Here is a 115,343-nt window from a genome sequence, read left to right as displayed (position 1 = left end):
GTGCCATTGAACAGGAAAATAGAGAACTGCGGAGTTTACTTGGTTATCAAAACCGAAGCGATTTTGATCTTCAGCCTGTACTCATTGTCAGTAAACAGCTGAATGGAAAAAATAATACTTTTACGGTGGATTCAGGTACAGAAGATGGCTTAAAGAAAAATATGCCTCTCGTTTCCTCTGATGGCTTGGTCGGAAAGATCGTTCTGACCGGTAAATATTATTCACAGGTAATGCCCTATTACAATTCCCTGTTCCGGGTAAGTGCCCGTATTCAGGAAAATCAGGCAAATGGAATAGTAAGCTGGACCGGAGAACGTTATGGTGAGCTGGTGATGGAGTTTGTACCGAAAACAGTCTCGGTTGATTCAGGTTACGTAATTGAAACATCCGGCAGCAGCAACCAATTTCCACCCGGTATTCCGATTGGGCGTGTTATTCGAGCTGAGCCCGAACAAGGACAGCAGACTCAACGCATATATCTGGAACCCTATTCAAGCCTGTCAGATCTTGCACAGGGATTCATCATCAAGTTTGAACCCGACTCAAGTATCATCATTCTGAAAGAAATGTATAATCAGTTGTTTGAATGAACAAAGAAATCGTAAAAGATCTTATAATTGGCTTGAGCTTCGTCATCGTAGAAGTTTTGATATTTCAGCATCTGAGCTTTTTTGGTGCCACACCTGATCCGCTGCTTATCTTTTTACTATGGATTGCCATGAAATATGATAGAGTACAGCTCGTGATCATCACTGCTGTACTGGCCTTTTTTCAGGATGCCCTATTCGATTTCTGGGGGCTTAACATGTTCTCAAAAGTACTGCTAATGTTCTTCGCCCATAATTTCCTGAGCCGGCAGAGAGAAAGCCGTTTATTGGTCTGGCAAATTTTTTTAGTGATCCTTATGTGTGCTTTTTTCCACAACTTGATCTTTTTAGGACTCAGTAGTTTTATTGATGCCTATAGTTCAGGATTTTCACCCATAATTTTTCTCCTGCTTAACAGTTTATACACTGCCACCCTGGGTGCTATGTTATTTATATTTAAAGGCAATTAATAAAGGATGTCAATCTCTCAAACAAACAGAACAAGGACTTCCATCCGTGCTCTACAGGTCATCATTATCGGCCTGACGCTGGTTGTATTGGGAAGAGTTTTTTATCTGCAGATCGTAGAATATGAAGTTTATGCTGCTCTCGGTCAGGAAAACTCAGTCAGACAGGAATACGTTGATGCCGCAAGGGGCTTGATCTACGACCGAAACGGAAGGCTCATTGTAGATAACGAACCGATCTATTCCATCACTATCACCCCCTCCCTGTTTGACAAGGATAAACTGCCACTGCTGGCCGATATTCTGAATGTATCTGACTCATTGTTGACGGCACGCGTTCAGGAAGCACAACGTTATTCATGGTATCGTACATCAAGACTGATAACAGAAATTGATTTTGCTCGCTTTTCAGCCATACAGGAAAACCTTTGGCAATTGCCCGGAATCGGACACCAAATTGAAAGTAAACGGCATTACCCAACTGATTTCAACGGGTCGCACCTTTTTGGATATCTGAGAGAAGCCAGTGAAAGCGAATATCGCAACACCAGCAGGCTTAAGCTTGGGGATAAAGTTGGTAAGAGTGGACTCGAAATGACCTATGAAGATACTTTGAGGGGAGATGATGGAATAAAATACCTGAGAGTGAATGCGCTTGGACAGACCCTGAGTGATTTTGAAGATTCTACATTAGTCCAACATCCTGTGCAGGGCTCTGATATCTATACTACGATCGATACTGATCTTCAGGTTCTGGCAGAGGAATTGATGGCAGGAAAAAAAGGCGCTTTGGTAGCTATGGATCCTAAGACCGGTGGAATACTTGCAATGGTAAGCTCTCCTGACTATGACCTGAAAAAGCTTGCCGGCCGTTTAGATATGGATTATTGGCAATCCATTAATGCCGATACGCTTACACCACTTTATAACCGAGCTATTTCAGGCAGGCAGCCTCCCGGTTCAACCTTCAAACCTATCATGGGACTAATTGGCCTGCACCTTGGATTTATAGATACAACCACAACGGTGTACAATAGCGGTGCCTATATGAGAGGCCGACCTTACAGAGATACGGCTCCAATTGGCGAATACAAACTTGAGTCTGCCATAGCCAATTCAAGTAACACCTACTTTTTCTCACTGATGGATCAGATCGCAACGGACGGATATTTGAATCAGTGGAGTGAAATGCTGAACGATCTTGGTCTTGGCGTTTCAAACCCGATCGATCTTCCATTTGCTTCGAATGGTATTGTACCTGATAGTTCATATATGAACAGAACATTTGGTGAAAACAGGTGGGGAGTTGGTGATATACTAAGCATGGGAATCGGTCAAGGATTGTTATCCTTATCACCCCTTCAAGTAGCACAAATGACAAGCGTAATTGCTAACGGTGGTTACCGTGTTGATCCTCATATTGTTAGGGATACCAGAACGCCTGATGGTAAGATCATAGAAAATGCGCCAAATTTGGATAAGATCGAATGGGTAACTGAAGAAAATTTAGGGGTTGTCAGATCCGGCATGAGAAAAGTAGTTTCAGAGGGTCCAAGCCGCTATTACACCAATAATTCAGAGGTACCCACTGCCGGTAAAACAGGGACTGCGCAAAATCCTCATGGCAGGGATCATGGCTGGTTTACCTCTTTTGCACCCTTCGACGACCCTCAGATCGTTGTCAGTGTACTTATTGAAAACGGTGGTTACGGGTCAATTTCAGCAGCTCCGGTAGCAGCTGTTTTGATCGAAAAATATATAGAAGGCGAGATATCGAGAAACTATGTGTATAATTACGTGCTTAACTTTGTGTCGCGCCCTACAGATTCGGAGTTGTTAGAGAATGAATAATGTAAGAGAATTCAGCTGGTCGGTGTTTTTTACCTGGATCATCCTGGCTGTTATCGGTCTGATTGCGATCTACAGTGCCACACAAGGCCCAGTTTCTCAATATCTTGAGACTTATATCCAAAACAACTTTTTTAAGCAGGTTATATGGGTGATCATATCTTTGTTTGCCCTGATCTCCATTCAGTTCATCTCACCAAGGGCTTTTATAGAGTTGTCTTATTTGGCGTATGGGGTTGGCATCCTGCTCATGATCCTTACTCTCATATTTGGAACTGAAATTAATGGGGCTAAGAGCTGGCTGCGAATAGGCCCTGCAAATCTACAGCCGAGTGAGTTAATGAAAATAGCCACTATACTTGCTACGGCTAATTATCTCACAAGCCGCCGGGATATTTCTGCCGAGAATGTTCGCTATGCCCTTACTGCCGTAGGTCTCATCATGATCCCTACGATACTGGTATTTATGCAGAACGACCTTGGAACTGCCCTGATCTTTTTATCTCTCATCCCCGTGATGTTGTTTTGGTCGGGATTACCTTATGGAGTCTCTCTGTTTATAATTTCTCCGGCTGTTATTGCTTATCTGACGGTAATACAATGGTATTATGGACTGGCAGCCGCCATTCTTTTAACCGCCTTTATCTTTTTCATACAACGCAGCGTTTGGTTGACTGTGACAGCTTTTATCAGCGGTTTTCTTACGGTGTCAGGAGTTCAAGTGGCATTAAATCAATTACTGCAACCGCATCAGATCGCAAGGATCGCTGCCTTCACCAATCCAAACTATGACCCCACCGGAGCCGGTTGGAATGTCATTCAGGCTAAAACAGCTATTGGTTCGGGTGGCTTGACCGGTAAAGGGTTTCTGGAAGGAACACAAACTCAACTTAAGTTCCTGCCCGAACAGTGGACTGATTTTATCTTCTGTGTAATTGGAGAGGAGTTCGGCTTTATAGGCTCAACAATTGTGATAGTAATGTTTATATTTCTATTTGTCAGACTGCTGAACATGGCCGGTAATCACAAACACCCTTTTGCTCAGTTAGTTACGGTCAGTATCACATCAGTATTCTTCATTCACTTTTTTATAAATGTTGGAAGTGCATCTGCCTTGCTGCCTGTTATCGGGTTACCACTTCCCTTTATCAGTTACGGCGGATCAGCCTTTTTGACCAACACCATCATGCTGGCCATTTGCCTTAACATGGATTTTCACAAGCGGGAGTTCAGTATATACCGTTAGCTTTAATGATCTTGTTTATTTCTGATCTTTTTGGTTCCCAGCCTGAAGCTTGTTCTATGATATTCCGTATATCCATGGGTTTTTAAAGCCTTTTTATGGGTAGCTGTTGGATAACCCACATTGGTATTCCATCCGTATTCAGGATACTTATCATGTAGCCTTTTCATCAAATCGTCACGATATACCTTAGCCAGAATTGAGGCAGCAGCTATACTCATTGAACGATCGTCACCCTTGATCAGGCAAGTAAATGGGATCATTGAGGCAATATACCTGTTCCCATCCACCAATATATAATCAGGAGCCGGATCAATTGCATTCACACATTTTTGCATGGTATTCAGGGAAGCCCAAAGTATGTTCAGGTCACTGATCTCATCAATACTACCTTCCTGAACCGACCAATATAACGCCTCTTGTTTAATCTTTATACTCAGTTCAACCCGTTCTTTTTCTCCTATATCTTTACTGTCTCTTATCTGAGGAATATCTGTACCTTCCTCAAACACTACCCCTGCTGCCACTACAGGACCTGCAAGGCAACCTCTGCCCACCTCATCAAGACCAATGATCCTTTCGTAACCCTCGCTCCATAGTTGTCGCTCAAATTTTAGTCTTTTACTCATTTATTTTTTCATAATGATATTGCTATCCCGCTGCAGATTTCTACAATCTAATGGAACTCATTTGGCGGTGGAAGTATTTGATTAAGAAAAGGAAAGATATGCATTTTAAATATTTCGAGTGGGACGAACGTTTCGCCAAGAGAGCCGGTAAATCTCCTTTCGACACTTTATGGGATCTTTTCCAACAGTTACTTACCATATCGAGTGGAGATGTTAAACAAGGTCTCAGCTGGCTAACAGACTTGGATAACGAATACAACATCACGGATCAGTTTGAGGATGGCTACTCTTTGGGCGATTTCATCGAAGAAATGCAGGAGCGTGGCTACATTGACAATGAAGGCCAGGGACAGGGTTTCAAAATGACGAAGAAGACGGAGCGAAGCCTGCGTAAACGTTCATTGGAAGAGATATTTAAGAATCTGGAGAAAGGTGGTTTTGGAAGCCATAAATCGCCGCACACGGGCAGAGGACTTGAAAGACAACCTGAGACACGAAAATGGACGCAAGGGGACGACATAGGCCAAATAAACAGTGTAGGCACGATGATGAACATGCTAAACCACAGTTCAATCGATGCCTTTAACCTGCAGGAAGATGATCTTGAGGTTTATGAAACGGATCATTACACATCGGTTGCCACTGTTTTGCTCATCGATCTGAGTCACTCTATGATCCTATATGGCGAGGACCGGATCACCCCTGCCAAAAAAGTGGCGATGGCATTGTCTGAGCTGATCATGAATAATTATGCAAAAGATTCACTCGATATCGTTGCCTTTGGAAATAAAGCCTGGCAAATTTCAGTGGATGATCTGCCCTATTTAAAAGTTGGTCCTTATCACACCAACACCAAACAAGGTTTGGAGCTGGCACGTCACATCCTTCAGCGTAAAAAATATGCAAACAAACAGATCTTCATGATCACGGATGGAAAGCCTTCGTGCATGATAGAGAATGGTAAATTTTATAAGAACAGTTTTGGTCTGGACCGCAAGATAGTTAACAAAGTGCTGGATGAAGCTGTTAAGTGTCGAAGAGATCAGATAACGATAACAACCTTTATGATAGCACAGGATCCATATCTGCAAAGTTTTGTACGTGAGATGACTGAAGCTAATAAAGGTAAAGCCTATTTTGCTTCACTTGACGATCTGGGTGGCTATATATTTGAAGATTACATTCAAAACCGAAAAAAGAATGTAAAATAAAAAAGGCCACTCAAATTGAGTAGCCTTATAATAGTATTTTGAATATGCGAACTAATTATTATTCAAACACACCCAATTCCTGCATTACCGCATCTGTAATATCGTAACGGTTTTGATATTCTTGAGAAGCATAAAGTATGATCTGATCACCGTTTGAAGTAGTGGTATTCAGCACATAAGTAAGCCCCATCTGTTCAGCAACAGCATCAATAGCGGTACCGATCTGATTGAACATAGGACCAAGTAATTCCTGTCTTCTCTGTTGAATTTCCTGCTGTGCCTGTTGTTGAGCAATTTGAAGTTCCTCTTGTAAGCCCATAAGTCTTTCTTGTTCTCTTTGGCTTGCCTCCTCAGAGATCACACCCACCTTTTGCTCAAATTCCTGAACAGCCAACTGATATTCCTGCTGTTTTTGAGTGAGTTCTTCCTGCTTTCTTTCAGTGAAATTTTGCAAACGCTGCTGAATAGCTCTCATTTCAGGCATTTTAGCTAAGACAGCTTGAGGGTTTACATATCCAATTTTAGTTTCCTGCTGTGCTTTTGCGGTATCAACTGCTGAAAAAGCAATAAATACAGATAGTATAAGTAAACTTAATTTCTTCATTAGAGTGTTTGGTTTGTCTGTTATTATTGAATTTTTTCAATGATGTTATTGGTAATATTCAGCTGATCGCTATTAGCATAGAATACGATCAGATCCCCAGATGAAGTTCCTTCATTCAGGATCAGTTCAAGCCCCATTTCCTGTGCAACTTCTTCCATAGCAACATTCATTTTTTCAATGATGGGCTGCATAAGTTCACTTCTGCGCTGACGGATGCGGTTCATCATAGTTTCGCGCTCCTGCTCGAATTGCTGATTCAATTCCATCAATTCTTCCTCACGTGAGCCTCTTTCCTGCTTAGACATTGAATTCATGTTTTCCTCATAATTGGTGAAGATCTGCTGAAGCTCATTGGCCTTCTGTGCAAGTTCCTGATCGCTTTCTGTGATCATGGCTTCGATCTGCTGATCCACCTGTTCTACTTCAGGTAATGCACTAAGAATTTGGCCTGGATTGGCATAACCGATTTTTACCTGAGCTATAGCTTCCTGCATGCCAAATAGCATAGCGAAAGTGAAGAGCATCAGAGATAATTTTTTAATCTTGTTCATGTTAGTCGTTTATTTGTAATGATTTTTTATTAGTTAAAATAGTCATTCAGTATCAGTCTCAATACCGAGTTCTTCCAGTATCAGATCGTTTAAATTGTAAGCGTCATTGGCATAAACCATATAAATGTCACCCGATCTGTCGAACACAAAATCGTAATTCTGACGTTGTGCTATTGTTCTGACAGCAGCAAAAACTTGTCGCTGTATCGGTTCTAAAAGTTCTTTTTGTCTGCTGAAATATTCTCCTTCTGGTCCAAACTTCTGTGCAACGTATGCCTCCTTTGCCTGGATCTTATTTTCTATTTCCTGCTTTCTTTGATTACGTATCTCATCGGTATATAGTATTTCCTTTGCCTCATAATCTTCCTGAAGCCGTTCGATCTGCGATTCCATTTGCTGGATCTCAGCTTCCCACTGGCTGCTTATCATGTTCAGTTGCTGTTGAATGCTGTTATATTCAGGAATATTCTCCAAAATCAGATCAGACTCAAAATAACCTAGCCGCTGATCCTGTCCCACTACATCCGGGGATAGGATCAGAAATAAAGCCAGAATAAAAGTGACTCTGATATTGCTCATTAGAACGGTGATCCGATGTTAAACAGGAATTCCCAATTACCAGGCAGTACGTTAGCAGAAGATCCCGGAACACTGACACCATCCAATCTGTAACCATAACTCAGGTCAACAAGACCAAGTACCGGCAGATACAGACGGGCCCCAAAGCCTACAGAACGTTTTACAGTAAACGGATCGAAGTTCTCAAAGTCCAGATATGAATTACCGGCATCGATAAATGTATATGGAATGACCTGGATCTGCTCGTTAGCAATGGCAGGGTATCTCATTTCAAGCGAATATTTACTGAACATGGTACCACCTACTTTGGCACCGTTAACTACAGGAGCAATACTTTCACGCGTTCCACCGGGGTAACCTCTCAGGTCAATATTGTCGTATAAGAAACTCTGCCGTTGCTGTAACTGTGTACCACCTACAAGGAATTTCTTCAATTCACTTCGTTTATCCTCTGTAAAATATCCTATGTAACCATAGTTAACCTGACTGGTCATGACCAGTTTTCCAACCACAGGCACGTGATACTGATAATCTGTTCTGAATTTATAATATTCAGCAAATCCGGGCAGAGGTGGTGCAAACTCACCTGATAAGGTGAACTTAGATCCTGAACTGGGTGAGATCGGATTGTTCAACGTATTTCTTTCCAGGACCTGTTCGAATGTCAGTAAACTTGAAGTACCTTCCGCAAAAAAGGACTGATTACCAACTATATCATATAACTGATATCCTACTATAGTCCGGGTCGAAAAATAATCATCAGGCCACTTAAGTCTTCGTCCTATGGATACAGAACTTGAGAAAAGTTCATTTCTTTCATTGCTTCCGCGATAATTCAAAAGGTTGTAGGATACATTAAATCCAAGAGAAGTCGGTTCCCCTCTGAACCAGGGTTCCTGAAATCCAAAGCTGTAACTCTGATATCCGGTACCTGTTACCTGTACACCAAGAGACAGCTGCTGACCATCACCCGATGGTATAGGTTTCCACCCTTCCTTCTCAAAAGCTCTTTGAATAGAGAAGTTATTAAAGTTAACGCGGGCTGACAGGATCACACCAATACCGGAGCCCCCGTAACCACCTGAAAATTCAAAGTTTGAAGTACTTTGTGTGTCATCCAGCTGATATACAATATCTACCGTTTTATTTTCACGATCCGGAATAGGTTGCGGTTGAATATTTTGTGGATCAAAATAACCGAGCTGACCAAGTTCACGTATCGTACGGATGATTGCCTGACGGCTATACTTGTTACCGGGCACCGTTCTAAGTGTTCGTCTCACAACATCATCGTGGGTTCGGGTATTACCCGTGAAATTCACCTCCCGAATAGTCGCGATCTCATCTTCGTAGATATTGAAATGAATATCCAAAGAATCTTCTGCCACCTTTTCTATCTCGGGCTGAACCGTAAAGAACAAATACCCAATATTCTGATAAAGAGAGGTAATATCAGTGTTTGACTTATTGATATTTACGTTTTCATCAAATTTCACTTCATTGAATACGTCACCTTTTCGAAAACCGAGTGACTCAGTCAGTGTTTCATCAGTGTACACAGTATTACCTTCCCAGGTAATGTTACGAACTTTGTACTGGGGCCCTTCACTAACAGTAACGTCAACTTTCAGCCCAACTTTCCCATCTTTATATTCGTATACATAAACAGAATCGGAAAGTATGCGAGCGTCACTGAATCCGTTCTCACGGTAAAAACTCAATACCTTCTCTTTACCTTCTAGAAAGTCTTCCTCTTTGAAAACTTTTTTTCCAAAGATCTTCCACCATGCATCTTCTTTCAGGGGCTTGATCTTCTTGCGGAGTTTTCGGTCTGAAAATTCCTCATTTCCAAAGAAATCAATATCCTTCACCTCAAGTTTCTCACCCGGTATGATATTAAAGATCAGGCGCACACGATCTTCAACTTCTTCAACATCTTCAGTGCTTGTTTCTATTTCTGTAAACCAATATCCTTTTTCTTTGTAAAATCGTCGGATGGTATTCTTAGCCTGACCAATAGCAGCTTCAGTAATAACTGTTCCGGGTGTCAATACGATTAGGTCTTCAAGATCCCTCCGTTGCGAACGTTTAATATTTTCAAGCCGATAGTCGAATATCCTTGGCTGTTCTTTTACTTCGATTAGGAACCGAATACCATTCGTCGTTCTCTCAGTAACGTAAATTTTAATGTCGGAAAACAACCCTGAACGATATAATCGCCCAATAGCACTATTCAGTGCATCACCGGGATAAACAATCGAATTCCCTTCATTCAATGAGGCAGCATTAATAATAAACTGCTCTCGTGTATTCTCGTTTCCTTCAATTGTAACACCAAGGATCTCATATTCACGAGGGGTTAATTCGGTAGGATCGGTTAATTCAATATCCTGAGCTTGTGCGAGAATAGAAGTAAAACCAAATAGAAGTAAAAGTGCAAAAAGTGATCTTTTCAAAAGTATCAACACGCCTTTTGTTTAAATGCTTATGATTTTTTGTTAAATAAACGGGATGAACCTGTTTTTTCGTCTTCAGAACCTGGGATTTTCCCAAATCTACGATCTCGACCCTGATAGGAACGAATGGCCTCATACAATTCATCTCTGCGAAAATCGGGCCAGTAAGTTTCAGTAATATACAATTCGGAATAAGCCAGCTGCCACAAAAGGAAGTTACTGATCCTGTATTCACCGCTTGTTCGTATTATAAGGTCCGGATCAGGCACATCTGCTGTTGACAAATGGTCGCCTATCATCTGATCATTGATCAGTTCAGGGTCAAGTCGTCCTTCTTTTACGTGAGTGGCGATCTTTTTAACAGCTTCAGTGATATCCCAACGTCCTGAATAGCTCAGAGCAAGGCAAAGTTCAAGTCTCTTATTATCTTTGGTAAGATCTATGGCTTCTCTCAGCTCGGTCTGGCAGCTTTGTGGAAATCTGTCGAGTTGACCGATCGTTGAAAGCCTGATGTCATTTTTATTGAGGTTTTCAGCTTCTTTTCTCAATGAAGATACAAGAAGCTTCATTAGTCCTCTTACTTCTGTAGAGGGCCGGCCCCAATTCTCAGTAGAAAACGCATAGAGAGTCAGGTATTTGACTCCCAACTGCGCACAGGATTCTGTAATGTCCCGTACAGAATCTACGCCAACTTTATGACCGTGAAGGCGAATACTTCCTTTATTTTTCGCCCACCTGCCATTACCATCCATGATAATAGCAATATGCAAAGGAACCTCACCGGAATTCTTAAGAATTTCCTGGTTCCTTTTGTCTTCTTCAGTCTGTATTTGTTTTGTTATTGTAAGCTCTTTCAAAGGTTTTCCAAGCTGGTTTTGAAGCTTTGAAAATTAGAGCTTTGAGCGTCCTTTATCAAGGTTTATTAATTTAATCAGTTAGATAGTTTTTGTTCAACAGATATCATTTCAAGCAGGGCCAAAGCAGCTTCACCACCTTTATTGCCCTTCTCGCCGGCTCGTTCAAGAGCTTGCGTAACATCGTTTGTTGTTAGAACTCCAAAGGCTATCGGTTTATTATGTTTTAATATGAGATCAGTTATGCCCCTGTTCACAGCATCGCATACATACTCAAAGTGTGGTGTCCCTCCTCTGATGACCACGCCAAGAGCGATCACACCATCCGGATCTCTGTTTTGGATCAGTTGTTGAACTGCAAGTGGAATCTCATACGAACCGGGACATTTCACAACACTTATATCCTCATCCTGTATACCATTAGATCTAAGTGCTTTTAAGGCACCGTCCAGCATTTTATCCGTTATCATGGAGTTCCATTTGGATACAACAATGCCAATTTTTGCTTTTCCGGGTTTAGTTGAACTTTCTATCATTTCCATTATTCTAATCTTTTAATTCTACAATATTCTTTCGCTGGGTTGTCATCCTTTTAACCTTTTCAACATGTTTATAGGCTATGGTTACGACCCCTAAATTCGTGTATCCCGCATCCTTGCCTTCATGTGTATCGCTTCCCCCTGTCATTAGTAATCCATGTTCATCGCAAAGCTCAGTATATTTTTTTTGCAATGGATAATTATGACTTGGATGAATACACTCAAGCCCATCAATTCCGGCATCAATGAATTTCTTAACTTCATCGGCCGAATACAACCTGCCGGGATGCGCCAATACACAGGCCCCGCCCACATTTTTAACGATCTCGATCACCTCCCGATAATCCGGATAAGTGTTCTCAATAGTACCCAGCTTCTGATTACTTAAATACCTGATGAAAGCCTCCTTGGGACTGCTCACGTATCCTTTTTGAGTGAGAACACGCGCCAGGTGTGGCCGGCCGATATTGGCTCCATTTGCTTCTGCCCACACCTCATCATAATCGACATCCACACCTGCTTTTTGTACGGTTTTGATAATGCCTTTGATACGCCTGCTTCTTGCCTTCCTTTGTTCACTGAGAAATTTCTCCAGATAATCCGTATCAGGATCAAAATAATATGCTAAAATATGCGCTTCTTTAGCGTCGATCGTAGAAGTGATCTCACAACCGGAAATAAGCTCCATACCACATTCATCAGCTTTATCTTTTGCGGAATGATATCCTTTATAAGTATCGTGGTCTGTTATTGAAACGGCACTGAGCTTTTTTTCTTTAGCAAGCTCAATCACCTCAGCAGGTTTTAACTTACCGTCAGAGCAGGTAGTGTGAATGTGCAGATCGGCTTTAGGAAGCATGTATCATTCCCCTGACAGTATGTTAGCATACCGGGTTCGATCGCGTATGATATTCAAAGCTTCAATTACTTCTTCGTCTGTAGTTAGTCCCGCTTTCACCTTCCCTGACTGTCCATCATATCGGGATTTTATCTCAAGAAACAATTGGTTTTTGATATCAGGAGCGTCGCTCTGAAACATTTCCTGCTTCTCTCGCTCGATGGCATTTTTGAGCTCTGTGAGTTGTGACCGGGTATTATCAACATCACGCAGTTGTTCAGACAAGCGTTCCAATAGTTTTTCGGAGTCGGTCGTAAAACTGAAATTGCGTTCCTCCAAAAAAGCTCTAAAATCATCAAAGACCGGTTCAGGCAACTCACTATATCCAAAATCCTGATTCTGTGCTTCGTATTCTGTAGCAAAATCAAAATAAGAGCCTGTTTGCAGCAAAGCTACCTCAAGGATACTTGGCTTCTCATCAGCTGTCTCAAGGTCCGGTTCTATTCCTCGACCTTCATAGACAATGCGACCGTTTCTTGTTTTAAACTCACGCCGGGAACTATCGGCATTCATAACCACAGCATTTCTGCCCTGATGAGTGTACTGTACAGCCTGAATACTTCTTCCGCTTGGAATGTAATAGCGGGAAATGGTGATCTTGAGAGAGGTGTTATAAGGCAATGGTTTTACCACCTGTACCAGTCCTTTTCCGAAACTTTGTTCACCCAATATTATAGCACGATCCAAATCTTGCAAAGCGCCGGCAACCACTTCTGAAGCACTGGCACTGCCACCGTTCATCAATACAACAATTGGTTTATCAAACATGACCGGCTCCTCGGTGGAAAAGGTTTGGTTGTACTCAGATACCCTTCCTCTTATATCAACTACAGTCAAACCCGGTTCCACAAACTTGTCTATGATGGCAACAGCTTCCTGAAGTATTCCTCCGGGGTTATCACGAAGATCCAAAACGAGACCATCAAGATCTGCCTGACCTGAAAGCTCTTCGATCGATCTACGGATCTCTTCAGCTGAATTTATTCCAAACTGACTTAAACGGATATAACCGGCCTCCTCACCTTCACCGATCAAGCCGGCGTAAGATATATTGGTCACTTCGATTCTTTCGCGTGTTATGGTAAAATCAAGGGTTTGCTCAAGACCAAATCTTTTGATACTGAGTGTTACATCAGAACCCACTTCTCCACTGGTAAGAGTATTAACTTCTTCCGGCTGCAGTCCTTCAGTAGTAACACCATCAACAGCAACGATCACATCACCTGCACGAATACCAACTTCATCTGCAGGGCCACCGTCCACCGGTGCCACAACAACTACTTCACCATCTCTGTAGCCTGCTTCAATCCCAATTCCGGCATAATTTCCACGGGACATGATCTCAGATTGTTCATTCTGTGACTCATTGAACATCACAGTATATGGATCCAGTGTTTCGAGCATAGCATCAATACCATTTCGCATAAGTATCTCAGGATCCACTTCGTCCACATACTCCAATGCTACATTCTCGTAGGCCTTACTGAAAATGCTGAAGTTCTTTTTTATCAGAAAATAGATGTCTGTTTGTTGCGCAAGTATTCCCATTGACGCAACAGCGATAACTATTCCGGTAATAAAAAGCCGTGATTTGATATTGGTTAATGCCATATAATTTAGTTGGCTGAAATACGTAGTGTCTGACCTACATAAATTTGGTTTCCGCTAATATTGTTCAGCCTTCTGAGCTCACTGAGACCCATACCAAAGCTTTCAGCGATCTCACTCAGAGTATCATTCCTGCGAACTGTGTAGGTTGTATAATTCCCATCAGTCCCTGTTGATGCTGATGCAATGAAGATATTTTCACCTCTACGCTGTTTTCTTTCTATTTCCTGCTTCTCGGCGTAGCTCATATCATCAATTTTTGAATAGTGTGATAATCTGCTGTCAGGAACATGGATCGTTAGGCCTTGCCCAACGCGGATCGTATTTCCTATCCCATTCCAACTTCTTACATTCCAGGCGCGTACGTCAAACCACTCTGCAATATGACCGACCGTATCACCGGTTTTAACTTTATATGTGACCGGAGTTGTATTGGCAGGTGCAGATGCTGTTCTGGATGTTCTTCTGCTGGTGTTAACACTGCGTTGCTGATTGGTAGGCTGATTAGCTGAGATCTGTGAAGCACTTCCCCTTGGCAAAGGCACAACAAGCTTCTGACCCGGATAAATGGTACTGGACAGACTTTCATTCGATCCATAAAGACCGGCAACCGTAGTTCCATATTTTCTGGCAATTATACCTAACGACTCGCCGCGTCGAACAGTATGCATGGTGATATTTTGACTGCGATTATCTTTAGGGATCTCATTGTAAGCTGCTAAAAACTTCTGCTTATTTACATTACTTGGAATCTTCAGAGGATATTTGTTACCCGGAGGTGTTGCCCAACGTAACAGCTCAGGATTATAATCTTTCAATTCTTCAACGGTAATTCCGGCAGCATTTGCCAGATCTGTCAACTCCATCAGTCCTTCAACTTCAACTACCTCATAAGAGTAAGCTTCGCCCGCATATGACTTCTGAAAACCAAATTCTTCAGGATTCATACCGATCATGGTAGTTGCAATAAACCCTGGTACATATCCACGAGTTTCTCTTGGCAGATATGGATAGGCAGCCCAGTAATCCTCTACCCCACCTGCTCTGCGAATCGCACGTTTTAGTCCGCGAGGGCTAATGTTATAGTTAGCCATGGCTAAATGCCAGTCGCCCCATATGTTATAAAGATCTTTTAAGTGTCGTGCAGCGGCTCGTGTTGCTTTTTCGGGATCCCGGCGTTCATCAACCCACCAATTTACTTCAAGCCCATATACAGATCCGGTAGCACGGATAAACTGCCACATACCCACAGCAGCAGCCCAGCTTTGTGCTTTGGGATTCAAACCACTCTCTATAAATGCAAGATAGGTAAGTTCTTCAGGAGTGCCCTCTTCCCGGAAAATCCTGCGCATCATTGGTTGGTATTTAACCGCACGTGTTAACCATGTTTCCATAACTTCAGGTCGGCGTAATGTGTAATAAACCAAGTGGCGATTGACCTTATCGTTCTGAATAAGTGGAACATCGGTTTTGTTGAAGTTTACGTCATCGGGAAAATCATAGTTATCGACCATCCAGCTATCGTCTTCCGAGAAGAGTTCTTGCTGAACCGTAAAGATCTCTCCTTGTGCCTCATTGCCGGTCTCATTGATGCCGTAAAACTCGCGATATTCTGAAATTACAGACCTATAGAGCTCATTATATCTTCTGTCGCCACTTATTTCCGGATACTCATCCAACAAACTCTGAGTAGCAGCCAAGGCATTGTTGATCTGATTCTCAGCTTCCAGCGGATCATTTACCACCTGAGCTTCCAACGCTTTCACATGGATCTTGTAGATATCAGCAATACGACCCATAATATCCTTTTGAAATCCATCCAATTCCTGCATGGCCGGTTGTTTTTTCAGCCCTTCTTCAGCTCCTAAACCCTGCATTGGATTCTGATAATCCAACAACCGCAGAGGCATTTGATCAATATCTATTGTGATAGTTGAATCCTGTTGTGCTTTCAATCCCGTAGAGAGAAAAACACACACGACTATTACGAGCATGGATTTTGGTAACAAATTTTGCATGTAGATGAGTGTAGTGTTATTAATTATGCTTTAAAGTACTAATAAATGAACTGAATTGGGAACATTACTCATGAAATGGAAAACGACATCATTCGAATTTATTAACCATTGACAGACTTATTCATGTTTTCCGTAAGTTTCTTTTCCTGCCCCGTCCATTGCTGAGCCAAAGGCCATCTCCGTCCTGTTCCAAAAGCCTTAACTGACATCTTTAATCCGGGAGGTGCCTGAAATCTCTTATGCTCGTTGAGATCGACCAATCTGATCACTTTATCAACCAATTCGCCGGGAAATCCGGTTCTAATGATCTCCTCTCTTGAAGATTGATGTTCTATGTAATATCTAAGAATACTATCTAAAGTTCCATAATCCGGCAAAGAATCTGAATCTTTTTGATCCGGTCGCAACTCTGCACTTGGCGGCTTATTGATAATATTCTCCGGAATGACCTCTTTTTCATAATACTCTTCATTCAACCATCTACAGATATCGTATACTTCGGTTTTATAAATATCTGAGATCACTGAGAGTCCACCGGCCATATCACCGTAAAGAGTACAATAGCCAACTGCCATTTCTGATTTATTACCGGTATTCAGAACCATGTACCCAAATTTATTGGCTAGTGCCATAAGAATAACACCCCTTGAACGGCTTTGAAGGTTTTCCTCTGCTACACCAAAACCTGTTCCTTCAAATTGTGATTGCAGGGCATTCGTAAACGATCCATATATATCTTTGATAGGGATCTCGAGCAGCTCAATTCCCAGGTTTTTTGCCAGACGTTCAGAATCGCTTACACTTCCCTCGGATGAAAACTCTGATGGCATTGTAACTGCTTTCACATTTTCTGCACCAAGTGCCTCGGTCGCTATAACACAGGTGAGTGAAGAGTCAATTCCACCGCTTAATCCCAATATAACAGTATCAGCAGCTTTTGACTTTTTTAGATAGTCTTTAACACCCAACACCAAGCCCTCAAACATCACTTGCTCTTTTGGGGGATTCACTATATTAGCCTCCACATCGGTGATCGCTTCTACCTCGTAATTCTGAGGATTGAAATCAATGTCCACCTTATCCGTATCAAATCGTCTGGATCGGGCTTTAATGGTTCCGGTCTTGTCAAAAGCGAGGGAATCTCCATCAAAAATCAATTCCGTTTGTGCCCCTACCTGATTTACATAAAATAGCGGGATTTCAAGCTGCCCGACATGATTCTGCAACATATTTGTGCGGGTTTCAGGCTTGTTTTTATTGAAAGGAGAAGCGGAAACGTTAACGATCGCCTTCGCTCCGTTTTCGGCTAGGATCTTAGCTGGATTCTTGTCATAAATATGATACTGTATATCGTTATCGTTGAACCAAATATCTTCACAGATGGTGATACCAAACGGAAAGCCCTTAATAAAAACCGGCTCAAATTCATTGCCCGGCTCAAAATACCGAAGGTCATCAAAGACGTCATAGGTGGGTAGTAACGCTTTATGAATGCGTTGCTTTTCTTCCCCATGTTCTGCGACAATAGCTGAATTGTAGCAAGGGCGCCCTGTTTCTGATAAATTCTGTGTTACTGTACCAAATATGACCGTCGTTTTCTTGCTGGCCTCAATGATTTTTCGATTCATGTTATAGATCAGTTCCCGAAAAACATCCCTCTCCAGAAGGTCCATCGGAGGGTATCCTGTTGTCACAAGCTCCGGTAAAATCAAGAGTTCTATGTCATCCTCTTCAGCTTTTTGCATAGCGGATAGAACCAGCTCTGTGTTTCCTGTTAAATCTCCTATCGTAGGATTCAGCTGTTGAAGTCTTATGCGCACTTTTTTGTTTGGTTAAATTAGAATTTCAAGATAAGGAGAGTATGTGATAAAATAAGAATCAACGAACTAGGTTTTTACCCGATAATTTGCGGAGTATTCTGTAATAGAACCCACATAATCATTCATTAATTAACATAGACCGTCTTAGTGTTCACGAATTCCCGAATACCATAAAGGCTGAGTTCTCGGCCATATCCCGATTGCTTAATGCCCCCAAATGGAAGTCTTGGGTCGGATTTCACAAATTCATTCACAAAGCAGCATCCGGCTTCCAATTCATAGGCAGCGATGTGTTCTGCTCTTTCTTCATCTTGAGAAAAAACAGCAGCTCCAAGACCAAAGATGGTATCATTGGCCACTCTAATAGCCTCAGATTCATCCTTCACTTTAATAATTGCAGCCACAGGACCAAATAATTCTTCTTCGTAAGCAGGCATACCAGGCCCAACATCTTCAAGAATGGTTATAGGATAGTAAGCTCCATCACTTTCGGGCTTTTGCCCGCCTAGAGTGATCTTGGCTCCATTTTCCACGCTTTTTTGAACTTGTTCATGCAATTCATCCCTAAGATCAACTCTGGCCTGCGGGCCAACATCTGTGTCTTCCTCAAACGGATCGCCTACTTTTTTAGACTTCATTATCTGGGTGAATTCCTCTACAAATTTATTATAAACTTTTTCAGTAACTATGAACCGTTTCGCTGCAATGCAACTCTGTCCACTATTTATTAGCCGTGACGTCGCACAAGTTTCTGCCGCTCTACTGATATCGGCATCTTCAAGAATTATATATGGATCACTGCCCCCAAGTTCGAGCACGGTTTTCTTTAGGGTTTCTCCGGCCTGGGCTGCAACGGCCTTTCCTGCCCTGGTACTTCCGGTAAGTGTTACAGCTGCAACTCCCTTATGCTGTATTACTTCTTTCATTCCGCTCTTACCACGAATTATTGTCCTGAAAAGGTCTTTTGGAACCCCCGCTTCGTGTATGATACTTTCAATCTCCAAAGCGCATCCCGTACTGTTTTGGGAGTGTTTCAGAATTGCTCCGTTACCTGCCATCAGTGCCGGTGCAGCAAAGCGAAAAAGCTGCCAGAAGGGAAAATTCCATGGCATGATCGCTAATACCACTCCAAGCGGATTAAATGTGACAAAGCTTTTTTTAGCATCCGTTTCAATTACATCATCATCGAGAAAAGCTTCGGCATTTTCAGCATAATACTCACAGACCCAGGCACATTTTTCAGCTTCACTTACACCTTGTGCCAATGGTTTACCCATTTCTTTGGCCATCAATTCAGCCAGTTCATGTTTTCGCTGCTTCAGAATGTCGGCAATCTTCTTCAGGTAACCAGCTCTAACATTGAAACTTTTTTTCTTCCATTCCCTCTGCTCCTCATTCGCTCCTTGAATAATGGAATCGATATCCTCCATATTCATTTCTTCGTATTCTTTAAGAGTTTGTCCGGTGGCGGGATTTATGGTTTTCATGGCATACCTTTTCTTTTGACTTCTTTATCTCTCAAACGGTTAGTGGAGTGTAGGAATTCCATATCTTTATTGCTGTAAAACACTAAAAGAAATCATACTTCGCTTCTTTTAATTTACGAATTTTCATTGCCAGATCTCTGCAGCTGGCTTTCTATTCAGAGTTCCTTTCAACAGCATTCAAAATGGTCTCCAGCACTGCTTCCAATAACTCATTATCTATGATTAAAGGTGGGGCAAGGCGAATTAAGGTATTAGAATGAAGTGTCCATCCAAGTAAAATGTCTTTTTCGAAGCAATCTTCTACAACCTTTCTGGTCAGCTCCCGGCTTTTCAGCTGCAACCCAAGCATAGCTCCTTTTCCGCGAACTTCAATTATACCGTGGCCTTGTAATTTCGACTTGATCTTCTTTTCGATCTCCAATGCACGATCCAGATAATTACCATTCAGTAACTCTTTGAGATTAGCATAAGCCGCAGCGGAAGAAACCGGATGTCCTCCAAATGTAGTAACGTGGTTTAGTGGCGGGTCATATTTGAAACTTTGGAAGATCTGTTTAGATGACAAAAATCCACCAATGGGCATGCCGCCCCCCATGGCTTTGGCAATACAGAGAATATCCGGTACAACTCCATAATCTTGAAAAGCAAAAAGCTTACCTGTTCGGCCAAATCCACTTTGGATCTCATCAAATATGAGCAAAGCGCCGGTTTCATTGCATCTTTTTCGGATCTCTCCCAGCCAGCTGTTTTGAGCAGGGATAATTCCGCCTTCTCCCTGAATGGGTTCCATTATTACTGCAGCCGTTTCACTATCGATCAGATCTAAATTATCGAAAGAGTTAAAATCCAAAAAATAGACATCAGGTAGCAAAGGCAGGTAAGGATCACGATAGACATCTCTGCCTGTAACACTCAATGAGCCATGAGTATCTCCATGGTAACTATTCTTAAAGCCGATCAGCTTAGTACGCCCAGTAAATTTTTTAGCTAGTTTTAGAGCGCCTTCTATAGCTTCGGTCCCGGAATTTACCAAGTAGATCTGTTCTAACTGGCTAGGTAAACATGAAGTTAAGAGCTCCGCAAAATCAACCTGTGGTTTTTGTACAAATTCACCATATACCATCACATGCAGATGTTTGTCTACCTGTTCATGAATAGCTTCCACTACCTTGGGATGCCTGTGTCCCAAACTGCTGACTGCTATGCCAGAAATGAAATCAATAAATCTTCTGCCATCAGTGGTATCGATATAAGGACCTTCAGCATGACTGACTTCCAATCCCAAAGGCGCATCACTGGTTTGTGCAATATGGCGAAGAAATTTATCTAACATGTTTATTCGGAGAAGGGTGATTTAAAATACTTAGATTACCCAAAATAGCAGATTTAAAGTTTACTTATCGAATGCATCAAGCAATTCGATAAATTCTTTTTGAATGGATCTGCCCTTGTCTTTGGCATACCAAAGGTGAAGGCTTTCAACAGCACGTTTATTTGGAATATCAGGATCATTCTTAGCATGCCAATACAGCTCATTGGCTTCATATGGTCGGGGACCCCAAGTGCCCAATACTCTTTTTGTATGCTTATCAATTGCGATCAATTTCGGAACCGACCTGGCTCCGTTAGTCAAAAACTGATCCATGACCTCTAGATTTTGGTCTCTGAGAATAATCTTAAGTTCAATAAGTTCACTTTCTTCAGCCATTTTAGCTATAAAAGGAAGGGTTTGAGCCCCATCACCACACCAGCCTTCATTGATAACCAGCCACACCATATCTCTGGATATGTCTTTCAGTTTATTTTTAAGCTCTTTAGAAAGTTTTCCATGCTTATCCCAACGGTTAGAACGCTGTATGTACATTTTAGTGTAATCCAGCATATTCTGACGGTTATCTTCATTAGTCGTTCTCTTCTGACCATATAGTTCTTCTATGTGTTCATTGAACTCCTGATAGTTAAAAGCGGTATCTAACAGGTCACCAGTAATTAATGTTTTTGTAACATCTTTCATTTTCATAACTCTTTTTATCAGACAGAAAGGTAAAGAAACCACATTTTAATAGTTATCGATTGTTTAAATAACACCGATCTGTAGAAAGCATCATTCCATTGATAAGTATTCAAACACAGTGATTAGTTGTAACAAAATCAGGAGTACCATGAAAAGATTAAAATCGTGTTTAGTGATGAGTAAAGATGTGATCACCCAACATGAGATTGCACAAATGCTATCTGATCTGGGAATCGAAATCATCTACTATGCTGAATCCCTGGAAGAGACATTAGAAATAACAGAAGAGCAACAACCAACACACGCTTTTTTGGATCTGGAATTTGAAACATCCTTTTCCGGTTCATTCATTACTCAAATGAATCAGGTTTCAAGAACCAGGGTCACCTTAATCAAAAAACGAGGTACTAAGAACTCCGGTGATATAAAACTGAATATCAAAGGCAATGTTACTGTCCTTGAAAAGCCCGTAACTATAACATTGCTGAATGATATTGTGCACCCACAATTCAGTTTTGGAGCCTTATTGGCAGAAGCTGAGTCTCAACTTAAAGAAGAAGGTCACTGGCAATCCATGTCAGCATAAAAAGTACAAAAGAGAGTGACGCCAAAAATTTGATCCGCATGACCAACGGATATTCACTCTTCTTACCTTCTAACTGCAAAACCAGATAAAGAACTGCTAAGTAAGCAAGGCTTCCGACCCCACCAAAGACATATCCAGCCGTACCTTTACTAATCACCAGTGTAACTGATAATATTACAGTTCCTAAAGGGAATAAAACAGCAAACAACCATTTAATGCCTTTTAAACCATATTTAGCAGCAAAGGTCTCATCACCTCTATTCATATCGTCTTCCGTTTGAAATACCTGAGATACGGGATATAAACTCAGAACAAGACAGGCTACTCCTAAGGCTATCAAATCTTCATATAATGTAATTGGATAGCCGCCCGCTGCGAGATATCCAAGAAAAAATGAATTTGTACCGGTACTGACCCCAATAGCGATCAGACTTAATATCGGTTTACCCTTCCAGCGTACCAAAGGTGAGGAATAGAGCCAGAATAAAACCATACTAATCGCATAGATTAATGCGAAATTCCACCCGACATATATAGCCCAATACAAGCCTAAATACTGAATCACCAAAGAAACCGGCCACATCCAGCGTTGCATTTTTGGAGGTGATTCTAATCCACCGACTGGACCCTCATCTTTATCCCACCAGGAATTATAAACCGTGGCCCCACCAAATAACAAAACATGAACATTCAAAAACTGAAGACCGTATTGTGGCCAGTTGACTTCATCAACAAATAAAGCTGCCAATAAATATCCCCCGGAGAGTATGAAAAACTGGTAGTGTAAGCGAAGGTGAATAAAAAAGTTTAGAACCTGACTCAACATTAACCTGATCAATTCACATGAAAATTTGTAATTATAAATATAGCCTGAATCTAATCTTTAATTCTAGAAATTGAATTTTTAAATCCACGGTTTTCATTCCGTATCTTTAGAGTATGCATACTGAAACAATAAATATATATAACAGAGAAACAATACCCGAAGCAAAATGGAAAGCTGAAAAAGCGGCACATGAACAGCGTGTAGATGAACTTTTGAATGATTACCTGGAGGCACGTTCCCGTCAGGAAAAAAATCCCGTGATGGATTTTTTGTTTGAGTATTATGCTTTTCGTCCGGCCAACTTGCGAAAATGGTCGCCGGGAATTGGGGTAACCCTTTTCTTTTCTAAGTTAGAAGAATTGCCTGAAATTTCAGAAATCATTACCTATGATAAAGTAGCTTTTGTAGACCCAAGACTCTTCCCCCAAAAAAGGATCTCTTCTTTGAAGTGGATGCTGAAGATGCTGATCAATACACAACAATCTCGCCCGTCTTTTGGCTGTTTTGGAATGCATGAATGGGCAATGGTTTATAAATCTGATAATCCGCGACATGATCAGTTACCAATGCGCATGGAGCCCGAAGAATTGGCTGGTTTTGTGGAATCACGCCCTTTGTTATGCACCCATTTTGATGCTTTTCGTTTTTTCACAAAGCCTGCAAAGCCAATGAATAAGTTTAAATTATCCCGTGAAAAATTTCATGAAACTGAACAACCGGGTTGTATTCACTCTAATATGGACCTCTATAAATGGGCTTTTAAGATGCATCCCTGGATACCAAGCTCATTGATACTTGAAGCTTTTGAATTAGCTGTGGAAGCTCGTTACATCGACATGCAGGCAAGTCCTTATGATCTGCGCGAACAGGGAATGGAACCCATTAAAATTGAGACCGAAGAAGGGCGAAAAGAATACAAACTGAAACAAGAGATGATCTTTGAAAAGGGAGTTCCGGTTCGGGAAAAAATTATTTCATTTATGAAAATATTGCTAAATGATAGAATTAAATAACAAGATCCTGCTTACATGGGAATTCCAGCCCAAAAAATCTTACCTAAGACTTCCACATCTGTAAAATCCTTCTCATTTAGAATAACAGAATTATACTTTTTATTAATAGTTGACAGCTCAACCTTAGAATTAGGTAATTTTTGAACCAGCTTCATTCTTATTACATTATCAAACTTAAGAATGAATATACCATCTGCAGTAATATTTTTTTGGGCCTCATTGACTAATACAATGCTACCGGGCTTGATAGTAGGGTACATAGCATCACACTCGACTGATAACGAAAATATTGAATCATAGTCTTTATGATCAATAATATCTAAAAGTGCATTACAGATCGGCATACTTTCCGTGCTACTTTTCCAGTCTGAAACTTTAATTGATCCTTCACCATTGTTAGTTATCTGTTTCATCTTATAAAAAGGAACAAGAATTTCAGGAAAAGTATTTTTCTTGGATGAGTCTTTGAGCGAGCCAAGAACAGCTCCTGTCCCCTTCATTAGCCAGTCTGAATTTATATTTTTCTCACTATTGAGAATTTTACTGAGAAATGTATAATCGGGAGATGAAGTCCCGCTTCTATATCTATAATATGTTGATACACTGCAATCACCTATCTTAGCTATTTCCTGGGGTGAATAACCGGTAATTTTTTCTAATTCTTTAAGCTTTTCAGCTATTGTCGGTACTTCTTCTTTCACAATATTTTTCATTATCATATTTGATATTAATAATCGCCCTGTATATTATCATATATGATAAATACTTAACGCTTTCTCTATATAGCCGCACAAAAATGTTAGATGAAAGTTAAACAGTATATTAAACTAATCTATTAATGGATATGATAAATAAACTATCAGAAGATTCTGAGATATTTAAATTATTATTCTATGACAGCCCTACCCCCCAATTAGTGATTAATAGCGATTTTAAAGTTGAGCAAGCTAATAGTGCTTTTAAAGTAATTTTTAAGAATAATAAAATAAAAGATATTCAATTTTATGATATATTTAAGAATCTAATTTCTGATAAATCGTCAATACTATCAGATGGAATTTATTGGTCTGATAGTATTGAGAATAATAACCACTTATTCAAAATTATATTTAACGAATATCAAGAAAATAATACTGAATTATATCTTGCCTGGATCTTTCCAATCAGATCTACCAAGCCTTTTATTGACTCCAAATTAACAGGTCAAACCTATATGGCAGTTGATAACAACGCAAAGATATTGTTCTTGCATGACCCTGAAAACATATTCGCACAAGAGACTAATAAACAGACATCTACCTTAAACGATTTGTTTATTTCGCAATCTTACATTGAAAATCCATGGATTTGTTTTGTTCAAGATGGGTTAAGAAAAGGTATTCTTAAATTCAAAAATACACTTGATCAAACATATCATTTGAAATTTAATATTGTCAGCTTCGACAAATTTGGTATCCATTTTTTCTTGCTTGAAAATGAAACAAAATTGAGAAGCATTGAAAAGGGGCATGAAATAATGTCCATTACTTTTGATACGATGGACACACCGATTGTGTGCATGGATGACAATTTCAACATCTCCTACATTAATAGAGCAGGATTAGAGCTTTGGCAGATCAGGTCTTTTGAAGAAGCTATTAAAACAAATATTGAAACTTACTTTACACAAAAAAAACGTTTTAAAATAATTCGAAAGCATCTGAGTAAAGAACATAATTGGCAGGGCAGACTCAATGGTATTTCATTCAATAACAGCCAATTTGATGTTTTATTGAATATTAAAAAGATACCTGTTTCACCTTCTTTTAAATATAAATGGCTTGTTACCCTTAGAAGAATTGACAATGAATTAAAACGAGAACAAAAATTAAAAAAATTCAAAAATAGATATCACCAATTCTTTAATTCTAGCCCGGATGCCATTTTTATTGTTAATAAAAATGGCATTATTGAAAAAATGAATCCCAGTGCTGAAAAAATGTTTGGTTATAAGCCCTTTGAACTTATCGGAGAACCTGTAGAAATTTTAGTTCCTGACAGGTTTAAGCACTCTCATATATCAAATCGAATGGCATATTATAAAAACCCTACTCAGCGACCAATGGGCAGTAAAATGAATTTTAAAGCAAAAAGGAAAGATGATACATGTATTCCAGTTGATATCATGTTAGGTCCTCTAGAGGAAGACAATCAAACTAAAACATATGTTGCAATCCGTGACACAACAAAATTTTTAAATGCAAAAAATAAGATTAAAGATTCTCTTGCAGAAAAAGAGAACCTACTTAAAGAGATGCATCATCGTGTGAAAAACAACCTTGCCGTGGTATCAGGTTTGTTAGAGCTTCAGTTATATCAGGAAGATGATGAAAAATTAGTTGAAACCCTTAGGAATGGAATTAACAGAATAAAGTCTATTGCTCTAGTACATGAACAACTCTATCAATTAGAAGAATTCGCCTCATTAAAATTTGATAGCTATTTACAGGATTTTTGTAAAAACCTACATCAAGCGCATATTTATAATCAGGATATAGATATAGAAACTGATTTAGACCCCATCGAACTGTCTATGGAATATGCAATACCGTGTGCCTTAATTCTTAATGAAATAATTACAAACTCTCTTAAACATGCCTTCGATAAAAATAGATCCGGCAAAATTAAAGTGGAACTTAAAAAAATTAACCCTACAGAGACTAACATATCATTAAAAGTATCAGATGATGGGGTTGGTATTCCAAGAAAATATATCTCCGGCAGTGAAGAATCACTTGGTATGACTTTAATACATATACTGACAAAACAAATTGATGGAGATATAACCATCACAAATGCTGATGGAACAGTACACACAATTTATTTTAATCCAGATAATCCTTTATAATGAATTTTTTAATTATTTTTATGCTTTAGTTTAACTCAGATTCAGTTTATTCAATCGATTTTTTATCACTAAATACTGATCTACAGTTTGCTCGTTATCAAATATTATATCTGAAAGTTTATCCAACTTATCTTGGGCATCATCTACCTCTTGAATAAGATCTTCAAAGGTAGTAACAAAGGTTTTAGCATTTTCTCCCATCTTTGCAATTTCGATCTTTCCTGTCGTTTTAATGTATCTAAGTACGTGGAGAAACCTCTCAATTTTAATAATCTGCGTTCGAAGACCCCGTAAATTTTTAGGGAGCTCAGCAATACCTTCAATTATAGAATCCATTCTGTCTTTATAGCCATTTACAAGTATTTTTTCTGCTTCTTCTATTCCTAATAGTTGATTTGTTATAAACGCATCACCTTCATCATCAGATGACATCTCGAGTAAAAAATTATTGGTCATTTCAACTTGAAGCTTTGATGATATAATGTCAAAATTAAGACCAATCAATAGTTTGTTAAGATCTTTAACAATATCTTGTATTTGATTTAATTCAACTTCCCCTTTTTGCGATTGTTTACCCATATTTTGAGCAATAGTTGATATAGAATAATCATTGCTAAGCTTTGAAGCGCCAATCTGAGCATTTAGAGATAATTTAAAAATTGATCTTGCCAGTTCAAGCATATAATTGGAGTTTTCGATCAAAACCTCTTGTAACCTTTCTATACTCTCTAACCTGGTAAATAAATTTCCGAGTAAATTTTGTAATTCAATTTGTGCCGGCGGAACATCTCCATCTAATAAAACGGACTGGATTTTTTCTTTGTCTAGTTCCTTTTCACGATTTCTCATTTCTGTTTCTAGAGCTTTCCACATGAAATCATCATAAGAGTCAAAACCATGTTCATTCAAAATTGAATTGAGGTATTCTTCAGCTTCATTCATCCCTCTTCTTTTACCAAGCTCAGCCTCTTTTTCTTTTTCAAACGTAAGTACCTTTTTATAGATAGCCTTTACCTCACTGAATAACTCGCTTCCAGGTTTTAATCTTATAGATAAATAGCCGGCTTCACAAGGATAGGCTAAAGCCATAACCCAATAATAGCTTCCATCTTTTGCTCTGTTTTTCACATATGCTGCTACCGGCTTACTTTCATTTAAATGATCCCAAAATATTTTAAAAACCGATCTCGGCATATCCGGATGGCGAATAACCTTATGAAGCTTCCCTATGATCTCATCAGTCTTGTAACCACTAATTCTAATGAAGACCTCATTTGCAAATAATATCTTTGACTTTTTATCAGTAACTGAAAAGAACAATTCGTCATACTCAAAAGGTCTTTCAACATCTAGTATTTTGGTATTCTTTACGCTTGTTCTTTCTTCTGTGATGCTATCTGTTTGTGGAGCCATAGGTAGTAAAGATTTAATATAAAATGGAATTTTCGCATATTTGCCTAAATGACTTATCGGCAAATTTTATCAACTATTAAATCTTTACTTGTAAAAAATATCAGGCCAATAATTTTCAATATTATTTTCTTACTATTTACTGTTATGCTTAATTGTCAATTACTCATGCAACTTCATTCCCCGATATCCGCAAGTACCTGTTTTACTACTTCAACATCCTCATCTGTGATCTGAAAGTGAAAAGTGGCTCTGATAATTTGGGGCCCGAAAGGAATCATCTGAATACCTTTCTTTTTCAACTTCTTGATTACTTTTTCAGCCGGTTCCTTTACAGTGTCAAATAGCAGAATATTGGTTTGTAAACTGTTCATATCCACAGCCAGGAACTTGCTGTCGAAAATAACCTTAGCCACTTCCTTCGCTCGCCTGTGATCGTCTTTAAGTTTGTCCCAATTATTTTCAAGGGCATAATCTGCGGCGGCTGCCAGAAGACCAACCTGACGCATGCCACCACCCCACATCTTTCGGTAGCGCCGGGCTTTGGTAATGTGCTCTTTGGAAGACAACAGCATAGACCCTACCGGGGCGCCTAATCCTTTTGAGAAACAAACCGAAATAGTATCTGAAATTTCTCCAAAGAACCCAGGCTCTACGTCGGTAGCCGTTATAGCATTCCAGATTCTGGCACCATCAAGGTGAACAAATAAGTTTTCTTCGTCTGCAAATGATTTGATCTCGCTCAACTCTTGCTTGGAGTAGCAAACTCCTCCACCTTTGTTGGTAGAATTTTCAAGGCAAATAACTCGTGTTCTCGGTTCCCAGTCATAATGCCCCCTTTTTGTATGGTCCAAAAGTGAAGTATTTAATTTACCATGCTTTCCTGGTAATGTGCGAACCTGAACACCTGATAATGCTGAAGCCGCTCCGGTCTCATAATTGAAAATATGTCCTTTTTCATCTATAAGAATTTCGTCGCCCGGTTCTGTTAATACCTTGACACCCAATTGATTACTCATGGTGCCGCTTGGCACGTATAAGCCGGCTTCCATGCCAAACATTTTTGCTACTTTCTGCTGAAAGGCATTTACAGTTTCATCTTCACCAAATACATCATCCCCCACCTCCGCTTTCATCATCGCTTCCAACATGTCAGGGCTCGGTCGTGTAATTGTATCGCTTCGCAGATCTATCATATTCTTATTTTGCTTTTTCGATTTGTTGAAATATAATCAATACGAGTTGTTTTAATAAAAATAGGTTGTTGCTGAAACGATAAAAAAGGCAAAACTCTTTACGTTTTTCCATTGAAGACAAAATCAGACTAATCCAATTTTGAATATAGAAGCAAAATATGACATTATAATCGCCGGTGGTGGTCTGTCAGGGCTTAGCCTGGCGTGGTACCTTGCCAAGGGTGGCTACCAAGGTGAAGTTCTGATAGTTGATTCCACATTTGCCCCTGTCAATGATAAAACCTGGTGCTTCTGGACTAAAAAAGAACCTCCATTTAAAGATATTATTTATAAGAAGTGGAATAAATGCTGGGTGTCTGTTCTCGATTACAAAACCTTCAGGTATATGCATTCATTCTCCTACTACTGCATCCGAAGCGGTGATTTCCGGGAACATGTACTGAGAGAACTCAAATGGCAAAAGAACTTTACCCTGTTAGAAGAAAACGTCCTGGATCTCTCATCCAATAAGAGCAAAGCATCTCTGATCACCAAGAACGGAGACACTTATCTGGCAAACTATATTTTTCAGAGCATTTTGAAACCCAGGGAACTGAAGGAAGGCGCTATCAAATATCCGCTTAAACAGCACTTTTTGGGATGGGAAATTATTGCCATTGAGGATAGCTTTGATCCGGAAACCTTTACTATCATGGACTTTGATGATGAATTCTCTCCGGGGGTTGGATTTATGTATGTACTGCCATACACTCAACAAAAGGCCCTGCTTGAGTTCACTGTGTTTTCAGAAAATCTGCTTAAAAAGAAAAAGTACAAGCAAAAAATCCGCCACTACTTATATCACAATTTTGGATTGGATGAGGATCATTATGAGATCACTCGAAAAGAATATGGTATTATACCTATGGAAGATCGGCCTCATCACCCCTATTATGAACAGAATATTATAAATCTTGGCAGTGTGGGCGGACAAACAAAACCAAGTACCGGTTATACATTTACCCGAATCCAGGATTACACTAAAGATGTTGCTCAGGAGCTTATTGATGGAAAACAACCCTCTCCTCCCACTCCCTCAAAATTCAAGTATCGGTTTTATGATCTGCTTTTACTTCATATTTTATCCAACTCCACGGAGGATAGCTTGAGAGTATTCAGGTCACTGTTCAAAAACAATCATTTTGATGAAATCCTGGCATTTCTGGGCGAAAGCACAAACATCAGAGAAGACCTCAGGATCATGTCCTCAGTGCCTTATGGTCCATTTTTTAAAGCTATTTGGCATAACCTTTGACCAATTCAGACACTGTTAACCAGGATAGGGAGGATCGATTTCATATTCTTTTTTATCCATTAAGTGGTATACGGCCCTCCAGTGATGATATGCCAGTTTATCCAGCCAGCGGATGGTATCAAGATTAGCTAAGATCTGAATGGATGACACTTTAGTGTTGGCCGCCTGCTCCAGAACCTCAACCCTTCGCTTTTTCCTGAGATCAGCCAGCTTTACAGAAACCTCACACAAATGCTCAGCAACTTTTTTTTCCTCCTGATCCGCTATCCATTTCTGAGTTTTGTCAAACGACATTTGTAGCATTACCGACATTTGAGTAGCAACAGGATCATCAGGGATATTTTTAATGAAATGGGTATCTCTGCAGGCATCCAGGATCCGGACGTTATGATCCAACGCATGCAGGGTCGCCACATATCTATTGTAATCAGGTTTTTGTTCAGATCCAATCTTGATCTCATTCAAAAACTGACTGATTTCAACCTTGGCAAGCTCGGCCTGATTCAAAAAATTACGATCTACAGATAGATTGCTATCTCCAAGAGCTTTTGACAGGTACTCCAACAGCCCACTCAGCATATCTTGCAAACTTCGGTTTACGGTCTCTACTGCCACCGAAGGTATTTGCTGAACCGAGTTGTCCAGCCTGTGAGTCATGGAAAATTCATCTTCAGGGAACCACTTCATCACAATATTGGTGAAAAACATCCGAAATGGCATGATGATCATAATACCCAACAAATTGAAAGAAGTATGAAAAGCTGCAACTGCTATGGCCATCTGAGCCGGATCATTCAGTATTTGCAAATATCCAGATGTCCACAGAAAAACAGGCATGACTGCAATAGCTATGATCGCGATCACCAAACCAAATAAAACATATATAACACCGGTTCGAATGGCTGCGACAGATGCCCCGATTATGGCAATAAGGGCTGTAATTGATGTTCCAAAATTTTGACCGATTACCAATGCAGCAGCCTGTGGAAGATCAATGGCTCCGGCAAAAAGCGCTGTTAAGGTTGTCGCTACCGCCGCACTGGACGACTGCATAATGACAGTCATGACAATACCAATTATAATAAGTAACCATATACCTTTAAAAGTGCTTCCTGAAAAGACTGTAAAGTCAATGTAATCTCTAAGTCCCTCCATTCCAACCTGCAAAGTATCGATTCCCATAAAGATAAGACCGAATCCTGCCAATGCAAGTCCGGCATGAGCTATTTTACCGGATGACAGCAATTTCATAATCGCTCCAACTCCGATAATAGGTAAGGCTATCACGGAAACACTATATCTCAGGCCAAGAGTGGCCACTATCCAACCTGTACTGGTTGTTCCTAATTTTGCACCAAGCAGTACACCTATCGTTTGTGGAAAACTTATAAGGCCTGCACTGACAAATCCAATAGTTGCCAGAGTTGTTGCACTTGAGGACTGCACCAAAAACGTGACCAGGGTTCCGGAGCCTAATGCACTGAAAGGTCCTTTAACGAAACGGCTGAGCAACAGACGCAGTGTATCCCCTGCCAGATTCTTTAAACCATCTGTCAACAGAATCATCCCAAGCAAAAATAAACCAATTCCACCTGCCAGAGTAAGTAACATAAAACCGCTGTTTTGTGGTCTTCTAATCCAACATAGCTAATGCTTTTAAATAATGGAAGACTTAGTTGATTTACTTTCGAAAACTTAATTTCTCAACTTACACATTTGAGTTATGATATGACCATCCATAAATAAACACTCTCAGGTGATATCCGGTCATATTTTGAAACGATTACCCCGTCTTATTCATTGTAATCAGTGAATTTAAATAAAGACAAGCAAGTCATGAAAAAAGAGACACTTACAAACTATACCACTGACCTGTTCACTTTAATAAAACACACACATAAAGCTGTTAAAACGCAACAAACATCTACGAAGATCAAGAATGCAAAAGCCAGTGATCTACTGCACAATATTGACTTGGTACTGTCGGAGCAAATAGAGCAACTAAAGGAGATGGATGATCTTCTAAATGATGGCACAAAAAATACTATAAAGAAATCACTAGCAACATTTACTGGGGCTATTGCAGGTGCAATTGATACTCAACGCTCTGATGCTACATCAAAAATGTTACGGGATGATTACACTGCACTTGGTATGATTGCGACTGGATATACCATGCTACACACGGCAGCTCTTGGAATAAATAATCAGGAGCTTGCAGACTTTACTCAAAGAAGCCTGACCCAAATAGCAGCGCTTGTCACTCAGACCAGTAAAGTCATTCCCCATATTGTTGCAGATGAGCTTGATATATCTGATGTTGCCGAACAAGCTGAATCAAACACTCAGGAATGCTGGAATCCTGAAAACTATTCACAGGAAGCATGATCAAACAACAAATAAGATTTATTTTTCTAATACCCGGTCAAAACCGGGTATTTTTATTTTGTGAACAAAAATTGAGAAAGAATGGCGATAACAGCCGTTTCAGCTCTTAAGCGGTATTTTCCTAAAGTGATCAGTTTTGCACTTCTGCCTATTGCGATCTCAGTTTCCCGTTCTGAGAAACCACCTTCGGGACCCACTAAGAAAAGATTCTTTGAGTCAGTCAAAGCATGGGGCTGTTCAGCTTTTGCCTGCATATAGGCCATGATCGGCTTATGATCTTCGTAGTGATCCAATACTTCATCGAGTGAGTCAATGAAAACTACCTTCGGCAGCCATGACCGCTTACTTTGTTTGAAGGCACTGAGAGCAATAGTTTGCAGCCTGTCCTTATTAATCTTTGAACGTTCTGAATGGTCAGCATGAAAAATACAGATCTCCCACGCACCCAGCTCTACTGCTTTTTCAACAGCAAACTCAAGGCGATCCCGTTTTTTTATCGCACCAAATGCAACCACCTTTTTGGTAGGCGGTTCCTCTTCATGCACGGCCTCCTTTATTCTGCCCTTGATCTTATCCCTGCTGATCTCGGTCACTTCAGATTTATATATATTCCCCAATCCATCAGAAGCATAAAGCGTATCACCCTCTTTGAACCGCATCACTTTGGAAGCATGCCTCGCCTCCTGTCCAGCCAGTTCTAAAAATCCATTTACAATAGAAGCCGCTTGGGAATAAAAAAGATTTTCAATTTCCATGATCTGATCTCCGGTTCAGGGGATTAGTGTGAAATTAAATGTATTACTCAGGCTTAGATTTCCTCTTATAATAAGCTCCCGTTTCAAAAGAGGTCTCTCCTGTCTCCAGCATCAACTCGATGTAAGGTGCGCATAAACTGCATCCACAGCTGCAGTATTTTTGATCCTGAAGTTCTTTGACTGAGGTAATATCATTTTCTTCAATGTATGACTTTATTTCACTGAAATCTTTTTTGTGGCATATACATTTCGATACGGTAAATTTGCTCATCCTTCTTTAAAATGTTTTCCCAATTTCAGATCCTGTCCCTGATAGTTGCTGTCAATTTCTTCTCCATATACAAAATCAGGATGCTCAGCATTAGGTTCAAATTGCATGCTGAACAAAGTCTGACCATCTTCTATCATAAAAGGCACATCATGGGAACGTACCTCCAATACAGCCCTTGCTCCTTTATCCTCCACAGTTCCTCCGAAGCCACTATCAAAGAACCCGGCATAGTGTGTTCTGAGTTCACCTGAACCTGTATCATAGGCCATCATCTCGCAAGCAAGATGAGCCGGAATACGGATACGTTCTTTGGAAGCAAAAATATAAAATGCCTCCGGTTCCAGGATCAGCTGGTGATTAGGCTGAGCATAAATCGGTTCCCAGAAATCATTAACCTCATAAAACCCGATCTTATCAAGGTCGATATAATCATTATGCTTTTTAGCCTTATAACCAATGATCTCGCCTTTTTTAGCTCTCAGATCCACGCTCATAAACAGTCCCTGATTAACCTTGATCTTCTCCATGGTAACAGGAACGCGATCTTCGTCAAAAAGCAAAGGATCTGATGCATGTACCCGCAAAATGTCCTGATCAGGAATCACTTCAAAGCCGTGACGAACACGAAGTTGATTCAAACGCTGTCCTGTTTTTACCTTGATGGGAAATGATTTTGGTACCACTTCCAGATACAAATTTCCGCTGTATCCGGGTGTGACCTCTTCAAAGCGGTGAGAATAATCGGTGATTACGCGAGTAAACACATCGAGGCGACCAGTGGAACTCTTGGGGTTGGCTTTTGCAGAAAGGTTATCAATACTGCCAAGTTTGATCTCATTTCCCTTATCCTCGAATAAACTCTTCTGAACCGTATTGTTAGATTGCGGCAGTTCCAGTCTTTCGAGCAGTGGAATTATGTACACACAATTTTGCTCCAGCACAGCCCCTTTTGTGATCGGTACCTCATACATCTTAAGTTTGGATACCTTTTCTTCAACCGTCTCAGTTTCCGGCAGAAAGCTGCAACGAACCCGATATGCTACTTTGCCCAATCTCAGATCAATGGAATTGGGCTGAAACTGATCTTCTTCAATTGGATAATCAGGATTAGACCTGATGATACCCATCTTATGGAGCATCTTTAATTTTTGAACCGGCAGTATTCCTTTGGTGCGCAGCTGAACTTCTTTCGGCATGTGTAACATCTGTAATTAACTACTTAGTTTCAAAATAAGATAACGACGGGAACTGAATATTCAATATTGAATAACAATAATCTGCCTTTGGTCTCATTCCTTGATCCAGTCAGCATATAATTCAGGTCTTCTATCCCTATAGAACAATCGCTTGGCATGTGATTCGACGGTCATCTCCAGATCGATATCACAGTATAGAATTTCATCAGTTCCCAGAGCCGCTTTTGCGATGACGGTTCCCTCCGGATCGCAAACAAACGATTCTCCGGAAAAGGCAAGTTTAGGTTCCTCTCCCACACGATTACAAAGAGCTGTATAATATCCATTCTGAAAAGCTGCAGTTCGTACCTCCGCCTCATACAGACCCTCAGGCCATTCTCCCTTGGCACCGGCTTGTGGAATGAACACGATATCTGCCCCGGCCACACCCAGAGCCCTCATATACTCCGGATAATGGCGATCATAACAAATTGCCACTCCTATATTTCCAAATTCAGTCTCATAGACAGGTGCACCGTTATTGCCCGGCGTGTAGTAATCTTTCTCGAAAAAACAGTCATAATCCGTGATGTGGATCATTCTTGTGGTACCCAAAATGCTACCATCAGTGTCGATAACAGGCGAGCTATCGTAGAGATCATTACCATCGTTCTCATATAAGTTCAGTACGACGATAATTCCGTAATTTCGAGCAAGAGATGAAAAAGCTTTAGTGATGCGGCCCGGTATTGGCTCAGCATGAGCCGCCGGATCTGCCGGGTTTTTGTATTGAGGGTAAAAGGGTTCAAATGCCAATTCGGCAAAGCAGATTATTTTAGCACCTGCCTTGGCAGCTTCTTCTGCCGCCTCCAAGCCGCGTTCCAAGTTGTTCTGTTTATTATCAGTGCATGACTGTTGGATAAGTGCAATTTTCATTATAGTGTAGTTTTCATAAGTACTTATTTCAACAGGATGATACTACATATTATATTCATACCTTTCATAGATTCTTCAGCTTTTTTCAACCTCTGAACCTTTTAAGGTAATATCCCTGCTGATTAAATTTTTGTTAAAATCATAAAAGGCGATTCTTTAAAAGAATCGCCTTTTTTAGCTAAGATTAAGAAAAATTAATCTTAGGGATACTCACTTTATAAAAAAAGGCTCCGAGAGGAGCCTTTTGGAAAAATCTTACTTTTTCTTCTTATGTCTGTTTTTTCTCAGACGCTTTTTACGCTTGTGTTTTGCAATTTTAGAGCGCTTTCTTTTTTTACCACTTGGCATAAATACTCACCTAAATGTGTTTTATAAATATTACTGTTGTTCTAATGATGTAAAATAAGAAGAATAAAAGCGTTTTCTAAATCAATTTTCTACCATGTGCGCTTCATTGACAGCTTCTTTAAAGTCTTTGGACATCTTAAGTACAGGCGCATACTGTTCTGGTACGATCACTTCCTCGTTTGTCTTTGGATTTCTGGCAACTCTTTGAGCGCGTTTAACAACCTTAAAACTCCCGAATCCTCTTAGTTCAATATTTTCACCGCGTTTCATGGCGTCTATTACGGTTTCCATGAATCCGTTTACAACGGCTTCGGTTTCAACTTTTGTCAGGCCTACAGATGACGATATTACATCTACTATGTCTGCTTTAGTCATAATTAATGAGTGATTTAAAATATGTTATGAGAACTGTTAAAAATACAATAATCAAAACAAAGCTTTTAAGAAATCGTTCACATCTCTTTTATAAACATCTGTAAAAATTCCTTCTAATTAAGCGGGCACCTTTAAATAACCAAATGTTATCCTTTAAATAACCAAATGTTATCCTTTAATATTCCGAAATGTTTTTTACTTTCTCACTGCCTCTTAAATATTCTTAACCAATTAATATCTAATTCATGGAAGTTTTTGAAAGTGTCGTCAACTGGTTGAACAATTTGGTTTGGTCAACCCCACAACAGTTCCCAATAATGGTTGTGGTACTACTGGGCTTTGGAATTTTTATCACTCTCAGACTTGGGTTTGTTCAACTCAGAAGATTCACTCATGGTATAAAATCTGTGATGGGTGTTTATGATAACCCCGATGACACCGGCGATGTCAATCACTTTCAGGCTCTTACCACCGCCCTGTCTGCCACCGTTGGCATCGGTAATATTGCCGGTGTAGCGATTGCAATCCATTATGGCGGCCCCGGAGCTTTATTCTGGATGTGGGTAACTGCTTTCTTTGGGATGGCTATAAAATATACCGAGTGTACCCTGGCAGTTCAGTACCGTGTGAAAAACGATGACGGATCCGTATCAGGCGGCCCTATGTACTATATCGAAAAGGGATTGGGGCCAAACTGGAAATGGCTGGCAGTCTTTTTCGCCTCTATGGCCGTAATCTGTTCATTTTTAACAGGTAACGCCGTTCAGGCCAATACCGTAGCTGATACCATGTACAGCACATTCCAGATCCCAAGTTGGATATCAGGAATTGTAACCGCCAGTTTTGTAGGTGTTGTTATTGTAGGTGGAATTAAGAGAATTGGTCAAGTTACGGCCCGACTAATGCCATTAATGGCGATAATTTATGTATTAGGTGCCCTCGTCATTCTATTTCTGAATGCAGGATCTGTAATCCCTGCTTTTGGCACGATCATTACCTCTGCATTCACTCCTGAAGCCGGCTTATTTGGTGTGGGTTCCGGTTTATTTTTGACTACCCTGGTTTGGGGTATCAAACGCGGCCTCTTTTCTAACGAGGCAGGACAGGGCTCTGCCCCAATTGCTCACGGTGCTGCAAAAACTGAAGAACCTGTTCGTGAAGGTGTGGTTGCCTTGCTAGAGCCATTCATCGATACCATCCTGGTTTGTACCATGACAGGACTTGTTATTGTAGCTACAGGAGTATGGGAAGAACGCCATGATATGGTTTATGAACCTGCTAACAGCAACAATACCGTCGTAGTAGATGATGGAAACGAAGTGCTGATCATCGAAGAAGGCGCCCCTTTAAATGGTACCGTACTTAGAAATGATTTTGAGACCGGCATCTTCTTCCTTGATCTTGAGACCAGAGAAGAATTTTCCGGAACATTAAATATTGCTACCGGTACTTTCACAGATGAAGCAGGAAACGTTGTCGCTACTGTCTATACAAGTATCATTGAAAATGGAGCTCCCTTAACCTCTCTCGCATTTGAAAAAGGTTTAGCCCCCATCTTCCCGTATGGGAAACATCTGGTAACATTCTGTGTGCTTTTATTTGGTATTTCAACAGCTATAAGCTGGAGTTACTATGGAGACCGGTCCATACAGTACCTGGCAGGCGATAAATCCATCATGTATTACAAAGTGGTATATCTTGGAATGCACTTTTTAGGTGCCATATTCCCGCTTGCCACCGTCTGGGCCATTGGTGATATTGCACTCGGACTGATGACATTCCCGAATATCATTGCTCTTTTTGCCCTTTCAGGTTCTGTAGCTGTGGCAAGTAAGAAATACTTCAACAAAATGGACGAACTGGAAGCTAAAAGCTAATTAAGAACACCGTATTTCATGGAAAACGTAATTGAAATAGACCACCCCGTAGTTAAAAGGTATTTGACCATTCTACGGGATACGTCTACTGAGACCGCAGCTTTTAGAAGAGCTATGGGCACCATTGGAACCGTACTTGCCTATCAGGCACTGACAGATCTTCCGCTGAAAGAATGCAATGTTGATACTCCCATCAAAACGACCAAGGGTTATAAACCGGAAGCAGAGGTCTTTGTGATCCCGATTCTTAGGGCGGGACTTAGCCTCGTTGATGGGATCATCAGCTTCATGCCGGACGCAAAGGTTGGTCATATCGGTGTTTACCGTGATGAAGAGACTCACGAACCCGTGAACTATTACCACAACTTCCCGGGCGGCTTGGAAGGAGCATACACCCTGGTTGTGGATCCAATGCTTGCCACAGGCGGAACAGCCTCTCATGCTCTCACATTCCTTAAAGAAAATGGAGCTGACAATATTCGATTCGTATCTCTGATCGCTGCTCCTGAGGGCATAGAGCGACTACGAGACGATCATCCAGATGTACCAATCATTACCGCTGCCATAGATGAAAAACTTAACGATGATGCTTTTATCGTTCCGGGACTTGGCGATGCGGGAGACCGCTATTTTGGCACTCTTTAATATCCGGTCCCTTTTTATTCTTACTGCCTGCACAGTCTTAACTATTTCGTGCGGAGAGCTTTCAGAATATGAAAATCAACAGGTCGATATGGCCCTGAGCGACTCTCTTTTATCCACAACGGAAAGCTGGGGCGTAAATATGGAGATACTAGAGGAGGAAAGACTCAAACTCAGGCTCAAAGGCAGTTACACTGCTTCCATCAAAAATGAGGCCCGGAACATTACAAAGATCAGCGGACCGGTGTTTATAGAGATCTTTGATGAAAATGGTGAATCAGAAACTGTTGTGCATTCCGATAGCGCCATATACAAACCGGACGATGCTACCTTTGAACTGTTCGGAAATGTGGAAGTCTTGGCTCCTGATAATAAACGGTTGAATACAGAATACCTGATGTGGAGAAGAAATGAGGATATGGTAAGTACGCCGGAAGCCCTCACTATCGTTACCAGTACTGACAGCATCAGTGCCATAGGTCTGGAAGGCGATTCTAACCTTAGAAATTATACCCTCAAAGAAGTTAGCGGAGAGACTGTCGTCAATTGAAAAAATTCAGCTACATATACTCTTTTATGGTCATATGTGCGTTCGCCGTTTTATTTCCGGAGCCGGTGACCGGACAAAATGTAGTAAAAATTGAACGCGCCAGAGAAGTCAGGAATATAACTGAAGATGGTGAGCCCATACGAAAAATGTATGATGTAAGGCTTAGAACCGGTAATATCGAAATGGTCTGCGACAGTGCCTGGCAATTCATGGATAGAAATGAATTACGCGCTTTCGGTAACATAGAGATCGAAACACCGGATGAGATCATCTGGTCTGACACACTCTATTATTTTACCGATCAGGAGGTCAGTCAGTTAAGGGGTCGTGTGGTGATCTTGCAAGACAGCACCACTCTTTTTGGAGAACAGGTCGATTACAACTTCCTAACCAAAGTGGCTGATTTCGAGGACGGTATTCGCCTAGAGGATGAGGGCGGCACCCTGATCGCAAAGCAGGGAACCTATTTTCAGATTCAGGATAGTGCCATCTTTAGAGGCAATGTTCAGATCGCAGATACCTCTCAGTATGCCGAAGGTGACAGTCTCTTTATCAACAGAGAAACAGAATTTTTGCAGCTTCACTCAAATATATTTGTTCAGGACAGTACCAACAATGCCCTGCTTACCGGTGATTATCTGGAAGCTGATTCAACGGGCCGGCGATATGTGCAAGGGAACTCCTATCTCAGACAGATCAGTTCAGATTCAACCGATACTACTCACATCAAGTCAAGAGATCTGCTAATGCTGGATCAGGATTCTACCGATATCATTCGGGCCATTCAGAATGTCCGGGTCTGGTCACCTGATTTTTCATCCATATCAGACACTCTCATTTACACATCACAAACCGAGATCTTTGAACTTATTTCCAATCCCACCGCCTGGCATAAAAATATTCAGCTGAACGGTCCCTACATTAAGGTGCAAATGGACAACAATGCTGTCAGTTATCTTACTTCTTATAAGAATACCATCACGATTCAAAAAGACAGTACCACCGGGCGTTTCCACCAGTTAAAGGGAGATACACTAAATGTTGATTTTAAAGACGGACAGATCTCCCGTATTAAGCTGTACCCGAACAGTCAGGTTTTGTATCATACTCAAAATGATGAGGGTGAACCGGATGGAGCTGTGGAATATACCTCACCGGAAACTATCATGGAATTTCAGAATGGAGATCTGATACAAGTTAAAGCTCTGAAGAATAATGGGTATTTCTTTGAAGAATTTCCCGGTTTAGCAGGGCGAAAACTGGATGGTTTCAAATGGCAACCAGAACTCAGACCACTCAGACCTGAAATTGCTCCGGAACCACGCTACCCTCCTGTTCCGGTTGAGCGCCCTTTTGAACTTCCCCTACGATATTTGAATTATATCGAACAAGAACCCAAAGAATAATGATCTAAACCAAACGGAATGAGCACCTGGACACTCAAATCCATCCCTCCCCACGACTGGTACATTTGCCTAGATGTAGAATCCTATTTTGATCACGAGCACGATCCTGAAAAGATCTTTGAAGAGGGTTTTACGCGACCTATCCCAATAGGTGATACCGATGTAATTGTGACCGTATTCTTTAACGGTGATCCTGAGCACCCTGAATTTCATCTGGAATCTCAGGAAAGCCTCTCCAAAGAAGAGATCAAACTGGCTAATAAAAGTCTGGCTAAGATCCTGGGGACCGACATGGATATTCGTCCACTTTACGATCAGGCCAAAGACGATACTGTTTTGGGCGATAAATTGATGGATCTGTATGGACTCAAACGCATGACACGCGCCAATCTCTTTGAAGATATCCTGTATCGTATCGTGCAGATGCAGATGAATCACAAGCCCACCGCCAAGAAGATGATGTTTCAGATCAGAGAAGCCTATGGCACGGCTCTGATGTTGGGTAAGCAATCACTGCCGGCCTGGCCAAGACCCCATCAACTTATGAAGGCTGATCCTGCCAATATTCGAAAGCTAGGTCCCACCCTCCGCAAGGGTCAATATCTGGTTGGTCTAGCCAATCACATCGTGGCCGGAAACGTCGATATGGATCACCTCATGGAATGTGAGCCACAAGAATTCTACGACCTTATAACTGGCATAAAGGGAATCGGGCCGACCTCCGGGCAGGACCTGATGATGATGCGCGGACGAACCGATGCTGTATTTCCGTCTAATAAGAAATCAGGAGAAGAAAAGGGCCTGCGGAGATGGATCATTTACTCATATGGAGAAGATCCGCATAACACCTCAGAAAAACGTTTTCAGGAACTAATACAAAACTGGAAAGGCTATGAAGCAGCTGCCCTGGAATTCCTGTACGTGAATTACGTGCTGAAGGAGAAGGAGGAGAAAGCTAAGAAATAGGCCACTAGCTGGAAGCTAGAGTTTTCCGGACTGCGTAATCAAGCCGGAGCTTGGTGACGAGTACAAATCGCATGCTTTTTGGAACGCACCTTACTTAGGTAATTATATATTCTACAGCCTCTTGCTTCGAAAATCGAAGATGAATTTTAAGATGATAAGAAATGCCGTTATCGGAAAGATTCCCCAGATCATGATGCCTTCCATGATTTCTTTGAAGGGATGCTGCATGGCCAGAAATACCAAATAGGTCATATATGCCGCATAATAGAACAGGAATCCAATGGCTTCTTTTCTTCCTAGTACCTTACCCGGCCAAAAAAGAGGCAGGCAGGCAACGGCGACGATCAACATAATAGGCAGGTCCAGGTCAATGGCTTCCTGTGAGACGTGAATTGCACCGGGGGCTATTAAAACTGTCAGACTAAGTGTAAGCAGTATGTTGTAGAGATTGCTACCCATTACATTGGCAACGGCAGTGTCAGAGTCTCCATGCCGGACAGCCGACACAGAAGTTGCCACTTCAGGCAGTGATGTACCAATTGATACAATGGTCAGGCCAATGATAAGCTCTGATATCCCAAGAATGCCGGCGATCTCTACAGCTGATGTAACCATAAAACGCGATCCCATCACGATAAATATCAACCCTGCCAGCAACATCAGTATGTACTTCCCATAAAATATTGTAGTAACCGGTTCATCCAGTTTTACTTCCGTTTCAATTTTCCTTCGTTTGTTCAGTTTTCGATCTTTCTGAATCTGGAAATACATGAATACGGAGTATATTATGAGTCCCAAAAATATAATTCCACCGTCAAGTGGGCTTAATAACCCATCCATAGCCAGTACAAAAAGTAAGGTGCTGGCGGCAATAACAACAGGCACATCAACTTTGATGATCCGATTCGTGATCTTCAGTGGATGGACCAGTCCAGCTATACCCAGGATGAGTAAAATGTTGGCTATGTTACTTCCAAGAATGTTACCCAAAACGAGGTCCGGTTTACCGTCTACAGCTGCTTGTAAACTGATGGCGAGTTCCGGAGCTCCGGTTGCAAAGGCCACAACGGTGAGTCCCATAACGACGGGTGATACACTCCACGCAGCTCCAAATTTATCAACTGCCCTTAAAAATAATTCAGCTCCGCCTATCAGAACAGCTAAACCAATGAGAAATAATAAAATTGTCATTCCTGATCGTTTTTGAGGTTTTTAAAGCCTTAAAACTATCACAATTTAAGCTGGAAATGAATACAAAATCGATGCCTGTAAAAGTTTATTGAGTTTTAAACCAAAAGCTAATGTTTAAACTCAATTATATATATTAAGGGATATATACTAACCCAATTTATACACTATGAAACTAAGATCGCTACTATTTACTCTACTTATAACTTTAATCACTGTTACTTCAGGCTATGCGCAGCGTACCATCATTCATGCCGGCACCCTCATCGACGGCCGTTCCAATGAAGCCCGTGAGCAGGTCAGCATCATTATTGAAAATGACAAGATAGCCGATATCCAAAACGGATATATAAATGGAAAGCGCAATGATGAGATAATCGACCTGAAATCAAAAACCGTACTGCCGGGACTTATCGACCTGCACGTTCACCTTGAAAGTGAAACCAATCCCACGAAATACATGGAAGCTTTCACTTTTAACGAGGCAGATTTTGCTATGCGTTCCACAGCATTTGCCAAGCGCACCTTGATGGCCGGTTTTACCACAGTCCGTGAACTGGGAGGAACAGGTGTGAATATTTCTCTAAGAAACGCAATCAATCAGGGCTTTGTAGATGGCCCACGTATCATTACTGTAGGTAAAAGTCTGGCTACAACCGGTGGACATGCCGACCCTACTAACGGTTGGAAAAATATCCTGATGGGAGCTCCGGGACCTGAAAATGGGGTCGTAAACGGCACTGCTGAAGCCCGTGAAGCCGTGCGGCAGCGTTATAAGAATGGAGCCGATCATATTAAGATAACCGCAACCGGTGGTGTGCTGAGTGTAGCCAAATCAGGTGATGCTCCTCAATTCTTCGAAGATGAACTAGATGCCATCGTTAGGACTGCCAACGAATATGGTATGCATGTAGCCGCTCATGCTCATGGAGCAGAAGGAATGAAAAGAGCCGTTGAAGCAGGTGTTCTTACCATTGAACACGGGACTCATATGACTGAAGAGATCATGGATCTGATGATTGAAAATGGCACTTATTATGTACCAACCATCTCAGCCGGTAAGTGGGTTGCTGAAAAAGCAGAAGTAGAAGGTTACTATCCTGCCCTTGTGGTGCCCAAAGCCAAAGAGATCGGACCTAAAATTCAGAATACATTCGAAAAAGCCTATAAGCACGGTGTAAAGATCGCTTTTGGAACGGATGCCGGTGTATTTCCCCATGGCATAAACGGTCGAGAATTCCGCTATATGACAGGAGTGGGTATGCCCGTGATGGAGGCCATACAAAGTGCTACCATAACAGCCGCCACTGTACTTGGGATGGAGGATCAGATCGGCACTGTAGAGACCGGTAAATATGCTGATCTCATAGCTACTGATAAAAATCCATTGAATGATGTAACAACACTCGAGTCAGTTCCTTTTGTAATGAAAGGCGGCAAGGTTTATAAGAATTAAACAGGCTCGAATTTTCAGGTAAAAAAACAATACATGCCATCACATTCTGTTAAACAGCGACTCATCAAGAAATTGCAGTGGACTTTCCAGGTGGAGGGAATGAATGCCGTTATGTTCTTCGGCATTCTCATCTTCATCAATGCGGCTTACGATTTTAGAGATCTGATCTTTTTATCGTACGGATTGCTGATGATGAGTTTCATTTTGCTTCAGGGCACCTACTATTGGTGGAAGAAATTGTCGGTTCTGGAGGATAAGCACATATTTCAGAACCGTACCCTGAATCGCTTTGAAAAATTCAGGGATAAGAATAAGGTTGGCATTGCACTCATACCTTTTGTGCTGCTGGTGCAATGGTTTATATCCGGGCAGTCACTTGGAAGTGATAATTTTATCGCCTGGGCATTAATCGCAAATGCATTTGCTGTACTTGAATACATTAATTATTATCATTTGCAACTGATGTATGATAACCGATATGATCTCCGATACCTTTTACGACACAAGAAATTAAAGGAAGCATCTTTGCGAAAAGATCTCCGCGATCAACAAATTTAAATTAGGATCATGAGTCTACTCCGAATCATTTTTGCTATTATCCTACCTCCCCTTGGTGTATTTTTGACAATCGGTATAAAACCGCATTTCTGGCTCAACATTTTGCTGACCATCCTAGGATTTGTCCCCGGCATTGTCCATGCCGTTTGGATCATCGCGAAAAATGACTGATCAAACCTGACTTTCACTTCTCAAAAGCCCGATTTGTTTTATTACAGATACGGGTTTCTTCTAGGGATGAGACGGTTATTGCAAGTAGGCTTAGCAATTATTATTGAAGTAGATCTTTTACTCCTTACTAAGTATAGCCTTCCATTTGCGTTTTGACAATTTCCTAGCCAAGCCTTCTCCAATCATAATATGTCTTAACAACCTTTAAATAATAGTTAGTTTCATACTTAGTCTTTACCTCGGTTCATTATTCAACCCTCCTGAAATACGACCCTAAAGGGGTGAGCATTTTGCGTTCACAGTTACATAAATTATAAACTCAGGCCATAGCATGATATTTTCATTAGCGACCTTCCGCTTCACCCGCATTATATACCCTTGCTTATACTCAGTTTTAGATACAAAAAGGACAGTTGCTTTATGAAATATTATTAAACCATAATTACGGCTTGTCTATTAGCTGCTCTGCTATCTTACTCAGATGGCTAAGCTCTAGAAATGCAAGTGCATTTTTTAGCCGGAGGTTTCGCCTTTTTTTGCTTCTATACTATATTTAGCATATGGTTTTACAAGCAACCGTTCTTTTTGGATAGGTTTTCCTGTTACTTTACAAATTCCGTAGTTACCGGTTTCAATACGATTTAGCGCCATATTGATCTCTTCCTGTTTCTCTTTCTCCTTTTCGATCATGATGTAAAACTTTTCACGCTCATCTTCAGTCGTGCCTACATTTCCTGTGTGATGGTCGGCAGAAGAGCTTTTATCATCCAAGTTAGCTTCCAATTCCTCTAGTCGGCTTTGATATTGTTCAACTTTTTTTTCACTCTCCTTCTGTTCCTCTTTAAGCATCTTTTCAAATTGCTCAAGTTCTTCATCAGAAAATGGAGAGTTGTGTATTGGTGCTTCTTGTTTTTCCATAAGTGCTTTTTCTTTGTTTATCTTTCATTTATACAACAATCAAGGCTATGATAGCATTTCATTGGTTTAAAATTATAGGCGTGTTGCCACTTCCCTCAAACATAAAATCTTAGACTATTAAAAATTTGATCTCTGTAATAATACTGTTGATCCGCTTCATCTACGCGCCAGTACCTATTGAATCTAAATTCATTCCTGACATGTATATAGTTCATCCATCTTAAATCGGTCGTGCGGGCTTTCAAATGTTAAATAAATACAACGTAAATCAGATCGATCAATGAACTGAACTTGGATTTACCTTAGTGATAGCAAATGTCCGTTCAATTTTGTAGGATGGATATAAACCATAATAAAATACAGCTGCAATGACCATCCAAGCTATAAAAGAACAATTAAAATCTTCTGACCGCCCCATCGCTAAATCATTTCATACCGGAGATCATTTCAAGGTGCTGATTTTTGGATTCAAAAAGGGGATGAAGTTAGAAGACCATACGGCTCATCATCCCACTAAATTGTTAGTTTTAGAAGGCAAAGTGATCTACCATCAATCCAAGAAAGATGAACGTTTAGAGCAATTTGATGAAATTGACATCCCTGCAGAAATATCTCACTCCGTAGCTGCCCTCGAAGATAGCCTGGTACTATTGACCCAAGGGTGAAAACATTTAACATCAAAAAGGAACATTCAAAACATTTAATATTTTTGTAGTAGTTGTTGGATATAAGACATTCAAAACTGTCCATCGTTAGTCTGTCATTCGGTGTATCATAAGTCAAAAAACTGAACTGCGATTAACCGAAGGGCCGAAAGATCGAACTGCGAATGATTGTGTACAGAGCGCCTGGTCTTTTTTGATATTGAGGCAACCATTTCGATATTACAGCTGTATAGGCATATAGAGACTATCACAGATGAAGTAAATTCATCCCAATTCAAAACTATATGCATATGAAATTCCGATACTTTTCACTCTTGACTATCTTTTTTATAGCTGCAGGGTTGTCTTTTACGGCATGCAGCAGCAGTTCCGGAACCGAAACAAATAGCGATACCAGTGACCCACCAACTAACGGAGGTGGTGGCACTTCCGGTCAAGAAGTTGAAATGGTCGGGCAATCCTTCAGTCCGGGGACTATTGAGGTGGAAGTCGGTACAACCGTTACGTGGGTGAATAGCAGCAGCATTGTCCATACAGTTACAAGCGGCTCAAATGGTGAAAGTGACGGCACCTTTAACAGTGGCAATATGTCACCCGGAGAGGAATTTACTTACACCTTCAATGAAGTCGGCGAATTCGATTATTTTTGTATTCCCCACGTCAATAACGGAATGGTTGGAACTGTCACCGTAGTGGATAGCGGTGATGGCAGCTAGAACCCTGTTTGTATTCTGCTTGGTTTTATTGTTAGATGCCCCCCAAGCACACTCCCAGCCTGATTCGGTGTATTACACTGAATCAGGTTTTGTGGAGTTTTCATCCCAGGTTCCACTGCATTCCTTTACCGGTGAATCCGAAAACCTTACCGGTATGATAGATCCTGAAAAGAACGTCATTGATTTCTATGTGGATCTAAACACTTTAAAAACAGGTATTGGAAAACGTGACAGGGATATGTACAAAACCTTAAACACGGATGAATACCCATTTGCCGAATTCACAGGTTCATTTGACTCTCCTGTTCCATCCTCATTGGAAAATACTGATACTCTCACCGTATCTGTTTCCGGAGATTTTACGATCAATGGCATTTCCAATCCTATGACCATCGAAGGAATTTTGGTACCTGTTCAAAAGGGTTTGAAGCTGGAATCAGGATTTAAGATCAATCTTAACGATCACCAGATCAAACCACCGGGAATATTATTCTATCGGGTTGACGAGATTCAGGATGTCACACTTGAGGCCATATTAAAGCTCACACCCAGAGAGCAATTAGTTAATAGTAACTGAACACCCAGGGAATGAATTACCATATCACACCTCATCCTTTATTACATATGAAAAGAACCTACCTAGTGGTCTTCATGTTACTTTTTCCAACCCTGGTTTTTGCTCAACTGGCAAGGGAACGAACAGTCAAGGATCCAGAGGTGGAAAAAACGTTTTTTTCTACGATGAATACCGGGATCAGCACGGTGGAGAACATAGATAAAAATAATCTGAAGAGTTCTGTAAAGCACTCTTTCGGTTTGGTAAGTGGCGGTGTTGATCAGTTCTTTGGTTTGGATAATGGTGCCAACACCAAGATCTCTTTGGATTATGGGATCAACGACCGCCTTTCAGTTGGTGTTGGTCGCATGACGTTTAACAAAGTTGTTGACATCAGAAGTAAATACAATGTTCTGAACCAAACCAAAACCGGAAGCACACCGGTAAGCATTGCATTAAAAGGGTCTTTGGGTATCACCACTCTTTCAGGCCTCGGATATACCTTCAATGACAGGTTGAGTTACTTTGGTTCAATAATGGCAGCCAGAAAATTTCATGCACTGAGTATTCAGGTAAGTCCTATGATCACTTATTTCAATAGCCCGTCACCCGGCGATGAACAGACGCTAGCAGGCCTCGGGCTCTCAGGCAGTTACGAATTGAATGATTTCTATGCCCTTAGCGCAGAATATCTGCCGATTATAAGTGACCGTAATCCAGGTACCAAGGATGCTTTTGCTATTGGTCTTAATATTGATACCGGCGGTCATGTTTTTCAGCTTTTTCTCAGCAGTGCTCAGTGGCATAATGAACCTTTTATTATGGCTAATAACAGGGACTCGTTCTGGGATGGTAACTTCAGGTTTGGTTTTAACATTCACAGAATATTTGGCCTTTAGGAGTAATAAATATTTTTCATTTAATTGAAAAAAATTAACAACACATATCCCCTTTGTTCTCGGAAATAATCAAAGGATGCAGAAAGCAACATAGAGATAGCCAAAAAGAGCTATACAAGATGTTCTATGCCTATGGTATGAGCATAACCCTGAGGTATGCCAATTCCCGAAATGAAGGTGCAGCTATCCTGAATGACTCTTTCATGAAGGTATTTGAAAATATTGATCAATATGATACAGAATGGGATTTCAAACCCTGGTTTCGCAGAATTGTGATCAATACGGCGATCAATGAATACCATAAGAATAAAAAAAGAATGGAGAAGGTAGAGCCGATATCTGATAAGCATAATCTGTTGACAGATAATAAAATCGTCAGCGGTATATCCTACGACGAGATCATTGAACTCATTCAGAAACTATCTCCGGTATACCGCACGGTTTTCAATCTTTACGTGATCGAAGGATATAAGCACAGGGAAATTGCAGAAATGCTTGATATCTCAGTCGGTACTTCAAAATCAAATTTATCCAAGGCTAAAAGTAATCTCAGAGCCTTGCTTGAAAAGAATTTAGTGTAACACGGAAATATGTCAGACAAAAAACATAACGACCCCTTAGAGGATCTTTTCAAAGAAAAGGTCAATGATCCTGATATAGCTTTTCAGGAAAGTGACTGGCTGGCTCTTGAAAAGAAATTAGATAAAAAGGCAGCCTACGTGACCCGCCAGAAAACGATCAGGCTTACAGCGGCGGCGGTGATCCTATTCATGTCTCTGATCGGATATTTTACTTATCAAAACTATAATGATATCAATTCATTGAATGACCGACTGGAGGGTCAGGTCACACAAAATGATACTTCAGAACCTCAACCGCAAGTTCCACAAGATCAACCTCAGAAAGCCTCTAATCCTGATAACTCAGAACAACCTGAAGGTGTTGATAATGTTGAACCGGTAAAACCACTGAATGATACTGCGGGTCAGGTGATGGCCGAAGGAAGTAAAATCTCAAAAAGTGACATAGGAGCCGCTGAAGTCAAAAAACCGATTGAACAGAATGTTGCATTCAATCCTGATCTGAAAGACCGTTTAGTATCTGTCTCAGATTTTGAGGCGGAATCAACCCTGCCTTCTTTATCAAAAGGATCACAAATACCTGATATTCCTTTATATGCTACAGCACCTGCAAGTGGTGGCCGAACCGGAATCTTGCATTCAAGCAATCGTTTTACCGATGATCAGACCCTGGATACCAGATCCAGATTAAATATTGGTATTGTAGTATCTCCGGATCTTAGTACAGCGGGAGGTATTAGTCAGTTTGAACAACCGGGATATAAGTTAGGTATAAGAACCAGTTATAAGATAAGACCCAACATATCTATCGAAACAGGTATTATGCGTTCCAGTGTACGGTATAGTGCAGGAATCAGTAGTTATGATCTACCGGATTATCAGAATAACCCTAACAATCTGAGCAGTATCTATGCTGAATGTATGATCCTAGACATCCCTCTGAATGTAACTTTCAATTTCTGGAACCTCTCAAACTCCCGTTTCTTTGCTTCTGCCGGACTTTCATCCTATGTGATGCTTAGTGAGGATTATACTTTCAGTTATGACTATAGCTATCCCGGTCAGGAAACAAATTACTCGGAGAGATCCGGGAAAACACACTTGTTCAGCAATTCAAGTCTTTCCATAGGTTACGAGTATGATATTCATAAAAATTGGAGTCTTAGTGCTGAGCCCTTTATCAAAATCCCCCTTAAAGAAGTCGGTTGGGGAAATGCCAGACTTTACACGTTGGGCACTTTTGTGACACTAAATTATCGGCTTTAAGTAAAGTAATTATCATTCGTTTTTTTACAGTAAAACCTGCCTATTTGTTTTTCAGCGACTTGTAGATCGAAGTAAAAAGAATCACGATTCACCGATGGACCGAACTGCGAATAAGGTCAGTCATGCTGAAGAAACTTATGAAGCATCTTCAAAAAGTATGTGCAACTCTATAGTTGTGTGGATCCTTCTCCGCCAGCCGAAGGATCAGTATAAGCGTCTGTAGACTTGAAGGATCATGTATTTAAATACTACATAAAAAAATGGCCGGTGTTCAGTCCGGCCATTCTCTAATGAGTATATCATGGGTTTAAGTACCCCATATTCTTCTTAGCGTAATCCGTTAGGCAATCCCTTGCAGATTCGGCTTACCGCATCATGGCTATGCAGGCTTTCCATGTGTACGCAACGTACAACGAAGTCGCGGATGCTGTTATAGCTGTCGAGTTCATCGTAGAGTAATCTTGCAGCATCTTCTACGAATTTTTGAAAAGCACCGTTCATCTCGGCAAAAGCTTGCTCATCTTCGCGCTTTACCATGACCTGAGTTTCTGTTTTCAGGGCATTTCGGCAGATCTGAACCAGATCCTCCACGAAAAATTCATCTTTTAAGGCCACTGTTATATTGGCAATGCTACGCTGACTGTGTGGAATACTTGCCACTCCGCGTGTTTCCCTTGCGTGTTCCGCCAGCTCATAACTGCATGGGCAGGCACTGCTGTACTCAAAATCGAGATGCATATGCTTTTGGAACTGACCGTAGTTATCGAGTCGGCCTTCCAGTTGCACCTTGTAATACTGATACCCTTTCATACCTGAACGCAGGCTATCCATCAGCAGTGGATAGTTGAATGTTATCCTTAGGAACGATTCCTGACTATCAAGATCTTCTTTATATGCTTTCAATATGTCTTCAAGTCTGTCGAGGTGAAAGACCTTATCCTGAAACTTGTAGAAGGTGCGCATGATGCGACTCATATTGATGCCTTTCTTATCCATTTCAAGGCTCACGTAGCCATCTACCGAAGCCTCGAGGGTGACAGGCTCTCCTTCTCTTCTACTGAACTTCAGCGGCAGCTTGAAGTTTGAGATGCCTACCTGTTGAATCGGGACATTTGCTCCTTCAATAAGTGAGGCCGGACCATTCTGTAGGTCAGGTAAAGATTCTTTGTATTCAGGTGTTACCGTAAAGGTAGGGTCATAAATACGTTGTACGTCATTTGAAATCATAGTTCTTCTCTTACTGCTAATTGTATAATGAATAGTCTGTTAGATTCCCAGATAGGGACAATATTCGGCCACGTTTCGTTCGGTCTCAAATAATTTGACCTTATATAGCTTACCACCGTTGGTACAGGCTGCTTCCACATCTGCTCGGAGCTGGTCATAAAATGCGCGAACCAGGTTTTCAGAAGTAGGTATCGTGCCCTTCAGAAATGGAACATCCATATTGAGGTTCCGGTGATCGCAAGGCTCGAGGATCTTCTTCTCTATAATAGATTTCAATTTCCCCAGATCAATCACAAAACCCGTTTCAGGATCCGGCTCTCCCGCTACCGTCACTTCGATCACGTAGTTATGTCCGTGCCAGTTTGGGTAGTTGCATTTGCCAAACGTATCCTGATTCCACTCCTTGTTCTTGTCAGGATTATGGAGTCGGTGTGCTGCGTTAAAATGTGCTTTTCTTGTTACAAGTATCAAAGTCAGTCTGTTTTTAAGTTTTCAGATGCCTTAACATTGAAAAATTAAAAACAGTTCTGCAAGTGGAAAGATTTTTATAGAAGTAGTCAGTATCCAGAACTTAGAAATCAGTAGGGCTTATCTGAGTTCCGACTCCTAAGTCCTGAATTCATTCATTAATATCCTACTCTGCTTTTATTTGCGAACCGAACGAGCGACAACATCACGGGTACTTCGATGAGTACTCCGACAACGGTAACCAAGGCCGCACCAGATTGGAGGCCGAAGAGAGCGATAGCCACAGCAACCGCCAGTTCAAAGAAGTTACTGGCCCCGATCATGGAACCCGGAGCACACACCTGATATGGTAAACCGATCTTTTTACCACCGTACCAAGCCAAAGCAAAGATAAAATAAGTTTGAATGGTCAACGGAATGGCGATGAGCAGAATATCCAATGGCTGAGCCACAATTCGTTCTCCCTGATAGGCGAAGAGCAAAACCAAAGTGATCAATAGCGCTGAAATGGAAACCGGTTTAAATTTTGGAAGAAATTTCGAGAGGTACCACTCCTGCCCTTTCTTAGCAATAGCGACCTTGTGCGTTAAATAACCCGCCACTAAGGGAATAACTACAAAAACGACAATGGAAGCAGTAAGGGTATTCCATGGAATGGTTATATCAGTGATACCAAGCAAAAGTCCCACAATGGGTATAAACAGAATAAGAATTAGTAGGTCATTGACCGAAACCTGAACCAGTGTGTAGTTTGGGTCCCCATCAGAGAGATATGACCAGACAAATACCATGGCCGTACAAGGGGCAGCTCCCAATAGAATAGCACCGGCTATATATTGGTCAGCCAATTCGGGACTTAACCAGGCTGAATAAATATGATCAAAGAAGATCCAGGCAAAAAAGGCCATCGTAAAGGGTTTTATCGCCCAGTTTATAATCACCGTCCACACCACACCCTTTGGTGATTTCCCGATCTCCTTAAGGGAGGCAAAATCAACCTGCAGCATCATTGGATAGATCATGAGCCAGATCAGGATGGCAACAGGGATGTTTACTTTATAGATCTCCCAGTCACTTATCACCTGTATGGAATCACCTGCCAAAAACCCAACGCCAATTCCAATTGCAATGCATAAAAGTACCCAGAGTGTCAGGTATTTTTCAAAGAACGCAATCTGCTTTTCAGCCATGAAATTTTAAATATGAGTTATATTAGATTTATTAATTGAACTACTTTTTGGCAGGGATCAACATCAGTGGTTTTGAAGTGTGGCGTGCAACACGCAGACTGTTGCTCCCTATAAATATATCCTCTGCATAGCCCTTGCCCTGCGATCCCATCAGTATCATGGACATATCTTTTTTATCTGCATATTCGGTGATCTCGATCCAGATATTACCATGTTTGGTTTCACTTTTAACGTCCTTTACACCCATGCGATCTAGATAATCTACCCGTTCCTTTAATTTGTCAGGTTCTCCCTCTTTCGGCATGGTTTGAACATTCAGGATCATCACTAAGGATTCCCGCAGTTCCTCTTGCTCAAAGGCTTCCATTGCCCGGTCAGCAGCTTTTGAAAAATCAATTGGTAGTAAGATATTTCGTCTTACGTTCTTGCAAATCGATATTTCTCCTTTACCTGGTTTGTCAGATATGCGGAGCAACAGCAAAGGGACGTCTGCCCTGTGAATCACTTCTGATGCCACACTTCCCAATAACATATCGGCCAATAAATTGTGCCCCTTGTTCCCGATCACCAAAAAGTCGGCACCCGACTCACCCATAGCTTCAAGTATCTCGGTAGGAGCATACGATCCTTTTTCCACCTTCAGTATCCAATCAGTATCCAGTCCCTCGTCATTCAACTTCGCTGCATAATCTGACAACTTCGATTCGTAGGTAGATCGATCAAATTTCTCACGTCCGTTGGGATAATCCTTTGTTACCACAGTAAAGAGGGTGACCTTTTGGATACCGATCTCTTTGAGATCTGACATCCCCTGCACCAGATCATCACTGGAAGGTGACAGGTCGAGAGCAAGCATTGCGTTTGAAAATTTCATAATGAACCTCCAGTTATTGGATTGTTATTCGATGCCTTAAGGAATATACAATGCTCATTTTAAGAGAATATAAATTGACTGCATTTTTATCATTTGTGATAGCACAGACACTTTTTACCAGTTTAGCTCCCATACTTCAAAGCGAGAGAAAGCTGACCAGAGTGTAATGCGGTATGTGTCATGACACGACCCAGTGCCTGAGCCTTAGTAACTGTTCCGAATTCCGCCGTTGTTACGGTTCCCTCCCAGTCACTAATGTCCTTTATGGCAGATCCAAGTTCATTCTCTGCTTCCTCGATCATATCAAGCAGCTCTTTGAGCTTCGTAAATTTACCACGGTCTTTGGCCAGTGAGCCAATAGTTTGCGCCTTGATCTCGAGCTCCTTGCCGAATACATTTTTAGCAAATAACAATTCTACCTCTGCCATATGCCGAAGCATCCATCCTACTGAATTCGATTCAGGGTGAAGTCGCTTTGAGAGGTCATCTTCAGAAATAGAATCAAGTTGTCCGGTCAAACGAGTTCGTCCGGTTAGCCACATTTCATACATCATTATTAATTGATTTATAAACTGAAATTGTAATTCGACACTCACATTTTATTCTTTTAACCTAGGATCTAACAACAACCTGCCAATTCACCGCTCGTATCTACACGAGGTTTACAGACGGTTGGTTTTACCGTAAGCATAATGGTCACATCCCTTGTGGTCTCTATGATACTGCCTACAGAATAAAGTACGGTTGAATGGATCGAATCCCCAAATTCTACCAGAAGTTCTGCCTGATCTTTGTACTCAATTTTCTCACCTACGATTTCAAAGATCTTCAGTGCTTTTTCCGTTCTCCACTCAGCAATATCTTTTGAAGCTTCATTTATCCATAACTGAACCACTGTTTCATCGTACTGATGCGGATTACCTCCACAATCTACAGAGGACACACTGTGATTTTGAATTTCTGTAATGTGCAGATCACCTGAAAGGCGTGTGTTGTCAGGCAAAATGAATGACAGATCTTTTTTGGTGTTAGAAACTAACATGTTTATGAAATTTTGGGTTTTCACAGTTATAACCTCATAAAAATTTTAATTTTTCGGACTCAATAAATTAATTGCATAAATATAACAGCTGGTAGCTGTGTGTACCTCTTGTCACATATCCCATACCACAACTGATCTTCGCTTATTCTAATGCATTAAAAGTGAGCAAATTTGCAATTCATCGTAATTATACGATTAATACCCTCTAAATCCAATTCAATTATGTGACTTTTTCTGAACCAAACGGCACAATTGAGGTTTAGTGTGATTATTTTGAATCCGTCCTGCTGTCCACCCTCGTAGTCATTTTTGCTCCTCTTTTTGTTATGCCCATTGCAGTACCTTCCCTTCTTAAAAACACCCCACCCGTATAAAATCCAAAGTGCTATAGGTCGCGGGGCATAAAGTCCGTAAGAAACGGAAATAACAGCAGGTATGTTTTTTATAAAGCTATAAGAATCATAAAATTGAGAAAATGCCTGATTTTATATATCACTTTAAAGAGCTGGATCAATCAAGAGTAGAAGATGTGGGAGGAAAAAACGCTTCACTAGGCGAAATGTATCGTGAACTCAACGCAGAAGGCATTCGCGTCCCCGATGGTTTTGCCACATCAGCCGATGCGTATTGGAAATTCATTGAAGAGAATGAGTTGGAAGATCAAATCAGTCAACAGCTGGAAAAACTAGACCGCGATGGGTTTTCAAATTTGGAAGAAGTTGGAGTAAATATTCGCAACAAGATCATGAACGGTGCAATACCAAAAAATTTGGCCCAGGCTATTAAAAAGGCCTACCGAAAACTGCAAGAGCGCGAGAAAGACCTGGAGAGTGTAGCGATTCGTAGCAGCGCCACAGCAGAGGATCTGCCTGAAGCTAGTTTCGCCGGTCAGCACGAGTCGTTCCTCAATATCAAAGGAGAGGAAGATGTAGTGGAAACCGTACAAAAGTGTTACGCTTCCCTCTTTACGGACCGCGCTATCAAATATCGAGAGGACAATGATTTTGACCATATGAAAATTGCTCTTTCAGCCGGAGTGCAAAAGATGGTTCGGTCAGATACAAGCTGCTCAGGTGTGGCTTTTACCATCGACCCTGATAATGGTTTTGAAGACGTAATATTCATCAACGGGAGTTGGGGGCTCGGTGATTATATAGTAGGCGGTGAAGTGCTTGGCGATCAATTCTATCTTTATAAAAGAAATTTAAAAAACGATAAACTCCCCATTATCTCAAAAGATGCAGGCAAAAAAGAGAGAAAGCTGGTCTACTCTGAAACAAAGAGTGATAAAGCTCAGAATACCAAAGATGCTAAAACCACAAAGGAAGAGCAGCGTTCGTTTATCTTATCTGATCAAGAAGTTGAAAAACTGGGAAAGTGGTGCCTGAAAATTGAAGAACATTACGAAAAACCAATGGATATTGAGTGGGCTAAAGATGGGAATTCAGAGGAAATTTACATTGTACAGGCCCGACCTGAAACGGTTCATTCCTCTAAAAAGAAGAAAAATAAACTTAAGCAGTATACCCTTAAAGATGACGGAAACGTGATCGTATCTGGAAACAGTATAGGCGATAAAATTGCAGCAGGAAAAGCGCGGATCTTAAATTCAACTGATGAATCAGACAAGCTCAAAGAAGGTGATGTGCTGATCACCGAAATTACCAATCCCGATTGGGACCCCATTATGAAAAAGGCCTCTGCCATTGTAACTGACAGCGGTGGCCGAACCAGTCATGCAGCTATTGTAGCCCGAGAGATGGGAACCGTCGCCGTAGTAGGAGCCGAAAACGCTACAGAAAAGATAAAGGACGGACAGGAGATCACTGTTTCATGCGCGGAAGGACAGGATGGAAAGGTCTACAAGGGAATTCTTGAATGGAGAGAAGATGAGATCAATACAGATGAATTAGCTGAGCCCGATACTGACGTGGAACTGATCCTCGCCAATCCAAAGCTTGCGTTTCAATATGCAGATTACCCGGTGGATGGTGTCGGTCTTGCCAGACTGGAATTTACCATCAATAATTCTATCAAAGCCCATCCTTTGGCCCTTGTCCATTTTGATGACCTGGAGGATGATGAGGCCAAACAAGAAATTCAAGAATTGACTGCCGCATATGATGATAAGGAAAACTACTTCATAGAAAAATTATCGATGGCCGTTGCTACAATTGCTGCCACATTTTATCCGCGGGAAGTTATAGTGCGGATGAGTGACTTCAAATCTAATGAGTACGCAAAATTACTAGGCGGAGAACAATTTGAACCCGAAGAAGAAAACCCGATGCTTGGTTTTCGTGGTGCCTCCCGCTACTACAGTGATCAATATCGTGATGGGTTTCGTCTGGAATGTTTGGCCATGAAACGCGCACGGAATGAAATGGGCATGGATAACATCAAGCTGATGATACCATTTTGCCGGACAGCAGAAGAAGGTGAAAAAGTGGTGAAGGAAATGGAAAAACATGGCCTGAAACAAGGCGATAACGGGCTTGAACTCTTTGTTATGGTTGAGATCCCATCTAATGTAAAAGGTATAGAAGATTTTGCAGGGATATTTGACGGTTTTTCGATCGGTTCCAACGACTTGACACAGCTTATTCTTGGTGTAGACAGAGATTCAGAACTTGTGAGTAATATCTTTGATGAAAGAAATAAGCAAGTGCAGGAAATGATCGGAACCGCTATTGAAAAAGCTAAAGATTCTGACAGAAAGATCGGTCTTTGCGGGCAAGCGCCCAGTGATTTCCCTGAGTATGCTCAATTTCTGGTAGAGAAAGGTATCGACAGCATATCATTCAATCCTGATGCGATCGCAAGAGGCATTAAAAACATACTGAAAGCTGAAGGAAAGGGCTAACTACATACGACCATTCCGAAAAACGGCTTATCAGAAACCGAGGTGAGATCGCAAAGATTCGAAAAATTAAAGGCCTGACCTTAGCAGACTCATCATATAAAACATTTCAGTAGCAATCTGCTTACACCGCTCGTCATAGACCTCAGCCTCTTTATCCGTTCCGTCTGCAACCTTGGGATCTACATAAGTGATTGACTTTCGGAATTCAGCACCCGGTACAAATGGACAGTTTTCATCAGCATCAGAGCAGGTCATGATGGCGGCAAAGTTCTTATCCGGATTGAAGTCATCATAAAATTTCTTGGAGAAGCAGATCATAGGTTCAGCTTCATCGCTGAACGACACTTCATACCTGGGATTTTCCCCATCGGGATTCTGCACTTTAAATCCGGCTCGTTCTATAGCTGCCACGGCTCTGGGATTGAAAGCGGTGGCCTCGGTTCCACCGGAATAGGTTTCAAGATCTTTTATGCCATAGTAGGCAGCTGCAGTCTGAGTCCATATTTGCGCAAGGTGACTCCGCCGACTATTATGTGTACATATATAATTAAGCCGTGCCATTTCTTCTGATTTTTTTTTGGAAAGTATATAGTCAGCAACCGTCTTAAGATCTTTTACCCGGTCCGAAGGGATTGAACCAAAGTTAGAAACCAATCCATTGATATAAGATTTTAATTTCGAGAATATCATCTAATATCTATTATCTGATTATTGCTGTTATTGTGTAGAGTTGCCTTCTTAATACTATCCTGGAAGTCCGATCTACCTGTTTTGTATAACTCATTTTCAACGCCTCGTTAGGAATAGATGGCGTGCCCGGTTCACAGGTAAATAAATAGAGCTCCATTACCCGTTCTCCAAACGTTAAGCTAACAACAACCCGAACCTGGCTCACAAATTTCTGTGTTATCAGATCCAATCATTGTCACTTCATTTTCCATACCACCGGTTTTTTGTGCAAATACGGTAATACTATAGATGCCGGTCTCGCCTGAATTAAATTCCTCAATTTCTTTCTCACTTAAATACTGACTTAAGATATCTACCGGGATCTCGATCGGTTTTTCCTTCTGGATGGTTATGTTCTCAAAACCGGCTTCTTTGATATGTCCTAAATAGTCATTCTTCTGAATAGCCCCTGCCACGCATCCAGCATACATTTCAGCATCCTCGCGAAGACTATCCGGCAGTTCCCCTTCCAATACTATATCAGATATACTGAAGTGGCCACCCGGTTTCAGCACTCTGAAAATCTCCGAGATCACTTTCGGTTTATTGGGAACTAGATTCAATACACAATTACTAACGATAACATCTGCAACGCCATCAGAAACAGGCATACCTTCAATATCTCCGTATCTGAACTCAACATTATTGAAACCTAGTTTATCTGCATTTTCACGAGCCTTTTTAATCATAGATTCGGTAAAATCTATACCAAGCACTTTCCCTTCCAAACCGGTTTCGTGCCGTGCTACAAAGCAGTCGTTGCCTGCACCGGAACCCAGATCGATCACGTAGTCTCCATTTTTTATTTGTGCAAACTGTGTTGGCAAGCCACAGCCCAACCCAAGATCTGCATCCGCACTATATCCTTCCATCTCACTATAGTCATCTGTCATTATATTGTAGACTTTCTTGGAATCACCGCCGGCTCCACAGCAGCTTCTTGCATTATAGGTTTTCCCCTGCCGACTGATCTCATCATATTTTTTACGGACGGTTTCTTTTAGTTCTTCTGGAGATTTTGTGCTGGTTTTTATCATGTTAAAAAATAATGAGTCTTTAAATTAATTATCTAGAGTCAGCTAATTTGAATAATTAGCAACAATTCGGATTTTTGCTTTTGAGATCCAAAAAGAATTCATCCAAAATAGAGCGAAATGCTGTCAGATTATTTTCATCCAAACAGTAACATGTCCTGATTCCCTCGATCTCACCTTTTATAATACCAGCGGATTTCAACGCTTTCAGGTGCTGCGATACCGTTGACTGTGCCAGTGGAAGTTCTTCTGTGATATCACCACAGTAACAGGCATTTCGTCGCGCAAGGATTTCGAGGATTGCTATACGAGCAGGGTGTGAAAGAGCCTTCGCAAATTCTGCAGCTTTCACTTCTTTTTCACTAAATAGCTTTGCTTTGGTTAGTGCCATAGTCTTTTATCGTAAATTTACGATAAAAGGTATCACATTTGGATCCCGGAATCAACAATACACCCAAATAATTGTAGAAACAAATAGCTGTATATCTCTACTTGAGATAATTAATCTTAGTATTGGCAAAAGCTTTCTTCTGACACTTAATAAATATCAAAGAGAAATAAATAAGATCTGCTTTAACCTTTGTATTAAGATTTTAGACAATATCCCACGTATTTCCACTTCGAATCAGGTCATGAACTGACTGAAAGTCACTTCGTTCTTTTGCGTCCACAATGGCCTGATGCACTTCCCTTTCAAAGCTAGGCTTTTCTACTTTTCGGATTATGCCTGTAGCAACGGGAAAGTTTGGTAACTGCATACGGGCAAGAGCTAGATGAAATATGGTATCATCTTCAGTAGGGTCGTGAACCAACGACCCTCCAATTTCATCTTCAAGAGTCATTTTATTGAGTTTCATACCCTCTACTTTCAAACCGAATTCTTTATCGTTACCAAAAACAATGGGTTCTCCCTCTTCCAACACTACCTGATGTTCATCTTTGGTATCACGTCCCGTTATTTTTTCGTGGATTCCATCAGTAAATATCACGCAATTCTGAAGTACTTCTATAACTGAAAATCCTTTGTGGTTATAGGCCTGCATCATTGCCTCTTCCATCATTTTGGGATCATTATCCGGAACGCGGGCGTAGAATGTTGCGCCGGCACCTATCGCAATCTCTCCGATATTGAACGGATTTTCATAATTACCTTCAGGTGCGGTCTTCGTTTTTACTCCTGCGGGAGTAGTTGGTGAAGACTGTCCTTTGGTCATCCCGTAAATCTTATTGTTAAAGATGACCAAATTGAGATCGACATTCCGTCTGCAGGCATGGATAAAGTGATTCCCCCCAATGGCCATACTATCACCATCACCTGAAAATACCCATACATTTAGATCAGGATTGGCAAGTTTAGCTCCGGTAGCAACCGGCAAAGCCCGTCCATGGACGGAATGTATACCGAAAGTCTCCAGATAATAAGTGATCCTGGAAGAACAACCGATCCCTGATACGCTAAGATTATTTTCTTTGGCATGATCCATTTGAGCAAATGCCTTCTGCATATTCGCCAGAATCATATAGTCGCCACAACCCGGGCACCACCGAACGGCCTGATCGGTTTTAAAATCTTTTCTCGTCAATGGAGTTTTTTTATCAATTGTATCAGTCTTCATATTTACTCCGATAAATGGTTTACGATTTCCGCTTTAATTTCGGACGAGAGAAAAGGTTGTCCCTGAATCTTATTAAACTGCCTGTAATTGAAATCAGGAAACTTAGATCTCAAATAATGAACAAATTGTCCGTTATTTAACTCACAAACCAATATTTCATCATACCTGCTCAATATCTCTTCTGTATTTTCAGGCAGAGGTTTTATGTAATTGAAATGCGTAAATGCAAGGTCCTCTTCCCCATTTTCCATGAGTTCAGTTACCGCAGTATTGATAGCTCCGAATGTACTTCCCCATCCAACAACCAGCAGTTTACCTGTATCGGCTCCATGAACTTCTTGTTTAGGTAACCGAGCTGCGATCCGGTCAATCTTTTCTTCACGGATTTTGGTCATCTTTTGATGATTCAGTGGCTCATAAGTAAGGTTCCCTGTATTTTCTTTTTTCTCTAAACCACCGATACGGTGCTCAAATCCCTTATCTCCAACACTCATCCAGTATCGGTTTAGAAATTCAGGTTCGCGCATGTACGGTTCCCAATCTTCAGGAGGACCTTCAAACCGAGGTATTTTTATATCCTCGAGTTCATCAGGATTTGGAATTCTCCATGGACTTGTACCACTTGCCAGATAGGTATCAGACATTAAAAGAACGGGGGTAACATGCTCCATGGCAATTTGAGCGGCTTTATAACTGTAATTGAAACAATCATCTGGTGAACTTGCAGCCATTACAACCATTGGAGCTTCACCATGTCGGCCGTATAAAGCCTGATTTAGATCAGCTTGTTCTGTTTTTGTAGGTAAACCGGTAGATGGACCGGCCCGTTGTACATTGACCACTACGAGCGGTATTTCAGAAATTATAGCTAGACCCAAGGCTTCTGATTTCAAAGATACACCGGGGCCTGAAGTGGTAGTTGCCGATAAATTTCCGCTAAATGCAGCACCAATTGCCGCAGTTACCGCAGCGATTTCATCTTCAGCCTGAAGTACTATGGCCCCAAGATCTCTGCGTTTCGAAAGCTCATGCATTATTTCGGAAGCTGGGGTAATTGGATAAGAACTCAGAGAGAGTTTTCGACCACTTTTTTCAGCAGCTGCCAACAGACCCCACGCAATAGCAGTATTTCCGTCGATATTTCTATATGTGCCGGCAGGAAGTTCCGCCGGTGGTATCACGGAATTTCCGATCAATTCTGTTGTTTCAGCAAAATTATATCCCACTCGAAGCGCTTTCACGTTTGCATCAATCAATTCAGGTTTTTTACTGAATTTTTTCTCAATGAATTTAATGGTGGATTCAAGTGGACGGCTAAACATATAAAGTACCAACCCAAGCGCAAACATATTTTTACTGCGGGCAACCGTTTGCGTGTCCAGACCTAGATCTTTTAAGGCTTCTTTGGTCAGTGAGCTGGCAGGAGCGCGTATAACATCATAGTCGCTTAAGGAGCTATCCTCGAGTGGATTTTCCTCGTAGTTGGCTTTTTTAAGATTCTTAGAGGTGAAGTTGTCCTTATCTGCAATGATGGTTCCGCCCGACTTTAAAAACCCAAGATTAGCAGCAAGTGCAGCCGGATTCATCACAACCAATACATCAACATCATCACCCGGCGTGTATATTTCCGTACCGCCAATTTGTATCTGAAAACTGGAGACGCCGCCAATACTGCCCTGAGGGGCACGTATTTCGGCCGGAAAATCGGGTATGGTAGTTAAATCATTTCCTGCAATACCGGAAGATTGTGAAAACATGTCTCCGGTTAACTGCATGCCATCGCCAGAATCACCTGAAAATCGTATTACAACTTTCTTAACCTCTGGTACTAGAACTTTATCCGCCATACCTACTCCTTAAGTTATTTTTGTAAAAAGTAAAATTCTAAAACTTTATCCGTGCAGAAGTTCTTTTCTCTCAAGCAGTACATCTTCAGATTCTTCATGTTCCGGATCTATTATTATACAATCAGGCACAGGACAGAATGATATACACTGTTCTTCATCATGGAACCCTTTACACTCGGTGCATTTATCTGCGACGATAAAGTAGAATTCATCTGATATTGGATCCTGCATTTCATCAGCTTCCACTTCTTCTCCGTTCAGAAGAGTAACACTGCCTGAAAGGTTGGTACCTTCAGCCATTGACCATTCTGCTCCTGGTTCGTAGATAGCCTGGTTAGGACATTCTGGTTCGCAAGCTCCGCAATTGATGCATGTGTCGGTTATTAGTACTGCCATGGTCTTAAATTTGGTTTAAATTTTAGGTAAAAAGTTAATGATCTGTATCTATTTTAGATATTTAGACAAAAAACTCTACTTTAAAATAGATAAAACAATTATGACTCACAATTTTCGGCACTGCTAACCACAATATTTAGAATCGATATAGATTGCGTTTTATTTAAGCTCATCTACGTTAAATCCCTGTAACGCTTTGATATAGTTAGCACGCTCAAAAGCACTAGGATCTCCAACCGATGCTGAACTCATAGCTCCTTTCATCTCCTCCAGTGAGGTGTATTCTTTTTCTTCCATCCACTGCTCCATATCACTAAGCATGGTAGTGAGTACTTTTGGTCCGCTATATAATAATACAGATGCCATCATAGCAACATCGGCACCGGCTAGCACCATTTTAATGACATCTTTCGCGGTGTGAATACCTGTCGTAGCAGCAAGACTGCATTCCAGGTGTGGACGCAGCATTGCGATCCATCGAAGCGGAAGTCTTTTTTCAAAAGTACTGCTGAGTTCCAGACTGGGCTCGACATCCAATAATTCCAGATCAATATCAGGCTGATAGAAACGATTAAACAAAACCAAACCGTCTGCGCCAGCATCTTCGAGGCGCTTAGCCATATTTCCAAATGAACTGAAATAAGGTCCCAACTTTACAGCAACAGGAATATCAACAGATTCCTTTACTGCCTTAAGGTCATCAATATACATCTGCTCTACACTGGCTGAGGTCATTTCGGGATCTCCGGCGATGTAATAGATATTTAATTCAATGGCATCGGCTCCGGCTTCCTGCATTCGCTCAGCATAAGACATCCATCCCCCCTTGGAAACACCATTGATACTGGCAATGACCGGTATGTCCACGGCATTCTTGAGGGTGGCAATTTGCTCGATATAATCTTCGGCGTGTAGATTATGGTATTCCTCGGGTTCAGGAAAGTAGCTCAGCGCTTCTGCATAACTTTCATTGGCAGTATTCATGTAATGATCCAAAGCCTGATTTTCTGCGTTGATTTGCTCCTCAAACAGAGAATACATCACCACTGCCGAAGCACCGGCATCCTCCATTTGCTTTACGTTATCAACATCGCTGGAAAGTGGAGAAGCTGATGGAACAAGTGGGTTTTTTAAAGATAATCCGAGATATTTTGTTTCTAAGTTCATAATGTTTAAAAATTAGCCCGTTAAATAAATTTTAGTGAATTCAAGTATTGAAAGACAAAGCAATTAGCAGGTATTAACCCGCTAATTGCATCCTTAACACCATTAATCTTCCGGTTCTTCATCAGCTTCCGGTTCATATACTTTTTCCATCTTCTCATAAACATTCCATTGCTCATGGACCTGTTTTTGAGCTTCAGTCATGAGTTCTTTAGCTAACTTAGGTTTGGATTTAGCCAGCATCAGATAGCGCATTTCGTTATATGCGTAATCTTTCAATCCAATCTTAGGAGGTTTAGAATCCAGTTGGAAAGGATTTTTACCTTCTTTTGTTTTGGTCGGATCAAACCTGAATAGTGGCCAGTAACCTGAGTCCACAGCCAGTTTCTGTTGCTTCAGTCCATTCTTCATATCATAACCATGCGCGATACAGTGGCTATAGGCAATGATAATTGATGGTCCGGGGTAACGCTCAGCTTCGATAATAGCCTTCATGGTCTGCATATCACTTGCACCCATTGCTATCCGTGCCACATAAGCCTGTCCGTTTCCACTGCTGATAGACATTAAGCCAAGATCTTTTTTACCCTCACGCTTACCTGCTGAAGCAAACTTTGCAACTGCTCCCAGCGGTGTAGCTTTTGAACATTGGCCACCCGTGTTTGAATACACCTCTGTATCCATTACCAGAATATTGACATCCCGGCCACTCGCAATTACATGATCAAGACCACCATAGCCGATATCGTAGGCCCATCCGTCTCCACCGAATATCCAAACGCTTTTGCGTACCAGGTAATCGGCAATACTGTCGAGCATTTTCGCTTCGCCGGAATCTGACTTCTTAAGAATTTCCTTGAGCTTGGCAATGCGTTCTCGCTGTTCAAATATACCCGGCTCTGTAGTCTGATCAGCTTTCAGAATTTCTTCTTTTAGCTCAGCATCCACGGCTCCATTCATACTCGTGAGCAATTCACGGGCTTGCTGCTCTTGCTTGTCTATGGTTAACCTGAAACCAAGGCCAAATTCTGCATTATCCTCAAACAAAGAGTTAGACCATGCCGGCCCCAACCCTTCACTATTTTTTGAATAAGGTGTAGACGGAAGGTTACCGCCGTAAATAGAAGAGCAACCTGTTGCATTTGCGATGACCATTCGATCACCATACAATTGTGTAATGAGTTTGATATACGGTGTTTCACCACAACCGGCACAAGCGCCTGAGAACTCGAATAGTGGCTGAAGGAATTGAGCTCCTTTAACCGTTTCAGTTTTGAGGTCTTCACGCTTGTACTCAGGAATCTCGAGGAAATAATCCCAGTTTTCAGCCTCCTGTTCTACAAGTGATTCAATGGCCTCCATGTTAAGTGCTTTATGCCCCACTTGCGTACGGTCCTTGGCAGGACATACTTCAACACATAATTCGCAACCTGTGCAATCCTCAGGTGATACCTGAATACTTATTTTGGTATTGTCCGGCCATTCTCGTCCACGGGCATCCATAGACTTGAAGGTTTCCGGGGCTTCGTTGAGCCACTCTCCATCATAAGCTTTCATTCGGATTACAGCATGCGGACAAACCATCGCACATTTTCCACATTGAATACATATATCTGGATCAAGTACCGGAATTTCCTGGGCTATATTTCTTTTTTCCCACTTTGTTGTGCCGGTCGGGAATGTGCCATCAGGTGCAAATGCACTCGAAGGAAGACTATCTCCGTTTCCGGATATAATTTCAGCAATTACTTTTTGAACATAATCCGGAGCTTCGCTCGGTACCGCGGGACGCATCTCGATTTCCGATCCTGCTTTGCCCGGCACCTCAACTTCAAACAGGTTTTCTACAGAGTTATCAACCGCCGCGTAATTGCTTTGCAGTATTTTTTCCCCTTTGTTCCCATATGCTTTCTTGATCGCATCCTTGATAAGCAGGATAGCTTTTTCTTTAGGAAGGATATCCGAGATAGCAAAGAAGCAAGTCTGCATAACGGTATTGATACGATTTCCCATACCATTTTCACGGGCTACTTTGTAAGCATCAATACTGTAGAATTTGAGATCTTTATCAATTATCTGTTGTTGTACTTTTTCAGGAATATTATTCCATACTTCATCCGGGCCGTATGGAGCATTCAATAAGAAAGTAGCGCCGGGGCGAGCATGTTTTAGCATATCCAGACGGTTCAGAAACTGGAATTGATGACATGCCACAAACTTCGCTTTGTCAATCAAATAAGCTGATCGAATAGGTTTAGGCCCGAAACGCAGATGAGATACGGTGGTAGCTCCTGATTTCTTGGAATCATATACAAAATAACCCTGTGCATAGTTATCAGTATTATCACCAATGATCTTGATAGAGTTTTTATTTGCACTAACCGTACCATCAGCGCCCAATCCATAAAACAAGCCTTCAAATACATCTTCATCAGGATCCCAGCCTTCGTTTGAGAAGTCTAAGCTAGTATTTGTGATATCATCATGAATACCAATGGTGAAGTGTTTTTTCGGTTTATCTTCTTTTAGTTCATCAAATATTCGGGCAATCATCGGCGGAGTGAATTCTTTTGATGACAGACCAAAGCGGCCGTTTGTTACCTTGAGCTCGCCGCCAAAATCTTTCCAATCTTCCACCCTATTCTCATGAACTGCTGCAAGTACATCATTATATAACGGCTCCCCTGTACTTCCGGGTTCTTTTGTTCTATCCAGCACAGCAAGAGCGTTAACACTTTCAGGAAGAGATTGGATCAGATGGTTCATGCTAAACGGGCGGAATAAGCGGACTTTTACAAGTCCAACTTTTTCGCCTTCAGCGTTCAGTTTATCTACAGTCTCATGAGCGGTCTCGGCTCCTGAACCCATCAAAATAATAACCCGTTCGGCATCTTCTGCCCCGTGGTATTCAAAAAGTTTGTACTCTCTGCCCACAAGTTCTGCAAATTTGTCCATAGTGTTCTGAACAATTTCCGGACAGGCATTGTAGAAAGAGTTCACTGATTCACGAGCCTGAAAGAAAACATCAGGATTCTGTGCGGTACCCCGTAAAACCGGCCGGTCGGGAGTAAGTGCTCGGTTTCGGTGGTCAATGATCCACTGATCATCAATCATTTGTTTCATCACCTCAACCGGGATCTGCTCTATTTTCTGTACTTCGTGTGAGGTTCTGAATCCATCAAAAAAGTGAATAAATGGAATACGGGATTCGAGCGTGGCCGCATGAGCTATCAGTGCCATGTCCATAGCCTCCTGCACGCTGTTCGAGCTTAACATTCCCATGCCGGTCATACGGGCAGCCATGGTATCGCTATGGTCTCCAAAAATAGATAATGCATGTGTGGCTACTGAGCGGGAAGCAACATGTACTACAGCCGGTGTCAACTCACCCGCGATTTTGAACAAATTGGGAATCATCAGCAATAAACCCTGAGAAGCCGTGAAAGTAGATGCCATGGCACCTGATTGTAATGCACCATGCAAGGTACCGGCAGCTCCTCCCTCACTTTGGAGTTCAATAACCTCAGGAACGGTTCCCCAGATATTCTTTCTGCCACCCATTGTCCATTCATCCGACCATTCCCCCATTGGCGAGGCAGGCGTAATTGGATAAATCGCTATTACCTCACTCAAATTATGGGCTACATAGGCAGTAGCTTCATTCGCATCAATGGTTAATTTTTTGTTAGACATAATGAATATCCTCCGGGGATTGTTTGATCGATAATTTCATCTTCAATATTAATTCTGTTTGCAAAATATATACTCATCATTTTGTGAATTTTATGAGGCTTTGACCATTAAGCACATCTTCTGTTAAGGCTTCCAGGGTTTTGGTTTCAAACAAAAGCTTCACATGATCCCTGATCCTGCTGTAGTCCGTGTGAATCGGGCAAGGGTCCTCTTCATTACATTCTCTAAAACCTATACCACACTGATCAAAAATATCCAGTCCGTCTATCGCCTCTACAATTTCAATCAGGGTTATTTCTTTTGGAGCCTTGCTTAAATGGAATCCTCCATTCGGTCCCTTCATTGAGATGAGCAATTTATGCTTTACTAGCAGCTGTAAAATTTTACTTAAAAAATGCTGGGGTATATCCTTTTCACTGGCTATTTCATTCAAACTGATGTTCTTCTCCTCTGTTGAATGAGAGGCGATATAGAACATTGCCTGAAGTCCATAATGACAGGATGCCGAAAACATATCAGTGAGTTTATAAGATTATTTGTGGTATCAACAAAAGAGCTTCAACATATATTAATAATTAAAGATTTTTAGATATAAAACTCTAAATATAATTTAATCAAATTGGTCTACCTCTACAACATAATTAGCTAATTTAGTGAAAATCTAAATTATTCCGGTTCAGTGATGCCCTTTAACAGACCGTAGCCTGATATGAAAGTGTCATTCAGGAATTTTTTGCATATTTATTATACTCTCACCAAGCTCAACATCTTCTGTCAGTTCTTTAAGCGTTTTGTCTCTAAACAATTCATGGATCTTTTCACGCACCTTTTTGTATTCGTGGTGAATAGGACAAGGATGGTCATCACTGCATTTTTTGAATCCAATTCCACATTTGGTAAAAACTCCCAACCCGTCAATAGCCTCAATAACCTCTATTAAGGCAATATCTTCTTGCTTTCTACTTAGCCTAAAACCGCCATTGGGGCCCTTCGTTGATTCGAGCAGCCCATGCTTGACAAGTTCTTGTAATATCTTGCTTAAAAAATGCTTTGGTATCTCCTGTTTGTCTGCAATTTCGGTTAATCCTACATTTTTGTCTGGAGAGGAATACATGGCAATGTAAAGCATCGATTGCAGGCCATAGTGGCAGGATGTTGAAAACATATTGGTTAAACTATTTTAAAAATTTTGAAGTTCTAATAACTTTTCCTGAATCTAGAACACTTTCTAAGATAGAAAAGTCCTTTTCTAATTCCTGAAACATTTTAATTCTCCCTACCCTCCACTAATATCATGGTTCGAATAAAATTATCACGCTGAATTTCCCATTAATTCTTCAACAATGATGGTTCTTTTTCAATTAAAATATTTCGAACACTTTCCGACAGATTCGAACAATAGTTTACTTTGTCAACACTGGCACAATACAGCTGCTCTTCTTCCTGTTCCGACATATCTTCACACCTGCAATTCAGTGCTGAGAAATCGATGTTATTTAACTCGTCGCTGTATTTACTGTTATATTTAATGAGTTTTTCAATGGTATTATTGTCATCAATAGACTCATTATTCTCTTTGGCATGTATCAATGATAAACCCAACAGGTATTTATATAAAGCTCGGCGTGAGCTTACACAAGCAGTGTAGGTTACAACATCCTCCATAGGACGATATAGTTCTTTCTTTGAACGGTGGAAGTCTTTTTCAGCTTCCTGAAAAAGTTCTTCAATCTTTAAGTTTTTCATAGCATTGTGGATTTTTTTAACTGTTATCATCAGGCAACCAAATCATTTCGGTTAACTGATTTCTCTCTTAACTTCAAAAGATCTCATTATGAAGTCACTGGATCAGGTCCCTAAACTGACAGATCTGATAGTTAACACGATACTTTTATTAAATCCCTACATACCGAACATTTGAACTGATTCTTTGGCAAAACTCAACAATGGTTCAAAGTAAATGCCTAGCAAAATAGTTGGAATCAGCAATACAAATAGAAATACCTTTGCTCCTATACTGAAACTAATTGGCGACGTCTCTTTAGAGGGTCTGTAAAAAAACAAATTGCGTACCACACGGATGTAATAAAACAGTGAGATCACTGTAGTGATACCGGCAATTGCAACCAGCCAGAACCACCCCCCACTTACAGCTGCTCCAAAAATATAGAGCTTAGCTACAAACCCACCTGTTGGTGGAATTCCTGTGAGCGCGATCAAAAAGATAGTCATACCCACACTTTCCAGCGGTGCTCTGAAACCCAACCCCTTGTACTGCTCAATAGACTCGGTTTCCAGTTTATTTGAAAAGAGCATAGCTACATAGAATGCACCAAGATTCATGAAAATATAGATAAACAGATAGATCATAATGGAGGCAATACCCTCCTCAGCCAGCATTACCACTCCCATCAGCAAGTAGCCGGCATGCGCGATACTTGAGTAGGCCAGCATTCGTTTGATATTATCTTGTTTTAAAGCGGTCAAATTACCTACAATCATAGCGAGTGCAGCCATTGTAGACACTATCCATGTCCACTGTACGCCTTCGATCATCTGCCATATGCCTTCTCCAAGCATTCCATTGGGATCTGAAAATGATACCGTAAAGAAACGTAGCAAAAGCCCAAAAGCAGCGATTTTTGAAGCCACTGCTAAGATAGCCGCTATAGAAATGGGAGCACCTTCATATACGTCTGGAGCCCAAAAGTGGAAGGGGACAACAGCAATTTTAAAACCCATACCAACCAAAATCATCAAAATGGAAATATTTAGTATCAACGGATTTGAGACACCTGCAGACAGGGCTTCATTCACCACAAAAATATCAGTTCCTCCGGTGAGTCCAATTAGCAGACTTAAGCCATATAGCATCACTCCTGAAGAAACCGATCCATAGACTATATACTTCATAGATGCTTCAGCTGATATCGGTATTTTTTTGGTAAAACCTACCAGCACATAAGAACTTATGCTTGTGAGTTCAAAAGCCAGATACATCATCAGGATATTAGTTGAACTAACCATCAACATCATCCCCAGGATCATCCCGGATAGCAGCATATAAAATTCACCAATACGAGATCTATAATCGGCTAGTTCTCTGCTTTGAAGCGAGAAGAATGTGATTAATATACCGGTCAGTACTATCATTACTTTGAAATAAACCGCAAACGGATCAACCACAACCATATCATAGAAGAATAACTCATTCAATCCGATTTGTTGCAGTACTAAGAAGCCTGAAACAACCAAACCACCTAAAAACAAGTATCCGGTGATATTTCGGTCTTTTTTGGTTACCAAATCAGCCACAATGATCACACATAATGTGATCACTATAACGATCTCAGGAAGAAACTGACTTAAACTATGTAATGTATGTTCAATCATATCGGTAACTGAGAATGTGTTTGTTGCCGTTTTCAGGTTTGGTATTTATGGCTGAATTAAATGGCCACATGGTTTCAGAATCCTCCTGCGTTTACAATTTCCACCAAGTGACTCAATGAACTGTTCATTAGTTCAATTACCGGTGATGGATATATACCAAGCACAATGATCAGTATAATGAGGGGTACAAAAGCTATAACTTCCCGAACGGTCAGGTCCTTCAGATCAGTAAGCTTCTCAGGAGTTTCACCAAGGAAAATGCGCTGCACGGTCCATAGAATATACCCGGCTGTAATAATGATCCCGGTTACGGCAATCATGGTTATCCATTTATAGGCAGCAAAGGCTCCAAGGAATGAGAACAGTTCACTCACAAATCCATTGAGGCCCGGTAAGCCAAGAGCGGCAAACATACCTATCATGGCAATTGCCGTATATTTTGGCATTTGATTGGCAATTCCGCCAAAGTCGTATAAGCCACGGGTATGGGTACGATCATACAAAACGCCCACTGCAAGGAAAAGCACGGCTGTAATAATACCATGGTTGAACATCTGCAGAACACCCCCAACCATACCCTGACTATTCAGAGCGGCTATCCCGAGTACCACAATTCCCATGTGGGAAATTGAAGAATAAGCTATGAGTTTCTTGAAATCGTCCTGTGCCATGGCACATAATGCTCCATAAATAATACTGATAGCTCCAAGGGCTGCCATGAAGTACACAAAGTAAACAGTGGCATCCGGGAATATTGGAAAGTTAATTCGAAGAATCCCATAGGTTCCAAGCTTCAGTAATACACCCGCTAAGATCACACTTATTGGTGTAGGTGCTTCAACATGGGCATCGGGCAGCCAAGTGTGAAATGGAAATAAGGGGATCTTGATCGCAAAGTTAATAAACAGTGCCATCCACGCTACGTAGCGCCAGGTAGTATCAACACCGGACAGTAAACTTCCATCCACAAAGTTGTCCGGGTTCATCATATGTAAAATATTAAAGGTATGGATGGTTTCACCGGTAGCCGGATCGGTATATGCCACACTGAAATATAGTGCCAGCATGGTGATGAGCATCAATATGCCGCCCACAAAGGTATAGATAAAGAATTTAATGGCCGCATATTCGCGCCTGGGGCCACCCCACAAACCTATAAGAAAGTACATAGGCAACAGCATCACTTCCCAGAATATGAAGAAGAGGAAAAAATCCAGAGAAACAAATACCCCCATCATTCCGGTAACCAATAACAGATACAAGGCAAAGTAGCCTTTCACCATCTTATCGATGTTCCATGATGAAATGACACCAATAAGACCAATTAGTGAGGTGAGTATCACCATGAGAACACTCAGACCGTCAATTCCCATAAAATATGAGATTTCAATGCGCCCTACCCATGGGACGGCATCTACGGTTATCCAGCTAAATTGCTCCACAAACTGAAAACTATCCGCTTCATTGATTCCGGTTTTCGTTCGATCAAACAGGAAAAACACTATTCCTGCCAGTACCAACTGCAATCCGGTTGCTACTAGGGCTGTCCAGCGTATGGCATCCCGGTTTTTGTCAGGAAGAAGCAACACTATAAGCATGCCTAAAATCGGGAGAAAAACGAGCCAAGTTAGAATACCGATGCCTAATATTTGAAGTTCCATAGTTTACCGTTCTGTTATAGTTTTCATATTCTTTTTAATTACATAAACAGGATAAAGAGCACCAGAAAACTGAATACCACGTAAACGAGGTATGTTTGCACCTTCCCCGTCTGAATTTTGCTAAGTAATCCACCTGCTCTATTTGCAGTTTCAGCCGTTGCATTGACCAGGCCATCAACAATATTCTGATCTATCCATCCGCTTATTGTTGCCAGTCCACGTACGACAACCGCCGATCCATTGACAATTCTGTCAATAATATTCTCATCAAACCACTTACTGATTCTTGTAAGCATGTGAAGTCCATTTACAAAAACCTTGTCATACATTTCATCGAAATACCATTTATTGAAAGCACCTTTGTATAAGAATCCGGCTTTTTGAGCCAATGATTCAGGATTGATTTTTTTCCATTGGTAAACCGTAAATGCAAAACCTATACCACCGAGAGCAATCAGAATAGATAATATCATTGCAGGGGTGTGTACATGATGAAGGGCATCATGAAATACTGCGTTGCTTGCCGGTTGCAACAGTTCCGGGACCATACTCATTGGTCGCTCAATAGCGTTAAAAAACCAGCCACTGGCCGCACCAAAAGGATTAAAACTGTAGAAGACAAATAATGACAACGTTGCCAATACCATCAATGGAATGGTCATAACAGCCGGTGATTCCTTTATGGCCTCAAAGCGAGATTCATCAGCAGGTTTGCCATGAAATGTGAGAATGAGTAGACGGAACATATAAAATGCTGTGAGTCCGGCTACCGCAAACCCAACTACCGGAAGGATCCAATGTCCGTTCAGGGAACTGAAAGCCCAGCTTCCTGCTAAAATTTCATCTTTACTGAGAAAGCCTGACGTAAGAGGTATTCCGGAGATAGCCAGTGTAAAAATAAGGAAGGTCCAGTAAGTGACGGGCATTTTGCTTTTCAGTCCCCCCATATTCCGGATATCCTGTGCATCGGTATGATGGTCATTTTGATCATGAAGTACCTTATGCATCGCATAGATCACACTTCCTGAGCCGAGGAATAATCCTGCTTTAAAAGCTGCATGTGTGACCAAGTGCATAAAACCTGCTGTATAGGCCCCTACACCCAAGGCCATGATCATGTAACCAAGCTGACTTATAGTGGAATACGCCAATACTTTTTTGATATCATATTGGGTAATAGCTATGGTTGCCGCAATCAAGGCTGTGATCGCTCCTATATACGCAATCACCATAAGAGCATCTGCAGTAAGCATTGGGAAAACACGTGCTACCAGATATACCCCCGCAGCCACCATCGTTGCGGCGTGGATCAAAGCGCTGACCGGAGTCGGTCCTTCCATCGCATCGGGTAACCACACATGCAGCGGAAACTGAGCAGATTTACCCACTGCTCCACAGAAGATCAGGATGCCGGCTGCGGTCATCCAGCCTTCACTTCCAAAAGGAAGCTGACCGGCTGAAATACTTGCAAATATTGATTCAAAGGTGAAGGTTGAGAAATTTACGAACAGGATCATAATTCCAAGAAACATTCCAAAATCTCCGACCCGATTTACTATAAATGCTTTATTAGCAGCATTTGAAGCGGTTTTTTTCTCATAATAATGTCCGATCAACAGGTATGAACTCAACCCGACCAATTCCCAGAACACATACATCAGCAGCAGATTATCTGTGATCACAATGCCAAGCATGGAAAAGGAGAAAAATCCCAGATAAGCATAATAACGGGAGTAACGCACATCATCCTTCATGTACCCCATTGAGAAGAAATGCACCAAAGTACTTACCAGTGTAACCACAACCAGCATCACGGCTGTCAGATTATCGAATAAAATCCCGAATTCCACATTCATTGAACCAACCACAGCCCAGGAGAATGTGAAAGTAAAAACCTCATGGGCATGAGCCGTGATCTTTGTAATGAGCAAATATAACGAAAGTAAAAAAGAGATCGAGACCAGTCCTGAACCCAGCCAGTCACCTTGACGGGGCAATCTTTTACCGAAAAAAATCAGTAGCAGAAATCCTAATAAGGGTAAAAGAAGGATAGTTATGGATAGTTGTGTGAACATGAGATATTCTCTGTATGATTATTTCATTTTCGGTTGGGTTACCCTTTCATCAGGTTAATATCATCGAGGTTGATTGAATTAAACCTATTGTAAATATTCAGTACTATTGCCAAAGCAACTGCTGCTTCCGCTGCGGCTATAATTATCACAAATAAACCGATCATGTGGCCTTCCAGCGAGAGTTCCGTAAAACGACTGAAGGCTATCAGGTTAATATTGGCTGAATTCAGTATCAGCTCTACCCCCATCAGCACCATAATTACGTTTCGTTTTGAAAGTATGGCCATCAATCCCAGTCCAAACAGTATGGCACTAACAACTAAAAAATGAGTTAAACCAGGCTCCGCAATCACTTGCATCATCATTGTTTCCATAATTAGTTCGATTCTTTTTTAAGTCTTGAGGATAATCGGGTGGCCATCATAATGGCTCCAATTATCGCAATTAGCAGCAATACACCGGCAATAATGAAGGGTAACACGTAATCGCTCATTAGCATCATTCCTAATCCGTGTACGGTATCGCTGTGTTCATTAGGTGAAATAATGCCCCAGTCAGCTGTGCCAAAAGCATATATCAGCAAGATGGCAGCTGCTGCAGAAAGTATGGATGCCGGCAGCAGATTTACCGTGATGCTTTTAAAATCCAGATCTCTTCCCTGTGAGGTCAGCATCAAACCAAATAAAAACAGGATGAGAATACCGCCCACATACACCAGTAGTTGAGTAGCTGCCAAGAAATCAGCATACAGCAAAACGTACAGCGCTGCTACTCCAACCAGCGTAAACATCAGAGCAAAAGCCGAATGCACAATATTCTTAGAAAACACCATAATAGCAGCTGAGGCAATGCTGATAAATGAAAAGAGATAAAAAAGAATGGTGGTCAGTTCCATGGTTATTCTTCCTCTTTTGTAGAGTCGGATGCATCTTCATTAGATACGTCATCCGCTTTATTTTCGGATTCCTGTTGTTTTTTGGCTTCTTCAGCTTCTTTCTTCTTTTTAGCCTCTTCTTTCTGACGCTTTTTTTCCTCTCGCTCGCGCTTTTTGGCTGCAGCTTCCTCTTCAGCTGCTTGCTTAACTTCCTCTACCTTTTCGGGAGTGAGATCACTGAAATTCAAAAGAAGGTTAGAGCGATCGTAATCAGAATATTCATATTCCGGCACCATGTAGATACAATCGGTTGGGCACGGCTGTGTACATAGATCGCAATACATACACTTGGCCATATCTATATCAAATTGTGCAAGCCAAAATCGTTTTGGATTCCCGGTTGATGTTTTTCCAAGATCTACATCAGAAGTAGCCTGAACCGTTTCAATATGTATACAATTGACCGGGCAGGCCCTGGCACATAAATTACATCCAATACAATCATCAATGTTCACGTACAACTTTGCTCGTGCTCCCGCCGGGAGTTCAACTTTTTCCTCCGGATATAATTCAGTCACAGTTGGGCCGAATAAATGCCTTAGTGTAACCCCCATTCCAGTAAAAATGGATTTGAATGTCATCCAACCTTCTTTTACTACATTGTCCATGACTACAAACTCCGGTTATTTAAAATATTACTTCCCATAGGGCTACCAGTATGAGATTTATGAATGAAGCCGGTATCAAAATTCCCCAGCAAATATGCATAAGCTGATCGACACGGTAACGCGGTAAAGTCCAGCGTATCCACATCATTATAATTACAAGGAACAATCCTTTAGCCATGAACCAAAAGAATCCCCAAATCGGACCGGCCATGAACTCTCCAAACGGACTATTCCAACCTCCAAAAAAGAGCGTGGCTCCCAACAGGGAAAGAAGCAGCATATCGGCGTATTCAGCCAGCATGAACATGGCCCATCGCATACCGGAGTATTCGGTTTGATATCCTGCAACCAGTTCAGACTCAGATTCAGGGAGATCAAAAGGTACACGGTGTGCTTCGGCTAGAATGGAAATAAAAAAGATGATAAAAGTAATAATCAGAAAAGGATTCTGTAAAATCAGCCAATTCGGCAGAAAGCCTAAAATATCGTTTCCTGACTGAAGTTCAGTTACTGTCATTAAATTGAGTGAGCCTGCAACGATCACTACCGTTAGCACGCTGGCTATTGTAGGCACTTCATAGCTGACCATTTGTGCGGCACTTCGCATAGAACCGATTAGTGACCATTTGTTGTTGGATGCCCACCCCCCCATTATCACACTTATGGTGAGCAATGAGGTTACTGCGAGCAGATAGAATACCCCAATATTGATCATGCTTCCGATATAACCGCTGCTGAATGGAATAACAGCAAAGGCAGCATAGGAAGCAGCGAACATCATGAAAGGGGCAAATTTGAATAAAAATCGGCTGGCATTGGCAGGAACAATATCCTCTTTTTGCAGCAGCTTCAGTAAATCGGCAATAGACTGCGCCCAACCATGCCATCCACCAACGCGATGTGGGCCTAAACGATCTTGTATGAATCCAGCAATTTTTCGCTCTCCCCAAATAGCTGCGAGTGCATACACAAGAATAATGGTAAGCGGTATTAAAGCATGGACCAAAATGGCTGAGGTAGCTCCGATATTTCCAAAAAGTTCGCTCATTATTATAGTTTTAGATATTTATATCCAATTTTTGAAAGCAATAAGTTGTTTTCATTATTTTTGTGTATGATTTTTTCGGCATGATTAACTACCGATCCACTTCGCCTAATACAATATCAATACTTCCAACAATAGCTATCATATCTGCAATCAAATGCCCTTTTGAAATAGCCCGTAACATACTCAGGTGAACAAAACTTGGGGCCCGTGCTTTTACTCGATATGGGGCACCCTTATTATCACTGATAATGTAATAACCTAGTTCTCCCCGGGGCGTTTCCGTACGAACGTACATCTCCCCTGCTTTTGGCCGTATCCTTTTTGGTGCAGCTTCAGTAACATCGCCTTCATCTGGCATGCCATCAAGGGCTTGTTCTATAATACGCAGGCTTTGTTCAAGCTCACGCACGCGAACAATGTATCGATCCCAACTGTCACCCAGGGTCCCCATTTCACCACTTCCGACCGGTATTTCGAAGTCGAAACGGTCATAAATCGAGTATGGGTCGTTCTTGCGCAGGTCCCACTTCACTCCGGAACCTCTCAATACAGGACCGGATGCTGCATAGTTAAAGGCAACCTTTTCAGGTAAAACTCCCACATCTGCTGTTCTTTGAATAAAGATCTTATTGTAAGATAACAGGTCGTTCAGCTCCTTAATTTTAGGACGGAATGTTTTGACAAAATCGGCCACATCCATTTTAAAATCTTTTGGTACATCACGCATCAGCCCGCCAACCGTCATATAGTTGTACAACAAACGGGCACCGCTTGCTTTCTCAAAAATATTGAGGATCTTTTCCCTTTCAGTAAACAAATACAGGAATGGAGTAAATGCTCCCAGATCGAGACCAAAGGCTCCTATTCCAAGTAAATGACTCGCAATTCGCTGCATTTCAGCCATGATCACCCGAATATATTCCACACGTTCAGGAACTTCAATTTCCAACATGCGCTCCATAGCTGTCACATAACCATGTTCCTGATTCATAGCCGACACATAATCCATACGGTCGGTATAAGGTATTACTTTGCTGTAATCGCCTACTTTTTCTGCATATTTTTCAAAGCATCGGTGCAGATATCCGATATTTGGGCGAACATCAGTGATGATCTCACCGTCCAACACCAACTCAAGGCGTAACACCCCGTGCGTTGACGGATGTTGAGGGCCCATGTTAATGGTCATCTCCCGTTTTCCCGCTTCATTGGTCGTTATATTCAAGATATCATTCATATACGCAATCTACTCCCCGGTTGGAATTCCCTGATAAAATTCTTGTTGAACATAATCTTTTCGCAGAGGGTAGCCTTCCCAATCTTCAGCCGTGAGTATCCGCTTTAGATTAGGATGGTCCTTGAATCTGATGCCAACCATATCATAGGCTTCGCGTTCGTGCCAGTTAGCTGTTTTCCAAATCGATTCCACTGATGGAACAATCGCATCTTCTTCCGGTACTTTAACTTTCAGAGCCAATTTTGAACTGTTAATCGTGGAATTAATATGATAGGTAACTCCCAAAGCTTCTTCCGAATCATAGTGTACTCCGCTGAGACACATTAATACATTGAATTGCAACCCGGGATCATCCCGCAAGAATTTCATTATTTGAATGACACTCTCGGCCGGAATTTCAATCCATGGCTCCCCGACATCACCTGTTTCAAAACTAAGGCCCTCTTCACCGAACTCCTGGATCAGATACTCGAATATTTCTTTTGGTTCTTTCATCATATTCAGGCTGTTTCAGGATTGTTCTTTACTTCCGTTACTTCCACTTTTTCATCTTTCTTCTCGATGATCGTCTCGCCGGTGATCTTTTCCTGCAGTTTAATAAATCCTTCAAGAAGAGCTTCGGGACGAGGCGGACAACCAGGAACGTACACATCAACAGGCACTACCTTATCAACACCCTTTAAAACATGGTAACCATGTTCCCAATACGGGCCTCCACAATTGGAACAGGAGCCCATGCTTATTACATAGCGAGGTTCAGCCATTTGCTCGTATAACCTCTTGATCCGGGATGCCATTTTCATGGTAACAGTGCCTGCAACAATCATTACATCAGCTTGACGGGGAGAAGAGCGCGGTATGATCCCAAAACGGTCAAAATCATAGCGAGAGGCTGCTGTTGCCATCATTTCAATAGCACAACATGCCAAACCAAATTGTTCATACCAAAGTGAATTCTTTCTGGCCCAGTTTAATGCACTTTCCAAATTGACAATAATGATATTACTGTCATGATATTTTTTGTCAAGCATTCCCATATTTAACTCTTCCTTTATCCTGCTTTTTGGATTGAATGACCGTTTCAATGCTTTCTCCTTCAAATTCAATAACTCCAACACCGTCTTTGTATTCCGGTACACGTGGCTTAGGCACATCCCATTGCAACTCACCTTTTCCGAGCTCATAAATGAACCCGATAAAAATCAGGAATACGAAAACAAACATTACACTAAAGGCAAAAAATCCGATTTCCTTGAACACCACAGCCCACGGAAAAAGCAACAATATTTCGACTTCAAAGATGAGAAACATCAAACCAATGATATAAAATCGGTTGTTGAATTGAATGCGAGCATCCCCAAATGGTATTTCTCCGCATTCATATGTCATCAATTTAACGTCATTTGGGCGATTTGGGCGTAGCAAACGGGCTGCAAATAAGGCTACTCCAACAAAGATGGATCCTGTTACAATAAAGAGTAAAATATACCCAAAGTTTGAAATCATTGGCTTACATCATTAAATGGTTGAAGATAAATTATGATATTTATACCTATTTATCCAAAATTATTTGTATCATTATTTCAAAGTTTTCAACAAACGTTTTAAGCCATGAAAACAATAGATCTTATCCTTCTTGAAAACAGTACAACCGTCCAAGATAGAATTAAATCGGCCGTAAATAAGAGTCAGGGAATAAAACTGGAAGCCTTATTTAATTTTGAAGATCCTGATGAAATTAAAAAGCATTTAAAAGAATCTGAACCCGATGTCTTGTTGGTGGGAATTGATGAAAGAGATTCTGAGCAGATGAAGCTTTTTAAATACATCAGAAAACATCATTCCAGCCTTCCTATACTGGTACTTACACCGCACAGTAGAGAAGGTGCGGCTACAGCCATAAAAGCTTTGAAAAACGGAGCTGTTGAATTCTTTCCTAAAACTTCAAAATTGAGTGGTTCCATACTCACTGAGGATTTCTTCAAAAAACGAGTTATTCCTGTAATTAAAGTGGCTCCAAGGTTAAACAGGTCAGTATTAGTGACACAGCAATTTGTTGATACTTCCATCAAAAAGATGAAACAGATTCCCGCCGATTTCTTCGAAAATTCGCTGAGTAAAATGGATGTTTTGGTCTTGGCGGGATGCCTCGGAGGTATTGCACCTTTATATTTATTGCTATCCAGTTTTCCGGCTAACCTGCCTGTTCCCATATTGGTAGTTCAGCATATGGTTGAAGACTATAGCAAAGAGCTGGCAGCTGATCTAAATCAATATACCGCCCTTCAGGTAAAGGAAGCAGAAGACGGAGAAGAGATGCAGGCGGGGTGGGTATATCTTGCACCCGGCGATTATCACATCCAAACCAAGAAAAAGAATGGTAGTAATTATATTTCTCTAAACCACGGACCTAAAGTTGAAGGCTTTCGCCCATCGATCGATGTCTTACTGAAATCTACAGCCCGCCAATTTGGTAAAAATGCATTAACTGTCTACTTATCAGGCGGTGGAAACGATGGAATTGAGGGCGCTAAAGTAATAGATATTGTGGGTGGACAGATCATCATTCAGAATGAACGTACTTCTCTTCTTTCAGATATTTCCTGGAAAGTGGGAGCCCATGGAATTGGAGATGGCTCATACCCTCTTGAACGGCTAAGTCAGGAAATAAGCCAGCGTATTATTTAAAATGCTAATCTATAAAAAAAGAGAACCCCGGTTCCCCGGAGCTCTCCTTGATCAGCACACCTCACGGTGACGTGAGACGTATATTTGACGTAATAATTAGATCAGATCAAAAGGAGTACTTATATCCGATACTTACACTACGATGTTCGTTATAGCTACTAAAGACCTGGTCGGAGGTATTAAAACCCTGATAAAATTCTTCTCTGCTATCGTCAAGAATATTAGTGATACTGAAACTTAGAGAGGACTTACCATCTATACCAAAGCTTTTATTCATGTTGAAATTAAGACTGTGAAAGGGCTCTGAATACACATCCGGAAAAAGCCCACCACCTACGGCTGTCAGCGTCTCTCCTTTCACATTGTAATAAAAACCGGCATCCAATCCCTTATCTAAATTATCATAGGTGAATCCTGCATTGATAATGTAGGGTGCCTGACCGGCCATATCACGTGTATCAACCACATTCTGACCATCCTTTTCACTGTTCTTACGGGCTCTGAATTCCTGCTCGGTCATGTCGATCTCAGACCTGACCAAAGTCACATTGGTGCTGAGCCCAAAATGGCGGATTGATTCAGATATAAAACCCAAGGATTTTCGCAGTTCAAGTTCAGCACCGTAAACCTGACCGTCTCCAACATTACGGGGTTGGAACTCACTGGATGTTTGTTGAACCTGTATTCTAACCAGCTCAATGGGATCTTGAAACGTTTTGTAGAATAAACTGGCTGAGATCATTTCATTCATACCCATGTATTTTTCCCAGCGCATGTCTACATTGTTGATGTGAGTCTCTCTCAGATTTCCATCCCACTCTCCTATTGAAAATAGACCACCATTAAAGATACGATCTGATACCGGATCCAATATCTGAGCAAACGACATTTCCTTGAATGAAGGACGAGCAATGGTTCTGGAATAAGCAAATCTCAGATTTTGATCCTTTCCAAGTTCAAAACTCAGGTTTGCTGATGGAAATAGATCCAAACCATCCAATACCTTTTCGTTATCCAGGTTGTTACCCGTACCACCTTGTGCAAACAAGGCATCACGACCTGTATGTCGCAGAGTGTATTGTTCGGCACGAAGACCAACATAGACCTTCAGCTTTTCAAATGGATTAAATTCATTGGAAACGTAACCGGCATAGTTCACTACGTTGGAATTGTACGCGTTTGGATTCGGATCCGGGTTTCCGGATTGGTAATAAATGTTACCACCCCCACCATATAAGTTTTCATCCACAAGAATTTCAGAAGGGTTACCATCAAAATCTGGTTGTGACCCAAAGAACTGCAAGTTGAATGAAAGAATTTCGAAATCTCGCTCTTTATATACATAACTGCCCCCAAACTTGAGCTTTGCCGGCAGGTCGAAGAGATCATAATCACGTGTAATATCTAAGCGATTTGCAAAGTTCACCTCGTCCATATACCTCCAGATGCGGCTTGGGAAACCTCCGGCTCCGGCATTGAAACGAGGGGCAGCACCCGTAACTGAAATCGTATAGGCTGTTTTGCGAATATCCGGGTCAGTCATAGACGAGAGTGTTACCGCAGATCTCCAGTTCACTTCCCAATTGGTGTTGTCAAAATAATTCACCCCATTAAGTAAAAAATTGGTAATGCTTCTTTGACCGTACTCCAGATTGTAGGAATCGGCCGTGTAACCGGATTGACCGGGTGCAGATTCACTATTATCAATAAAGAAGTTACCGGCTGTGCTTTCTCCGTTTTGAAGATGCATAGCTGTAAGCTTGTACTTTGAGTTATCCGTCTTGAACGCGACGCCTGTAAGTCCGCCTAAAAGAACATTTTTCTCTGATAAAGTACCGTTTTGTCTTGTGGCGTAGATCAGATCATAGGTAGCCGGATCGGGTTGGTTCTGATATTCTCCAAGCTGATAATTATTGTAGTGGTTGGATGCACTCTTATAGGTAAGAGACATGATATAACCCAGCTTCTTATCATTAAATACATTGTATTGATTACCAAGTGTTAAGCTGGCACTGTAATTTGCAAAGTTAGTTGCCGAATAAGGGCCAAGCGTTGGATCAAAACTGCTGACATAGTCAAATACTTCCTGACTTGAATTGCCACTTATTGGTGTGGGAATGTCATTATTATCTGTTCCACCCGGCAGTTCCCGGGTTCCACTGTCGAACCCAAAAATGTCAGTACTGCTACCATCATAGGTCAGGAAGTTGCTATTGAAATGCATATCAGGATTGTATTCGAAACTCAGTGAAAAATCATAGATCGGTTCCTCGGGGAAATCGATCGTTTCGATATCCACGATACCACCGGTAAAGTTAGCCGGCATTTCTGCCACGGCAGTTTTGGTGATCACCATATTGTTGATCAGATTGGTCGGAAAGATATCGATCTGCAAACTGTTACGATCCGGATCCAGGCTTGGGATCTCGACAGAATTTAGCATGGTTTGGGTGTAGCGATCGCCCAGTCCCCTTACATAAACATATTTACCGCCTTCAACAGACACCCCGGTCACATTTTTTAGAGCTTCGGCTGCATCAGAAACACCGATCTTGGAAAAGGCCTCAGCCGAGATACCATCGATCACATTTGCTGAATTCATCTTGGCCGTCATGATAGCTGCCTCAGAAATAGTGACCCTCTGCGAAGTAACCACTACATTGTCTAACTCAGTAATAGCGGGATTCAAGCGAATATTCGCAAGATTGGTCACTTCTCCTTCATCTATCTCAACGTCTTCAATTTCTATAGTTTGGTAGGATATATATGAGATTCGCAGTGTGTACTCACCGGGATCAAGTTGTAATTCAAATTTTCCGTCAAAATCGGAAGTAGTACCGGTTCCTGTACTTTGTATGTATATAGTTGCACCGAAAATAGGTTCGGCTGTTTCATCGTCAATTATAGTTCCTCTTAGTGTTCCTTTTTGAGCGAAGGCGTTAATTGAAAAACTACAGACCAATATTAATATTGGAAGGAATTGTTTTGTCATTTTCATAAGTGCTGATCTTATTTTTTTTTTGGAAAATGGGTGTTAATAAAAATGCTTGCCCTTCTTTCAAAAAGGGCAAGCAAATAACCTAGCTGTGTATGTTTAAAGTCCTATACTACTCAGAGCACCGGATACATTTGCCCAGGTCCAGCCAAATACGCTGACATCTGCACCTACAGTGGCACTGCTTATGTCCGCTATTTCTGTAACTTCAGAATCAAGTCCCCCAGTGAAATAATCGGCCGCTGTCAATCCGCTTGGAATCACAGCTTCAATATTGGTAATTGAATAGCCGTTAGTATTAGCTGCATAGTCCGGGTAATCACTTGAAATGATGTTGGCAGCATTTCCATTTTCATCGGTAGCGAGACCGAAGAATAGCAAGTTTGACATATTGACGTCAGTATTATCATCTACGTCAATCATTTCCTCAGCTCCATTACCTTTATGATATATTGTTGCATTTGTAATGGAGTGACCTGACCCGGTGTAGTTACCTTCAGGGCCATCCAACTCAAATGAAGAGTCATATGCACTTACAATTACTACGTTATCAAGAGTTCCAGCCCAGGCCTGATCAGTATCGATAGCGTCATCACCACTATTCCAAACCAGTACATTAGTTACGTTAACCGTACCGCCAAACCACTCAACACCATCATCCTGATTGGCAACTACTTCGATGTTTTCTACAACTGTACCATTACCAACTCCACCAAGAGTCAGGCCATTGATCTCATTCCCTTCACCGATGTTTGAACCTCCATGACGAATGGATATGTAAGTGATTGAACCTGAACTGTCAGTAGCGTCATTTCCACCATATAGTCCGTTTGAATCTGAAGATGGTATACCTTCGATCTGAACTTCAGTTACATCATCACCATTTGCATTTTGTGCGGAAATAGGAGCGTTTCCTAATACGATCACACCGCCCCAAAGTCCACTGATATCAGGATCAAGGTTAGGACTTGCAAAATTGCCCGCATCCACGTCTTCAGGAGTGATCTCATCAGCTATTGAAGTAAAGATGATCGGAGCTGTCTCTGAACCGTTTGCATTCAGTGTTGCATCACGTGCCACCAAAAGAGCGGTCGCATTTGAGCCCGTACCGGCTTCGCCTTTAACAACTGCGCCACCTTCAATAGTAAGGGTTGCACCGGCTTCAACTGCAATACGTCCACCAAGAATGTAGGTCTTACCGTCTCTCCAAGTAGTATTTGAAGTAATATTATCAGTAACAATAATAGTATTACTGATATTGATAATAGCAGTAGCGTCTTCTGTCAAGCCGTCGGCATCCGTAATAATCAGATCGACAGTTCCGGTACCGATAGCTGTTGGAGTGAATTCGACCACAACTGAACCAGAGGTTTCACCTGTTGATGGCTCTGAAATAATAGTAGCATTACCATTTTCAGCTGATAAACTGGAAGAAGCATACCCGGCACTGGCAGTAATTGTGAAAGTAATTTCAACTGGCTCGTCTACAGTTCCGCTTAATGCTGCAGGTGCTTCCACACTTGGAGCTTCCGTTTGTTCAGTTCCGCTTGAATTATCATCACCACAAGAAATAAGTAGTAATGATGCCAACATAAAGCTGGCTAAGTAAGTTAATGTAACTTTGAAGTTCATGGATTTTAGTATTTTTGAATATTGGATTTTGAGTTTCAAACAGAATCAGTAGTTGAAATTTCACAACCTTGAATCAGCTTGTTCACTGCTGTACTGTTTTCAGGAGCTAAAATAGAGGCCGCACGTTTATGCAATGTTACCCGTGAATTATCCTTTAGTTATCCGAACTTTACGCTAATGTTAAGAAGGGCGAGCGCTAGTCTATTTCGATGATGGGCATAAAAAAAAAGGCACTGATGTGTTCAGCGCCTTTTTGAATTCTTTGTTCTAAGAAGGTTTATTCCTTTTCCTCTTTTTCCTTTTCTTCTTTGGAAGATGGTTTATCATCATCAGGGGTTGACTCCTCGCTAATGATTTCAGCATCCGAGGCTTCTTTTTCAGCTGCGGCACTGTTCTCTGTAGAATCTTTTGATACACCGTTCTTTGATTTTTTAGAGTCTCTTCTATCAAAGATTCCATCCGGATATTTCCCATGAGGGCGGTCACCCAATAGATCTCTTAATGCATGATGATCGAGTACCTCTTTTTCAAGCAGGGTCTCGGCAAGTTTTTCCAGCTCATTTTTGTGTTTTTTGAGCAGTTCAATTGTACGATCATGATTTTTATCGATGATGCTGCGTATTTCCTGATCGATCTGTTGACTAGTGGATTCAGAATACTTCTTATTGAAGCCATAGCTGTTCTCAGCGTTCTGAGAATCTTTAAGGGAAATATATCCCAGTTTCTCACTCATTCCGTATTCTGCCACCATGGCAAATGCCATTTTGGTAATACGTTCCAGATCGTTTTGAGCACCGGTTGAAATTCTACCAAATATGATCTCCTCGGCTACTCTCCCACCAAGTAAAGCACATATTTTGTCATCAAGTTCTTCAGTGGTCATAAGGAATCGTTCTTCAAGCGGAGTTTGAAGGGTATAACCCAATGCAGCAAGTCCACGAGGTACAATACTCACCTTAAGAACCGGATCCGTGTGCTCGAGGAACCATCCTACAATAGCATGACCTGCTTCATGATAAGCCACGATCTTACGTTCCTGGGGACTAATTAACTTATTCTTACGTTCAAGACCAGCTATAACTTTTTCGATAGAATCCTGAAAGTCTTCCATCTTAATGTTCTCCTTCTCACGGCGAGCTGCCAATAGTGCAGCCTCGTTACATAGGTTAGCCAGGTCAGCTCCGGCAAAACCGGGAGTTTGAGAGGCAAGAACTCTAAGATCGATATCGTCTCCAAGCTTAAGTTTTTTAGTGTGCACCTTAAGGATCTCAATACGACCGTTAAGATCCGGTTTGTCGATCATGATCTGACGATCAAAGCGACCCGGTCTAAGTAACGCAGAATCCAAAATATCGGGCCTGTTAGTTGCAGCCATCAGGATCACACCCTTATCTGAGTTAAATCCATCCATCTCACTTAACAGCTGATTCAATGTGTTCTCACGCTCATCGTTAGATCCCATGGCCATACCTCGACCTCGAGTCCTACCAATAGAATCGATCTCATCAATGAAAATAATACACGGAGCCTTTTCTTTGGCCTGCTTGAACAGGTCACGTACACGAGCTGCACCAACACCCACAAACATTTCAACAAAATCAGAGCCACTCAAACTAAAGAACGGAACACTAGCCTCACCGGCTGTGGCTTTCGCAAGAAGGGTCTTTCCTGTTCCGGGTGGTCCAACAAGTAGCACACCCTTGGGTAGAACTCCACCAAGCTTGGTGAATTTTTGTGGATTGCTAAGAAACTCTACAACTTCCTCAACCTCAGCTTTAGCCTCCTGTAAACCGGCTACATCTTCAAATGTGACCTTAGTGTCAGTCTGCTGATCATACAAAGATGCTTTATTCTTACCTATATTAAGCACTTGTTGACCGGGATTCATTTTTCTAAAGATGAATATCCAGATCACGATCAGTACTGCGATCGGTATTAACCAGAAAAATATACCACTGAACCAATCTTCTTCAATTCTAACATCAAATTCGACATTATTTGATTCAAGGATCGGTCTGATTTCATCATTCCTGAGCATGGTAGTGCTGAACTTTTTAAACTGTTCAGTACCACTGCTGGCAAAAGGGTTATTATTATCAGATTGATCAGGTCGAGATATAACACCGTCTGAAAGTGCTTTATCAGAATAAGTACCTGTGATGTCAACACCATTTGTGATGGTAATCTCAGATACATAACCATTTTCCACCTGTTCGAGAAACTCGCTGTATTTGATACGGTTACCGGGTTCTGCCGGAAAGAAAAGAACTTGTGCCAGTAAAAGCACGAAGAATAATACAAAAATACTCCAAGTAGGAAATTTTGGGGATTTACCGCTACCCTTTTTCCCGTTCGGTTTTATTGATTTCTTTTTTTTGGGATTATTTTGCGCCATTTAATATTAGCTTATGAAATTTTTAATAGAAGTAATATAAGGAACCTGATACTCAAATAAGTTAGCTCAGATTAATAGTATGTTTAGTGCAACGGTAGTTTGGCAAAAAACGTGCCATTACTCATGTTATGACAATTCATCAAATGAAACGAGATCACCTTCTGCTGTTTGCATTTTCATACCCTCTTCTTCAGGTCTCATTCTCCCGATTACCACAAAATCATTGAATTTATTAGCGAATGCCTCAACCTGTTTTTCCGGTAAAGTAAACATAAGTTCAAAGTCCTCCCCTCCGAAAAGAGCGTATCTGTCAACATCCTCCTTCATTTCATCAGCTACCTGTCGTGTTTCTATGGCTATAGGCAAAGCAGCCTGATATATGGTAGCACCAAGCGATGAAGCATCACAAAGAGCACTCAACTCACTGACAAGTCCTTTAGAAAGGTCTATCATTGAACTTGGAACCAAGTTGTTATCCCTTAAATTATAAACAAGATCCCTTCTTGCTTTAGGTACCAATTGCCTTTTAACTACAAATTGATAATCCCCCAATTCAGGTTGAACAGCATCGTCTCCGTGTTCTTCCCAGAATTTTTTTTCTCTCATCAATATTCTAAGTCCTGCAAGAGCCCCGCCAAGATCACCTGTTATACAAATAGCATCACCATCCTCAGCCCCTTTTCGATAACTGATCACATTCTGATCAACCTTACCATATATACTTATAGAGACTACCAAGTTGGCATGATTAGCTTTCATATCTCCACCAACCAATTCTACCTCATGTTCTTTGCCGGCAGCGTAGATACCTTTGTATAGGTCTTCAATCATTTGAACAGACATACGGTTAGGTGCTGCCAGATTGATGAGCATGGTTTCAGGCATACCGTTCATAGCATAAATATCACTAACACCTGCAGAAACAATCTTATATCCCAAATGATGAAATGGGGTATAGGTGGGGTCAAAATCGACTCCCTCAACAAAAGTTTCTGATGTAAGTAAGGTCAGATCACCATCTTTTTCTTCAATTACAGCAGAATCGTCACCTACTGACTGTATGACATTATCACTTTTATATGAGTCAAAATCGGTGAGCTTATCTAAAAGGTTTTTTGCGCCTATGCTTTGAATGGTTTGAAAAGTATCGGACATGAATTATAGCTTGGTTAAAATAAAAAAAGGCACCTGCATCCGAAGATACAGTTGCCTTAAATCGTTATACGATAAACTTATCGTTCTCGTCTGGTAGAGTAGTTGATCCTAAAAGTACTCGCTTGTTTCAATTCTTCCTGTACATCTGTAAGAAGTCCGAATTCTGAATTCTCATCAACGCGTAGTGAAACAATCAATTTTGGTTGTTCACGCAGCTTGTCGTACATGAGAGTACGTATTGCTCCTATGTCATCCACAATGGCATCGTCGATCTGAACCTTATCTTCACCAAGTTGATTATTGGGAAGTCGTTCAGGACCAATGTATACATAAGAAAGCAAGCGCTTTTGTTCGATCTTCTCGATGTTTTCAGCCTGAGTTAGATTAACACGAACTTTCAATGTCACTTCTCGGAGTACCGTAGTAACCATGAAGAAGAACAGTAGAATGAAAATTACATCAGGCATAGCAGAAGTTGGTACTTCCTGCTTACTTCCACCTCGTTTTTTCTTGAAATGTGCCATTAGTTATCTCCCGGTTCTGCGATTGATATTTTCTTGGGATACATGTCAGTGATCTGCTCATGCTGTGGGCTATTATCCTGCAGTGCACCAAAAGGCACACCATAGTTTGCCCGTGATGCAGCATCACGCAGTTCCTTGTATGCTCCCATAACTTCATCCAACATATCTACATAAATACGATATGGTGTCTGACGTTGTGTTTTCACAGAAACAATGGCCATATCCGGAGATTCGGATAAGTCTGGATCATTGTTCGGATTGTCAATGAACTCTTTCAAACGTTCTTTAACATCTGTCAGTTGATAGGGTTGTTCATCCATCAACACGCGTCCTTCTGAATTCACCAATATGTTCATCAAGTTTCTCTCCTTGATAGGTGGTGGTTCCTGATCTTCCTGTAATGGCGGTGGTAACACCAATCCAATACCGGTATCCACATTAATGGTAGTGGTTACCAGGAAAAAGATCAGCAGAAGGAATGCAATATCGGCCATAGATGACCCATTGATATCCGGTTCTTCTCTTTTTCGTTTTTTAAGTAACATAGATTATTTCCTGATTAAAACTTAAAGGTCCCGCGCATTCCAGTTAAGACGATGGTAACAACCATAGCGCCAAGCATAAATACTGCTGTGAATACTCCGGCTTTAGGGATTTCTCCAAAAAAAGCATAGGAAATTCCAAACACTACGAATGGAACTGCCATCATGCCAATTCTTTTGTAATCCTGTTTTCCGTTTATCACACTTTTAATTCCAGCACCTATTATACCAAGAATACCCAATCCTATTAAGCCAATTGCTAGTCCAACACTAATAGCTTCCATAATTTTATCCTTTCTTTATTATTTGGGATTTATGTTTAACTATTACGAGTTGTCGGAGCTATCAGATCCTGAATCGGGAACAAGTTGTTTACCTTCATTCAGCATAATAATAGAATCGATCAGTGTAATGGAACTTTCTTCCATTTCTGCGATAATGCGATCAATTTTGGAAACACAGTAGTTGTAACCGATCTGCAAAATAATACCTGCTATCAAACCACCAGCTGTAGTAAGAAGGGCTACTTTAATACCACCAGCTACAATACTCGGAGAAATATCCGCTGCAGCCTCGATGTCATCAAATGCCTGAATCATACCTACTACGGTTCCAAGGAATCCAAGTAGAGGAGCAATAGCAATAAATAATGATAACCATACAAGCCCTCTTTCAAGGAAACTCATTTCAATAGAACCATAGGCAGAAATCGCTTTCTCAGCTGCTTCGATTCCTTCATCAGACCGCATAAGGCCGGCTTGGAATACGGAGGCAACAGGGCCACGTGTTTGTGCACATAATTCTTCAGCGGCTTCTATTCCGCCTTCCTGAAGTGCTTCTTGTACGTCAACAATGAACTTACGCGTGTTGATGTCAGCAAGGTTAAGGGTAATAATACGCTCAAGGAAAATAGCGAGTCCGAGGATCAATGCGATCAATACAGGCCACATCCAACCACTTTCATTACCTTGGTTAAATTTTTCTACGACAACGTTAAAAAACCCTTCGTCAGCAGGGGCTTGTAAAAGAAAAAGAGCAATCGACGATATCATGTCTACTCCGCTAGTTATTTAAATGTTAAAGGCTAAGATTAATGAGCAAAAGAATAGTTCATTTTATACTAAATGTCAAAGTATCATCCTTCTTAAAATATCTTTTTTACGTAATGTTACTCATAGCGCAAAATAGCTTTCAAAACACATAAAATCAGTATTTTAAATTTTAAAAATTAGCACTTAACTCTGGTTTTACATTTGAATTACGGGATTATCTATGAGTGTTTGCTTTTCAAAGTTAAAAATCAAACGCAAGAGATCACTTATTCTATAGCTACCATTATAAAGACTAATCAAATTGCTCACATATCCTATCGCTGCGGTTAGCTCGTTGTTTAAATAAGTTGAAAACTGACACGTTCAGGTTTGTGTTTTAGTTTTTTAAACTCAAACTAGGCTGAAATATTTTCTCGCATATCCCTATTTTTTACTTATAGAATTTCCCTCTCCTTTTTTCGTGCTTGAATTCCCAATTGTGTCAATTCCATTGATTAATTGAAAAATATTGAGGAAGCTGACTTTTAATTCTATATCAGGTAAAAGTTCATCATTTAGCAGAATCTCTCTCATATACCCCTTGATTGATACTGACTCTTATATAATTTATCTGCTTAAAAAGTAAAACAGCTACTAATTCTTAGTGCTGTATTTAAAGGGTGTGACCCAAAAGCCCAATCCGCATTTTAGAATTCAAAACTTCAACTCTATGAATTATTTATAAATACTCTCCAAAATTTTATGCAGTCACATCATGCTAACCTGAAATACTCAAATAAGTTAAAATGGCATTCATATTTTCTGTCAAGGATCGCATCATTAAAATTATATTTCCCCAGACATATGGAGGTCTAGAATGGCAGAGAAGAAAATATAAGATCGCGTTCAATCGTAGATTGAGGCTGAGTTTTAAACGTACCAAAAAGGCACTGCACTAATATGCAGATAAAGCCATTCATAAAAGCCTGCTAAGTTAGAAAGATTTGATTTAGTTAGCAGGTGGTCAAGGCTAAAGCTTATAACGTAAATGTACAACCACTAACGATTTTTAAAAGCTCGCAAGCCTTTATCCAGAAATGCTACAAAATCGTCTTTTTTACTGTATCCCAGACTCTGACTAATTACTCGTTCTGTTTGGGGGTCAACGATCACATATGTTGGAAGAGCCACATTTCCTGTCAACTCAAACTGAAACATCTGGTTTTCAGGGCCATCTGGACCGCCATCAGTATAGAGTTTCACCAATTCCATTTGATCGAAACGCTCTACCACTTCTGCAAGTGGAAATACATTTGACTCCATAGCACGGCAGTTCGTACAAGTATAGCCTGTAAAATCAATAAAGATCGGTTTCCCTTCTTGAATTGCAGTTTCTTTTGAGAGCTCAAAATCTTTGGACCAACCATCATCAACACTGCTTGCAGCTCCACTTCCGCCCATAGCTCCCATAGAGGCAACCAAACTTACATCAGTGGCTTGTTTTGGTGGAAGAAAAGCATCCCAAATTCCAAGAGAGGATCCTAAAAGCCCAGGAATCAGATAAAAGCTGAATAACAAAAATGGAATAGCCAGCAACATCCTACCCGTTGTTATGCTTTCTGGTTTTTTCTCATGCTTGAGTGAAAAACTCCCAAGCAGATACAATCCTGTGAGAAGAAAAATCGCGATCCATGCCGCAATGGTCAGAGGTCGAGACACAATACCCCATTCCCAAACCAGATCAACATTTGAGAGAAACTTGAACGCTGCTGCCAATTCAATAAATCCAAGTATCACTTTTACAATATTCATCCATGAACCGCTTTTTGGTAATGACTCCATCCATTTAGGGAAAATAGCCAGGATAACAAATGGACTTGCAAAAGCAGCAGAGAATCCAACCATACCAATGATCGGATAAAACCATTCACCACCGGTTGTAGCCGCAAAAACTCCACCCACAAAAGGTGCTGTACATGAAAATGAAACAGCACTGATCGTTAATGCCATAAATAAAATACCTGCTATACCGGTACTCTGATTACTTTTACGATTCAGCCAGTTGGTAAGCTGATGTGGTAGTTGTAGCTCGTACATTCCCAGTAAACTGAAAGCAAATGCTACTAATATAAAAGCAATGAATAAATTTACCCATGGATTAGAAGCAAAATTCTGTGCCCCTGATACACCAAAGACAGCAGCAAGTAAAATTCCCAAAAGTGTGAAAGTGGCAACAATGGCAATACCAAAAAGAAAGGCTTTACCAACTGCCTTGCCACCCTGTTCCTGCTTAGAGAAGTATGAAACTGTAAGTGGGATCATCGGAAAAACACAGGGAGTAAGAAGAGCAGCAAATCCTGCCAGAACAGCGATCCATATAAAAGAAAAGATCCCCTCAACACCTAATGCCGATTCTTTAATTTCCGACCCAGTATCGGAAAGGCCTGATTCATTCCCACTGGAAACTGCTTCGGGTACAGGCTCGGCTGCAACACCGGTGACTGTAACTCCCGCTACAATCGATTTTGTTGTGGGTGGCAGACATACCTTATCGTCACACACCTGATAATAAACCTCGATATCCAGATTTTGTTTACCGGACTCTGTGGTTTTTATAGTTACAGGAATAATAAACTCAGCGAAGTTACTGTGCCAACCTAACTCAGCCTCAAAATTGGGGTCAAATTCAATGTCCGCATCCGATTCTTTTGCCTGTCCAACTATCACAAAGTTTGCAGACTTGGCTGAAAACTCGGTGGGAAAAGGACCGGCGTCTTCATCGTTCAGAATAGAGTACAAGTGCCAGTTTCCCTCTATGGAAGCATCGATCTTTATCTCAAAAACTTCTCCTGCTAAAACAGAATCTGGAGCTTCAGATAGTGTAAACTTTACCGGGTCAGGTATTTGTGCCTGAATAAAAAATGGGGATAACATCAGAATGATGATCCCCATTAATTTGATTTGCAATGATTTCATTAAAACTAATTTCAGTGTTTGATCAGTTGTTACCTGTATATGATGGTATTCATAGAATGAAACTTACTTGATCCGAAATTAGTGCCTGAAATCTCGAATGAGAAATCTCACTCGTCTTTTACTACCCAGAACTTAACTTGTGGGTTTAGATCGCCAACCAGGTTCACGGTAGCGGTATATTCGCCAAGACCTTTAACGTCCTGATCAAGTGTAATGTCTTTTTTCTGGACAAGAATATCACGTTCTTCCAATGCTTTTGCAATATCTGCATTTGTAACAGTTCCGTGAATTCTGTCTTCATCTCCGGTTGTTACGGGTATGGTAAGTGAAGTTACTTCCAGCTGTTTAGCCAGTTCTTTGGCTTCATTTACGGTCAGTTCAGCCTGACGTGCAGCCTCTTTCTTCAATCTTTCAAGTTCCTGAATGGCACCTTTTGTTGCCATAACCGCTTTGCCTTGTGGGATTAGATAATTTCTGCCATATCCATCCTTCACATCAACTACTTCTCCGGATTGTCCTAATTTTTCTACGTCTTCTCTAAGAATGATCTTCATAATACTGTTCTATAAATTTTTATCGAAGGTTTTCAGCTACATACGGCATTAATGACAAAAAGCGTGCACGCTTGATGGCCGATGTTAACTGGCGTTGATGTTTTGCACTTGTACCGGTTACACGACGTGGAAGGATCTTTCCCTGATCGTTGGTAAAGCGCTGAAGAGTATCAACATCTTTGTAGTCAATGTACTCAAGTCCGGCACGTGTGAATTTACACTGCTTAACTTTACGTTGGTTTTTTTTCGGGTGTGATGGATTCTTAATCATAATTCAATTCCTTTTGTGAGATTTGGCTGTTTAATCTTCGTCTTCTTCGTTATCCTCATCTTCGTCTTCAATAGCAAAGATATCCGGAACTTCATTTTTTCTTTGAAGCTCTCTGTGACGAATCATTTTTGCATCATACTTGAGGGTTAAAAATCGAAGGACGTTATCGTCAATGCGTAACTGTCGTTCAACTGAGGCAATTGCTTCAGCAGGAGCTCTGAAATACATATTCACATAGTATCCGCTTCCTTTTTTGTCGATGTCATATGCAAATTGACGTAAACCCCACTCATCAACTTCATCAATCTCACCATCATTGTCTTCGACAAGCTTGGTAACTTTATCAACCGTTTCTTTAAACATGTCCTCTTCGAGAACAGGATTTATGATATAGGTAAACTCGTAATAGTTTTTACTCATTTTATATATTGGTTTCTTTGGGTGCTTTCTAAGATAAAAGCAGTCACTCTGGTACTTTACCGAGCAACAGAAGATTCTAAAGATACGCCTTTTTTATACAGTAATACAATACCTGAATTACAAAACTAAATATTGAAAATGATTCAGAGTTCTGCCAATATCAAACCAATTTCATTAGTACAGGATAAACTAATGTCTTGATCACCCCTCATTATGATAGACTATCACATTTAGCCAAAAAATCAGATTAAACGTTCTACAGCCTTGGCAAGATCAATATCTTTGTTGGTCACCTTATTACCGGCATCGTGTGTACTCAAAGCGATCCGTACCGTATTGTAAACGTTGAACAGTTCCGGATGATGGCCTTGCTTTTCTGCTTCCAATCCAACTCTTACAATAAATCCAAGAGCCTCACTGAAATCATTGAAACCATACTCTTTTTTTATCTTGTTATCATCAAAGGTCCAACCTGATAGCGATTCAAGTTCCTTATTAACTTCTTTCTCTGTTAAATGTTCTGCCATTCTACTAGATTTTATCAGTTGATTACTAAGTTCCTATGTGTTTGCTACATTTAATAAAGTGAAACTGAGCTCAAAAAAGTTCCAAGGTTCAAAAACCTCTATTTATCTTTAAAGGCAATAAAATTTCGTAACATCTTAACTTTACCCTCTTAAATATGCCTTCAGGTTATAATTTTGAATAATTCTCTGAACGAAAAACATATTTACATTATTTAAAGGGCTTTAAGCCTCATTTTTATGCCTGTTTAAACGATATATTCTAGCCAAACATTATTTATAATCGTTGGTTTTCCTTTATCTAATAAAAGCCCAAATAACATTTCAAGAATATTTCAGAATTTGTATGTTAGAAGGCATCAAAAAATTATTAATAATTCAAGCACTGTCTTAATTTTGAAGCTATTATCTGCTAAAAGCCTAATCACTTCTTTCCTGAGCCTTATGGGTTTTTGGTATATTATGAGTGGTTTCTTTGACATCACCCATTCTCTTATGGGAATTGTGAGTGTCAGTATTGTAATGGCCGTTAACCACAGGTTAAAGTCACACTCATATTTTGCTGATGAGACGGATGTGATCAAAGACCTGCGGTTTCTTTATGTACCATATTATTTTGGCTGGCTGATGGTCCAGATCGTTGTTTCTGGTATTCAAGTTGCCAAAATACTTTTGAGCCCATCTCTCCCCATTCAAACTTCGATTGTCAGGTTCAAGGTTAATTTTCCAAACGTACACTGCAAGATGATTTTAGGAAACTCTATTACCTTGACTCCCGGCACCCTAACTGTCGATATAAAAGGAGATGATTTTATAGTTCATGCTATATCTCCGGATTCATTTGAAGCAATTGCCAGCGATACCATGCCTCAAAAAGTATTGAAGCTGTTTAAAGCGGAATCCGAACAGGTTGTTTACGATTTTGAAGTTCTATACAAGAAGGAGGAATTGAATTAATGGAATCCTTTTTCCTCTATAGTGCTGTAATTCTGACCGCAATTATTACCGTGCCTGCTTACAGGGTAATAAAGGGACCAACCGTTTTTGATCGCTTAATTGGCACCAATGCTATAGCAACAAAGACGATCGTACTGATCTGCCTTATTGGTTTTGTATTTGACAGGATCGGAATGTTTGTGGATATCACTCTTGCCTATGCCATCTTGGGATTTGTTGGCTCTTTGACCATTGCAAAATATTTTTCATCAGAGAACACAAATTTCCGATACGATGATTGAGATAAGTAACATCTTTACCATATTCTTTGTTGTTGCAGGTATCTTCTTTTTACTTATTGGAAGCATTGGTACTATAAGGTTACCCGATTTTTATTCCAGAACGCATGCAACCAGTAAGAGTGATACTCTTGGTATGATGCTCGTTATTATTGGACTGATCATTTATGAAGGCCTCAATATCAATAGCGGAAAGCTGTTTCTTATTTTGTTGTTTATTTTACTTGCAAATCCAGTTGGTGCTCATGCCTTGGCTCGCGCTGCACTCAATTCAGGTTTAACCCCAATCTTTGATAAAAAGAAAAAAGAGGACAACTGATGTATTGGGAACTGGAACTCATTTTATTCTTCTTTTTATTGATCACGGCTTTTATCGCACTCGAATCTGACGACCTGCTTGTGGCCGCAGTTATGCTGACACTTTTTAGTTTTTTGATGGCACTTTTATTTACAACCATGGGTGCTGTCGATGTTGGATTTACAGAGGCCGTGGTTGGCGCTGGTGTCACCGGAATTTTGTTGATCGTAGCAATTTATCAAACCACATTTAAGACAGAAGATTGAAGTACCTGAAACTCCTTTTAATTTTAGTATTTGCTTTGTTGCTGTTATTCGCTGCATCAGATCTTCCATTTCGCGGAGATCCTGATAATCGAATGAATCAATCAGTGAGTATGACAGGTACAGAAGTACCCGGAAATTACTATATCCAGGAAGCGTATAACGATGCCCACACACCGAATATCGTAACAGTGGTTTTGGGAGACTATCGTAGTATTGATACCCTTGGAGAGCAGATCGTGATCTTCACAGCAGGCATGATTACTTTTCTTCTCTTAAGAAACAGGAGGGATGACGATGATCAATAGATCCCCCAGCCCCATAATATTATTAGGTACCAGGTTACTCAGTCCCTATATAATGGTTTTTGGGTTTTATGTGATCTTTCATGGCCATTATTCACCCGGTGGCGGATTTCAGGGAGGCACGCTGCTTGCTGCTTCACTGTTGCTTGTAAGAATTGCAAGCGGTACCAAGATTGCAAACCTGCAGTTCAAAGATTATTTGGCTACACCTTATGCCGCCTTGGGTGTTATCATTTATTTCGGGACCGGCTTACTCGCACTCATCATGGGCGGTTACTTTTTGGATTATGAGCAACTTCCTATTCCCGGGCTGGAAGCCGCAGACCTTAGATACTGGGGTATCCTGATCATAGAACTCGGGATTGGCCTGACAGTTATGACCGTCTTGGTTTTGATCTATGATAACATGGTAAAAGGAGAAGACTATGCTTGATTTCTTTATGGGTCATTACGCTTACTGGTTTACCATGATCTTGCTTTCAGTAGGCCTGTATGGCATGCTTTTGAAAAAGAATTTGGTAAAAAAAACTATCGGCCTCACCATCTTCCAGGGTGGTGTAATTCTATTTTTTGTATCCGTGGCAATGAAGGAAGGGGCTACAGTTCCGGTAAAAGCGGATGGACTTCCGGTCAGTGAAGTATCTAATTATATGAATGCCCTTCCCCACACATTGATGTTGACGGCCATTGTGGTTGGTGTGGCAACACTGGGAGTAGCCTATGCACTTTTGATCAAGATCTACAATCGATACGGTACTTTGAACGAAGAAGAACTTATAGATAAGATTCAATGATAGGAACAGAAATACCTGCACTAATACCTGTTACCTATATTCTTTTTGCGGTTCTTATCCCGCTCATCGGGCTATGGAAGCGTGAGATAGCTTGGCATTTGAGCCTAATGGGTACCGGTATTGCGTCATTCTTTTCAGCGTGGGGATTCCTAAACCTCATCCAAACCGGAGAAACTATACGCTACTATTTTGGTGGCTGGCCCCCCCCTGTGGGTATTGAATTTGTCTATGACGGACTTGCAGCTTTTGTAGTGCTGGTCATTAATACCATTGCTTTTCTGGTTCTGATACATTCCAAAGAAATCAGCAAGATCGAATTTCCCGGCAAGAAAATGGCCTATTATACCGTCACCATGCTGATGATGCTTGGATTCAATGGAATGGTTTTGACGGGCGACCTCTTTAACCTCTACGTTTTCCTTGAGATCTCCTCACTTTCCAGCTATGCATTGATCGCCATAGGAGAAAAACGAGCACCCTATGCATCCTTCCGCTATTTGATCATAGGAACAGTTGGAGGTTCTTTATACCTATTGGGGGTTGGATTTCTATATACCGTTACCGGCACACTGAATATCATAGATATGCATGATATGTTACCGATGGTTATCGGTCATTCTTCAGTTATAGCTGCTCTTGTTCTAATGGTTATTGGTGTTGGGGTGAAAGCAGCCCTATTCCCCCTACACGGCTGGTTACCTGACTCCTATACTTTTGCAGCATCCTCATCGTCCGCCTTAATTGCCCCGATTGGAACAAAAGTCGCTGCATATGTTCTGTTCAGGGTCGTACTCTTTTTGTTTGGAGTTGAATTGATCGACGATCAGCTTCCTGTTACCACTATTATTGGCATTTTTGCAGGTATTGGAATCTTATACGGTTCCATAATGGCTATTGCTCAATCTGAACTTAAAAAGATGCTGGCCTACAGTTCTGTTTCTCAAATAGGATACATCATCATGGGTATTAGTTTAGCCAATCCATTTGGGTTCATTGGTGCCGTACTGCACATTTTGAATCACGCCATGATGAAAGCTCTCCTATTCCTTGTTTCCGGAAGCTTAAGACTTAAGGAAGGCCATTCCCTCATTACAAGATTTGATAACAGCTTTCGCAAAAAATACCCCTGGACGATGGCTGCATTTACCACCGCGGCAATTTCAATGGTTGGGTTACCCCCACTCGCCGGTTTCTTTTCAAAATGGTACCTGGCACTCGGTACTATTGAAAACAGTAATTGGATGCTGCTTGCTGTTATTTTGATCAGTTCTCTGCTAAATGCCGTTTATTTCTTTCGAATTTTAGAAAAAGTGTATTTGAACGATCCCGACGATGATTCTTCTGACGAAACTGAACCAGTAGAAAGAAATGAAGCTGGATTCAGCATGATGTTTCCAATGGCCGTCATGGCGATAGGATTGTTAGTGGTAGGTATCTTCAATGCCTATATCGTAAATGTAATTTTCACCATGTTTCCTGCAGGATTTTAAATAGGTAAATAAACGCAATGGAACTTACGTACGTCCCTTTATATGCTGTTTTGGTATCGTTAGCTGCGGTGCCTTTCATCTTGCTGAGTTCGAAAAAACCGAATCTCCGTGAGTTCTGGACCATTCTGGCCGGGGTGATCAAGTTCTTGTTGGTGCTTACGTTATTACCATCTGCACTTCAGGGAAATACCATCGAATTGGAACTTTTCGAGATCGCTCCTAACCTTCCCCTGTTACTTAAAGCAGATACCTTTGGAGTTTTCTTTGCCCTCATTGCATCCGGACTTTGGATCTTCACATCTTTCTATTCAATTGGCTACATGCGGGGGCATCATGAAAAGAAGCAGACCCGTTACTACGCCAGTTTTGCCATTTGTTTAAGTTCTACCATTGGGATTGCCTTTTCCGGTAACCTTTTGACCTTCATCATCTTTTACGAGATGTTGACGCTGGCTACCTATCCCTTGGTCATCCATAGTGAAAGTAAAAAAGGAATAGCAGCAGGTCGTAAATATTTGACCTACACTTTAACAGCAGGCTTACTTCTTATCGCCGCTGCCGGAATCACATATTCACTTACCGGTACCCTTGAATTCAAGCCAGGTGGTGTTTTCGGTGATACTGACCTTTCAAACACTATGGCAATAACCATATTCTTGCTATTCCTAGCCGGCGTGGGCGTGAAAGCAGGAATAATGCCATTGCATAGCTGGCTTCCTTCTGCTATGGCAGCACCTACACCTGTTAGTGCATTGCTTCATGCAGTAGCCGTGGTTAAATCAGGTGTATTTGGAGTGATCCGCGTGGTTGGATTTATCTTCGGTCCTGAGATTATGGCGGAATTCGGTCTCAACGAAATTCTAATGGTGCTGGCTGGGATCACCATTATTGCAGCATCTCTACTAGCCTTTGCACAAGACAATCTAAAACGCCGGCTCGCATATTCCACAGTTGGACATTTGTCCTACATTGTACTTGGAGCCGCACTGCTTACCGAAACCGGCCTGATTGGAAGTATGATGCACATCGCATTTCATGCCACTATGAAGATAACACTCTTCTTCTGTGCTGGAGCCATTATGGTGAATCTGCATAAAAAGAATATCAGTAATATGAATGGTATTGCAAAAGTGATGCCCTGGACTATGGCAGCTTTTACCATTGGTTCAATGGGATTGGCAGGAATTCCTCCTGTAAATGGATTTGTAAGTAAATGGTACCTTGCCTCCGGAGCATTGGAAGGCGGAATGATTATCCCCGTTATCATTTTGGTAATCAGTGGATTATTGAACGTTGGATATTTCTTTCCCATCATCCACCGTGCATATTTCAAAAAAGGCGGTCCTGAACTGGAAGGCCATTCTGAAGCCTCACCATTCATGGTAGTCCCGTTGATGAGCACGGCCGTTCTTTCCATACTATTTGGATTGAACCCAGATCTATTTTTTAACTTCTTTGATATGGCGAGCACCGTAGCAGCAAGTATTTTTAACCCAATATAATTATGAAAACCTGGCATTGGATAGCACTTGGCGTTGTTTTTATTATCAGTTTGGTTCTCGAATTCGGCTTCATGAAGATCAAGAGTCCACACTGGTGGAATAGCATCCCCGCATTTTATGCGATCTGGGGATTTCTTGGCACCGTCGTTATCATATATATATCAAAATGGTTAGGCAAATTGTTCATTTTTAGAGACGAAGATTATTATGATGCTTGAGCTGCTCACTGTCCCTGCTGTGATCCTGATCCTTGGAGCCTTTGTTCTTCCACTGATACCGGAGCGTGTCCGAAGTTCGGCCTTTATCGTTTTTCCGCTGGCCGCATTAGGAGTTTTATGGTCATTGCCGGAAGGGAGTCTGTTACAGGTACCTTTTGCCAGCTATGAACTTCATCTCCTTACCGTTGATGCGCTGAGTCGAATATTCGGTACTATTTTTATCATGATTACCATCATCGGTGGTGTGTATGCGTTCCATATCAAAGACCTTGGTCAACAAACCTCAGCTATTGCATATGCAGGCGGTGCCCTTGGAGTAACTTTTGCCGGTGATTTCTTTACCCTCTTTTTCTTCTGGGAAATCATGGCAGCTGCTTCCACATACTTGATCTGGGCACGCCGCACCAAAGAGTCTGACAAAGCCGGTATGCGCTATGTTCTCGTTCACATTTTTGGGGGAGGAATGCTCTTCAGCGGAATTCTGATGCATTTAAATAATGGCGGTTCCTTCCTGATCGAGAATTTGGAGCAAACCTATTCTATCTCAAACATTTTCATCCTGCTTGGTGTAGGGTTGAACTCGGCAATTCCTCCGCTTCACGCCTGGTTGGCAGATGCTTATCCGAAAGCCACCATCACCGGTGCAGTTTTCATGAGTGCCTTCACCACAAAATCCGCCATTTATATCTTGATCCGCCTTTTCCCCGGCTGGGATATCCTGGTTTATTGGGGCGTGGCGATGGCATTGTACGGTGTTGTGTATGCGGTACTCGTAAATGATATTCGAGAGATCCTAGCCTATCACATTGTGAGTCAAGTAGGTTATATGGTGGCCGGTGTGGGAATCGGTACCGAGATGGCTATCAATGGAACTACGGCACATGCCTTCAGCCATATTCTCTATAAATCACTTTTGTTTATGGGAGCCGGAGCCGTCATTCACGCTACAGGAAAAAGCAAGCTGACTGAGCTTGGAGGTTTCGCTAAGAAAATGCCGGTGGTCGTGGGCCTTTATATGATAGGGGCGTTCTCCATTTCCGGGTTTCCGTTCTTCAACGGCTTCATCAGTAAGTCGATGGTAGTAAGTGCAGCCGGTTACGCCCACTTTGAAACGGTGATGTTACTGCTTATTCTCGCATCTGTAGGAACTTTCCTTCATACCGGACTCAAACTCCCATACTTCACCTGGTTCGGTGAAAAGAAAAGCGAATTCAAAGTTGGTAAAGTACCCCTGAATATGAAAATTGCTATGGCCATGGGCGCTTTTTTCTGTACGCTTTTTGGCGTATATCCCGATCTGCTTTACAGGTTTCTTCCTTATACCGTAGATTATCAGCCGTACACTATTTACCACTTTGTGGAAATGATGCAAATTCTGGTATTCACTTTCATCGGTTTCTGGATTCTTCGCAAAAAACTGGAGGGAACGCCGACTATTGCTGTGGACACCGATTGGTTCTATCGTAAACCGGCAAAGCTCGTTGAGAAAGTATTTGTAGATTTCCCTAACAACTTGTTTGGTAAAGCTGAACAAGTCACTTACTCTGTTGCGGATAGTGCTTCAGCCGTTTCCAAGAATCCCCTTAAGGTTCTGTTGCCATCATTTGTTACAGAAGGCAGAGAGATAAAATCTGAAGGCTTTTCAACTACTATCGGTGCTGCACTCTCATTTATCCTTTTCGGATTCATAGTGATTCTTCTTGTGATTTTTTTGTGACTCTATTAAAAGACCCAGTTTTCGAACACAAATTTTTCGATACGGGTATAAAGCTCTTATCTTAGGCTGTTCCAGTGTCAAGAAATCAAGTAAATCAGGCCATTCAATTGAATTACATTAGAGTATCTTTCTTCTTTGTTGTGGTCATTACTGCAGGAATACCATTAAATTCTTACGCCCAAAGTGTTAACGACATCAACTCAGACAGGGTTATTGTTATCGACACACTTGAGTATGCTTTTCTGCCTGCACTCGGATATAACAGTGACTATGGGCTGACAGGTGGCGGAATTATGAGTCGATATCATTATAAGGATGGCATCAGGCCGTTTAATTCCTATCTAACTGTGAATGCTGTGGCATCTACTAAAGGCTTGTTTTCTGGGTCAATACTTTTTGACAAACCTAGAGCTTTCAACGGCAGACAGAGGTTAACCACAGACCTTTTCGTATCTAAATTCTTAAATGATCAGTTTTACGGCATCGGGACATATGAAAATCTAAATCCTTCTATTTCAGAAGATCAGGAGTTCTATTATTACGAATCCTTTTCTTTTGGGATCGAGTCGATATTAAGACGTTCACTGAGTAACGATCCTTTCGGTAGGATATCTGATATATACTTTTTAACTGAAATTGACTACCACAACCCGGTGAACATTCAGCCGAATACATTCATCTATAATTGGAGTCCGGCAGGATTTGAGTACTCGGGTACAGTCTCATTGGGGGCCGGATACATCTTTGACAGTCGTAATAGTGAATTTGATCCAAGCCATGGTGTGTACGGTAAAGCAGGATTTCAGCTAATAAAAGATTATACAAATTCAGGTGATATCTTTTCACTCATTGACAGTGAAATTCGAGCTTATCAATCCTTTCATTTGATCAGGGACATTACTTTTGCCAACCGTATTTCATACCAACATTTAACCGGTGACGCCCCTTTCCGCAAGCTTCCCGTCATTGGTGGTGAAGAGACCATGAGAGGCTATCCTGAGAACCGCTTCATTGATGATAATGCCATACTACTAAATACCGAACTCAGAACATGGCTTTTTGAATTTCCTGCCTATGAAGTGAAATTCGGAGGTACCCTATTTTTTGATATTGGCAGAACATACAGTAATGGTACTCCCATTCAGGAAATCTTAGATGACCTCAAGTACACATATGGGTTAGGTGGAACTAGCTCTTTCTTTAATGAAAACTTCATTTTCCGAGCTGACTTGGGATTCTCAGATGATGGTCATGGCCTTTACTTTACGGCCGGGTATCTGTTCTAAATTTTTTTGACCGTGTTAGTATGTTGAACTGAGTAGTCCACGGTTTCGATACATGATGTCTTTGGCTTTTTCTTTTAATAGAGTCGCAGCATCCATTAGCATGAATTCATCATTTGGAAAAGGAACCGTATTTCTTTCTGTGATAGCTTTAGACTCTTGGCTTAGTGCTCTCTCATCACCGGTATATGAACCTGATATGTGATCAAACACAGCAGTAACACCAATATTATCTGATTTAACGAGCTGCTCAGTTCTCAGATCGATATAATCCAGGCTACCGCCAACCATTGCCTCTTTATACTGTCGTCGTGTTTCTATTTCCGCACTGACATTAATCATGTTTGGCACTTTAATATCGTTACCCAAAGAATCTTTCATGACATTCCCTCTTTCATCCAGCACATACTTCATCCCATCCTGGATCTCGGTAGTTTCTGTATATTTTTCACGCTCCAGTCCTTCCGGACTCATTGTTATTCTGTTGATATTCAGAGAAACGAAATAGTCATAATTCACATCTTCATTTTCATAAACACTGTATTGGATCCAGTGATCGTTAAGCTCTCCCAAACTGATCTTCCGTAGCTCAGATTCAAAACGTTCCGGCAGCATGATCTCTGAATTATTTTCCACTACAAACAGCACCTGATTGGTACCAAGATATGAAGCCTCTCTTTGCAGGTCATTTACATCTTTGTAATTGGGATACAATGACTGAACATTCTCAAATTCATAAAAGGCTCTTCTGGCATTTTCTTTTCCACCCAGATCCAGATATTTCAGACCTTGCTGGTATGCAGTTTCAGCTGCCTGTTCTTTAGTGGCGATCAACTGATCATCGTAATTTACGATCCTGAATTCATTCATAAGCCGGGTGGGAAGCGTTTTGATCCTATCCTGGCGGCGATCCAATTTTCCATAGAGCTGGTAAATACGGACATAATTCTCACTTCTTCCTTCTTTTTCGAGGAACGAGATCTGATCCATATCAAAGGTATTTGCTTTGGTATAGGCTTCCTTCAGCACGTACAGTTCCTTATCATTTCCGGGATCTTTACGCAATTTTTTAACTGCCTTTTCAATGGCCCGATCATATTCACCTTTTTGCAATAACTTCTCAGAAGAATTACAACCGGTAAGTATCAATACAGAAAATAAGAGTACAAATATTCTTTTAACCATAGGTTACCTCATGTTTATTGTTGAGAGAATGTAATAAAGACACAATTAAACCTTCTATTAAAAAAACACAATAGATATTTAAGGCTATCAAACAAAGAAATAAACTAACCCTACACCACCTACAATCCAGCAGTAATAGGCGAAATAGTGAAACCCGCGCCTTTTAAGGATAATGATGAGATACTTGAGTGCATAAAATCCGGAGATGAAAGCCGCAAAGAATCCTATTACCAGATTGGTTAAAGCTGCATCAGAAATGCCTACCTCCACAAGTTCATTAATTTCCAACAACATGGCACCGGCGATCACCGGGATCAACATGAGGAATGAAAAATTTGCGGCAGCTTCTCTTTTTACGCCAAGCCACAAAGCTGTAGAAATGGTTGAACCGGACCGACTGATACCGGGTATCATTGCAAAAGCCTGGGCTATTCCAATCATAAAACTCTTTGACAACGAGACATCATCTGGTGTGTCCTTTACGAACTTTGTTGAAAAAAGCATCAATCCTGTTACAATGAGCATTCCTGAAACGATCAGCGGGGATGAAAAAATGGATTCAACCTGATCTTTCAGTGTAAAGCCGATGATCATGGCCGGGATCATACTCACTAAGATAAACCCGATCAGTTTAACGTTCGGGTCCTCCTTCTTTTCAGACGGAGCCCCTAAAAAGCTGATACCGGAAGTGATCAGTTCCCAAATGATCTTACGATAATAGACAAGTATACTGCAAAGGGTTCCAAAGTGAACCACAACTTCAAACGTGATACCGGTTTCAACCTCAACACCAAGAATATATTTACCTAAAACAAGGTGACCCGAACTGCTGATAGGTAAAAATTCAGTTAAACCCTGAATAATTCCTAATAAAAAAGATTGTAAAATGTCCATTTGTTATATTTGTTCACTTTTTTAAGGCGAGAAAATAATCATATCATCAGCTAATACTAAATAAAGAAATTATAAATATGAGTGAATACGCAGTTGACATGGAAGCACTAACGAAAAAGATCGAGAAAGACAGTGCTTTTATAGAGGATATTAGAGGCGAACTTAATAAAGTGATCATTGGCCAAAAGTATATGATCGACAGATTATTAGTTGGATTACTCACGAACGGCCATGTTCTTCTTGAGGGTGTGCCGGGATTAGCTAAAACGCTGACGGTATCCAGCCTTGCCACGGTATTAGCAACCTCATTTCAGCGCATTCAATTTACTCCGGATCTGCTCCCAGCCGACCTGATCGGTACTCTGATCTACAATCAAAAAGAAGGTGACTTCTTTGTGAAAAAAGGACCGATCTTTGCAAATATCATTCTCGCTGATGAGATAAACCGATCTCCTGCCAAAGTACAAAGTGCCCTTCTTGAAGCTATGCAGGAAAAGCAGGTAACCATTGGTGAAAGCACCTTTAAACTGGAAGAACCGTTTTTAGTACTCGCTACTCAAAACCCGGTAGAACAAGAGGGCACCTACCCCTTACCGGAAGCTCAGGTTGATCGTTTTATGCTGAAGCTGAAGATCGATTACCCTACAGAGAAAGAGGAAATGCAGATCATGCGGATGCAGGCCAAAACTGGCGAAAAAGAGAAATTGAATAAGGTTGTAGATCCTCAGAAAATTCTTGATGCCCGCAAGACCATCAACGAGATCTACATGGATGAAAAGGTTGAGCAATACATCATTGATCTAGTTTTTGCCACTCGTAAACCAAAGAATTACAATTTGGACGATCTTGAGGATCTAATCAGTTTTGGAGCCTCGCCAAGGGCAACCATCAACCTAAACCTTGCATCCCGTGCACAGGCATTTATGGAGCACAGAGCTTATGTTACTCCTGAAGACGTTCGCACAATCGCAATGGATGTCCTGAGACATCGTATCATCCCGACCTTTGAAGCTGAAGCTGAGGACATAGGACCTGAAGATATCGTTACCAAGATCATGAACAACGTTCAGGTTCCCTAGACCAACTGTTCCATTTTACATTAAAAAGCCTCGCATCTGAACTAAAGGTGCGAGGCTTTTTTATTTTGATCTATTGATTAATCGTCTTCGATATTTTTTGATTTACTTTTTATTTGATCATAACCTATTGGTATTGCAAAACACAAAACTGCTAATAAGGCTATTATGATCGTTGCTGCATCAATTTCCATCAGAATAAATTTTTAGTTCAAAGATATACCACACCACGGATTATGGTTATGGTGATTTACGGGTTAGTTATCTTTGAGTGAACTAAGTATGGAAATGAAACGGAAAAATGAGCTTTTTTAAGGTAAGTCCGGGCTCAAGATTAAAGCACTTACTCTTGTAAGCTTCCTGATTTGTTAACCCACGTTTTCGTTTAGACCCAGACAGAGATAAGTGATCTTTTTCTGACGTTTCTTCTGTCAGGTTTTGCCAGCTCTCAACATTTTCAATTTCTCCATAGCCGGCTAATTGAAATGTAAAATATAAAGCTGATTGGGGAGGCAGTGATTCATCATTGATCTGAATGCCGGTTTCCTGTATTTGCGAGGATGTTGTCTTTACATCCTGCCCAAAAACTACCGAACCGCTAATTAGCAGAATGAATAGTGTGATATTTGATCGCATCCAGATCATATAAATAATTTACGGTTTTGGAATCTATAAATCATAAAAAAGCCCCGTTCAAATAGATGAACGAGGCTTTAAATCATTTAGCTAAAAGTGAAGATTATTCTTCTTCGTCAGATTTCTCCTCTGAGTCTTTATTAGCTTTTGCAGCATCCGCTTTTTTCTGAGCTTCAGCTTTTTCTTTCTCTTCCATATCAGCTTTCAAAGCAGCCAGTCCTGACATTTCACCGAGTGTTGGAGCACCGGTTTCCATGTTAGAGGTATCAACCTTTTTCTTGGCTTTCTTAGCTTTGTCTTTATCAGAATCCAGCTGACTCAATTCAATGTTCTTGCTGTTTTCGTCAAAATTCAGAATAAATGCGTCGTCGATCTTATCGCCTTCCTTGTACTCAGCTTCAGTTGCCTTAGAGTAGTTAAGGAATGCTTCTGCACCTAATGGAAGTTTAACAAATACGCCTTTATCAGTAGTCTTGATTACTTCCCCTTCTACTTTTGTTCCGGGAGCGTATTCTTTAGCATATTTCTTCCAAGGGTTGTCTTCAACCTGCTTATGCCCAAGCGTGATTCTTCTGTTGTCAAAGTCTACACCAAGGATGACAACTTCGATCTCTTGATCTTTGTCGACGATCTCATTTGGATGTTCAACTTTTTCAGTCCAGCTCAGATCAGAAACGTGGATCAAACCGTCAATTCCGGGTTCGAGTTCAACAAATACACCGAAGTTAGTGAGGTTGCGAACGATACCTGTATGTTTTGAACCGACAGGGAATCTTTCCAGAATATCTGCCCATGGATCTTCCTCAAGTTGCTTGACTCCAAGTGAGATCTTCTTCTCATCTTCATTGATATTAAGTACGATACATTCGATGATGTCGTCTTTTTCAACAAGCTGAGATGGATGTTTGATATGTTGTGTCCATGACATTTCAGAAATGTGTATCAATCCTTCAACACCCTTTTCAAGTTCGATGAAAGCACCGTAATCGGCGATGGAAACCACACGACCCTGAACTTTCATATTTTCAGGATATTTCTCTTTAATGCCTTCCCATGGATGCGGCTGTAATTGCTTAAGGCCCAGGGAAACGCGTTTACTCTTCTCATCAAAGTCGATAACGGCAACGTTCATGCGCTGGTCCAAAGATACGATCTCGTTTGGATCATCAACACGGCCCCAAGACAGGTCAGTGATGTGCAACAGTCCGTCAACACCACCAAGATCAATGAACACACCGAAGTCAGTAATATTTTTAACAGCACCTTCAAGTACCTGACCGGCTTCAATAGATTCAAGAATTTCTTCTCTCTGTTCTTCAAGGTCAGACTCAATAAGAGCACGGTGAGAAACAACAACGTTTTCAGCAGCCATATTCAGCTTAACAACCTGGAATTCCATGGTCTTACCAACGTAGGCATCGAAATCACGAACAGGACGAACGTCGATCTGTGAACCGGGTAGGAAAGCATCGATTCCAAGTACATCCACAACCATACCACCTTTGATACGTCGCTTGATGTAACCATCAATGATATCGCCATCATCGTGAGAAGCTTCAATTTTCTCCCATGCTTGCAGAATATCTGCTTTACGGCGAGAGAGGATCAACTGACCTTCTTTATCTTCTACGCGATCAAGGAAAACTTCGATCTCATCGCCCACTTCCATTTCTTCGAGGGCTTCATTTGAGAATTCATTAACCTGGATAATACCTTCAGATTTAAAGCCAATGTCTACCACCACATATTTGTCATCAACGGAGACAACACGGCCTTGTACGATTTCTTTTTCTTCAATTTCGTTGAGGGTATCTTCATACATACCCACCATCTCATTGTATTCCTCATCAGAATATTCATCAGAAGGTCTTTGAAGGTCTTCAAGCTTATAAACATCGCCTTCAACATCACCTGAATAAACGTGAGTAAGTGTTTCTTTTCTCTCTTCAGCTGCAGTTTCTTCTGCTTCTGATACAACTTCTTCTTCAGTTGTAACTTCTTCTGTTTCATTCGCAGCTTGGGTTTCTTCAACCTGAGCTTCAGCTGCTTCGTTTTGTTCTTGTTTCGTTTCTTCTGTCATTATGTTTGGTTATTGGTTTACCTCACAATTGACTTTCAACTGTGGGATAAGTTAGGGTTATTTATTTGTCTGCTTAGATAGTTCATCTTTTATCACATTGCTTATAAAAGCGACCTGATCTTCAAAAGTCATATCAGAAGTATTTACTTCAATAGCATCATCGGCTTTTTTAAGTGGATCCGAACTTCTGTTCGAATCTTTATCATCCCGCTGAGCTATGTTCTGTTTTATTTCTTCGAGGGTGACTTCAGTATCAGATTCCTTTATTTCATTATATCTGCGCTCGGCCCGGGTTTCCAGATCTGCCACCATATAGAATTTAAGCTCAGCATTAGGGAACACGGCAGTTCCAAGATCCCTTCCGTCAGCTATATAAACGTCATGCTTTACTGCTTCTCGCATCAAGTTATTTATATAAGCGCGGACTTTAGGATCTGAGGCTACTTCACTTACATTATCAGAAACATTCATGCTTCTGATATCTTCGGTCACATCCTGCCCGTTTAAGAGCGCATGAAATTTTTCTTTTTTGAAATAAAAGGAAATCTCACTTTCTTCAAGCTGTTCAAAGAACGATCGGTTATTTTTGCGGCTGTTCAAATAAACAAGAGTAGCCACGCGATACAACGCTCCTGAGTCAAGAAATTGAATCTGAAGGTTTGCCGCTACGGCTTTTGCTGTTGAACTTTTTCCTGAGCCTGCTGGCCCGTCAATTACCACTATCATAACAGATCAGTTAAATTAAACTTATATTGTTAATTATTCAATCATTTCTTGTTTAATATTTGCATAACTCTTAATTTTGGAATCTCGAAAAAATTCGAGGAATGATTAATTTTTAAAAGCATATTTACAATGCCAATAACCCAACAAGCTAAAAAACGCGTACGTCAGGCAGAAGAACGCCGTAAACACAACCGAAGCAGACGTTCTAAAATGAGAACGCTTATCAAAAATGTTTATGAGATCTCTGACAAAAGTAAAGCTGAAGAAGCGCTGAAAGAAGCTGTTTCTTATCTCGATAGAATGAGCGTTAAAGGAATTATCCACGAAAATAACGCTGCCAGAAAAAAAGCACAGCTTACAAAGTACGTTAATAATCTATAAATATTAGTTGGATGGCCAACCCTGAGTCAAAAGCACTGCTTGTCATTTTAGATGGATTCGGGTTGGCTGAAGATCCAACCGTCAGCGCTATCGATAAAGCTGACAAACCGTATATCGATTCTCTGTTCGATTCTTGCCCTCACTCCAAGCTTTCCGCGAGTGGCGAGAGTGTGGGGTTACCGGATGGGCAATTCGGCAACTCTGAAGTTGGTCACCTTAACCTCGGTGCCGGAAGAATAGTGTGGCAAGAACTCTCCCGAATTAACAAAGCCATAAAAGATGGTTCTTTTTTTGAGAACAAAGCCCTTTTGGCTGCCATTGAAAAAGCAAAACAGAAAAATAAGATCCACCTAATGGGACTTTTTTCTGATGGAGGTGTTCACAGCCATAATGAACACCTTTTTGCCCTCTTAAGACTTTGTGAAAAGCATGGGATTGAAAATGTATACGTTCACGCTTTTACAGACGGCCGTGATACTTCACCTAATGGTGGCATTGAATACGCCAAAGAATTTAAGCAAAAAGCGGATGAGATCGGTGTAGGTGAGATTGCAAGTATCGTTGGCCGATATTACGCGATGGATCGGGACAACAGATGGGAACGTATCGAACTGGCGTACAATCTTTTAGTCCACGGTAAAGGTGAGAAATTTGACACGCCGGAAGATGCTTTTAAAAATTCATATAAAAATGATATAACAGATGAATTTATCAAACCCGTACTGATAAATAATGATCCTGCATCACGAATAGAAAAGGATGACGCCATCATTTTCTATAATATAAGAGGCGATCGGGCGCGTCAAATTTCAAGAGCTCTGAACGAAGAAGATTTCTCAGAATTTGATACGGAAGATCTGAATCTTTACTACACTACATTTACATCATATGATCAGACCTTTGAGTTTGCAAGGGTGGCCTTCCCGCCTCAGGAACTTAAAAACACCATGGGGCAGTGGATCAGCAGTAAAGGCTTAAAGCAATTCCGCATTGCTGAAACTGAAAAATATCCTCACGTTACGTATTTCTTCAATGGCGGTGTTGAAACCCCTAATGATGGAGAAGATCGTACAGTTATACCAAGCCCAAAAGTTGCCACTTACGACCTTCAGCCTGAAATGAGTGCTGATGAAGTTTCCAAGACTCTCTGTAAAAAACTTTCAACT

113 protein-coding genes and 1 pseudogene (2 of these 114 cut by a window edge) are annotated in these 115,343 nt (G+C 41.0%); 41 read left to right on the top strand and 73 right to left on the bottom strand.

All coding sequences use genetic code 11. The annotated features are described in order from the left end of the window. The 4 genes in view from mreC to rodA are tightly spaced (at most 6 nt apart) and all read left to right on the top strand, a layout consistent with a single transcriptional unit that may run on beyond the window. A protein-coding gene (gene mreC / locus ACKGJO_RS02355) for a rod shape-determining protein MreC (RefSeq protein ID WP_411321788.1) crosses the window boundary here: on the top strand, positions 1 to 590 show its 3' portion. Its footprint begins 253 nt before the window's first position; the window shows 590 of its 843 coding nt (coding positions 254-843); the start codon falls outside the window, past its left edge; the stop codon is at positions 588 to 590. Next, on the top strand, positions 587 to 1,057 hold the full coding sequence (gene mreD / locus ACKGJO_RS02350; protein ID WP_411321787.1) for a rod shape-determining protein MreD: 471 nt from the start codon (positions 587 to 589) through the stop codon (positions 1,055 to 1,057). Before mreC ends, mreD begins: the two co-directional genes overlap by 4 nt. Before the next feature lie 6 nt (positions 1,058 to 1,063). Further along, positions 1,064 to 2,905 carry a penicillin-binding protein 2 gene (mrdA, locus tag ACKGJO_RS02345; protein ID WP_411321786.1) on the top strand — a complete coding sequence of 614 codons (1,842 nt, stop codon included), beginning with the start codon at positions 1,064 to 1,066 and terminating at the stop codon, positions 2,903 to 2,905. Next, positions 2,898 to 4,148 carry a rod shape-determining protein RodA gene (gene rodA / locus ACKGJO_RS02340; RefSeq protein WP_411321785.1) on the top strand — a complete coding sequence of 417 codons (1,251 nt, stop codon included), beginning with the start codon at positions 2,898 to 2,900 and terminating at the stop codon, positions 4,146 to 4,148. Before mrdA ends, rodA begins: the two co-directional genes overlap by 8 nt. Positions 4,149 to 4,150: 2 nt before the next feature. On the opposite strand, the gene ACKGJO_RS02335 is transcribed toward rodA, so the two are convergent. Beyond that, on the bottom strand, positions 4,151 to 4,774 hold the full coding sequence (locus tag ACKGJO_RS02335) for a ribonuclease HII (protein ID WP_411321784.1): 624 nt from the start codon (positions 4,772 to 4,774) through the stop codon (positions 4,151 to 4,153). 98 nt (positions 4,775 to 4,872) lie between these two features. Here ACKGJO_RS02335 and ACKGJO_RS02330 point away from each other — a divergent pair, with 98 nt between their 5' ends. Beyond that, positions 4,873 to 5,985, top strand: a complete 1,113-nt coding sequence (locus ACKGJO_RS02330; RefSeq protein WP_411321783.1) for a vWA domain-containing protein — start codon at positions 4,873 to 4,875, stop codon at positions 5,983 to 5,985. A gap of 58 nt (positions 5,986 to 6,043) precedes the next feature. On the opposite strand, the gene ACKGJO_RS02325 is transcribed toward ACKGJO_RS02330, so the two are convergent. The 13 genes from ACKGJO_RS02325 to ACKGJO_RS02265 all read right to left on the bottom strand — a co-directional run bounded on the left by ACKGJO_RS02325 (position 6,044) and on the right by ACKGJO_RS02265 (position 21,413). After that, positions 6,044 to 6,589 (bottom strand): OmpH/Skp family outer membrane protein, encoded by a 546-nt coding sequence (locus ACKGJO_RS02325; RefSeq protein WP_411321782.1) that lies wholly within the window; start codon positions 6,587 to 6,589, stop codon positions 6,044 to 6,046. Between the two features lie 23 nt (positions 6,590 to 6,612). Next, complete coding sequence (locus ACKGJO_RS02320) at positions 6,613 to 7,140, bottom strand: OmpH/Skp family outer membrane protein (RefSeq protein WP_411321781.1); 528 nt, start codon at positions 7,138 to 7,140, stop codon at positions 6,613 to 6,615. Between the two features lie 42 nt (positions 7,141 to 7,182). Beyond that, complete coding sequence (locus tag ACKGJO_RS02315) at positions 7,183 to 7,719, bottom strand: OmpH/Skp family outer membrane protein (protein WP_411321780.1); 537 nt, start codon at positions 7,717 to 7,719, stop codon at positions 7,183 to 7,185. Then, the gene (gene bamA, locus ACKGJO_RS02310; RefSeq protein ID WP_411321779.1) at positions 7,719 to 10,175 is read right to left on the bottom strand and encodes an outer membrane protein assembly factor BamA; all 2,457 of its coding nucleotides are present in this window, start codon (positions 10,173 to 10,175) and stop codon (positions 7,719 to 7,721) included. Before bamA ends, ACKGJO_RS02315 begins: the two co-directional genes overlap by 1 nt. Before the next feature lie 29 nt (positions 10,176 to 10,204). Continuing rightward, positions 10,205 to 11,032, bottom strand: coding sequence for an isoprenyl transferase (locus tag ACKGJO_RS02305; RefSeq protein WP_411321778.1), 828 nt, complete (start codon positions 11,030 to 11,032; stop codon positions 10,205 to 10,207). A gap of 74 nt (positions 11,033 to 11,106) precedes the next feature. Further along, complete coding sequence (gene ribH, locus ACKGJO_RS02300) at positions 11,107 to 11,571, bottom strand: 6,7-dimethyl-8-ribityllumazine synthase (RefSeq protein ID WP_411321777.1); 465 nt, start codon at positions 11,569 to 11,571, stop codon at positions 11,107 to 11,109. Between the two features lie 4 nt (positions 11,572 to 11,575). Continuing rightward, positions 11,576 to 12,427, bottom strand: a complete 852-nt coding sequence (locus tag ACKGJO_RS02295) for a PHP domain-containing protein (RefSeq protein WP_411321776.1) — start codon at positions 12,425 to 12,427, stop codon at positions 11,576 to 11,578. Between the two features lie 3 nt (positions 12,428 to 12,430). Then, a complete protein-coding gene (locus ACKGJO_RS02290; RefSeq protein WP_411321775.1) occupies positions 12,431 to 14,077 on the bottom strand; it encodes a S41 family peptidase in 1,647 nt (548 codons plus the stop codon). A 5-nt stretch (positions 14,078 to 14,082) separates the two neighbouring features. Continuing rightward, the gene (locus ACKGJO_RS02285; protein WP_411321774.1) at positions 14,083 to 16,029 is read right to left on the bottom strand and encodes a LysM peptidoglycan-binding domain-containing protein; all 1,947 of its coding nucleotides are present in this window, start codon (positions 16,027 to 16,029) and stop codon (positions 14,083 to 14,085) included. 164 nt (positions 16,030 to 16,193) lie between these two features. Beyond that, a complete protein-coding gene (locus ACKGJO_RS02280) occupies positions 16,194 to 17,912 on the bottom strand; it encodes an NAD+ synthase (RefSeq protein WP_411321773.1) in 1,719 nt (572 codons plus the stop codon). A 125-nt stretch (positions 17,913 to 18,037) separates the two neighbouring features. After that, entirely contained in the window at positions 18,038 to 19,399 is a 1,362-nt protein-coding gene (locus tag ACKGJO_RS02275) for an NAD-dependent succinate-semialdehyde dehydrogenase (RefSeq protein ID WP_411321772.1), read from the bottom strand. Positions 19,400 to 19,550: 151 nt separating this feature from the next. Next, positions 19,551 to 20,732: an aspartate aminotransferase family protein gene (locus ACKGJO_RS02270; protein WP_411321771.1), complete on the bottom strand. Its 1,182-nt coding sequence runs from the start codon at positions 20,730 to 20,732 to the stop codon at positions 19,551 to 19,553. A gap of 60 nt (positions 20,733 to 20,792) precedes the next feature. Then, positions 20,793 to 21,413: a thioredoxin family protein gene (locus ACKGJO_RS02265; RefSeq protein ID WP_411321770.1), complete on the bottom strand. Its 621-nt coding sequence runs from the start codon at positions 21,411 to 21,413 to the stop codon at positions 20,793 to 20,795. Positions 21,414 to 21,561: 148 nt separating this feature from the next. Between ACKGJO_RS02265 and ACKGJO_RS02260 the strand changes: the two genes are divergently transcribed. Continuing rightward, a complete protein-coding gene (locus tag ACKGJO_RS02260; protein WP_411321769.1) occupies positions 21,562 to 21,999 on the top strand; it encodes a hypothetical protein in 438 nt (145 codons plus the stop codon). Here the strand turns inward: ACKGJO_RS02260 and ACKGJO_RS02255 are convergent. After that, a complete protein-coding gene (locus ACKGJO_RS02255; RefSeq protein ID WP_411321768.1) occupies positions 21,962 to 22,747 on the bottom strand; it encodes a UbiA family prenyltransferase in 786 nt (261 codons plus the stop codon). The genes ACKGJO_RS02260 and ACKGJO_RS02255 overlap by 38 nt on opposite strands. A gap of 191 nt (positions 22,748 to 22,938) precedes the next feature. Here ACKGJO_RS02255 and ACKGJO_RS02250 point away from each other — a divergent pair, with 191 nt between their 5' ends. Continuing rightward, positions 22,939 to 23,838: a 3-methyladenine DNA glycosylase gene (locus ACKGJO_RS02250; RefSeq protein WP_411321767.1), complete on the top strand. Its 900-nt coding sequence runs from the start codon at positions 22,939 to 22,941 to the stop codon at positions 23,836 to 23,838. An 11-nt stretch (positions 23,839 to 23,849) separates the two neighbouring features. Here ACKGJO_RS02250 and ACKGJO_RS02245 read toward each other — a convergent pair whose 3' ends face one another. After that, entirely contained in the window at positions 23,850 to 24,551 is a 702-nt protein-coding gene (locus tag ACKGJO_RS02245) for an XRE family transcriptional regulator (protein WP_411321766.1), read from the bottom strand. 131 nt (positions 24,552 to 24,682) lie between these two features. Here ACKGJO_RS02245 and ACKGJO_RS02240 point away from each other — a divergent pair, with 131 nt between their 5' ends. Then, the gene (locus tag ACKGJO_RS02240) at positions 24,683 to 26,725 is read left to right on the top strand and encodes a histidine kinase dimerization/phosphoacceptor domain -containing protein (protein ID WP_411321765.1); all 2,043 of its coding nucleotides are present in this window, start codon (positions 24,683 to 24,685) and stop codon (positions 26,723 to 26,725) included. Positions 26,726 to 26,755: 30 nt separating this feature from the next. Here the strand turns inward: ACKGJO_RS02240 and ACKGJO_RS02235 are convergent, their stop codons facing one another. Together ACKGJO_RS02235 and ACKGJO_RS02230 are read right to left on the bottom strand one after the other, a co-directional pair. Beyond that, the gene (locus ACKGJO_RS02235) at positions 26,756 to 28,138 is read right to left on the bottom strand and encodes a PAS domain-containing protein (RefSeq protein ID WP_411321764.1); all 1,383 of its coding nucleotides are present in this window, start codon (positions 28,136 to 28,138) and stop codon (positions 26,756 to 26,758) included. A gap of 173 nt (positions 28,139 to 28,311) precedes the next feature. Then, the gene (locus ACKGJO_RS02230) at positions 28,312 to 29,331 is read right to left on the bottom strand and encodes a threonine aldolase family protein (RefSeq protein ID WP_411321763.1); all 1,020 of its coding nucleotides are present in this window, start codon (positions 29,329 to 29,331) and stop codon (positions 28,312 to 28,314) included. Between the two features lie 139 nt (positions 29,332 to 29,470). On the opposite strand from ACKGJO_RS02230, the gene ACKGJO_RS02225 reads away from it, so the two are divergent. Further along, a complete protein-coding gene (locus ACKGJO_RS02225) occupies positions 29,471 to 30,625 on the top strand; it encodes a lycopene cyclase family protein (protein ID WP_411321762.1) in 1,155 nt (384 codons plus the stop codon). A gap of 15 nt (positions 30,626 to 30,640) precedes the next feature. Here ACKGJO_RS02225 and ACKGJO_RS02220 read toward each other — a convergent pair whose 3' ends face one another. Beyond that, a complete protein-coding gene (locus ACKGJO_RS02220; RefSeq protein WP_411321761.1) occupies positions 30,641 to 32,236 on the bottom strand; it encodes a Na/Pi cotransporter family protein in 1,596 nt (531 codons plus the stop codon). A 225-nt stretch (positions 32,237 to 32,461) separates the two neighbouring features. On the opposite strand from ACKGJO_RS02220, the gene ACKGJO_RS02215 reads away from it, so the two are divergent. Beyond that, on the top strand, positions 32,462 to 33,013 hold the full coding sequence (locus tag ACKGJO_RS02215) for a hypothetical protein (RefSeq protein WP_411321760.1): 552 nt from the start codon (positions 32,462 to 32,464) through the stop codon (positions 33,011 to 33,013). Between the two features lie 53 nt (positions 33,014 to 33,066). On the opposite strand, the gene ACKGJO_RS02210 is transcribed toward ACKGJO_RS02215, so the two are convergent. The 5 genes from ACKGJO_RS02210 to ACKGJO_RS02190 all read right to left on the bottom strand — a co-directional run bounded on the left by ACKGJO_RS02210 (position 33,067) and on the right by ACKGJO_RS02190 (position 36,873). Then, positions 33,067 to 33,768: an RsmE family RNA methyltransferase gene (locus ACKGJO_RS02210; RefSeq protein ID WP_411321759.1), complete on the bottom strand. Its 702-nt coding sequence runs from the start codon at positions 33,766 to 33,768 to the stop codon at positions 33,067 to 33,069. Between the two features lie 43 nt (positions 33,769 to 33,811). After that, on the bottom strand, positions 33,812 to 34,039 hold the full coding sequence (locus ACKGJO_RS02205; protein WP_411321758.1) for a hypothetical protein: 228 nt from the start codon (positions 34,037 to 34,039) through the stop codon (positions 33,812 to 33,814). After that, entirely contained in the window at positions 34,036 to 35,235 is a 1,200-nt protein-coding gene (locus ACKGJO_RS02200; RefSeq protein ID WP_411321756.1) for a 2'-deoxycytidine 5'-triphosphate deaminase, read from the bottom strand. Before ACKGJO_RS02200 ends, ACKGJO_RS02205 begins: the two co-directional genes overlap by 4 nt. Before the next feature lie 93 nt (positions 35,236 to 35,328). After that, positions 35,329 to 36,150 carry a nitrilase-related carbon-nitrogen hydrolase gene (locus ACKGJO_RS02195; RefSeq protein WP_411321755.1) on the bottom strand — a complete coding sequence of 274 codons (822 nt, stop codon included), beginning with the start codon at positions 36,148 to 36,150 and terminating at the stop codon, positions 35,329 to 35,331. Positions 36,151 to 36,579: 429 nt separating this feature from the next. Further along, positions 36,580 to 36,873 carry an HU family DNA-binding protein gene (locus ACKGJO_RS02190; RefSeq protein WP_290961830.1) on the bottom strand — a complete coding sequence of 98 codons (294 nt, stop codon included), beginning with the start codon at positions 36,871 to 36,873 and terminating at the stop codon, positions 36,580 to 36,582. A 245-nt stretch (positions 36,874 to 37,118) separates the two neighbouring features. Here ACKGJO_RS02190 and ACKGJO_RS02185 point away from each other — a divergent pair, with 245 nt between their 5' ends. The 5 genes from ACKGJO_RS02185 to ACKGJO_RS02165 are packed head-to-tail and all read left to right on the top strand — an operon-like array spanning position 37,119 to position 42,314. Beyond that, positions 37,119 to 38,750 (top strand): alanine/glycine:cation symporter family protein, encoded by a 1,632-nt coding sequence (locus tag ACKGJO_RS02185; protein WP_411321754.1) that lies wholly within the window; start codon positions 37,119 to 37,121, stop codon positions 38,748 to 38,750. Between the two features lie 18 nt (positions 38,751 to 38,768). Next, entirely contained in the window at positions 38,769 to 39,395 is a 627-nt protein-coding gene (upp, locus tag ACKGJO_RS02180) for a uracil phosphoribosyltransferase (protein ID WP_411321753.1), read from the top strand. Beyond that, a complete protein-coding gene (gene lptC / locus ACKGJO_RS02175; RefSeq protein WP_411321752.1) occupies positions 39,382 to 39,942 on the top strand; it encodes an LPS export ABC transporter periplasmic protein LptC in 561 nt (186 codons plus the stop codon). Before upp ends, lptC begins: the two co-directional genes overlap by 14 nt. Next, positions 39,939 to 41,348, top strand: a complete 1,410-nt coding sequence (locus ACKGJO_RS02170) for an OstA-like protein (RefSeq protein WP_411321751.1) — start codon at positions 39,939 to 39,941, stop codon at positions 41,346 to 41,348. Before lptC ends, ACKGJO_RS02170 begins: the two co-directional genes overlap by 4 nt. An 18-nt stretch (positions 41,349 to 41,366) precedes the next feature. Beyond that, a complete protein-coding gene (locus tag ACKGJO_RS02165) occupies positions 41,367 to 42,314 on the top strand; it encodes a DNA-3-methyladenine glycosylase family protein (RefSeq protein ID WP_411321750.1) in 948 nt (315 codons plus the stop codon). Between the two features lie 111 nt (positions 42,315 to 42,425). On the opposite strand, the gene ACKGJO_RS02160 is transcribed toward ACKGJO_RS02165, so the two are convergent. Continuing rightward, entirely contained in the window at positions 42,426 to 43,505 is a 1,080-nt protein-coding gene (locus ACKGJO_RS02160) for a calcium/sodium antiporter (RefSeq protein ID WP_411321749.1), read from the bottom strand. 166 nt (positions 43,506 to 43,671) lie between these two features. Here ACKGJO_RS02160 and ACKGJO_RS02155 point away from each other — a divergent pair, with 166 nt between their 5' ends. From ACKGJO_RS02155 to ACKGJO_RS02145, 3 genes are read left to right on the top strand one after another with little or no spacing between them, the layout of a single operon-like run. Continuing rightward, positions 43,672 to 44,958 carry an amidohydrolase family protein gene (locus ACKGJO_RS02155; protein ID WP_411321748.1) on the top strand — a complete coding sequence of 429 codons (1,287 nt, stop codon included), beginning with the start codon at positions 43,672 to 43,674 and terminating at the stop codon, positions 44,956 to 44,958. 33 nt (positions 44,959 to 44,991) lie between these two features. Continuing rightward, positions 44,992 to 45,516, top strand: a complete 525-nt coding sequence (locus tag ACKGJO_RS02150) for a hypothetical protein (protein ID WP_411321747.1) — start codon at positions 44,992 to 44,994, stop codon at positions 45,514 to 45,516. A gap of 9 nt (positions 45,517 to 45,525) precedes the next feature. Further along, the gene (locus ACKGJO_RS02145) at positions 45,526 to 45,687 is read left to right on the top strand and encodes a YqaE/Pmp3 family membrane protein (protein ID WP_411321746.1); all 162 of its coding nucleotides are present in this window, start codon (positions 45,526 to 45,528) and stop codon (positions 45,685 to 45,687) included. A 513-nt stretch (positions 45,688 to 46,200) separates the two neighbouring features. On the opposite strand, the gene ACKGJO_RS02140 is transcribed toward ACKGJO_RS02145, so the two are convergent. Further along, complete coding sequence (locus tag ACKGJO_RS02140; RefSeq protein ID WP_411321745.1) at positions 46,201 to 46,605, bottom strand: TraR/DksA family transcriptional regulator; 405 nt, start codon at positions 46,603 to 46,605, stop codon at positions 46,201 to 46,203. Between the two features lie 368 nt (positions 46,606 to 46,973). Between ACKGJO_RS02140 and ACKGJO_RS02135 the strand changes: the two genes are divergently transcribed. From ACKGJO_RS02135 to ACKGJO_RS02110, 6 genes are all read left to right on the top strand, one after another. Next, positions 46,974 to 47,270: a cupin domain-containing protein gene (locus ACKGJO_RS02135; protein WP_411321744.1), complete on the top strand. Its 297-nt coding sequence runs from the start codon at positions 46,974 to 46,976 to the stop codon at positions 47,268 to 47,270. 290 nt (positions 47,271 to 47,560) lie between these two features. Next, positions 47,561 to 47,986: a cupredoxin domain-containing protein gene (locus ACKGJO_RS02130; protein ID WP_411321743.1), complete on the top strand. Its 426-nt coding sequence runs from the start codon at positions 47,561 to 47,563 to the stop codon at positions 47,984 to 47,986. Then, positions 47,976 to 48,563 carry a YceI family protein gene (locus ACKGJO_RS02125; protein ID WP_411321742.1) on the top strand — a complete coding sequence of 196 codons (588 nt, stop codon included), beginning with the start codon at positions 47,976 to 47,978 and terminating at the stop codon, positions 48,561 to 48,563. The genes ACKGJO_RS02130 and ACKGJO_RS02125 overlap by 11 nt, the downstream gene beginning before the upstream one ends. 47 nt (positions 48,564 to 48,610) lie before the next feature. Then, a complete protein-coding gene (locus tag ACKGJO_RS02120; protein ID WP_411321741.1) occupies positions 48,611 to 49,441 on the top strand; it encodes a DUF5777 family beta-barrel protein in 831 nt (276 codons plus the stop codon). A 53-nt stretch (positions 49,442 to 49,494) separates the two neighbouring features. Further along, positions 49,495 to 50,022 carry an RNA polymerase sigma factor gene (locus tag ACKGJO_RS02115; RefSeq protein ID WP_411321740.1) on the top strand — a complete coding sequence of 176 codons (528 nt, stop codon included), beginning with the start codon at positions 49,495 to 49,497 and terminating at the stop codon, positions 50,020 to 50,022. A 9-nt stretch (positions 50,023 to 50,031) separates the two neighbouring features. Further along, positions 50,032 to 51,288, top strand: coding sequence for a hypothetical protein (locus ACKGJO_RS02110; RefSeq protein ID WP_411321739.1), 1,257 nt, complete (start codon positions 50,032 to 50,034; stop codon positions 51,286 to 51,288). A gap of 327 nt (positions 51,289 to 51,615) precedes the next feature. Here the strand turns inward: ACKGJO_RS02110 and folE2 are convergent, their stop codons facing one another. The 6 genes from folE2 to ACKGJO_RS02080 all read right to left on the bottom strand — a co-directional run bounded on the left by folE2 (position 51,616) and on the right by ACKGJO_RS02080 (position 56,113). Beyond that, positions 51,616 to 52,515: a GTP cyclohydrolase FolE2 gene (folE2, locus tag ACKGJO_RS02105; protein ID WP_411321738.1), complete on the bottom strand. Its 900-nt coding sequence runs from the start codon at positions 52,513 to 52,515 to the stop codon at positions 51,616 to 51,618. Between the two features lie 39 nt (positions 52,516 to 52,554). Then, positions 52,555 to 52,986 carry a 6-pyruvoyl trahydropterin synthase family protein gene (locus tag ACKGJO_RS02100; protein WP_411321737.1) on the bottom strand — a complete coding sequence of 144 codons (432 nt, stop codon included), beginning with the start codon at positions 52,984 to 52,986 and terminating at the stop codon, positions 52,555 to 52,557. 155 nt (positions 52,987 to 53,141) lie between these two features. Beyond that, positions 53,142 to 54,173, bottom strand: a complete 1,032-nt coding sequence (gene arsB / locus ACKGJO_RS02095; RefSeq protein WP_411321736.1) for an ACR3 family arsenite efflux transporter — start codon at positions 54,171 to 54,173, stop codon at positions 53,142 to 53,144. A gap of 40 nt (positions 54,174 to 54,213) precedes the next feature. Continuing rightward, entirely contained in the window at positions 54,214 to 55,047 is an 834-nt protein-coding gene (locus ACKGJO_RS02090) for a universal stress protein (RefSeq protein WP_411321735.1), read from the bottom strand. Positions 55,048 to 55,169: 122 nt separating this feature from the next. Continuing rightward, on the bottom strand, positions 55,170 to 55,601 hold the full coding sequence (locus ACKGJO_RS02085) for a DinB family protein (protein WP_411321734.1): 432 nt from the start codon (positions 55,599 to 55,601) through the stop codon (positions 55,170 to 55,172). 65 nt (positions 55,602 to 55,666) lie between these two features. Next, positions 55,667 to 56,113, bottom strand: a complete 447-nt coding sequence (locus ACKGJO_RS02080) for a DUF6428 family protein (RefSeq protein WP_458860086.1) — start codon at positions 56,111 to 56,113, stop codon at positions 55,667 to 55,669. Positions 56,114 to 56,564: 451 nt separating this feature from the next. Here ACKGJO_RS02080 and ppsA point away from each other — a divergent pair, with 451 nt between their 5' ends. Then, positions 56,565 to 58,952 (top strand): phosphoenolpyruvate synthase, encoded by a 2,388-nt coding sequence (gene ppsA / locus ACKGJO_RS02075; protein ID WP_411321732.1) that lies wholly within the window; start codon positions 56,565 to 56,567, stop codon positions 58,950 to 58,952. A 66-nt stretch (positions 58,953 to 59,018) separates the two neighbouring features. Here ppsA and ACKGJO_RS02070 read toward each other — a convergent pair whose 3' ends face one another. The 23 genes and pseudogenes from ACKGJO_RS02070 to ACKGJO_RS01960 form a co-directional block, all read right to left on the bottom strand. Further along, positions 59,019 to 59,642, bottom strand: coding sequence for a low molecular weight phosphatase family protein (locus tag ACKGJO_RS02070; protein ID WP_411321731.1), 624 nt, complete (start codon positions 59,640 to 59,642; stop codon positions 59,019 to 59,021). A gap of 179 nt (positions 59,643 to 59,821) precedes the next feature. Continuing rightward, entirely contained in the window at positions 59,822 to 60,718 is an 897-nt protein-coding gene (locus ACKGJO_RS02065) for an arsenite methyltransferase (protein WP_411321730.1), read from the bottom strand. Positions 60,719 to 60,773: 55 nt separating this feature from the next. Then, positions 60,774 to 61,106 carry an ArsR/SmtB family transcription factor gene (locus ACKGJO_RS02060; protein WP_411321729.1) on the bottom strand — a complete coding sequence of 111 codons (333 nt, stop codon included), beginning with the start codon at positions 61,104 to 61,106 and terminating at the stop codon, positions 60,774 to 60,776. Positions 61,107 to 61,308: 202 nt separating this feature from the next. Beyond that, positions 61,309 to 62,331 carry a 2-oxoacid:ferredoxin oxidoreductase subunit beta gene (locus ACKGJO_RS02055; RefSeq protein WP_411321728.1) on the bottom strand — a complete coding sequence of 341 codons (1,023 nt, stop codon included), beginning with the start codon at positions 62,329 to 62,331 and terminating at the stop codon, positions 61,309 to 61,311. A 2-nt stretch (positions 62,332 to 62,333) separates the two neighbouring features. Continuing rightward, on the bottom strand, positions 62,334 to 64,178 hold the full coding sequence (locus ACKGJO_RS02050) for a 2-oxoacid:acceptor oxidoreductase subunit alpha (protein ID WP_411321727.1): 1,845 nt from the start codon (positions 64,176 to 64,178) through the stop codon (positions 62,334 to 62,336). Between the two features lie 45 nt (positions 64,179 to 64,223). Beyond that, a complete protein-coding gene (locus tag ACKGJO_RS02045) occupies positions 64,224 to 64,478 on the bottom strand; it encodes a 4Fe-4S dicluster domain-containing protein (RefSeq protein WP_411323288.1) in 255 nt (84 codons plus the stop codon). Between the two features lie 27 nt (positions 64,479 to 64,505). Then, a pseudogene (locus ACKGJO_RS02040) lies at positions 64,506 to 64,574 on the bottom strand (4Fe-4S binding protein); the annotation flags it as partial. A 159-nt stretch (positions 64,575 to 64,733) separates the two neighbouring features. Then, positions 64,734 to 65,741: a dihydroorotate dehydrogenase-like protein gene (locus tag ACKGJO_RS02035; RefSeq protein WP_411321726.1), complete on the bottom strand. Its 1,008-nt coding sequence runs from the start codon at positions 65,739 to 65,741 to the stop codon at positions 64,734 to 64,736. A 102-nt stretch (positions 65,742 to 65,843) separates the two neighbouring features. Next, entirely contained in the window at positions 65,844 to 69,431 is a 3,588-nt protein-coding gene (nifJ, locus tag ACKGJO_RS02030; RefSeq protein WP_411321725.1) for a pyruvate:ferredoxin (flavodoxin) oxidoreductase, read from the bottom strand. Positions 69,432 to 69,507: 76 nt separating this feature from the next. Next, positions 69,508 to 69,945, bottom strand: coding sequence for an RrF2 family transcriptional regulator (locus ACKGJO_RS02025; protein ID WP_411321724.1), 438 nt, complete (start codon positions 69,943 to 69,945; stop codon positions 69,508 to 69,510). Positions 69,946 to 70,149: 204 nt separating this feature from the next. After that, positions 70,150 to 70,596, bottom strand: a complete 447-nt coding sequence (locus tag ACKGJO_RS02020) for an RrF2 family transcriptional regulator (protein ID WP_411321723.1) — start codon at positions 70,594 to 70,596, stop codon at positions 70,150 to 70,152. Between the two features lie 164 nt (positions 70,597 to 70,760). Further along, positions 70,761 to 71,177 (bottom strand): hypothetical protein, encoded by a 417-nt coding sequence (locus tag ACKGJO_RS02015; protein WP_411321722.1) that lies wholly within the window; start codon positions 71,175 to 71,177, stop codon positions 70,761 to 70,763. Between the two features lie 156 nt (positions 71,178 to 71,333). After that, on the bottom strand, positions 71,334 to 72,824 hold the full coding sequence (locus ACKGJO_RS02010) for an NADH-quinone oxidoreductase subunit N (RefSeq protein WP_411321721.1): 1,491 nt from the start codon (positions 72,822 to 72,824) through the stop codon (positions 71,334 to 71,336). A gap of 74 nt (positions 72,825 to 72,898) precedes the next feature. Then, positions 72,899 to 74,485 (bottom strand): complex I subunit 4 family protein, encoded by a 1,587-nt coding sequence (locus ACKGJO_RS02005; protein WP_411321720.1) that lies wholly within the window; start codon positions 74,483 to 74,485, stop codon positions 72,899 to 72,901. A gap of 38 nt (positions 74,486 to 74,523) precedes the next feature. Further along, positions 74,524 to 76,560 carry an NADH-quinone oxidoreductase subunit L gene (gene nuoL / locus ACKGJO_RS02000; RefSeq protein WP_411321719.1) on the bottom strand — a complete coding sequence of 679 codons (2,037 nt, stop codon included), beginning with the start codon at positions 76,558 to 76,560 and terminating at the stop codon, positions 74,524 to 74,526. A gap of 38 nt (positions 76,561 to 76,598) precedes the next feature. Continuing rightward, positions 76,599 to 76,925, bottom strand: coding sequence for an NADH-quinone oxidoreductase subunit NuoK (gene nuoK, locus ACKGJO_RS01995; RefSeq protein ID WP_411323267.1), 327 nt, complete (start codon positions 76,923 to 76,925; stop codon positions 76,599 to 76,601). A gap of 11 nt (positions 76,926 to 76,936) precedes the next feature. Further along, positions 76,937 to 77,455, bottom strand: a complete 519-nt coding sequence (locus ACKGJO_RS01990; RefSeq protein WP_411321718.1) for an NADH-quinone oxidoreductase subunit J family protein — start codon at positions 77,453 to 77,455, stop codon at positions 76,937 to 76,939. Positions 77,456 to 77,457: 2 nt separating this feature from the next. After that, positions 77,458 to 78,102, bottom strand: a complete 645-nt coding sequence (locus ACKGJO_RS01985; RefSeq protein WP_411321717.1) for a NuoI/complex I 23 kDa subunit family protein — start codon at positions 78,100 to 78,102, stop codon at positions 77,458 to 77,460. Positions 78,103 to 78,121: 19 nt separating this feature from the next. Continuing rightward, positions 78,122 to 79,150, bottom strand: a complete 1,029-nt coding sequence (nuoH, locus tag ACKGJO_RS01980) for an NADH-quinone oxidoreductase subunit NuoH (RefSeq protein WP_411321716.1) — start codon at positions 79,148 to 79,150, stop codon at positions 78,122 to 78,124. Positions 79,151 to 79,238: 88 nt separating this feature from the next. Continuing rightward, on the bottom strand, positions 79,239 to 80,375 hold the full coding sequence (locus tag ACKGJO_RS01975) for an NADH-quinone oxidoreductase subunit D (RefSeq protein WP_458860085.1): 1,137 nt from the start codon (positions 80,373 to 80,375) through the stop codon (positions 79,239 to 79,241). Between the two features lie 21 nt (positions 80,376 to 80,396). Next, a complete protein-coding gene (locus tag ACKGJO_RS01970; RefSeq protein ID WP_411321715.1) occupies positions 80,397 to 80,885 on the bottom strand; it encodes an NADH-quinone oxidoreductase subunit C in 489 nt (162 codons plus the stop codon). Positions 80,886 to 80,887: 2 nt separating this feature from the next. Continuing rightward, positions 80,888 to 81,424 carry an NADH-quinone oxidoreductase subunit B gene (locus ACKGJO_RS01965; RefSeq protein ID WP_411323265.1) on the bottom strand — a complete coding sequence of 179 codons (537 nt, stop codon included), beginning with the start codon at positions 81,422 to 81,424 and terminating at the stop codon, positions 80,888 to 80,890. Next, complete coding sequence (locus ACKGJO_RS01960; protein ID WP_411321714.1) at positions 81,411 to 81,893, bottom strand: NADH-quinone oxidoreductase subunit A; 483 nt, start codon at positions 81,891 to 81,893, stop codon at positions 81,411 to 81,413. Before ACKGJO_RS01960 ends, ACKGJO_RS01965 begins: the two co-directional genes overlap by 14 nt. A gap of 105 nt (positions 81,894 to 81,998) precedes the next feature. Between ACKGJO_RS01960 and ACKGJO_RS01955 the strand changes: the two genes are divergently transcribed. Then, entirely contained in the window at positions 81,999 to 83,075 is a 1,077-nt protein-coding gene (locus ACKGJO_RS01955; protein ID WP_411321713.1) for a chemotaxis protein CheB, read from the top strand. Between the two features lie 106 nt (positions 83,076 to 83,181). On the opposite strand, the gene ACKGJO_RS01950 is transcribed toward ACKGJO_RS01955, so the two are convergent. From ACKGJO_RS01950 to ACKGJO_RS01890, 13 genes are all read right to left on the bottom strand, one after another. Beyond that, the gene (locus tag ACKGJO_RS01950; protein WP_411321712.1) at positions 83,182 to 86,067 is read right to left on the bottom strand and encodes a TonB-dependent receptor; all 2,886 of its coding nucleotides are present in this window, start codon (positions 86,065 to 86,067) and stop codon (positions 83,182 to 83,184) included. 102 nt (positions 86,068 to 86,169) lie between these two features. Then, positions 86,170 to 87,702 (bottom strand): hypothetical protein, encoded by a 1,533-nt coding sequence (locus ACKGJO_RS01945; RefSeq protein WP_411321711.1) that lies wholly within the window; start codon positions 87,700 to 87,702, stop codon positions 86,170 to 86,172. A 277-nt stretch (positions 87,703 to 87,979) separates the two neighbouring features. Then, positions 87,980 to 90,097 carry an ATP-dependent zinc metalloprotease FtsH gene (ftsH, locus tag ACKGJO_RS01940; RefSeq protein ID WP_411321710.1) on the bottom strand — a complete coding sequence of 706 codons (2,118 nt, stop codon included), beginning with the start codon at positions 90,095 to 90,097 and terminating at the stop codon, positions 87,980 to 87,982. A 126-nt stretch (positions 90,098 to 90,223) separates the two neighbouring features. Continuing rightward, positions 90,224 to 91,252, bottom strand: coding sequence for a thiamine-phosphate kinase (gene thiL, locus ACKGJO_RS01935; RefSeq protein WP_411321709.1), 1,029 nt, complete (start codon positions 91,250 to 91,252; stop codon positions 90,224 to 90,226). Between the two features lie 77 nt (positions 91,253 to 91,329). Next, positions 91,330 to 91,776, bottom strand: coding sequence for an ExbD/TolR family protein (locus ACKGJO_RS01930; protein WP_411321708.1), 447 nt, complete (start codon positions 91,774 to 91,776; stop codon positions 91,330 to 91,332). Then, positions 91,776 to 92,321, bottom strand: coding sequence for an ExbD/TolR family protein (locus tag ACKGJO_RS01925; RefSeq protein WP_411321707.1), 546 nt, complete (start codon positions 92,319 to 92,321; stop codon positions 91,776 to 91,778). Before ACKGJO_RS01925 ends, ACKGJO_RS01930 begins: the two co-directional genes overlap by 1 nt. A 14-nt stretch (positions 92,322 to 92,335) precedes the next feature. Further along, entirely contained in the window at positions 92,336 to 92,602 is a 267-nt protein-coding gene (locus ACKGJO_RS01920) for a hypothetical protein (RefSeq protein ID WP_411321706.1), read from the bottom strand. 42 nt (positions 92,603 to 92,644) lie between these two features. Beyond that, positions 92,645 to 93,370 (bottom strand): MotA/TolQ/ExbB proton channel family protein, encoded by a 726-nt coding sequence (locus ACKGJO_RS01915; protein WP_411321705.1) that lies wholly within the window; start codon positions 93,368 to 93,370, stop codon positions 92,645 to 92,647. 1,038 nt (positions 93,371 to 94,408) lie between these two features. After that, positions 94,409 to 96,325, bottom strand: coding sequence for a protein-disulfide reductase DsbD family protein (locus ACKGJO_RS01910; protein WP_411321704.1), 1,917 nt, complete (start codon positions 96,323 to 96,325; stop codon positions 94,409 to 94,411). A gap of 107 nt (positions 96,326 to 96,432) precedes the next feature. Beyond that, positions 96,433 to 96,879, bottom strand: coding sequence for a 50S ribosomal protein L9 (gene rplI, locus ACKGJO_RS01905; protein WP_411321703.1), 447 nt, complete (start codon positions 96,877 to 96,879; stop codon positions 96,433 to 96,435). Between the two features lie 19 nt (positions 96,880 to 96,898). Further along, positions 96,899 to 97,150: a 30S ribosomal protein S18 gene (gene rpsR, locus ACKGJO_RS01900; RefSeq protein WP_411321702.1), complete on the bottom strand. Its 252-nt coding sequence runs from the start codon at positions 97,148 to 97,150 to the stop codon at positions 96,899 to 96,901. Between the two features lie 30 nt (positions 97,151 to 97,180). Next, positions 97,181 to 97,570 carry a 30S ribosomal protein S6 gene (gene rpsF / locus ACKGJO_RS01895; RefSeq protein WP_411321701.1) on the bottom strand — a complete coding sequence of 130 codons (390 nt, stop codon included), beginning with the start codon at positions 97,568 to 97,570 and terminating at the stop codon, positions 97,181 to 97,183. Between the two features lie 242 nt (positions 97,571 to 97,812). Beyond that, positions 97,813 to 98,097, bottom strand: coding sequence for a 4a-hydroxytetrahydrobiopterin dehydratase (locus ACKGJO_RS01890; protein ID WP_411321700.1), 285 nt, complete (start codon positions 98,095 to 98,097; stop codon positions 97,813 to 97,815). Positions 98,098 to 98,538: 441 nt separating this feature from the next. Between ACKGJO_RS01890 and ACKGJO_RS01885 the strand changes: the two genes are divergently transcribed. The 12 genes from ACKGJO_RS01885 to ACKGJO_RS01830 all read left to right on the top strand — a co-directional run bounded on the left by ACKGJO_RS01885 (position 98,539) and on the right by ACKGJO_RS01830 (position 107,202). Further along, the gene (locus ACKGJO_RS01885; RefSeq protein ID WP_411323264.1) at positions 98,539 to 99,051 is read left to right on the top strand and encodes a Na+/H+ antiporter subunit E; all 513 of its coding nucleotides are present in this window, start codon (positions 98,539 to 98,541) and stop codon (positions 99,049 to 99,051) included. After that, the gene (locus ACKGJO_RS01880) at positions 99,051 to 99,332 is read left to right on the top strand and encodes a monovalent cation/H+ antiporter complex subunit F (RefSeq protein ID WP_411321699.1); all 282 of its coding nucleotides are present in this window, start codon (positions 99,051 to 99,053) and stop codon (positions 99,330 to 99,332) included. The genes ACKGJO_RS01885 and ACKGJO_RS01880 overlap by 1 nt, the downstream gene beginning before the upstream one ends. Continuing rightward, positions 99,325 to 99,648, top strand: coding sequence for a monovalent cation/H(+) antiporter subunit G (gene mnhG / locus ACKGJO_RS01875; RefSeq protein ID WP_411321698.1), 324 nt, complete (start codon positions 99,325 to 99,327; stop codon positions 99,646 to 99,648). Before ACKGJO_RS01880 ends, mnhG begins: the two co-directional genes overlap by 8 nt. After that, on the top strand, positions 99,648 to 99,893 hold the full coding sequence (locus ACKGJO_RS01870) for a Na(+)/H(+) antiporter subunit B (RefSeq protein ID WP_411321697.1): 246 nt from the start codon (positions 99,648 to 99,650) through the stop codon (positions 99,891 to 99,893). The genes mnhG and ACKGJO_RS01870 overlap by 1 nt, the downstream gene beginning before the upstream one ends. Continuing rightward, entirely contained in the window at positions 99,890 to 100,198 is a 309-nt protein-coding gene (gene mbhE / locus ACKGJO_RS01865) for a hydrogen gas-evolving membrane-bound hydrogenase subunit E (RefSeq protein WP_411321696.1), read from the top strand. Before ACKGJO_RS01870 ends, mbhE begins: the two co-directional genes overlap by 4 nt. Further along, positions 100,188 to 100,628 (top strand): MnhB domain-containing protein, encoded by a 441-nt coding sequence (locus ACKGJO_RS01860; protein ID WP_411321695.1) that lies wholly within the window; start codon positions 100,188 to 100,190, stop codon positions 100,626 to 100,628. Before mbhE ends, ACKGJO_RS01860 begins: the two co-directional genes overlap by 11 nt. Then, entirely contained in the window at positions 100,621 to 100,989 is a 369-nt protein-coding gene (locus tag ACKGJO_RS01855; protein WP_411321694.1) for a cation:proton antiporter subunit C, read from the top strand. Before ACKGJO_RS01860 ends, ACKGJO_RS01855 begins: the two co-directional genes overlap by 8 nt. Continuing rightward, the gene (locus ACKGJO_RS01850; RefSeq protein ID WP_411321693.1) at positions 100,986 to 102,479 is read left to right on the top strand and encodes a monovalent cation/H+ antiporter subunit D family protein; all 1,494 of its coding nucleotides are present in this window, start codon (positions 100,986 to 100,988) and stop codon (positions 102,477 to 102,479) included. Before ACKGJO_RS01855 ends, ACKGJO_RS01850 begins: the two co-directional genes overlap by 4 nt. Before the next feature lie 17 nt (positions 102,480 to 102,496). Then, positions 102,497 to 103,981, top strand: coding sequence for a monovalent cation/H+ antiporter subunit D family protein (locus ACKGJO_RS01845; RefSeq protein ID WP_411321692.1), 1,485 nt, complete (start codon positions 102,497 to 102,499; stop codon positions 103,979 to 103,981). Positions 103,982 to 103,983: 2 nt separating this feature from the next. Next, positions 103,984 to 104,199: a hypothetical protein gene (locus tag ACKGJO_RS01840; protein ID WP_411321691.1), complete on the top strand. Its 216-nt coding sequence runs from the start codon at positions 103,984 to 103,986 to the stop codon at positions 104,197 to 104,199. Continuing rightward, complete coding sequence (locus ACKGJO_RS01835) at positions 104,189 to 105,916, top strand: Na(+)/H(+) antiporter subunit D (RefSeq protein ID WP_411321690.1); 1,728 nt, start codon at positions 104,189 to 104,191, stop codon at positions 105,914 to 105,916. Before ACKGJO_RS01840 ends, ACKGJO_RS01835 begins: the two co-directional genes overlap by 11 nt. 74 nt (positions 105,917 to 105,990) lie before the next feature. After that, positions 105,991 to 107,202, top strand: coding sequence for a BamA/TamA family outer membrane protein (locus tag ACKGJO_RS01830; protein ID WP_411321689.1), 1,212 nt, complete (start codon positions 105,991 to 105,993; stop codon positions 107,200 to 107,202). 15 nt (positions 107,203 to 107,217) lie between these two features. On the opposite strand, the gene ACKGJO_RS01825 is transcribed toward ACKGJO_RS01830, so the two are convergent. Continuing rightward, entirely contained in the window at positions 107,218 to 108,384 is a 1,167-nt protein-coding gene (locus ACKGJO_RS01825) for a hypothetical protein (protein ID WP_411321688.1), read from the bottom strand. Between the two features lie 87 nt (positions 108,385 to 108,471). After that, entirely contained in the window at positions 108,472 to 109,278 is an 807-nt protein-coding gene (locus ACKGJO_RS01820; RefSeq protein ID WP_411321687.1) for an undecaprenyl-diphosphate phosphatase, read from the bottom strand. A 77-nt stretch (positions 109,279 to 109,355) separates the two neighbouring features. Here ACKGJO_RS01820 and ACKGJO_RS01815 point away from each other — a divergent pair, with 77 nt between their 5' ends. Further along, a complete protein-coding gene (locus tag ACKGJO_RS01815) occupies positions 109,356 to 110,357 on the top strand; it encodes an AAA family ATPase (protein ID WP_411321686.1) in 1,002 nt (333 codons plus the stop codon). A gap of 273 nt (positions 110,358 to 110,630) precedes the next feature. Here ACKGJO_RS01815 and ACKGJO_RS01810 read toward each other — a convergent pair whose 3' ends face one another. The 3 genes from ACKGJO_RS01810 to cmk all read right to left on the bottom strand — a co-directional run bounded on the left by ACKGJO_RS01810 (position 110,631) and on the right by cmk (position 113,796). Continuing rightward, positions 110,631 to 110,990 carry a hypothetical protein gene (locus ACKGJO_RS01810; protein WP_411321685.1) on the bottom strand — a complete coding sequence of 120 codons (360 nt, stop codon included), beginning with the start codon at positions 110,988 to 110,990 and terminating at the stop codon, positions 110,631 to 110,633. Between the two features lie 103 nt (positions 110,991 to 111,093). Further along, the gene (gene rpsA / locus ACKGJO_RS01805) at positions 111,094 to 113,070 is read right to left on the bottom strand and encodes a 30S ribosomal protein S1 (RefSeq protein WP_411321684.1); all 1,977 of its coding nucleotides are present in this window, start codon (positions 113,068 to 113,070) and stop codon (positions 111,094 to 111,096) included. A gap of 57 nt (positions 113,071 to 113,127) precedes the next feature. Beyond that, entirely contained in the window at positions 113,128 to 113,796 is a 669-nt protein-coding gene (gene cmk, locus ACKGJO_RS01800; RefSeq protein WP_411321683.1) for a (d)CMP kinase, read from the bottom strand. A 129-nt stretch (positions 113,797 to 113,925) separates the two neighbouring features. Between cmk and rpsT the strand changes: the two genes are divergently transcribed. Both rpsT and gpmI read left to right on the top strand, forming a co-directional pair. Then, positions 113,926 to 114,177: a 30S ribosomal protein S20 gene (gene rpsT / locus ACKGJO_RS01795; protein ID WP_411321682.1), complete on the top strand. Its 252-nt coding sequence runs from the start codon at positions 113,926 to 113,928 to the stop codon at positions 114,175 to 114,177. An 11-nt stretch (positions 114,178 to 114,188) separates the two neighbouring features. After that, positions 114,189 to 115,343: the 5' portion of a 2,3-bisphosphoglycerate-independent phosphoglycerate mutase gene (gene gpmI, locus ACKGJO_RS01790; protein WP_411321681.1), read on the top strand. It continues 366 nt past the right edge of the window; the window shows 1,155 of its 1,521 coding nt (coding positions 1-1,155); the start codon lies at positions 114,189 to 114,191; its stop codon lies off the right edge, out of view.

The organism is Gracilimonas qinghaiensis (assembly GCF_046602855.1).
Taxonomy (GTDB): Bacteria; Bacteroidota; Rhodothermia; order Balneolales; family Balneolaceae; genus Gracilimonas.
This window is presented reverse-complemented; position numbering and strand designations above follow the sequence as displayed.

Coding starts and splice junctions, on each gene's coding strand:
- rpsR (WP_411321702.1), bottom strand. CDS start 97,150: ATGATTAAGAATCCATCACACCCGAAAAAAAACCAACGTAAAGTTAAG.
- ACKGJO_RS01970 (WP_411321715.1), bottom strand. CDS start 80,885: ATGATGAAAGAACCAAAAGAAATATTCGAGTATCTGATCCAGGAGTTC.
- ACKGJO_RS02070 (WP_411321731.1), bottom strand. CDS start 59,642: ATGATATTCTCGAAATTAAAATCTTATATCAATGGATTGGTTTCTAAC.
- ACKGJO_RS01890 (WP_411321700.1), bottom strand. CDS start 98,097: ATGGCAGAACATTTAACAGAGAAAGAAGTTAATAAGGAACTTGAATCG.
- ACKGJO_RS02195 (WP_411321755.1), bottom strand. CDS start 36,150: ATGAAAATTGCACTTATCCAACAGTCATGCACTGATAATAAACAGAAC.
- ACKGJO_RS02220 (WP_411321761.1), bottom strand. CDS start 32,236: ATGTTACTTACTCTGGCAGGTGGAATTGGTTTATTTTTGCTTGGGATG.
- ACKGJO_RS01915 (WP_411321705.1), bottom strand. CDS start 93,370: ATGATATCGTCGATTGCTCTTTTTCTTTTACAAGCCCCTGCTGACGAA.
- rodA (WP_411321785.1), top strand. CDS start 2,898: ATGAATAATGTAAGAGAATTCAGCTGGTCGGTGTTTTTTACCTGGATC.
- ACKGJO_RS02185 (WP_411321754.1), top strand. CDS start 37,119: ATGGAAGTTTTTGAAAGTGTCGTCAACTGGTTGAACAATTTGGTTTGG.
- ACKGJO_RS02315 (WP_411321780.1), bottom strand. CDS start 7,719: ATGAGCAATATCAGAGTCACTTTTATTCTGGCTTTATTTCTGATCCTA.
- mreD (WP_411321787.1), top strand. CDS start 587: ATGAACAAAGAAATCGTAAAAGATCTTATAATTGGCTTGAGCTTCGTC.
- rpsA (WP_411321684.1), bottom strand. CDS start 113,070: ATGACAGAAGAAACGAAACAAGAACAAAACGAAGCAGCTGAAGCTCAG.
- ACKGJO_RS01930 (WP_411321708.1), bottom strand. CDS start 91,776: ATGGCACATTTCAAGAAAAAACGAGGTGGAAGTAAGCAGGAAGTACCA.
- ACKGJO_RS02240 (WP_411321765.1), top strand. CDS start 24,683: ATGATAAATAAACTATCAGAAGATTCTGAGATATTTAAATTATTATTC.
- ACKGJO_RS01960 (WP_411321714.1), bottom strand. CDS start 81,893: ATGATTTCAAACTTTGGGTATATTTTACTCTTTATTGTAACAGGATCC.
- ACKGJO_RS02065 (WP_411321730.1), bottom strand. CDS start 60,718: ATGATAAAAACCAGCACAAAATCTCCAGAAGAACTAAAAGAAACCGTC.
- ACKGJO_RS02215 (WP_411321760.1), top strand. CDS start 32,462: ATGAAAAAAGAGACACTTACAAACTATACCACTGACCTGTTCACTTTA.
- thiL (WP_411321709.1), bottom strand. CDS start 91,252: ATGTCCGATACTTTTCAAACCATTCAAAGCATAGGCGCAAAAAACCTT.
- ACKGJO_RS01825 (WP_411321688.1), bottom strand. CDS start 108,384: ATGGTTAAAAGAATATTTGTACTCTTATTTTCTGTATTGATACTTACC.
- ACKGJO_RS01990 (WP_411321718.1), bottom strand. CDS start 77,455: ATGGAACTGACCACCATTCTTTTTTATCTCTTTTCATTTATCAGCATT.
- ACKGJO_RS01925 (WP_411321707.1), bottom strand. CDS start 92,321: ATGTTACTTAAAAAACGAAAAAGAGAAGAACCGGATATCAATGGGTCA.
- folE2 (WP_411321738.1), bottom strand. CDS start 52,515: ATGATTTCAAATGACGTACAACGTATTTATGACCCTACCTTTACGGTA.
- ACKGJO_RS01950 (WP_411321712.1), bottom strand. CDS start 86,067: ATGACAAAACAATTCCTTCCAATATTAATATTGGTCTGTAGTTTTTCA.
- ACKGJO_RS02055 (WP_411321728.1), bottom strand. CDS start 62,331: ATGAAGACTGATACAATTGATAAAAAAACTCCATTGACGAGAAAAGAT.
- ACKGJO_RS02045 (WP_411323288.1), bottom strand. CDS start 64,478: ATGGCTGAAGGTACCAACCTTTCAGGCAGTGTTACTCTTCTGAACGGA.
- rplI (WP_411321703.1), bottom strand. CDS start 96,879: ATGAAGATCATTCTTAGAGAAGACGTAGAAAAATTAGGACAATCCGGA.
- ACKGJO_RS02035 (WP_411321726.1), bottom strand. CDS start 65,741: ATGAACTTAGAAACAAAATATCTCGGATTATCTTTAAAAAACCCACTT.
- ACKGJO_RS01840 (WP_411321691.1), top strand. CDS start 103,984: ATGAAAACCTGGCATTGGATAGCACTTGGCGTTGTTTTTATTATCAGT.
- ACKGJO_RS01845 (WP_411321692.1), top strand. CDS start 102,497: ATGGAACTTACGTACGTCCCTTTATATGCTGTTTTGGTATCGTTAGCT.
- ACKGJO_RS02275 (WP_411321772.1), bottom strand. CDS start 19,399: ATGAAAACCATAAATCCCGCCACCGGACAAACTCTTAAAGAATACGAA.
- ACKGJO_RS02020 (WP_411321723.1), bottom strand. CDS start 70,596: ATGTTTTCAACATCCTGCCACTATGGCCTGCAATCGATGCTTTACATT.
- ACKGJO_RS01885 (WP_411323264.1), top strand. CDS start 98,539: ATGGGTTTTTGGTATATTATGAGTGGTTTCTTTGACATCACCCATTCT.
- ACKGJO_RS02200 (WP_411321756.1), bottom strand. CDS start 35,235: ATGCCGAAAGAAGTTCAGCTGCGCACCAAAGGAATACTGCCGGTTCAA.
- ACKGJO_RS02265 (WP_411321770.1), bottom strand. CDS start 21,413: ATGAAAGATGTTACAAAAACATTAATTACTGGTGACCTGTTAGATACC.
- ACKGJO_RS01855 (WP_411321694.1), top strand. CDS start 100,621: ATGCTTGATTTCTTTATGGGTCATTACGCTTACTGGTTTACCATGATC.
- ACKGJO_RS01910 (WP_411321704.1), bottom strand. CDS start 96,325: ATGAAATCATTGCAAATCAAATTAATGGGGATCATCATTCTGATGTTA.
- ACKGJO_RS02210 (WP_411321759.1), bottom strand. CDS start 33,768: ATGGAAATTGAAAATCTTTTTTATTCCCAAGCGGCTTCTATTGTAAAT.
- nuoL (WP_411321719.1), bottom strand. CDS start 76,560: ATGTTCACACAACTATCCATAACTATCCTTCTTTTACCCTTATTAGGA.
- ACKGJO_RS01815 (WP_411321686.1), top strand. CDS start 109,356: ATGAGTGAATACGCAGTTGACATGGAAGCACTAACGAAAAAGATCGAG.
- ACKGJO_RS01860 (WP_411321695.1), top strand. CDS start 100,188: ATGATCAATAGATCCCCCAGCCCCATAATATTATTAGGTACCAGGTTA.
- ACKGJO_RS02140 (WP_411321745.1), bottom strand. CDS start 46,605: ATGGAAAAACAAGAAGCACCAATACACAACTCTCCATTTTCTGATGAA.
- ACKGJO_RS02010 (WP_411321721.1), bottom strand. CDS start 72,824: ATGATTGAACATACATTACATAGTTTAAGTCAGTTTCTTCCTGAGATC.
- ACKGJO_RS02145 (WP_411321746.1), top strand. CDS start 45,526: ATGAGTCTACTCCGAATCATTTTTGCTATTATCCTACCTCCCCTTGGT.
- mrdA (WP_411321786.1), top strand. CDS start 1,064: ATGTCAATCTCTCAAACAAACAGAACAAGGACTTCCATCCGTGCTCTA.
- ACKGJO_RS02060 (WP_411321729.1), bottom strand. CDS start 61,106: ATGGCACTAACCAAAGCAAAGCTATTTAGTGAAAAAGAAGTGAAAGCT.
- ACKGJO_RS01945 (WP_411321711.1), bottom strand. CDS start 87,702: ATGAACTTCAAAGTTACATTAACTTACTTAGCCAGCTTTATGTTGGCA.
- ACKGJO_RS02335 (WP_411321784.1), bottom strand. CDS start 4,774: ATGAGTAAAAGACTAAAATTTGAGCGACAACTATGGAGCGAGGGTTAC.
- rpsT (WP_411321682.1), top strand. CDS start 113,926: ATGCCAATAACCCAACAAGCTAAAAAACGCGTACGTCAGGCAGAAGAA.
- ACKGJO_RS02245 (WP_411321766.1), bottom strand. CDS start 24,551: ATGAAAAATATTGTGAAAGAAGAAGTACCGACAATAGCTGAAAAGCTT.
- ACKGJO_RS02015 (WP_411321722.1), bottom strand. CDS start 71,177: ATGAAAAACTTAAAGATTGAAGAACTTTTTCAGGAAGCTGAAAAAGAC.
- ACKGJO_RS02150 (WP_411321747.1), top strand. CDS start 44,992: ATGCCATCACATTCTGTTAAACAGCGACTCATCAAGAAATTGCAGTGG.
- ACKGJO_RS02165 (WP_411321750.1), top strand. CDS start 41,367: ATGAGCACCTGGACACTCAAATCCATCCCTCCCCACGACTGGTACATT.
- ACKGJO_RS02250 (WP_411321767.1), top strand. CDS start 22,939: ATGCATACTGAAACAATAAATATATATAACAGAGAAACAATACCCGAA.
- ACKGJO_RS02050 (WP_411321727.1), bottom strand. CDS start 64,178: ATGGCGGATAAAGTTCTAGTACCAGAGGTTAAGAAAGTTGTAATACGA.
- ACKGJO_RS01920 (WP_411321706.1), bottom strand. CDS start 92,602: ATGGAAGCTATTAGTGTTGGACTAGCAATTGGCTTAATAGGATTGGGT.
- nifJ (WP_411321725.1), bottom strand. CDS start 69,431: ATGTCTAACAAAAAATTAACCATTGATGCGAATGAAGCTACTGCCTAT.
- ACKGJO_RS02135 (WP_411321744.1), top strand. CDS start 46,974: ATGACCATCCAAGCTATAAAAGAACAATTAAAATCTTCTGACCGCCCC.
- cmk (WP_411321683.1), bottom strand. CDS start 113,796: ATGATAGTGGTAATTGACGGGCCAGCAGGCTCAGGAAAAAGTTCAACA.
- arsB (WP_411321736.1), bottom strand. CDS start 54,173: ATGGCTGAAAAGCAGATTGCGTTCTTTGAAAAATACCTGACACTCTGG.
- ACKGJO_RS01835 (WP_411321690.1), top strand. CDS start 104,189: ATGATGCTTGAGCTGCTCACTGTCCCTGCTGTGATCCTGATCCTTGGA.
- ACKGJO_RS02330 (WP_411321783.1), top strand. CDS start 4,873: ATGCATTTTAAATATTTCGAGTGGGACGAACGTTTCGCCAAGAGAGCC.
- ACKGJO_RS02155 (WP_411321748.1), top strand. CDS start 43,672: ATGAAACTAAGATCGCTACTATTTACTCTACTTATAACTTTAATCACT.
- nuoK (WP_411323267.1), bottom strand. CDS start 76,925: ATGATGATGCAAGTGATTGCGGAGCCTGGTTTAACTCATTTTTTAGTT.
- ACKGJO_RS01880 (WP_411321699.1), top strand. CDS start 99,051: ATGGAATCCTTTTTCCTCTATAGTGCTGTAATTCTGACCGCAATTATT.
- ACKGJO_RS02295 (WP_411321776.1), bottom strand. CDS start 12,427: ATGCTTCCTAAAGCCGATCTGCACATTCACACTACCTGCTCTGACGGT.
- ACKGJO_RS02235 (WP_411321764.1), bottom strand. CDS start 28,138: ATGGCTCCACAAACAGATAGCATCACAGAAGAAAGAACAAGCGTAAAG.
- nuoH (WP_411321716.1), bottom strand. CDS start 79,150: ATGAGCGAACTTTTTGGAAATATCGGAGCTACCTCAGCCATTTTGGTC.
- ACKGJO_RS02325 (WP_411321782.1), bottom strand. CDS start 6,589: ATGAAGAAATTAAGTTTACTTATACTATCTGTATTTATTGCTTTTTCA.
- ACKGJO_RS02005 (WP_411321720.1), bottom strand. CDS start 74,485: ATGGAACTTCAAATATTAGGCATCGGTATTCTAACTTGGCTCGTTTTT.
- ACKGJO_RS02160 (WP_411321749.1), bottom strand. CDS start 43,505: ATGACAATTTTATTATTTCTCATTGGTTTAGCTGTTCTGATAGGCGGA.
- ACKGJO_RS02110 (WP_411321739.1), top strand. CDS start 50,032: ATGTCAGACAAAAAACATAACGACCCCTTAGAGGATCTTTTCAAAGAA.
- ACKGJO_RS02205 (WP_411321758.1), bottom strand. CDS start 34,039: ATGAGCAAATTTACCGTATCGAAATGTATATGCCACAAAAAAGATTTC.
- ACKGJO_RS01810 (WP_411321685.1), bottom strand. CDS start 110,990: ATGCGATCAAATATCACACTATTCATTCTGCTAATTAGCGGTTCGGTA.
- ACKGJO_RS02130 (WP_411321743.1), top strand. CDS start 47,561: ATGAAATTCCGATACTTTTCACTCTTGACTATCTTTTTTATAGCTGCA.
- ftsH (WP_411321710.1), bottom strand. CDS start 90,097: ATGGCGCAAAATAATCCCAAAAAAAAGAAATCAATAAAACCGAACGGG.
- mnhG (WP_411321698.1), top strand. CDS start 99,325: ATGATTGAGATAAGTAACATCTTTACCATATTCTTTGTTGTTGCAGGT.
- ACKGJO_RS02125 (WP_411321742.1), top strand. CDS start 47,976: ATGGCAGCTAGAACCCTGTTTGTATTCTGCTTGGTTTTATTGTTAGAT.
- ppsA (WP_411321732.1), top strand. CDS start 56,565: ATGCCTGATTTTATATATCACTTTAAAGAGCTGGATCAATCAAGAGTA.
- ACKGJO_RS01850 (WP_411321693.1), top strand. CDS start 100,986: ATGATAGGAACAGAAATACCTGCACTAATACCTGTTACCTATATTCTT.
- upp (WP_411321753.1), top strand. CDS start 38,769: ATGGAAAACGTAATTGAAATAGACCACCCCGTAGTTAAAAGGTATTTG.
- ACKGJO_RS02025 (WP_411321724.1), bottom strand. CDS start 69,945: ATGTTTTCGGCATCCTGTCATTATGGACTTCAGGCAATGTTCTATATC.
- ACKGJO_RS02230 (WP_411321763.1), bottom strand. CDS start 29,331: ATGATAGATCTGCGAAGCGATACAATTACACGACCGAGCCCTGACATG.
- ACKGJO_RS02090 (WP_411321735.1), bottom strand. CDS start 55,047: ATGAAATTTTCAAACGCAATGCTTGCTCTCGACCTGTCACCTTCCAGT.
- ribH (WP_411321777.1), bottom strand. CDS start 11,571: ATGGAAATGATAGAAAGTTCAACTAAACCCGGAAAAGCAAAAATTGGC.
- ACKGJO_RS01955 (WP_411321713.1), top strand. CDS start 81,999: ATGAAAACAATAGATCTTATCCTTCTTGAAAACAGTACAACCGTCCAA.
- ACKGJO_RS02260 (WP_411321769.1), top strand. CDS start 21,562: ATGAAAAGATTAAAATCGTGTTTAGTGATGAGTAAAGATGTGATCACC.
- ACKGJO_RS02085 (WP_411321734.1), bottom strand. CDS start 55,601: ATGATGTATGAAATGTGGCTAACCGGACGAACTCGTTTGACCGGACAA.
- rpsF (WP_411321701.1), bottom strand. CDS start 97,570: ATGAGTAAAAACTATTACGAGTTTACCTATATCATAAATCCTGTTCTC.
- ACKGJO_RS01870 (WP_411321697.1), top strand. CDS start 99,648: ATGTATTGGGAACTGGAACTCATTTTATTCTTCTTTTTATTGATCACG.
- ACKGJO_RS02190 (WP_290961830.1), bottom strand. CDS start 36,873: ATGACTAAAGCAGACATAGTAGATGTAATATCGTCATCTGTAGGCCTG.
- ACKGJO_RS01965 (WP_411323265.1), bottom strand. CDS start 81,424: ATGGGAATGCTTGACAAAAAATATCATGACAGTAATATCATTATTGTC.
- ACKGJO_RS02320 (WP_411321781.1), bottom strand. CDS start 7,140: ATGAACAAGATTAAAAAATTATCTCTGATGCTCTTCACTTTCGCTATG.
- ACKGJO_RS01985 (WP_411321717.1), bottom strand. CDS start 78,102: ATGGACAATGTAGTAAAAGAAGGTTGGATGACATTCAAATCCATTTTT.
- ACKGJO_RS01820 (WP_411321687.1), bottom strand. CDS start 109,278: ATGGACATTTTACAATCTTTTTTATTAGGAATTATTCAGGGTTTAACT.
- ACKGJO_RS02290 (WP_411321775.1), bottom strand. CDS start 14,077: ATGGCATTAACCAATATCAAATCACGGCTTTTTATTACCGGAATAGTT.
- ACKGJO_RS02270 (WP_411321771.1), bottom strand. CDS start 20,732: ATGTTAGATAAATTTCTTCGCCATATTGCACAAACCAGTGATGCGCCT.
- ACKGJO_RS02120 (WP_411321741.1), top strand. CDS start 48,611: ATGAAAAGAACCTACCTAGTGGTCTTCATGTTACTTTTTCCAACCCTG.